Source organism: Methyloceanibacter caenitepidi (genome assembly GCF_000828475.1).
Taxonomy (GTDB): domain Bacteria; phylum Pseudomonadota; class Alphaproteobacteria; order Rhizobiales; family Methyloligellaceae; genus Methyloceanibacter; species Methyloceanibacter caenitepidi.
Genome location: NZ_AP014648.1, coordinates 2,893,357 through 2,999,689 on the forward strand (window position 1 = coordinate 2,893,357; position 106,333 = coordinate 2,999,689).

General features: G+C 61.9%; 138 protein-coding genes, 2 tRNA genes, 1 other RNA gene and 1 pseudogene (1 of these 142 cut by a window edge). 49 read left to right on the forward strand and 93 right to left on the reverse strand.

Going from position 1 to position 106,333, the window contains the following annotated elements:
• The first annotated feature begins 193 nt into the window (after positions 1–193).
• The gene (gene ctrA / locus GL4_RS13690; protein ID WP_045368334.1) at positions 194–901 is read left to right on the forward strand and encodes a response regulator transcription factor CtrA; all 708 of its coding nucleotides are present in this window, start codon (positions 194–196) and stop codon (positions 899–901) included.
• Between the two features lie 92 nt (positions 902–993).
• Here ctrA and GL4_RS13695 read toward each other — a convergent pair whose 3' ends face one another.
• The 6 genes from GL4_RS13695 to chpT form a co-directional block, all read right to left on the reverse strand.
• Positions 994–2,004, reverse strand: a complete 1,011-nt coding sequence (locus GL4_RS13695) for a CheR family methyltransferase (protein ID WP_052464558.1) — start codon at positions 2,002–2,004, stop codon at positions 994–996.
• Positions 2,001–3,056, reverse strand: a complete 1,056-nt coding sequence (gene cheB / locus GL4_RS13700; protein WP_052464561.1) for a chemotaxis-specific protein-glutamate methyltransferase CheB — start codon at positions 3,054–3,056, stop codon at positions 2,001–2,003. The genes GL4_RS13695 and cheB overlap by 4 nt, the downstream gene beginning before the upstream one ends.
• 109 nt (positions 3,057–3,165) lie before the next feature.
• Positions 3,166–3,531 carry a response regulator gene (locus GL4_RS13705; protein ID WP_045368338.1) on the reverse strand — a complete coding sequence of 122 codons (366 nt, stop codon included), beginning with the start codon at positions 3,529–3,531 and terminating at the stop codon, positions 3,166–3,168.
• A 37-nt stretch (positions 3,532–3,568) separates the two neighbouring features.
• A complete protein-coding gene (locus GL4_RS13710) occupies positions 3,569–4,036 on the reverse strand; it encodes a chemotaxis protein CheW (protein ID WP_045368339.1) in 468 nt (155 codons plus the stop codon).
• On the reverse strand, positions 4,033–6,660 hold the full coding sequence (locus tag GL4_RS13715; RefSeq protein WP_045368341.1) for a hybrid sensor histidine kinase/response regulator: 2,628 nt from the start codon (positions 6,658–6,660) through the stop codon (positions 4,033–4,035). Before GL4_RS13715 ends, GL4_RS13710 begins: the two co-directional genes overlap by 4 nt.
• 159 nt (positions 6,661–6,819) lie before the next feature.
• The gene (chpT, locus tag GL4_RS13720) at positions 6,820–7,458 is read right to left on the reverse strand and encodes a histidine phosphotransferase ChpT (protein ID WP_045370193.1); all 639 of its coding nucleotides are present in this window, start codon (positions 7,456–7,458) and stop codon (positions 6,820–6,822) included.
• 134 nt (positions 7,459–7,592) lie between these two features.
• Between chpT and cysQ the strand changes: the two genes are divergently transcribed.
• The 3 genes from cysQ to GL4_RS13735 all read left to right on the forward strand — a co-directional run bounded on the left by cysQ (position 7,593) and on the right by GL4_RS13735 (position 10,991).
• Positions 7,593–8,453, forward strand: a complete 861-nt coding sequence (cysQ, locus tag GL4_RS13725; protein WP_156137611.1) for a 3'(2'),5'-bisphosphate nucleotidase CysQ — start codon at positions 7,593–7,595, stop codon at positions 8,451–8,453.
• 105 nt (positions 8,454–8,558) lie between these two features.
• Entirely contained in the window at positions 8,559–9,359 is an 801-nt protein-coding gene (locus GL4_RS16920) for a DUF1134 domain-containing protein (RefSeq protein ID WP_052464564.1), read from the forward strand.
• A 216-nt stretch (positions 9,360–9,575) separates the two neighbouring features.
• Positions 9,576–10,991 (forward strand): hypothetical protein, encoded by a 1,416-nt coding sequence (locus tag GL4_RS13735; RefSeq protein ID WP_156137612.1) that lies wholly within the window; start codon positions 9,576–9,578, stop codon positions 10,989–10,991.
• A gap of 21 nt (positions 10,992–11,012) precedes the next feature.
• Here the strand turns inward: GL4_RS13735 and GL4_RS13740 are convergent, their stop codons facing one another.
• The 3 genes from GL4_RS13740 to GL4_RS13750 form a co-directional block, all read right to left on the reverse strand.
• A complete protein-coding gene (locus tag GL4_RS13740) occupies positions 11,013–11,738 on the reverse strand; it encodes a metallophosphoesterase family protein (RefSeq protein ID WP_197539043.1) in 726 nt (241 codons plus the stop codon).
• A gap of 4 nt (positions 11,739–11,742) precedes the next feature.
• Entirely contained in the window at positions 11,743–12,186 is a 444-nt protein-coding gene (locus GL4_RS13745) for a hypothetical protein (RefSeq protein ID WP_156137614.1), read from the reverse strand.
• Positions 12,187–12,266: 80 nt separating this feature from the next.
• On the reverse strand, positions 12,267–12,659 hold the full coding sequence (locus GL4_RS13750; RefSeq protein WP_045368345.1) for a hypothetical protein: 393 nt from the start codon (positions 12,657–12,659) through the stop codon (positions 12,267–12,269).
• A gap of 916 nt (positions 12,660–13,575) precedes the next feature.
• Here GL4_RS13750 and GL4_RS13755 point away from each other — a divergent pair.
• Together GL4_RS13755 and GL4_RS17580 are read left to right on the forward strand one after the other, a co-directional pair.
• Positions 13,576–14,442, forward strand: coding sequence for a DUF4396 domain-containing protein (locus GL4_RS13755; protein ID WP_052464566.1), 867 nt, complete (start codon positions 13,576–13,578; stop codon positions 14,440–14,442).
• A gap of 121 nt (positions 14,443–14,563) precedes the next feature.
• Positions 14,564–14,941 carry a DUF6477 family protein gene (locus tag GL4_RS17580; RefSeq protein WP_172653357.1) on the forward strand — a complete coding sequence of 126 codons (378 nt, stop codon included), beginning with the start codon at positions 14,564–14,566 and terminating at the stop codon, positions 14,939–14,941.
• Here the strand turns inward: GL4_RS17580 and GL4_RS13765 are convergent.
• On the reverse strand, positions 14,931–15,326 hold the full coding sequence (locus GL4_RS13765; RefSeq protein WP_045368348.1) for a hypothetical protein: 396 nt from the start codon (positions 15,324–15,326) through the stop codon (positions 14,931–14,933). The two genes, GL4_RS17580 and GL4_RS13765, sit on opposite strands and share 11 nt — an antisense overlap.
• Positions 15,327–15,459: 133 nt before the next feature.
• Positions 15,460–16,218 (reverse strand): phosphatase PAP2 family protein, encoded by a 759-nt coding sequence (locus GL4_RS13770; RefSeq protein WP_045368350.1) that lies wholly within the window; start codon positions 16,216–16,218, stop codon positions 15,460–15,462.
• Between the two features lie 719 nt (positions 16,219–16,937).
• Between GL4_RS13770 and GL4_RS18120 the strand changes: the two genes are divergently transcribed.
• Positions 16,938–17,072: a hypothetical protein gene (locus GL4_RS18120; RefSeq protein ID WP_280136138.1), complete on the forward strand. Its 135-nt coding sequence runs from the start codon at positions 16,938–16,940 to the stop codon at positions 17,070–17,072.
• A gap of 275 nt (positions 17,073–17,347) precedes the next feature.
• On the opposite strand, the gene GL4_RS13775 is transcribed toward GL4_RS18120, so the two are convergent.
• The gene (locus GL4_RS13775) at positions 17,348–18,265 is read right to left on the reverse strand and encodes an AraC family transcriptional regulator (protein ID WP_045368351.1); all 918 of its coding nucleotides are present in this window, start codon (positions 18,263–18,265) and stop codon (positions 17,348–17,350) included.
• Positions 18,266–18,386: 121 nt separating this feature from the next.
• Here GL4_RS13775 and GL4_RS13780 point away from each other — a divergent pair, with 121 nt between their 5' ends.
• Both GL4_RS13780 and GL4_RS13785 read left to right on the forward strand, forming a co-directional pair.
• Positions 18,387–18,758: a hypothetical protein gene (locus GL4_RS13780; protein ID WP_156137616.1), complete on the forward strand. Its 372-nt coding sequence runs from the start codon at positions 18,387–18,389 to the stop codon at positions 18,756–18,758.
• A gap of 57 nt (positions 18,759–18,815) precedes the next feature.
• Positions 18,816–19,775 carry an NADP-dependent oxidoreductase gene (locus tag GL4_RS13785; RefSeq protein ID WP_045368353.1) on the forward strand — a complete coding sequence of 320 codons (960 nt, stop codon included), beginning with the start codon at positions 18,816–18,818 and terminating at the stop codon, positions 19,773–19,775.
• Positions 19,776–19,903: 128 nt separating this feature from the next.
• Here the strand turns inward: GL4_RS13785 and GL4_RS17585 are convergent.
• From GL4_RS17585 to GL4_RS13805, 6 genes are all read right to left on the reverse strand, one after another.
• A tRNA-Ser gene (locus GL4_RS17585) sits at positions 19,904–20,009 on the reverse strand.
• Positions 20,010–20,099: 90 nt separating this feature from the next.
• Positions 20,100–20,252 (reverse strand): hypothetical protein, encoded by a 153-nt coding sequence (locus GL4_RS17590; RefSeq protein ID WP_156137617.1) that lies wholly within the window; start codon positions 20,250–20,252, stop codon positions 20,100–20,102.
• 1 nt (position 20,253) lies between these two features.
• Complete coding sequence (locus GL4_RS13790) at positions 20,254–20,538, reverse strand: hypothetical protein (RefSeq protein WP_045368356.1); 285 nt, start codon at positions 20,536–20,538, stop codon at positions 20,254–20,256.
• Positions 20,523–20,792: a hypothetical protein gene (locus tag GL4_RS13795; protein ID WP_045368358.1), complete on the reverse strand. Its 270-nt coding sequence runs from the start codon at positions 20,790–20,792 to the stop codon at positions 20,523–20,525. Before GL4_RS13795 ends, GL4_RS13790 begins: the two co-directional genes overlap by 16 nt.
• Positions 20,779–21,864, reverse strand: coding sequence for a hypothetical protein (locus GL4_RS13800; RefSeq protein WP_045368360.1), 1,086 nt, complete (start codon positions 21,862–21,864; stop codon positions 20,779–20,781). The genes GL4_RS13795 and GL4_RS13800 overlap by 14 nt, the downstream gene beginning before the upstream one ends.
• A 3-nt stretch (positions 21,865–21,867) precedes the next feature.
• The gene (locus GL4_RS13805) at positions 21,868–22,266 is read right to left on the reverse strand and encodes a hypothetical protein (RefSeq protein WP_156137618.1); all 399 of its coding nucleotides are present in this window, start codon (positions 22,264–22,266) and stop codon (positions 21,868–21,870) included.
• 417 nt (positions 22,267–22,683) lie between these two features.
• On the opposite strand from GL4_RS13805, the gene GL4_RS13815 reads away from it, so the two are divergent.
• Genes GL4_RS13815 through GL4_RS18265 form a run of 3 tightly spaced genes read left to right on the forward strand, consistent with a single transcriptional unit; the run spans position 22,684 to position 23,821 of the window.
• A complete protein-coding gene (locus GL4_RS13815; RefSeq protein WP_082025676.1) occupies positions 22,684–23,127 on the forward strand; it encodes a GIY-YIG nuclease family protein in 444 nt (147 codons plus the stop codon).
• Positions 23,124–23,567 carry a GIY-YIG nuclease family protein gene (locus tag GL4_RS13820; RefSeq protein WP_045368365.1) on the forward strand — a complete coding sequence of 148 codons (444 nt, stop codon included), beginning with the start codon at positions 23,124–23,126 and terminating at the stop codon, positions 23,565–23,567. Before GL4_RS13815 ends, GL4_RS13820 begins: the two co-directional genes overlap by 4 nt.
• A gap of 14 nt (positions 23,568–23,581) precedes the next feature.
• Complete coding sequence (locus GL4_RS18265) at positions 23,582–23,821, forward strand: DUF551 domain-containing protein (protein WP_425283199.1); 240 nt, start codon at positions 23,582–23,584, stop codon at positions 23,819–23,821.
• A gap of 96 nt (positions 23,822–23,917) precedes the next feature.
• Here GL4_RS18265 and GL4_RS13825 read toward each other — a convergent pair whose 3' ends face one another.
• The 4 genes from GL4_RS13825 to GL4_RS13845 all read right to left on the reverse strand — a co-directional run bounded on the left by GL4_RS13825 (position 23,918) and on the right by GL4_RS13845 (position 25,862).
• Entirely contained in the window at positions 23,918–24,310 is a 393-nt protein-coding gene (locus GL4_RS13825) for a hypothetical protein (protein ID WP_045368367.1), read from the reverse strand.
• Positions 24,311–24,314: 4 nt separating this feature from the next.
• Positions 24,315–24,602, reverse strand: coding sequence for a hypothetical protein (locus GL4_RS13830; RefSeq protein ID WP_045368368.1), 288 nt, complete (start codon positions 24,600–24,602; stop codon positions 24,315–24,317).
• Entirely contained in the window at positions 24,590–25,528 is a 939-nt protein-coding gene (locus GL4_RS16925; protein ID WP_052464570.1) for a glycoside hydrolase family protein, read from the reverse strand. The genes GL4_RS13830 and GL4_RS16925 overlap by 13 nt, the downstream gene beginning before the upstream one ends.
• Before the next feature lie 70 nt (positions 25,529–25,598).
• Entirely contained in the window at positions 25,599–25,862 is a 264-nt protein-coding gene (locus GL4_RS13845) for a hypothetical protein (RefSeq protein ID WP_156137619.1), read from the reverse strand.
• A gap of 162 nt (positions 25,863–26,024) precedes the next feature.
• Between GL4_RS13845 and GL4_RS13850 the strand changes: the two genes are divergently transcribed.
• The gene (locus GL4_RS13850; RefSeq protein WP_156137620.1) at positions 26,025–26,612 is read left to right on the forward strand and encodes a sulfotransferase family protein; all 588 of its coding nucleotides are present in this window, start codon (positions 26,025–26,027) and stop codon (positions 26,610–26,612) included.
• Here the strand turns inward: GL4_RS13850 and GL4_RS13855 are convergent.
• The 12 genes from GL4_RS13855 to GL4_RS13910 form a co-directional block, all read right to left on the reverse strand.
• Positions 26,609–27,907: a sialidase family protein gene (locus GL4_RS13855; protein ID WP_172653360.1), complete on the reverse strand. Its 1,299-nt coding sequence runs from the start codon at positions 27,905–27,907 to the stop codon at positions 26,609–26,611. The genes GL4_RS13850 and GL4_RS13855 overlap by 4 nt on opposite strands.
• A gap of 98 nt (positions 27,908–28,005) precedes the next feature.
• Positions 28,006–28,509: a hypothetical protein gene (locus tag GL4_RS13860; RefSeq protein WP_045368374.1), complete on the reverse strand. Its 504-nt coding sequence runs from the start codon at positions 28,507–28,509 to the stop codon at positions 28,006–28,008.
• Between the two features lie 5 nt (positions 28,510–28,514).
• Positions 28,515–29,531 carry a hypothetical protein gene (locus GL4_RS13865; protein WP_045368375.1) on the reverse strand — a complete coding sequence of 339 codons (1,017 nt, stop codon included), beginning with the start codon at positions 29,529–29,531 and terminating at the stop codon, positions 28,515–28,517.
• Between the two features lie 3 nt (positions 29,532–29,534).
• On the reverse strand, positions 29,535–30,623 hold the full coding sequence (locus tag GL4_RS13870) for a hypothetical protein (protein WP_045368376.1): 1,089 nt from the start codon (positions 30,621–30,623) through the stop codon (positions 29,535–29,537).
• Between the two features lie 54 nt (positions 30,624–30,677).
• Entirely contained in the window at positions 30,678–34,415 is a 3,738-nt protein-coding gene (locus tag GL4_RS13875; RefSeq protein ID WP_045368377.1) for a host specificity factor TipJ family phage tail protein, read from the reverse strand.
• Positions 34,405–34,824 (reverse strand): NlpC/P60 family protein, encoded by a 420-nt coding sequence (locus GL4_RS13880; RefSeq protein ID WP_045368378.1) that lies wholly within the window; start codon positions 34,822–34,824, stop codon positions 34,405–34,407. The genes GL4_RS13875 and GL4_RS13880 overlap by 11 nt, the downstream gene beginning before the upstream one ends.
• Positions 34,796–35,152 carry a hypothetical protein gene (locus GL4_RS13885; protein ID WP_045368379.1) on the reverse strand — a complete coding sequence of 119 codons (357 nt, stop codon included), beginning with the start codon at positions 35,150–35,152 and terminating at the stop codon, positions 34,796–34,798. The genes GL4_RS13880 and GL4_RS13885 overlap by 29 nt, the downstream gene beginning before the upstream one ends.
• Positions 35,149–35,586, reverse strand: coding sequence for a hypothetical protein (locus GL4_RS13890; RefSeq protein WP_045368380.1), 438 nt, complete (start codon positions 35,584–35,586; stop codon positions 35,149–35,151). The genes GL4_RS13885 and GL4_RS13890 overlap by 4 nt, the downstream gene beginning before the upstream one ends.
• A gap of 28 nt (positions 35,587–35,614) precedes the next feature.
• On the reverse strand, positions 35,615–36,088 hold the full coding sequence (locus GL4_RS13895; RefSeq protein ID WP_045368381.1) for a DUF1833 family protein: 474 nt from the start codon (positions 36,086–36,088) through the stop codon (positions 35,615–35,617).
• A 2-nt stretch (positions 36,089–36,090) separates the two neighbouring features.
• The gene (locus GL4_RS13900; RefSeq protein WP_045368382.1) at positions 36,091–36,603 is read right to left on the reverse strand and encodes a hypothetical protein; all 513 of its coding nucleotides are present in this window, start codon (positions 36,601–36,603) and stop codon (positions 36,091–36,093) included.
• Between the two features lies 1 nt (position 36,604).
• Positions 36,605–37,036 carry a hypothetical protein gene (locus tag GL4_RS16930; protein ID WP_052464572.1) on the reverse strand — a complete coding sequence of 144 codons (432 nt, stop codon included), beginning with the start codon at positions 37,034–37,036 and terminating at the stop codon, positions 36,605–36,607.
• Positions 37,037–37,040: 4 nt separating this feature from the next.
• Positions 37,041–38,972, reverse strand: coding sequence for a phage tail length tape measure family protein (locus tag GL4_RS13910; protein ID WP_052464574.1), 1,932 nt, complete (start codon positions 38,970–38,972; stop codon positions 37,041–37,043).
• 68 nt (positions 38,973–39,040) lie between these two features.
• Here GL4_RS13910 and GL4_RS13915 point away from each other — a divergent pair, with 68 nt between their 5' ends.
• Entirely contained in the window at positions 39,041–39,454 is a 414-nt protein-coding gene (locus tag GL4_RS13915) for a hypothetical protein (RefSeq protein ID WP_045368383.1), read from the forward strand.
• A 127-nt stretch (positions 39,455–39,581) separates the two neighbouring features.
• Here GL4_RS13915 and GL4_RS18270 read toward each other — a convergent pair.
• The 8 genes and pseudogenes from GL4_RS18270 to GL4_RS13955 form a co-directional block, all read right to left on the reverse strand.
• Positions 39,582–39,695, reverse strand: a pseudogene (locus GL4_RS18270) (phage tail assembly chaperone); the annotation flags it as partial.
• A 26-nt stretch (positions 39,696–39,721) separates the two neighbouring features.
• Positions 39,722–40,186 (reverse strand): hypothetical protein, encoded by a 465-nt coding sequence (locus tag GL4_RS13925; protein ID WP_045368384.1) that lies wholly within the window; start codon positions 40,184–40,186, stop codon positions 39,722–39,724.
• Positions 40,186–40,602 carry a hypothetical protein gene (locus GL4_RS13930; protein ID WP_045368385.1) on the reverse strand — a complete coding sequence of 139 codons (417 nt, stop codon included), beginning with the start codon at positions 40,600–40,602 and terminating at the stop codon, positions 40,186–40,188. The genes GL4_RS13925 and GL4_RS13930 overlap by 1 nt, the downstream gene beginning before the upstream one ends.
• A 32-nt stretch (positions 40,603–40,634) precedes the next feature.
• A complete protein-coding gene (locus GL4_RS13935) occupies positions 40,635–41,096 on the reverse strand; it encodes a hypothetical protein (RefSeq protein ID WP_045368386.1) in 462 nt (153 codons plus the stop codon).
• 12 nt (positions 41,097–41,108) lie between these two features.
• Positions 41,109–41,522, reverse strand: a complete 414-nt coding sequence (locus GL4_RS13940) for a phage tail terminator-like protein (protein WP_045368388.1) — start codon at positions 41,520–41,522, stop codon at positions 41,109–41,111.
• A gap of 654 nt (positions 41,523–42,176) precedes the next feature.
• Positions 42,177–42,482, reverse strand: a complete 306-nt coding sequence (locus GL4_RS13945) for a hypothetical protein (RefSeq protein WP_156137623.1) — start codon at positions 42,480–42,482, stop codon at positions 42,177–42,179.
• A 100-nt stretch (positions 42,483–42,582) separates the two neighbouring features.
• The gene (locus tag GL4_RS18275; protein ID WP_425283176.1) at positions 42,583–42,873 is read right to left on the reverse strand and encodes a DUF551 domain-containing protein; all 291 of its coding nucleotides are present in this window, start codon (positions 42,871–42,873) and stop codon (positions 42,583–42,585) included.
• Complete coding sequence (locus GL4_RS13955) at positions 42,839–43,078, reverse strand: hypothetical protein (protein WP_156137624.1); 240 nt, start codon at positions 43,076–43,078, stop codon at positions 42,839–42,841. Before GL4_RS13955 ends, GL4_RS18275 begins: the two co-directional genes overlap by 35 nt.
• Positions 43,079–43,282: 204 nt before the next feature.
• Here GL4_RS13955 and GL4_RS13960 point away from each other — a divergent pair, with 204 nt between their 5' ends.
• Positions 43,283–43,450, forward strand: a complete 168-nt coding sequence (locus tag GL4_RS13960) for a helix-turn-helix domain-containing protein (protein ID WP_244462625.1) — start codon at positions 43,283–43,285, stop codon at positions 43,448–43,450.
• Here the strand turns inward: GL4_RS13960 and GL4_RS13965 are convergent.
• The 35 genes from GL4_RS13965 to GL4_RS14125 form a co-directional block, all read right to left on the reverse strand.
• The gene (locus GL4_RS13965) at positions 43,447–44,460 is read right to left on the reverse strand and encodes a hypothetical protein (protein WP_045368397.1); all 1,014 of its coding nucleotides are present in this window, start codon (positions 44,458–44,460) and stop codon (positions 43,447–43,449) included. The two genes, GL4_RS13960 and GL4_RS13965, sit on opposite strands and share 4 nt — an antisense overlap.
• Before the next feature lie 333 nt (positions 44,461–44,793).
• Positions 44,794–45,125, reverse strand: a transfer-messenger RNA (tmRNA) gene (gene ssrA, locus GL4_RS17270).
• A 7-nt stretch (positions 45,126–45,132) separates the two neighbouring features.
• The gene (locus GL4_RS13970) at positions 45,133–45,348 is read right to left on the reverse strand and encodes a hypothetical protein (protein WP_156137625.1); all 216 of its coding nucleotides are present in this window, start codon (positions 45,346–45,348) and stop codon (positions 45,133–45,135) included.
• A 17-nt stretch (positions 45,349–45,365) separates the two neighbouring features.
• Positions 45,366–45,740, reverse strand: coding sequence for a hypothetical protein (locus GL4_RS13975; RefSeq protein WP_045368399.1), 375 nt, complete (start codon positions 45,738–45,740; stop codon positions 45,366–45,368).
• Complete coding sequence (locus tag GL4_RS13980) at positions 45,740–46,267, reverse strand: DnaT-like ssDNA-binding protein (protein WP_052464576.1); 528 nt, start codon at positions 46,265–46,267, stop codon at positions 45,740–45,742. The genes GL4_RS13975 and GL4_RS13980 overlap by 1 nt, the downstream gene beginning before the upstream one ends.
• 9 nt (positions 46,268–46,276) lie before the next feature.
• On the reverse strand, positions 46,277–46,444 hold the full coding sequence (locus GL4_RS17600) for a hypothetical protein (RefSeq protein ID WP_156137626.1): 168 nt from the start codon (positions 46,442–46,444) through the stop codon (positions 46,277–46,279).
• 36 nt (positions 46,445–46,480) lie between these two features.
• Entirely contained in the window at positions 46,481–46,864 is a 384-nt protein-coding gene (locus tag GL4_RS13985; RefSeq protein ID WP_045368400.1) for a hypothetical protein, read from the reverse strand.
• 66 nt (positions 46,865–46,930) lie between these two features.
• The gene (locus GL4_RS13990; RefSeq protein ID WP_045368401.1) at positions 46,931–47,914 is read right to left on the reverse strand and encodes a major capsid protein; all 984 of its coding nucleotides are present in this window, start codon (positions 47,912–47,914) and stop codon (positions 46,931–46,933) included.
• Positions 47,915–48,008: 94 nt separating this feature from the next.
• Complete coding sequence (locus GL4_RS16935; RefSeq protein WP_156137627.1) at positions 48,009–48,806, reverse strand: hypothetical protein; 798 nt, start codon at positions 48,804–48,806, stop codon at positions 48,009–48,011.
• A 78-nt stretch (positions 48,807–48,884) separates the two neighbouring features.
• Complete coding sequence (locus tag GL4_RS14000; RefSeq protein WP_045368402.1) at positions 48,885–49,436, reverse strand: acetate and sugar kinases/Hsc70/actin family protein; 552 nt, start codon at positions 49,434–49,436, stop codon at positions 48,885–48,887.
• On the reverse strand, positions 49,415–50,344 hold the full coding sequence (locus GL4_RS14005; protein WP_045368403.1) for a class I SAM-dependent methyltransferase: 930 nt from the start codon (positions 50,342–50,344) through the stop codon (positions 49,415–49,417). The genes GL4_RS14000 and GL4_RS14005 overlap by 22 nt, the downstream gene beginning before the upstream one ends.
• Positions 50,341–51,078, reverse strand: coding sequence for a hypothetical protein (locus tag GL4_RS14010; protein ID WP_156137628.1), 738 nt, complete (start codon positions 51,076–51,078; stop codon positions 50,341–50,343). The genes GL4_RS14005 and GL4_RS14010 overlap by 4 nt, the downstream gene beginning before the upstream one ends.
• Positions 51,075–51,779: a hypothetical protein gene (locus tag GL4_RS14015; protein ID WP_045368407.1), complete on the reverse strand. Its 705-nt coding sequence runs from the start codon at positions 51,777–51,779 to the stop codon at positions 51,075–51,077. Before GL4_RS14015 ends, GL4_RS14010 begins: the two co-directional genes overlap by 4 nt.
• On the reverse strand, positions 51,779–53,293 hold the full coding sequence (locus tag GL4_RS14020) for a DUF4055 domain-containing protein (RefSeq protein WP_244462626.1): 1,515 nt from the start codon (positions 53,291–53,293) through the stop codon (positions 51,779–51,781). Before GL4_RS14020 ends, GL4_RS14015 begins: the two co-directional genes overlap by 1 nt.
• Positions 53,290–54,390 (reverse strand): PBSX family phage terminase large subunit, encoded by a 1,101-nt coding sequence (locus GL4_RS14025; RefSeq protein ID WP_052464580.1) that lies wholly within the window; start codon positions 54,388–54,390, stop codon positions 53,290–53,292. The genes GL4_RS14020 and GL4_RS14025 overlap by 4 nt, the downstream gene beginning before the upstream one ends.
• A gap of 67 nt (positions 54,391–54,457) precedes the next feature.
• Positions 54,458–54,784, reverse strand: coding sequence for a hypothetical protein (locus GL4_RS14030; RefSeq protein ID WP_045368409.1), 327 nt, complete (start codon positions 54,782–54,784; stop codon positions 54,458–54,460).
• A 32-nt stretch (positions 54,785–54,816) separates the two neighbouring features.
• Entirely contained in the window at positions 54,817–55,005 is a 189-nt protein-coding gene (locus GL4_RS17780) for a hypothetical protein (protein WP_045368411.1), read from the reverse strand.
• A 119-nt stretch (positions 55,006–55,124) separates the two neighbouring features.
• Entirely contained in the window at positions 55,125–55,793 is a 669-nt protein-coding gene (locus GL4_RS14040; protein ID WP_045368413.1) for a DUF6456 domain-containing protein, read from the reverse strand.
• A 12-nt stretch (positions 55,794–55,805) separates the two neighbouring features.
• On the reverse strand, positions 55,806–56,048 hold the full coding sequence (locus tag GL4_RS14045; RefSeq protein WP_045368414.1) for a hypothetical protein: 243 nt from the start codon (positions 56,046–56,048) through the stop codon (positions 55,806–55,808).
• 7 nt (positions 56,049–56,055) lie between these two features.
• Positions 56,056–56,376, reverse strand: coding sequence for a hypothetical protein (locus GL4_RS17785; RefSeq protein ID WP_172653362.1), 321 nt, complete (start codon positions 56,374–56,376; stop codon positions 56,056–56,058).
• Positions 56,377–56,936: 560 nt separating this feature from the next.
• Positions 56,937–57,545, reverse strand: coding sequence for an endonuclease domain-containing protein (locus GL4_RS14055; protein WP_045368416.1), 609 nt, complete (start codon positions 57,543–57,545; stop codon positions 56,937–56,939).
• On the reverse strand, positions 57,545–58,987 hold the full coding sequence (locus GL4_RS14060) for a replicative DNA helicase (protein ID WP_045368418.1): 1,443 nt from the start codon (positions 58,985–58,987) through the stop codon (positions 57,545–57,547). The genes GL4_RS14055 and GL4_RS14060 overlap by 1 nt, the downstream gene beginning before the upstream one ends.
• Positions 58,959–59,282, reverse strand: coding sequence for a helix-turn-helix domain-containing protein (locus tag GL4_RS14065; protein WP_045368419.1), 324 nt, complete (start codon positions 59,280–59,282; stop codon positions 58,959–58,961). The genes GL4_RS14060 and GL4_RS14065 overlap by 29 nt, the downstream gene beginning before the upstream one ends.
• On the reverse strand, positions 59,279–59,839 hold the full coding sequence (locus GL4_RS14070) for an MT-A70 family methyltransferase (RefSeq protein ID WP_045368422.1): 561 nt from the start codon (positions 59,837–59,839) through the stop codon (positions 59,279–59,281). The genes GL4_RS14065 and GL4_RS14070 overlap by 4 nt, the downstream gene beginning before the upstream one ends.
• 32 nt (positions 59,840–59,871) lie before the next feature.
• Positions 59,872–60,183 carry a TSCPD domain-containing protein gene (locus GL4_RS14075; protein ID WP_045368425.1) on the reverse strand — a complete coding sequence of 104 codons (312 nt, stop codon included), beginning with the start codon at positions 60,181–60,183 and terminating at the stop codon, positions 59,872–59,874.
• The gene (locus GL4_RS14080; RefSeq protein ID WP_045368427.1) at positions 60,180–60,515 is read right to left on the reverse strand and encodes a hypothetical protein; all 336 of its coding nucleotides are present in this window, start codon (positions 60,513–60,515) and stop codon (positions 60,180–60,182) included. Before GL4_RS14080 ends, GL4_RS14075 begins: the two co-directional genes overlap by 4 nt.
• Positions 60,515–61,000 carry a hypothetical protein gene (locus tag GL4_RS14085; RefSeq protein ID WP_045368430.1) on the reverse strand — a complete coding sequence of 162 codons (486 nt, stop codon included), beginning with the start codon at positions 60,998–61,000 and terminating at the stop codon, positions 60,515–60,517. Before GL4_RS14085 ends, GL4_RS14080 begins: the two co-directional genes overlap by 1 nt.
• On the reverse strand, positions 61,001–61,486 hold the full coding sequence (locus GL4_RS14090; protein ID WP_045368433.1) for a RuvC family protein: 486 nt from the start codon (positions 61,484–61,486) through the stop codon (positions 61,001–61,003).
• A 3-nt stretch (positions 61,487–61,489) separates the two neighbouring features.
• Positions 61,490–61,822 (reverse strand): DUF2312 domain-containing protein, encoded by a 333-nt coding sequence (locus GL4_RS14095; RefSeq protein WP_082025679.1) that lies wholly within the window; start codon positions 61,820–61,822, stop codon positions 61,490–61,492.
• Positions 61,823–61,842: 20 nt separating this feature from the next.
• Positions 61,843–62,343 (reverse strand): GcrA family cell cycle regulator, encoded by a 501-nt coding sequence (locus tag GL4_RS14100; protein ID WP_045368436.1) that lies wholly within the window; start codon positions 62,341–62,343, stop codon positions 61,843–61,845.
• Positions 62,344–62,814 (reverse strand): helix-turn-helix domain-containing protein, encoded by a 471-nt coding sequence (locus GL4_RS14105; RefSeq protein WP_045368438.1) that lies wholly within the window; start codon positions 62,812–62,814, stop codon positions 62,344–62,346. It lies immediately after the preceding gene.
• 134 nt (positions 62,815–62,948) lie between these two features.
• Positions 62,949–63,431, reverse strand: coding sequence for a hypothetical protein (locus tag GL4_RS14110; RefSeq protein WP_244462627.1), 483 nt, complete (start codon positions 63,429–63,431; stop codon positions 62,949–62,951).
• A 144-nt stretch (positions 63,432–63,575) separates the two neighbouring features.
• The gene (locus GL4_RS14115) at positions 63,576–63,971 is read right to left on the reverse strand and encodes a hypothetical protein (protein ID WP_045368449.1); all 396 of its coding nucleotides are present in this window, start codon (positions 63,969–63,971) and stop codon (positions 63,576–63,578) included.
• Between the two features lie 311 nt (positions 63,972–64,282).
• Entirely contained in the window at positions 64,283–64,783 is a 501-nt protein-coding gene (locus tag GL4_RS14120; protein WP_045368451.1) for a GIY-YIG nuclease family protein, read from the reverse strand.
• Complete coding sequence (locus GL4_RS14125) at positions 64,780–64,989, reverse strand: hypothetical protein (RefSeq protein ID WP_172653363.1); 210 nt, start codon at positions 64,987–64,989, stop codon at positions 64,780–64,782. Before GL4_RS14125 ends, GL4_RS14120 begins: the two co-directional genes overlap by 4 nt.
• A 108-nt stretch (positions 64,990–65,097) precedes the next feature.
• Between GL4_RS14125 and GL4_RS14130 the strand changes: the two genes are divergently transcribed.
• The 17 genes from GL4_RS14130 to GL4_RS14220 all read left to right on the forward strand — a co-directional run bounded on the left by GL4_RS14130 (position 65,098) and on the right by GL4_RS14220 (position 75,942).
• Entirely contained in the window at positions 65,098–65,706 is a 609-nt protein-coding gene (locus GL4_RS14130; protein WP_045368456.1) for a S24 family peptidase, read from the forward strand.
• Positions 65,707–65,857: 151 nt separating this feature from the next.
• Positions 65,858–66,235, forward strand: coding sequence for a hypothetical protein (locus tag GL4_RS17275; protein WP_156137632.1), 378 nt, complete (start codon positions 65,858–65,860; stop codon positions 66,233–66,235).
• Between the two features lie 423 nt (positions 66,236–66,658).
• A complete protein-coding gene (locus tag GL4_RS18280) occupies positions 66,659–67,063 on the forward strand; it encodes an HNH endonuclease (protein ID WP_082025680.1) in 405 nt (134 codons plus the stop codon).
• Entirely contained in the window at positions 67,060–67,362 is a 303-nt protein-coding gene (locus GL4_RS16945; protein WP_052464586.1) for a hypothetical protein, read from the forward strand. The genes GL4_RS18280 and GL4_RS16945 overlap by 4 nt, the downstream gene beginning before the upstream one ends.
• A 292-nt stretch (positions 67,363–67,654) precedes the next feature.
• Positions 67,655–68,086, forward strand: coding sequence for a hypothetical protein (locus tag GL4_RS14150; RefSeq protein WP_045368457.1), 432 nt, complete (start codon positions 67,655–67,657; stop codon positions 68,084–68,086).
• Positions 68,087–68,572: 486 nt separating this feature from the next.
• Entirely contained in the window at positions 68,573–68,776 is a 204-nt protein-coding gene (locus GL4_RS14155; RefSeq protein WP_045368460.1) for a hypothetical protein, read from the forward strand.
• Entirely contained in the window at positions 68,773–69,615 is an 843-nt protein-coding gene (locus tag GL4_RS14160; RefSeq protein ID WP_082025681.1) for an ERF family protein, read from the forward strand. Before GL4_RS14155 ends, GL4_RS14160 begins: the two co-directional genes overlap by 4 nt.
• A complete protein-coding gene (locus tag GL4_RS14165; protein ID WP_082025682.1) occupies positions 69,612–70,304 on the forward strand; it encodes a lambda exonuclease family protein in 693 nt (230 codons plus the stop codon). The genes GL4_RS14160 and GL4_RS14165 overlap by 4 nt, the downstream gene beginning before the upstream one ends.
• Positions 70,298–70,813, forward strand: a complete 516-nt coding sequence (locus GL4_RS14170) for a hypothetical protein (RefSeq protein WP_045368462.1) — start codon at positions 70,298–70,300, stop codon at positions 70,811–70,813. The genes GL4_RS14165 and GL4_RS14170 overlap by 7 nt, the downstream gene beginning before the upstream one ends.
• Complete coding sequence (locus tag GL4_RS14175) at positions 70,810–71,181, forward strand: HNH endonuclease (protein WP_052464589.1); 372 nt, start codon at positions 70,810–70,812, stop codon at positions 71,179–71,181. The genes GL4_RS14170 and GL4_RS14175 overlap by 4 nt, the downstream gene beginning before the upstream one ends.
• Before the next feature lie 576 nt (positions 71,182–71,757).
• A complete protein-coding gene (locus GL4_RS14185) occupies positions 71,758–72,243 on the forward strand; it encodes a hypothetical protein (protein ID WP_045368465.1) in 486 nt (161 codons plus the stop codon).
• Positions 72,244–72,469: 226 nt separating this feature from the next.
• Positions 72,470–73,090 carry a phage major capsid protein gene (locus GL4_RS14190; RefSeq protein ID WP_244462722.1) on the forward strand — a complete coding sequence of 207 codons (621 nt, stop codon included), beginning with the start codon at positions 72,470–72,472 and terminating at the stop codon, positions 73,088–73,090.
• A 4-nt stretch (positions 73,091–73,094) separates the two neighbouring features.
• Positions 73,095–73,400, forward strand: a complete 306-nt coding sequence (locus GL4_RS14195; protein ID WP_045368470.1) for a hypothetical protein — start codon at positions 73,095–73,097, stop codon at positions 73,398–73,400.
• Positions 73,401–73,856, forward strand: a complete 456-nt coding sequence (locus GL4_RS14200) for a Fic family protein (protein ID WP_045368472.1) — start codon at positions 73,401–73,403, stop codon at positions 73,854–73,856.
• Positions 73,857–74,139: 283 nt separating this feature from the next.
• Positions 74,140–74,490, forward strand: a complete 351-nt coding sequence (locus GL4_RS14210) for an SLOG family protein (RefSeq protein ID WP_045368476.1) — start codon at positions 74,140–74,142, stop codon at positions 74,488–74,490.
• Positions 74,487–74,768, forward strand: coding sequence for a hypothetical protein (locus tag GL4_RS17790; protein ID WP_045368477.1), 282 nt, complete (start codon positions 74,487–74,489; stop codon positions 74,766–74,768). Before GL4_RS14210 ends, GL4_RS17790 begins: the two co-directional genes overlap by 4 nt.
• Positions 74,761–75,942: a hypothetical protein gene (locus GL4_RS14220; RefSeq protein WP_156137633.1), complete on the forward strand. Its 1,182-nt coding sequence runs from the start codon at positions 74,761–74,763 to the stop codon at positions 75,940–75,942. The genes GL4_RS17790 and GL4_RS14220 overlap by 8 nt, the downstream gene beginning before the upstream one ends.
• A 70-nt stretch (positions 75,943–76,012) precedes the next feature.
• On the opposite strand, the gene GL4_RS14225 is transcribed toward GL4_RS14220, so the two are convergent.
• Positions 76,013–76,088: transfer RNA gene (locus tag GL4_RS14225), tRNA-Glu, on the reverse strand.
• Between the two features lie 49 nt (positions 76,089–76,137).
• Positions 76,138–76,587, reverse strand: a complete 450-nt coding sequence (locus GL4_RS14230) for a hypothetical protein (protein ID WP_045368482.1) — start codon at positions 76,585–76,587, stop codon at positions 76,138–76,140.
• Positions 76,588–76,622: 35 nt separating this feature from the next.
• On the opposite strand from GL4_RS14230, the gene GL4_RS14235 reads away from it, so the two are divergent.
• The 3 genes from GL4_RS14235 to GL4_RS14245 all read left to right on the forward strand — a co-directional run bounded on the left by GL4_RS14235 (position 76,623) and on the right by GL4_RS14245 (position 79,634).
• Positions 76,623–77,705, forward strand: coding sequence for an RluA family pseudouridine synthase (locus GL4_RS14235; protein ID WP_172653366.1), 1,083 nt, complete (start codon positions 76,623–76,625; stop codon positions 77,703–77,705).
• A 123-nt stretch (positions 77,706–77,828) separates the two neighbouring features.
• Positions 77,829–78,728, forward strand: coding sequence for an RNA polymerase sigma factor RpoH (rpoH, locus tag GL4_RS14240; RefSeq protein WP_045368485.1), 900 nt, complete (start codon positions 77,829–77,831; stop codon positions 78,726–78,728).
• Between the two features lie 96 nt (positions 78,729–78,824).
• Positions 78,825–79,634 (forward strand): alpha/beta fold hydrolase, encoded by an 810-nt coding sequence (locus tag GL4_RS14245; RefSeq protein ID WP_172653367.1) that lies wholly within the window; start codon positions 78,825–78,827, stop codon positions 79,632–79,634.
• Here the strand turns inward: GL4_RS14245 and GL4_RS14250 are convergent.
• A complete protein-coding gene (locus tag GL4_RS14250) occupies positions 79,594–81,423 on the reverse strand; it encodes a monovalent cation:proton antiporter-2 (CPA2) family protein (protein WP_045368490.1) in 1,830 nt (609 codons plus the stop codon). The two genes, GL4_RS14245 and GL4_RS14250, sit on opposite strands and share 41 nt — an antisense overlap.
• 111 nt (positions 81,424–81,534) lie before the next feature.
• Here GL4_RS14250 and chrA point away from each other — a divergent pair, with 111 nt between their 5' ends.
• Positions 81,535–82,869: a chromate efflux transporter gene (gene chrA / locus GL4_RS14255; protein WP_082025684.1), complete on the forward strand. Its 1,335-nt coding sequence runs from the start codon at positions 81,535–81,537 to the stop codon at positions 82,867–82,869.
• 175 nt (positions 82,870–83,044) lie between these two features.
• Here the strand turns inward: chrA and GL4_RS14260 are convergent, their stop codons facing one another.
• On the reverse strand, positions 83,045–83,341 hold the full coding sequence (locus GL4_RS14260; RefSeq protein WP_045368495.1) for a hypothetical protein: 297 nt from the start codon (positions 83,339–83,341) through the stop codon (positions 83,045–83,047).
• Positions 83,342–83,479: 138 nt separating this feature from the next.
• Positions 83,480–84,451 carry a magnesium transporter CorA family protein gene (locus tag GL4_RS14265; protein ID WP_052464592.1) on the reverse strand — a complete coding sequence of 324 codons (972 nt, stop codon included), beginning with the start codon at positions 84,449–84,451 and terminating at the stop codon, positions 83,480–83,482.
• 155 nt (positions 84,452–84,606) lie between these two features.
• On the opposite strand from GL4_RS14265, the gene GL4_RS17795 reads away from it, so the two are divergent.
• Together GL4_RS17795 and GL4_RS14275 are read left to right on the forward strand one after the other, a co-directional pair.
• Positions 84,607–85,020, forward strand: a complete 414-nt coding sequence (locus GL4_RS17795) for a hypothetical protein (RefSeq protein ID WP_208430884.1) — start codon at positions 84,607–84,609, stop codon at positions 85,018–85,020.
• Between the two features lie 139 nt (positions 85,021–85,159).
• Entirely contained in the window at positions 85,160–86,317 is a 1,158-nt protein-coding gene (locus tag GL4_RS14275) for a transporter (protein ID WP_052464594.1), read from the forward strand.
• A gap of 44 nt (positions 86,318–86,361) precedes the next feature.
• On the opposite strand, the gene GL4_RS14280 is transcribed toward GL4_RS14275, so the two are convergent.
• Complete coding sequence (locus tag GL4_RS14280) at positions 86,362–87,276, reverse strand: lytic transglycosylase domain-containing protein (protein ID WP_052464597.1); 915 nt, start codon at positions 87,274–87,276, stop codon at positions 86,362–86,364.
• A gap of 82 nt (positions 87,277–87,358) precedes the next feature.
• Positions 87,359–87,946, reverse strand: coding sequence for a TetR/AcrR family transcriptional regulator (locus GL4_RS14285; RefSeq protein ID WP_045370233.1), 588 nt, complete (start codon positions 87,944–87,946; stop codon positions 87,359–87,361).
• Between the two features lie 136 nt (positions 87,947–88,082).
• Between GL4_RS14285 and GL4_RS14290 the strand changes: the two genes are divergently transcribed.
• Both GL4_RS14290 and GL4_RS14295 read left to right on the forward strand, forming a co-directional pair.
• A complete protein-coding gene (locus tag GL4_RS14290) occupies positions 88,083–88,832 on the forward strand; it encodes an SDR family NAD(P)-dependent oxidoreductase (RefSeq protein ID WP_045368501.1) in 750 nt (249 codons plus the stop codon).
• 28 nt (positions 88,833–88,860) lie between these two features.
• Complete coding sequence (locus tag GL4_RS14295) at positions 88,861–89,559, forward strand: pirin family protein (protein WP_045368504.1); 699 nt, start codon at positions 88,861–88,863, stop codon at positions 89,557–89,559.
• A 78-nt stretch (positions 89,560–89,637) separates the two neighbouring features.
• Here GL4_RS14295 and GL4_RS14300 read toward each other — a convergent pair whose 3' ends face one another.
• Positions 89,638–90,909 (reverse strand): Nramp family divalent metal transporter, encoded by a 1,272-nt coding sequence (locus GL4_RS14300; protein ID WP_052464601.1) that lies wholly within the window; start codon positions 90,907–90,909, stop codon positions 89,638–89,640.
• 120 nt (positions 90,910–91,029) lie between these two features.
• On the opposite strand from GL4_RS14300, the gene GL4_RS14305 reads away from it, so the two are divergent.
• Complete coding sequence (locus GL4_RS14305; RefSeq protein WP_045368509.1) at positions 91,030–92,661, forward strand: phytoene desaturase family protein; 1,632 nt, start codon at positions 91,030–91,032, stop codon at positions 92,659–92,661.
• Here GL4_RS14305 and GL4_RS14310 read toward each other — a convergent pair.
• Positions 92,636–93,112, reverse strand: a complete 477-nt coding sequence (locus GL4_RS14310; RefSeq protein WP_045370237.1) for an SET domain-containing protein — start codon at positions 93,110–93,112, stop codon at positions 92,636–92,638. The genes GL4_RS14305 and GL4_RS14310 overlap by 26 nt on opposite strands.
• A gap of 270 nt (positions 93,113–93,382) precedes the next feature.
• Here GL4_RS14310 and GL4_RS17610 point away from each other — a divergent pair, with 270 nt between their 5' ends.
• The 3 genes from GL4_RS17610 (at position 93,383) to GL4_RS14325 (ending at position 96,498) form a co-directional block, all read left to right on the forward strand.
• Positions 93,383–94,666 (forward strand): acyl-[ACP]--phospholipid O-acyltransferase, encoded by a 1,284-nt coding sequence (locus tag GL4_RS17610; protein ID WP_045368511.1) that lies wholly within the window; start codon positions 93,383–93,385, stop codon positions 94,664–94,666.
• 29 nt (positions 94,667–94,695) lie between these two features.
• Positions 94,696–95,799 carry an AraC family transcriptional regulator gene (locus tag GL4_RS17615; protein WP_156137635.1) on the forward strand — a complete coding sequence of 368 codons (1,104 nt, stop codon included), beginning with the start codon at positions 94,696–94,698 and terminating at the stop codon, positions 95,797–95,799.
• A 150-nt stretch (positions 95,800–95,949) separates the two neighbouring features.
• Positions 95,950–96,498 carry a hypothetical protein gene (locus GL4_RS14325; RefSeq protein WP_045368513.1) on the forward strand — a complete coding sequence of 183 codons (549 nt, stop codon included), beginning with the start codon at positions 95,950–95,952 and terminating at the stop codon, positions 96,496–96,498.
• 27 nt (positions 96,499–96,525) lie between these two features.
• Here the strand turns inward: GL4_RS14325 and GL4_RS14330 are convergent, their stop codons facing one another.
• Positions 96,526–97,584 (reverse strand): Vgb family protein, encoded by a 1,059-nt coding sequence (locus tag GL4_RS14330; protein WP_082025808.1) that lies wholly within the window; start codon positions 97,582–97,584, stop codon positions 96,526–96,528.
• A gap of 240 nt (positions 97,585–97,824) precedes the next feature.
• Between GL4_RS14330 and GL4_RS14335 the strand changes: the two genes are divergently transcribed.
• Both GL4_RS14335 and GL4_RS16950 read left to right on the forward strand, forming a co-directional pair.
• Positions 97,825–98,532, forward strand: a complete 708-nt coding sequence (locus GL4_RS14335; protein WP_172653370.1) for a vWA domain-containing protein — start codon at positions 97,825–97,827, stop codon at positions 98,530–98,532.
• 107 nt (positions 98,533–98,639) lie between these two features.
• A complete protein-coding gene (locus tag GL4_RS16950) occupies positions 98,640–99,296 on the forward strand; it encodes a hypothetical protein (RefSeq protein ID WP_156137636.1) in 657 nt (218 codons plus the stop codon).
• On the opposite strand, the gene GL4_RS14345 is transcribed toward GL4_RS16950, so the two are convergent.
• Positions 99,289–99,906: a TetR/AcrR family transcriptional regulator gene (locus tag GL4_RS14345; RefSeq protein WP_045368515.1), complete on the reverse strand. Its 618-nt coding sequence runs from the start codon at positions 99,904–99,906 to the stop codon at positions 99,289–99,291. The genes GL4_RS16950 and GL4_RS14345 overlap by 8 nt on opposite strands.
• Before the next feature lie 211 nt (positions 99,907–100,117).
• Here GL4_RS14345 and GL4_RS14350 point away from each other — a divergent pair, with 211 nt between their 5' ends.
• The gene (locus GL4_RS14350; RefSeq protein WP_045368516.1) at positions 100,118–101,065 is read left to right on the forward strand and encodes a homocysteine S-methyltransferase family protein; all 948 of its coding nucleotides are present in this window, start codon (positions 100,118–100,120) and stop codon (positions 101,063–101,065) included.
• 10 nt (positions 101,066–101,075) lie between these two features.
• On the opposite strand, the gene GL4_RS14355 is transcribed toward GL4_RS14350, so the two are convergent.
• Positions 101,076–101,702 carry a glutathione S-transferase gene (locus GL4_RS14355; protein ID WP_045370248.1) on the reverse strand — a complete coding sequence of 209 codons (627 nt, stop codon included), beginning with the start codon at positions 101,700–101,702 and terminating at the stop codon, positions 101,076–101,078.
• Positions 101,703–101,749: 47 nt separating this feature from the next.
• Positions 101,750–102,724, reverse strand: coding sequence for an acrylyl-CoA reductase (NADPH) (acuI, locus tag GL4_RS14360; protein WP_045368518.1), 975 nt, complete (start codon positions 102,722–102,724; stop codon positions 101,750–101,752).
• 295 nt (positions 102,725–103,019) lie between these two features.
• On the opposite strand from acuI, the gene GL4_RS14365 reads away from it, so the two are divergent.
• Entirely contained in the window at positions 103,020–103,361 is a 342-nt protein-coding gene (locus GL4_RS14365; RefSeq protein ID WP_045368521.1) for an EF-hand domain-containing protein, read from the forward strand.
• Between the two features lie 96 nt (positions 103,362–103,457).
• Here GL4_RS14365 and GL4_RS14370 read toward each other — a convergent pair whose 3' ends face one another.
• Together GL4_RS14370 and GL4_RS14375 are read right to left on the reverse strand one after the other, a co-directional pair.
• Entirely contained in the window at positions 103,458–103,892 is a 435-nt protein-coding gene (locus tag GL4_RS14370; RefSeq protein WP_082025688.1) for a YybH family protein, read from the reverse strand.
• A gap of 107 nt (positions 103,893–103,999) precedes the next feature.
• Positions 104,000–105,262, reverse strand: a complete 1,263-nt coding sequence (locus tag GL4_RS14375; protein WP_208430885.1) for a cytochrome-c peroxidase — start codon at positions 105,260–105,262, stop codon at positions 104,000–104,002.
• A gap of 275 nt (positions 105,263–105,537) precedes the next feature.
• Here GL4_RS14375 and GL4_RS16955 point away from each other — a divergent pair, with 275 nt between their 5' ends.
• The gene (locus GL4_RS16955; RefSeq protein ID WP_172653372.1) at positions 105,538–106,152 is read left to right on the forward strand and encodes a TMEM175 family protein; all 615 of its coding nucleotides are present in this window, start codon (positions 105,538–105,540) and stop codon (positions 106,150–106,152) included.
• A 120-nt stretch (positions 106,153–106,272) separates the two neighbouring features.
• On the opposite strand, the gene GL4_RS14385 is transcribed toward GL4_RS16955, so the two are convergent.
• Positions 106,273–106,333 carry the 3' end of a glycine zipper domain-containing protein gene (locus GL4_RS14385; protein WP_052464613.1) on the reverse strand. Its footprint extends 203 nt past the window's final position, so only the last 61 of its 264 coding nucleotides appear in the window; its start codon lies beyond the right edge, outside the window; it ends in the stop codon at positions 106,273–106,275.

Consider the following 106,333-nt stretch of genomic DNA (forward strand, 5'->3'; position numbering starts at 1 on the left):
CATCTAATCGATCATACCGGTCTGAAAAGTCTGCAATTCGAGGGTCTGGGTTAGCGGATTTGGTTAGCACTATCCTGTTGATTAGTTTTTGTTAACTATTGGCCGTTAATTTTTTGATTCGAAATTAACCAATCAGCGTCCGACGTATTGGGTCAGGGGACAGCCAGGATTATGAGAATACGGGGGATATAAGATGCGGGTTCTTCTGATCGAGGACGATAGCGCCACGGCTCAGAGCATTGAACTAATGCTGCAGTCCGAAGGTTTTAACGTCTACAAGACTGATCTCGGCGAAGAGGGTGTCGATCTCGGCAAGATTTACGACTACGACATTATTCTTCTCGACTTGAATTTGCCGGATATGAGCGGCTACGAGGTCCTGAAGTCCTTGCGGGTCAGCAAGGTAGCGACCCCGATCCTTATCCTTTCGGGTCTTGCAGGCATTGAGGATAAGGTTCGTGGCCTCGGCTTTGGCGCCGACGACTACATGACCAAGCCTTTCCATAAGGACGAGTTGGTGGCGCGGATCCACGCCATCGTGCGCCGGTCCAAGGGACATGCGCAGTCTGTTATCCAAACCGGCGGCCTCAAGGTTAACCTCGACACTAAAACTGTCGACGTGAACGGACAGCGGGTCCATCTGACCGGCAAGGAATACCAGATGCTCGAACTGCTCTCCCTGCGGAAGGGCACGACGCTGACCAAGGAGATGTTCCTGAACCATCTCTACGGCGGCATGGACGAGCCGGAACTCAAGATCATCGACGTCTTCATCTGCAAGCTGCGCAAGAAGCTCGCGGCTGCGACAGGCGGAAAGCATTACATCGAGACGGTTTGGGGCCGCGGCTACGTGCTGCGCAACCCCGACGACGAGACGGACACCGGCGAAGCCGCCGCATAGGTCTTTCGAAGTCTCGATTGTTGGATACGAAGGTGGCCGGGCTTGTCCCGGCCATTTTTGTGCCTGCGTACAGGCTGGACCCGGACCGGCGCCTAGTCGTTCTTGGGCTGCGAAGTCCCGTCAGCGCGCAAGCCCACATCCGCGAACTCGGCCAGAAACGCCGACAAGCTCAGGCCGCAGGCGCGCGCCTTGGCCTCCAGACGTTCGGCCGTCGCCTTGTCGAGTCTGACGGTGCGGAACGCACCGTCCGCTTCTTCCGGTCGTCGATCTGCGCCGCTGGCGCCGTACCCGCCCCCGAGGCGATAGACGCCGCCGAGTTGTTTCGAGACCCGCTGGAATTCCTTCGAGAACCCCAAGGTCGTCTCCGCCGCCCCAAGCACCAGATAGCCGTCGGGCGAGAGCGTTCGCGCAAGCCGGTCCAGCACGGAGATGCGCTGGTCGGTGCCGAGATAGATCAACACGTTGCGGCATAGGATGATGTCGAAACGGCCCAGCTCCTCGTAGCTGTGAAGCAGGTTCTGCTCGCGAAAGTCGATGCGCTCGCGGATTTCGGGTTTGACCTGCCAGAGGGCACCCAACTTCTCGAAATATTTGATCAGCAGCTGGACCGGCAGTCCCCGCTGCACCTCGAACTGCGAGTACTGCCCGGCCTGCGCTTTGCGCAGAACGGCTTGGGAAAAATCGGTGGCGACGATCTCCACGGACCAGCCGTCGAGCGCGCGGCTCTTCTCGGCCAAGAGCATAGCCAGCGAATACGCCTCCTGCCCCGTCGAACAGGCAGCGCTCCAGATGCGAAGCCGTCGCTCCTCGGCACGCCGCTTCATGAGCTGCGGCAGCATCGCGTCGCCGATATAGGCGAAGCAATCTCTGTTCCTGAAGAAATACGATTCGGGAACCGCGACGGCCTCCGCCACGCGCTGGCGTAGCAGGACGCTGTCCGGCCTGGACAAGGCCAGCGTCAAATGCGCCATCGAAGGAAAGTCGAACTCCCTCAGCACGGGGCCAAGCTTCACGGCGACCGCGCTCATGGTGTTCTCTGCGAGCACGGCCCCGGAATGGTCCCGCAGGACCTCACCAAGACGCTGGAACTCGTGCGCTCTCATGGCTGACCTCGCGGACGCTCTCCCGCGATGAGTTGTCCTGCCGTCGTGGCGATCTCGTGCAGCGGTAGAATCGCCGCGCAGGCGCCGGACGCGGCCGCAGCGCCCGGCATCCCCCAAACAACACTTGTGCCGAAATCCTGCGCGATCACGCTACCGCCAGCATCGGCGATGCACTTGGCCCCGGTTGCACCGTCCGTCCCCATTCCCGTCAGCACGATGCCAAGCGTCCGGGAGGCGAAGACCCGGGCCGCACTCTCGAACAGGATGTCCACCGAGGGACGTTGAAAATTGACCGCAGCCCCCTGCCCGACGGCAATGCGTGGCGGCGCGCCCTGTACGATCGTCATATGCCCGTCACCGGGCGCCACATAGATGCGCCCGCCAATAATCTCCTGACCGTCGCGTGCCTCCATTGCCTCGATACCTGTGACACGGCCGAGCCGTTCGGCAAGCGCGGCGGTGAAGACCGGCGGCATGTGTTGAGCAATGAGCACGGGGATGCGGCCAAGCGCCGGCTCAAGAGAACTCAACAAATGGCTGAGAGCCTCGGGTCCGCCAGTGGAACTGCCGATCACGATGGCCTCCGGCGCACGCGATGAGAAAACACGCTGCTCGAACTGCTGCGGCGGGACGGCGCTCCTTGGATGGCCGGTGAACCGCGAACGCCACCGCACAAGGCCCCTGACCTTACGCAGCAGTTCCCTATGGAACTCGGGACGACCCACGATGTCGCGCTGCGCCTCGGGCTTTGCCAGGAAGTCGACCGCTCCAAGCTCTAACGCCTTGAGGCTGATGTCGGCGCTCCGCCGCGTCTGCGATGAAATCATGAGGATACGGGCGCTCGGACAGGCTCGCTTGAGAAGCGGCAACGCTTCCAGCCCATCCATCACCGGCATTTCGATATCGAGAATAATGACGTCGGGCGCACATTGCGCCGCAGCGTCTATGGCCTGCTTGCCGTTGGCGTAGCGGCCGACAACCTCCAAGTCCGCTTCGGATTCGATCCATCGCGCGACAACGCCGCGAAGTATGCCGGAGTCATCCACGATCATGACACGACCGGGATTGGCCACAGGCTGGTATGCGCGCCGGCCTCCTGGGGGAGGCGGCGCCTGATGATTTGGCATATGTGAAACCCTGCCCAAGGCTGCCATAGGCGCCTTAGAGCAATCCGACTTGCTGAAACTTCTCTTCGATGATCTCTCGGTCGAAGGGCTTCATGATGTATTCGTTGGCGCCAGCGGAGATCGCCCGGGTGATGTGCTCCACATCGTTTTCGGTCGTGCAGAAAATGACTTTCGGCTCTTGGCCACCTACTTCCTTGCGAAGCGCGACCAGAAACGCAATGCCGTCCATTTCCGGCATGTTCCAGTCGAGCAGGACAGCATCGGGCATCGATGTGCGGCACTGCTCCAGGGCATCCCGCCCATTCTCTGCCTCAGACGTGCTGAAACTGAGCGAGTCCAAGATTCGTCTGGCCACTTTGCGAATGACAGCGCTGTCATCCACGACCAAGCAATGTTTCATTTTCTTTCCCCTCAAAGGCATGTGGGGCCCAGCGCCCTCACGCAGCAACTCCGCAGTGGTTGAGATCAAGAAGCCGATCGACGTCGAGCAGTGTCAGGAGCCCGTCGTTCAATCGGTACACGCCGGCACACAGGCGAGCCCAGCGCTCATCGAGATTCGCGGGCGCCGGTTCAATGCCGGACTGCGTGGTCCAAATGGCCTCTCCCGCCTTGTCCGCGATCAGTCCGAACATCTCACCACCCTTTTCGACACCGAGTGCGACCATGGGATCGCCGGCTACCCGCAGTGACAGCCCGAGTCTCGTGCGCAAATCCAGCGCCGTTACGATCCGGCCGCGCAGGTTCAGTAGGCCCATGACCTCGGGGGGCGCCAACGGCACGGGCGATACCCGGTCGGGCACGAAGACATGCTTGACGCGCGAGAGCGGCACGCCGAAGAACTGACCGGCGACTTCGACTGTGACCAAGCCGTTCGTAAGGGCGTCGGCTTGCTGTTCAGATCTCATGCGGCCTTCTCCCTGAACTCACGCCAGTTCCCAAGAACTTGCATCAGAGATCGTCTATCGAACTTGCCTACCAGGACATCGAAACCCGCGAGGCGACCGGCCTCGGAAAGCCGGGGACTTTGCTGCGACGACAACCCGATCAGCGGAACCGAATTCCAAGCGGAATCCGTTCTGATAGCGCGCGCGAGCTCGAGTCCATCCATACCCGGCATCTCGATATCGCTCACAACGATGTCGAACCGGACACCCGCCTCTTTGAGGTCCAGCGCCTCCTGACCGGATGAAACCGTCGTGACCGCATAGCCGCTACCTCGAAGCAGGGGCGCGAGCATGTCGCGAAAGAACTGACCGTCGTCGACAAGCAACACACGCGGCGCACCGTCCGTATCCGGAACAAGTCCCGCCCCCTGTTGCCGGAGCATCGGGCCGAGATAGTGCGAGACATCGACGATCTCGACCGTCTGATCCCGCACGATGGCGCTTCCCGCGATCCCATCACCATCGGACTGCAAGGCAATCGACAACGGCTCTTCGACAATGTCGACGATCTCGTCGACCACAAGTCCCGCAGCGCGCGCGCCCTCGGAGAACACGAGCACCGGCAGCATATCCGGATGGTCTCGCGCTTCGGCATCGTCGAGGCGAACGAGCGGAAGAAGCCCTCCGCGATACTGGATGACCTGTTGCGTGTCGCACGTCTCGATCGACTTAGTCGGAATCTCTTCCAGTCGGGTGATGAGCGACAGAGGCAAAGCCTTGAGCCCCGGCGATCCGGCCCGGAAAAGGAGCATGGCCATACGATTGCCGGCCTGCTCCACCAGCTCTGCCGCAGTCGTTTCGTCGTCGAAGCCTTCCATCGGTCCGACGATCTCGGACAACGCTCTCGGATCGACGATCATGATGACACTGCCGTCGCCGAGGATAGTGCCGCCGGAGTACATTCCGATCGGCCGTAGCAGTCGGCAAACCGGTTTCACAACGATCTCCTCGGTCCGGGAAGCCGCGTCGACCATAATGCCGAAACGCTGTGTGCCGACGTGCAAGATCACTGCGGTTCCCCCAGCGGCATTGAGGTCGCGCCAGTCCTGCCTGCGTAGGTCGAGTACCGCCGCAAAGTCCAGCAGCGGGATCAGCCTATCGCGCAGGTGAATGACGGCTGCCCCGTTGATCGTCTCGACGGGATGCGCCGCGGCATCCCCAACACGCACCAGTTCCGCGATGCTGAATTGCGGGATGGCGAACCGCATACCGGCCACGTCCACGATAAGCGCCGACATGATCGCAAGCGTCAGCGGAATCCTGATGACAAATGTCGTACCCTTCGATGACGTCGAGGCGAGCGCAACGGTGCCGCCGATCGACTCGATATTGCTGCGGACCACGTCCATTCCGACGCCGCGGCCGGAGATTTCGCTCACCGATTCCGCGGTGGAAAATCCGGGCCTGAAAATGAGATCGCAGATTTCATCGTCTTGAAGCGCGTCGAGTTCGGCGATGGTCGCCAATCCGTTGGCAACCGCCTTGCGCCTCACGGCCCCGACGTCGAGCCCGCGTCCATCGTCGGAGACTTCGACGATGATGCTCCCACGTTGCTGCGATGCTTTGAGGGTGATACGGCCCACTTCCGGCTTACCGGCTTCAATACGTTCCTCCGGGTTCTCAAGGCCATGATCCGCGGCATTGCGAACCATGTGTATGAGCGGATCCTTGATCGCCTCGAGAACCTGCCGGTCGAGTTCGGTATCGCCGCCCGACATCGTGATCTCCATAGGCTTTCCGAGTTCGGTGGAAAGCGTGCGCACGATCACCGGCAGTTTCTGAAACGCATTGGCGATGGGCTGCAGGCGCGCCTTCATGACGGCCTCTTGAAGTTCCACCGTGACAGCAGACAGCCGTTGCAGGGGGGCCGCGAAGGCAGGCACCTCCGAATGCGTAGCGAGATCCATCAGCTGATTGCGAGCGAGCACGAGTTCGCTCACGGTTGTCATCAGCGTTTCCAGCGTATCGACGGCGACCCGAACGGTCTGAACACGCAACGCCTGCGGTTGAACCTCGGCACTCGGCGGGTCTTCGGGATTTGCCTCGGCGACAGCGTCTACGTCTTGGGACGCATCGAGAGGTTGCACCGGATCAGCGGCCGCAGAGGGCACCGATTCTTCCCGCCAGGCGCGTTCCAGCGCATCAAGGCGGTCGTGGACCGGCGAAGGGGGCGATTCGTTTGGACCGACATCCACATTGACGGACCCAACATCGCTCTCTGCCAACGCGGTGAGCGCGTGGATCAGATCGTCGTCATTCCCCTCGGGCTCGGCATTGTCGCGGGCGAGCACGGCAAGAATCTGCTTGAGCCGCTCGAGACTGGCGAGAACCACCGTAACGCCGGCCGACGAGACGGGCGCACCGTCGCGATACCGGCTCATGAGCGCTTCGACCGCGTGCGCGAGCTTGGCGATTCGCGGCAGATCGAAGAAACCGCACGTGCCCTTGATCGTGTGGGCGACGCGGAAGATCGTCTTGAGCATCTCGGCGTCGTTCGGGTCCGCTTCGAAGCGGACGAGACAAGAGTCCAGCTCTTCAAGCTGCTCGCCTGTCTCGACCAGAAACTCGCCCAGGAGATCGTCCATGACTCAACCCCAACGCGAATCGCCGACGATTCACGCTGTCCAAACCACACAAATTGCTAAGCGGATTGTCCGCGATTCCTGGTTTACGGTCCGTTGACGGCGCATATGACCGCCCACACGTCGCGATTGACGGCGGTCCGGAAACCCGTTCTGGAGGTCTTATCGCGCCTGAAGCAGGACTTCGTCTTCGCCGGCCGTTGTGGTCACGGTCATGCCGGATGCCTGCGCTACCCGCGCTGCATAGTATGGCTGGATCGAATGGGCATCGACCTCGCCTCCGGCATCGCCGGCGAGTAGCGCGACAACCTGGTCGCTAAGACGCGCGGCCTTGCCCGTGGCTGTCACCGTGAACGACACATCCGCGCCGTCGCCGGCAATGACAGCTTGGACCGTCCCACCGCGCGGCAGCGCCACAACGCCGAGCCCAACCAGGTTGAGCAACAGCTTGACCTTGTTTTTGGGAAGAATAAGCGCGGGGCCCTCCCAAACGAGATCGTGCTTCTCGCTGGTCTGAACGAACGCCTGCGCCACCTTCTCCGCATCGCGCGTGTCGATCTCCGCACCGGCCGATCCCGCCGCCCCGAATGCAATCCGGGCAAACTGAAGCTTGGCGGAGGCCTGCGTTGCGCTCTTTAGGATCAGATCCATCGCCGCCGTGCGCATCTCCTCGTCCGGTTCCTCGGCCAACATCTCCAAACCGTTGGAAATGGCGGACACCGGATTGATGATGTCGTGGCAAATACGGCTGGAAACCAGCGCCGCAAGATCGAGATCGCCGAGCGCGATCGGCTCCGACATGGCATTCTCCTTGTCGCGTCCGCAGATGCACTGCGGAGTTATCATGGCCTAGCCACGAATTTCTGTTACACGAAGGGCGCAATCATCTGGAACGCGCGCACAGCCCGAATCACAGCCCTTTGGAGCATCTTGCCTTGTCAGCACCAAGACACACAACAGCGGCTCATGCCGAGCCAGCGACCGTCTTCGATCTTCCCACCGCCGCACAGGTTCTAACCGACGCGGCAGCGAAGGCTGGGGCCGCGATCATGACCCACTACGGTGCGACCGAGGGGATTGACTGTAAGGAAGACAACTCGCCCGTGACTCAGGCGGACCGGGACGCCAATGACATTCTCGAGGCTGCTCTCCGCGATTTCGCGCCTTCCATCCCCGTCGTGTCCGAGGAAACGGCTACGGACCGTAAGGCACCCCTGGGGCGACTCTTCTTTCTCGTCGACCCGCTGGACGGCACCAAGGAGTTCATCAAAAAGCGCTCTGACTTCACCGTCAATGTCGGCCTGATAGAGGACGGTTTCCCATGCTTCGGCCTCGTGTACGCACCCGCGCGCGGGCTTCTTGCCGTCACGGTCGCCGACGGAGTCGCCATCGAAGCGTCGATGCCGCCGAGCGCGGCGGGCGCCGACCTGAGCGTGCTGACCCAGAAACGCCTGCACGCAAGAGCCGCGGATCCCGAGGCCGTCACAGCCCTGGTCAGCCTGTCCCACTTGGACGCAAAGACCGAGGAGTTCTTGGAAGGGTTCTCTGTCGCGGATCGCTCCGGCGCCGGATCGTCCGTGAAGTTCCTGGAGATCGCCCGCGGCAATGCCGACCTTTATCCGCGCCTCGCCCCTACCATGGAATGGGATACGGCGGCCGGGCAAGCGGTTCTGGAGGCGGCCGGCGGCCATGTCGTGGACACGAGTGGGGCGCGCTTCGCCTACGGCAAATCGGACGCCGGACTGAAAAACGGGAGCTTCGTCGCCTGGGGCCGCACCGTTTTAACGCCCCGGTAAGCCTTCCACCGTTTGGTAACGCTTTCGGTCAACAATAGCGGTTGAGGCATTTGCCTCTTAAGTGCCCGGCGGCAACGCCGGCGCCCGCGTCCGGGGGCATTAGTCATGCGTATTACCAGCATCGCGATCGCCGCTTTCTCGGCGATCCTTGCAATCTCTGTTCTGGCACCGGAATCACTGGCGCAGAATGCCGCCTACGGCGCATCGGCCGGCTCCATGCCGGTCCCGAACGCACCCGTGAACAGCACGTACCAGCCGACGAAGTCCTACGTACCGGAGCCTGTCTCCAACAACGCAGCCGCCCCGGCTGTCGGGGGCTACGATCCCAACGCCGCCCCGCCGAACTACCAGCAGCAGCCCAACCAATCCGGCCAGACCTATGTCGCGGCCAGCGGCTACGCCTCCGAGAGGTTGGATGGCGCCGACGGGTTCTCGGCCGAAGAGATCAAGGGGGCGGGCCACCGCTTTTTCGGAAAGGTCTCGTCGGGCTTCGCAAGCGCCGTCGAATACACATTTCAGAAGTCCGGACGGCCCAACGGCTACATCATCGGCGAAGAAGCGGGCGGCGCGTTTGTAGCCGGCCTGCGCTACGGCGAAGGAACGCTTCACACGCCGGACGGTGGTCAGTACCGCGTGTTCTGGCAGGGGCCGTCAGTAGGTTACGATTTCGGCGCCGAAGGCTCCAAGACAATGGTTTTGGTCTACAATCTCAATAATCCCAACCAGATCTACAACAGATTCGCCGGGATCGACGGCTCCGCCTATCTGGTCGGCGGCGTCGGCGTCACCTATCTGGCCCGGGACGACGTCGTCGTTGCCCCCATACGCTCCGGGGTCGGCCTCAGACTTGGCGCAAATGTCGGCTACTTGAAGTATACTCGCCAGCCGACCTGGAATCCGTTCTAATTTGGCGCTAATGAAGCTGTAGCGTTGGTCTCGCGGGTCTCGGAGCATCGGGCGCGCGAGGCTTGTGCCATGACTTCTGCCATGGGCGGATTGCTTTTGGCCTTCGCTAAGAGCGCGGCGCGACACGCCGGCGGCGGCACGAGGGGCAGATAGGGCGTTTCGCTGCAACGCCTGTTCGGAGCGCATGCGTGGCTCCAGTTCAAGGAATCAAAGGCCTTGATGATCGAATGGTTCATGTTCGGGGCGTTGGGCTTCTTTTTGGGATGCCTCCTCGGCCTCATGCTTGCGCCCCCTTTGTGGAACCGCGCCGTCAAGCTCACCACGCGTCGGCTCGAAGCCACCATGCCGATGACTCTCGCCGAAATTCAGGCCGACAAGGACCAGATTCGCGCGGACTTCGCGATCCAGCTGCGCAAGGTGGAGGTGGCCCTCGAAAAGTCTAAGGAAAAGGCCGCACGCGAACTGATCGAAGCCAACAAGCGCCGGGTCGAGATACAGAAACTCAACGGCAACCTGGAGGCCGCACGGGCCGAACTGCACGAGGCCGAGAACGCCAATCGCGTCCTGCAACAGACCATTAAACGGCGCCTGCCCGATCTCGACGCCCGGCTCAAGGCGGCCAAGAAGGCATTGTCGGATCTGGAAACGGTGAATGCGGAGCTTCGGACCACCGTCGCCTCCCAGTCCGATGCCCTGAAGATCGCCCGCGCGACCGTCCACAACCAGCGCGCCGATATCGACCAACTGCGCATGTCGCTCGAAAGCGGCAGCGCGGCAGGCCGCGGCTCCTCCAAGAACGACGCCCGAGCCGTGGCGGAGAGTCAGCGCCTCGCCGCCGAGCTGTCCAGGGCCAAAGAGGAACTTGAGCGCGTCCGGACGAGCAGCGAGGAGATCGCCTTCCTGCGCCGTGAGCTAAACCACCTCGCCTCGCAAATTCTCGACGCGGCTCGGACACAACCGCCGGCCTGGCAGAGCGCGGCAGCCGCGCAAGCTGCGGTTCAGCGCGAACCGGAAGAAGAGACCGAACCCGAGATGGCGGGTGAAGACGAAACTGTCGCGATGCCCGAGCCCGTCGCCTATGCCGGAAACGGCGCGGCGGAACCCGCCGCGGCGTTCGTAGAAACGGCTCACGCGGAAAGCCCCGACCAACAGGCTCCCTACGTGGAAGAGCAAGCCGCGGAGCCCTACGCGTCCGAAGAGACCTATGCGGCCGAACCCGGCCAATACGTCGAAGCCGGCCAACAGGCCGAAGTAGCCGAAGGCGACGCCGAGACTGCCTATTACGCCGAGGAGGCCCAGCCGGCCGAGCCCGTTCAGGAGGAACGGGACTACGCCGCCGAACTCTTCCGCGGTGACGATGAGTACGAGGCCGAAGAAGACTACGAGACCTACGAAATCCAAGGCCACTACGCGTCCCAGAGCGACGACGAAGGCGACGCGGACGAGGACATCGGCGAAGACGAGCACGGCGAGGCCGAAGAAGTGACAGCCGGCGAGGAAGAGGACGAGGCGCAAGGCCTCTCCAGGCGCTTTGCGGCGCGGCGCGCCAAACGGCAGGGTCAGAAATCCGGTGGGAGCCTGACCAGCCGGCTGCGCGGCCTTGTGGCGGACAGCCCGGAGAAGCGCGGCTAGCGTATCCGCCCGAAGTGCGGCCTAGGGCGCCGTATGCAAAAATGTCCGCGTCCCATTCTCGAGCCGCAGCGCCGTCAGACAGTCCGAAAAGACAGCACCCGTATCGATCCCGATTCTGTTCGGCCGAACCACAGGCACGCGCTCGGGCGTGTGTCCATGCACCACGATCTTCTCGAACGGCTCCTGGCAATCCAGAAACTCATGCCGAATCCAGAGGAGATCCTCTGCCACTTGTTGATTGAGCGGCACTCCAGGGCGCAGTCCCGCATGGACAAACACATAGTCGCCGACGACACATTTCAGCGCGAGTCCCCCCAGGAATTGGAGATGGGCCTCCGGTAGTGCCTCCAGGAAGGCCTCCCGCCATGCCGTGGCCGGTGTGCGGCGGTCTTGGAGCCCGTCGACGTCGACACCGTACGAGCGCAAGGTCTGCTCACCGCCATTGCGAAGCCACCCGTCGAGCCACAATGGGTCGTCGAGAAAGTCGAGCAGGAACTGTTCGTGGTTGCCCTTGAGAAAGTGCGTAGCGAAGCCAAGCGGCAGGGCTGTGGTCAAGCGTTCGATCACACCGCGGCTGTCCGGCCCCCGGTCAACATAGTCGCCGAGAAATACCAGCGTCTTTGCCGCGCGACCGGCGGCTGCGGCATCGTTCGCGATCGACGCCAGCAGTTGCGTCAGGAGATCGGAGCGGCCATGGATGTCGCCGATCGCGTAAACGACTTGGCCCTCGGGAATTGTTGCGCTCACGAGATCAAACGCCGCCAGCGCGCCCTGCCGCCAGTTCTTGGTAGAGCCGCGCCGGAAAACTGAAGACCGTGCTCACGCAATCGGCCTTCAGACCAATGAAGAGAACGGACTTCCCGTCCCTCATCTTATCGTCCTCGGTGATGACGTAGAGCGTGTCGATGCGCAGCGGCGGCAGCCCTTTTTCGAGCGCGGCCCGCTTCTCGAAGGCCTCCAGGCTTGCGCCTCCATAATGGTCGAAAGTCGCGTGCACCCGCGCGATAGCCGCGCGGATGTCGCTTTCGGTCTTGCACGGAACAGTCGCGATTTTCGGACCGTCCCCGCCGTAATAGGTCGTACCCTGCGACTGCACGAGCGGGCCGAACTTGTTGGACGTGGCTTTCAGAGCCGCAAATCCCAGCAAGATGAGCGCAAGCACAAGCCCTGCAGAGATTTTCGCCCAAGTTGGCATCGCCAGGATCCTCCCACGCCTCGGCCGCCCTCCGACCGGAGGGCGAACTCTAGCGTCCGTGAGATCGAGGCTGGTCCGCGTTAGATCGCGGTATCGACCTCGCAGATCACAGTATCACGATGCCCGCATTCCGGCATCTTCCAGGCGATCACTTCACCGGTCCGGGTGTCGACGATCGGCACCGGGCAAGCGACGCGCCAGAAGCGGTAGCTGGAGCTCTTATGGGCTTGATCCCATTCGACACCAAGCATGAGGCTCGCTCTCTGGCAGCGCTGCTGGTTGAAGGGCTGGGCCGCCGCGCCCATGGCTTCGGACTGGTCGTACAGTTGGACCTCCTGACGCCGGCACTGCATCATCGAGTTCTCGATTGCCCAGGTACGGTTTTCGTAGCCGGTCCACTTGGAGTTTACGTCATGCTGGTCGGCTGGAAGCATGACGGTCTTGCAGACGATCAGAACGACTGCTGATGGCATTGGTACGGGCATGATCTATGCTCCCCACGTCTGAGAGTGGCCCGCCAACGGGGCCGGCTGGCCCGCCGACGCGGCGAGCAATAGATGTTCGGATGAGCGTGCCTCCAAACGCGCGACTGGCACGAGGCGCGGCGCTGGCACAAAGGGCAGCGTGGCCCTAACGGCCCATTCGACACCCTCTATTGTGCGCAGCCTTTGAAGGCAGGCGGACAGCATGTGGATTACTGCGGCAGACCACACCTTTGACAGCCGCATGGCCGCATCGATTGTCTGTGGTGGCGCCGTGGGCGGCTGTCTTACAGCCTGAACCTCTTGGCCCAGGGCAGCCGTGCTGACTTGAGTTCGTTTCGTAGGCATTTGGCCCCCTCATCGAAGGTTGCACCAACGCCACTCCTCAGGGTCCGTTTGGACCTGTACCTCCCGAAACTCAACTAGACCGGTTGGAACTCTTCTATCCGCATGGCCTACCGATGTTGCATCGCACCATCGACCCGCTTGACTTCACAAGCTTGCAGAGGTCTTCGCAAGACCCGTGCTAGTTTGGACCATGTCGGGCAGCCTGCGTCAGAATGCCCAAAATCAGCGGATTTACATGCATTTCGAAGTCCCTACGACCCGGTTGGAAGTGCCGGATTTTCAAGGCTTTCGCCTCGCCGCCGACCTTCCGGACAAATGCTGCACCGCAAAAAACTGATTCGCAAGAGTGTCACGAGCCTAACGCGATCAACGACCAAACCCTAGAGCATGGAAGCAACAGCGATGGGAAAAATGGCAAAGCCTACGCCAGATGCGCGCCGGAATTGCCTAAATATTGCGCACTTGCTGCAAGTTTCCAGTGGGTCACTGACGAGCATCATGCGTGTCAGCTAGAACGGCGGTTCCCGGAGTACTAGGGTGGAACTGACAAGGGGGGCGTATGCTGATCGATGGGGTCGTGCTGTTATGGTTCATCCTGACAGCGCTTTCGGTGATCTTCGTGGCGGTCGACATCCGGTCGACGCCTGAAAACCCCGTCATGAAATGGGCATTCATCCTCTTCACCGCCTATTCGGGGCCGTTCGGCGCATTCCTCTATGTCCTGGGCTGCCGTGAGCCCTTGCCCGGACTGCATGAGCGCTACGTGACGGCACGCTGGCGCCAGGCGCTCGGCTCGACCATGCATTGCGCCGCCGGCGATGGCGTCGGCATCCTGGTAGGTGCGGTCATCGGCGCTCTCGTCGCACTTCCTCTGATGGTGGATTTCGCGCTGGAATATCTGCTCGGTTTTGCCTTCGGCTGGACCATCTTTCAGGCGCTGTTCATGGGCGAGATGTTCGGCACCTATTGGAAGGCCCTGAAGGGCACGTTCACCTCCGAGTTTTTGTCGATGAACTGCCTGATGGGCGGCATGCTGCCGGTTTCAGCCCTCGCTTTCCAAGGCAACCCCGACGCCCACGACCCGACGCAGGCCCTTTTCTGGTTCCGCATGTCTCTGGCGCTCATGGTCGGAGCTCTGGTCGCCTACCCCATGAACTACTGGCTCGTGGCTCATCACCTGAAGCACGGCATGCTGACCGTACGACCCGCAGGATCCGGTGCCGATTCCGGCGCGATGAAGGGCATGGACATGCCCAAGGATGCGGGAGCGGACAGCAAGATGGCCCGCATGAGCATGGCCGACAAGATGAAGGCGGCCGAGAGCGGGTCAGCCCTTCACAAGCCCAGCCCGCCGGTCTGGGTCATGGGCGGCGTGTCGCTTGCCGTCCTCGCCCTCGGCATCGTCATTACACTGATCTTCGCGTAGCAGCGCAGCGGCTTGGCGGCGCGTACTTATCCGCGCTCACTCCGCCTGCCCACGCACGTGCTTATCCTATCGGCGGGCGCCGGAGGGTCTGGGAGGGGCACGATGCGGTGCGGAGTGACTTATGCCAATGCATGGCCCAAGCCCGGCTCGTCTCGCGGCCTGCGAACGCGCCGGCACGTCCTACCGCGACCGCGCGATTGCCAACGCCGCGGCGCGGTACGATCGCAGGCGGCACCTGCCTAAGATCCTCGGCACGGCGCCGCAAGACCTTGTGGATTTCTCTGTGAAGGGGACCCGTGCCCTGATCGCCGGGCTCACGCGCCTGGCCCGCAACTCGGCCCGCGCCGGCAGTGCCGGCCACTGGTCCTATGACCCGAACAACCACATCGAGATTTTGGGAGCCTTGCGGGCAGAGCGGGCGCGGCTTGCCACGCAGATGCAGAGCGCGTCCGACCCGAGCATCGGTGCTGCAGGAGGCAAGTCCGGAATCAGCACATGATCTGCTGCTTCACGATAGCCGTCTGCTCGGCGACGATCTTGTCGTACTCACGGAGTTGCGGCGGGGTGAGAATCTCGGCGAGGCGCGAACGCGTATTCGCATTGATCCGGTTCATGTCCTTGTTGAGCCGAATGAGGCCGAGGGCGCCGGGCCGATCGCAGGTCTCGAAGTTGACGCCGTATTTGTCGAAGGTTGAGTTACGGACCGACATCGAGTTCTCCAGAATCGGGGCAATTGCCTCGATCTGTTCCGGCGTCAACTCGAGCCGGGATTGCATCTCGGCGATATCCTCTCGGCTCGGCAGTACCGCCAACGCGACCGTCGGAAGCACCATCGCGCCGATAACTACCAACATGGCGAGGCTACGCGTCAGACTTTTGAACATGCCGTATCCTACTCCTTGTGTCTCAACGGACCCTCGAGCCCCCAGCAGGGCGAAGGCGACGCCTTTCGGCGAAAGCATGCAGATAGGAACGAAAGGCGGTTGGATCAACGGCAGCGTGCGCGAGCGGGGGCACTCACCCTTGCTTTGCAGATGGATCCTGCGCCGGTTGGTCCGCCGTGTCATAAGACGAGCGCAAGCCTGCCGGCCAGCCGAGCCACGCCTGAGTGCGCAAGCCCCGCAAGCGGTAGCCGCCGCCGGGCGCGTATTCGAACAGCCAACGCCGGGCCGCGAACCGGTCGCGGACAAGGTAAGGAAACACCGTCCCGAGGATCGCGCCAAGCACGGCGTCGGTGAAGTAGTGCACCCCGATCAGGACCCGGCTGAACGCGACCCAAACGGCGATCGAGTAGACGAAGACACGGGCCCGCGGAATGAGGATCGCCACCACGGTCGCGAACGCGAAGATCGACGTGGAATGGCCCGACGGCAGCGACGCATGGTCGGCGTCGAAGGCGAAGAAGTTGAAATGGAAGTGGCCCAGCTCCTCGTAGAACTTGGGCCGCGCTCGGCCGAGAATGTTCTTGCACAGCGATGCGATAAGCCCTGCCCCACCGATGCTGACAAAGGCGAAGCTCGCCGCCTGGATGATGAGCCCGTAGCCGGCCGCGTTTCGGAACCCGACGTGGTTGCGCCGAAGCAGGACCGCGAAAGCGATAATGGTCGCGGTCGGGATCAGCATCCAGTTGGAGCGCCCGATATCGGTGATCGCGCGGAAGAAGTCGCGCGCGGCCGGCGACATGGCCTCGGCCCGTTCCAGCATGAACGGGTCGATCAGCAGAAATCCCACGGCCAGGATGGACAGAGCGATGAGCGCCTGCTCCCAGAGCTTCATAGAGGTGTCCGGCAACGTGTCGGCCCGTTCCTTCGGTTGGTCGGCAAGGGTTCGTCGTTGAGGCCCCGGCTGTTAGCCAGGCCACGCGCTATGCCTATTGCGAACCGCGCAAGCATGCAAACCAGAAAGGAAAATTGGGTTACGGCGCCTCAGGTCCGCCAAGTTTCAACTCACCGAGGCGTGAATTCAGGTGTACGAATTGTAATCCAAAACGACGCGTCCCGCGTTTAGTCTACACGGTGTCGATTCCCGACACCCTCAATGTTTGCAAGAGAAGGATACCCCCCATGTATTTGCCCTCTCGCATGACAATGAGACTCATCGCAGCCGGGGCCTTCGTGCTGATCGCCACGGCGATGCACTCGCCTCTGGGCCCGAAACTGGCGGCCCTGCACGCGAGCATGGTCGGTTTGGTCTAGGACGGGAACGTCCTTCGGGAAGGAGCCTTGAGGACCCCCTCCTCCGGCTCCGTCAGTCCCCCGCGATGGGTGACATTGCGTCATGAACCGGTCCCGCCTTTGTGCTGCGCACGGAGGCGGGGGCGGCACACAGCTCAACCAGCAGTCCCGATCCGGCCTTAGAATTTTTTTTCCACGACGCCCAAATTCCAGCCGCAAAGAGCCGCGCGTTCGTCGCCGTTAAGTCGCGCGCTTGCCACCGAGGCGACATACGACTCTCCTCGGCCGGTTTCCGGCGCACCTAGTCTAGGACAGACAATAATGAAGACAGTCTTTGCGTTTCTCATTGCACTCGGCATGTCGCTGCCGTTCGCCTCTGCCGCGTTCGCAGGCCCCGACGATTGCGCGGACGGCCAGACCTGGGACGAAGACACCCAGACCTGCGTGGATAACTAGACCGCCGCAGTCTTGTACGCTTGAGTAAGCTTGAGCAGGGGGGCACTGGCTTCGGTCAGTGCCCTTTGTGTTTAGGCATGACAAATCACGAACGTTCGGGGTGTTGCACTTCGGAAGGGAGGCGGCGAATGAGCCGAACTTCGTGGCTGTTCGAACGAATGGCTGCTTTGAGGCCGCTAGGAGACCGGCAGGTTAAGAGAAACGCTTACGGTCATCTGCCCGTCGCGCGGTTCACAAATTGGCGAGCGTAGTGGACAAGCTACTGGGCGCTTTGCTCAGCTCCGGCCCCCAGCGGCCGCAAGGCGCGCGTGTCGGCGGGGTGTATTGCCCATGACGCGCTTATAGGCGGTGCTGAATGCGCTTTCCGATTCATACCCGAGCGAGCGGGCGACTGCACCGATCGCGTCGCCGCGCGACAGGCTGCGTCCGGCGAGCAGCATCCGCCAACGGGTGAGATATTCGATCGGTCCTTCGCCCACCAATTGCTTGAATCGTGCCGCAAAACTGGATCGCGACATCCCGACGTCTGCGGCAAGTGATTGCACTGTCCAACGCCGCGCCGGTTCTCGATGGATCGCGGCAATCGCCGCCCCGACGCGCCTGTCGGAGAGCGCGGAAAACCACCCGACGTCCTTGCCTTCGCCCAGATGAAGACGCAGCGCCAAAACAAAGATCATATGGGCCAGATGCTGTGCGATCAGGACGCTTCCCGGCTGGGCAACGGCCAGTTCCTGTCGCATCCGATCAAAGGCCCAGCGCAGCGTCACGCGATCAGCCTCGCTTTGCAGGTGGACGATCGGCGGCAGTAGCCCCAGCAACATCTCCGCATGGGGCCCCGCGAACTGGAAATGGCTGCCGAGCACCGTCACTCCGCCGCCGCCGTTCAACTTGACGACCATACCTTCGGGGGAGCCTACGAAATGAGGTCGGTAATCCTCAGCCGGCAGGTTCGGATCGCTTGCGATTTGAAACGGCAAACCGTGCGGCAACAAGAAACAGTCGCCTTCCTCGAGTAGCACAGGCGGGCCTGCGCCTTCGACCGTGATCCAGCACCTGCCTGCGGTCAAGGCGTAGCATTTGATCCCCCGGTCATAGGCGTCGAAACCGATCGACCAGTCGCCGCCCGCCTCAAAGCCACCGACGCGGTAGCTTCTCGGCTCCAGCAGCGCGAGGACATCGGATAGCGGATCCATGTCTGGACGATCTCCAAGGAAAATTGGATGATGACGCATAGATCGTCCGGAATCAATCGTCCATGATCGGCGCCGAATAAGCCCGGCGGGTCGCCCCGGTCCCTCATTGGGAAGATCTACAATGCCCTTTCAGATAATGGCGTACATCACGGCGGCTGCCGCTTGCCTTCTGGGGCTCCGCTTCATCTTCGCTGGCGGGGGCGTACTCAAGGAGTGGGGCATCGAAGGGACTGCTGGCGCGCTTATTCTCTTTCGCCGGCTCGGCGTGATCTATCTCGGCCTTGCCCTGATCTTCTTCTTGGGACGCAATGCGGCCCCCTCGGATTTCCGCTCGGCTGTTTGCCTCGTCATGGCCGGCGCGGTCGCAGTTCTCGCCTCCCTGGGGCTATTCGAATTCCTGTCGCGACGAGCCAGCAGCGGAATCTTCCGCTCGGTCGTAAGCGAGGCGGTGCTGTCGGCTGCTTTCGTCTGGCTATGGTGGAGCGGACGATGACAGCACGGTTCTATCGACTTGCGCCCATGACGCAACATTGTGAACCGAGCTAGTCTCATGAAGCGCGTTCAATATCATCGCTTTGGCGGCCCCGAGGAACTGCAGCTTGATGATGTAGCCCGGCCGGAGCCCGGGGCCGGCCAGGTACGCGTGCAGGTCAGGGCTGCGGCAGCCAACCCGATGGATTGGAAGATTCGGCGCGGCGAAATGAAGATGCTTTCCGGGTCTAGGTTTCCGCGCGGTCTTGGCCATGACTTCGCCGGGATTGTCGATGCCGTTGGGCCAGGCACCGTTCGGCTAGAGGTGGGCGACGCGGTCGTTGGCGTCGCCACGATTCCCGCAGCCGGCGCCTTCGCGGAATCGGTGATTGCAGAGGAGAAGAACACCGTCCTCAAGGCGCCGTCGATTTCGTTCGAGCAGGCGGCTGCGTTGACGTTGGTTGCCGTGACCGCATGGACCGGAATGGTGCAGCGGGCGCAAGTGAGAGCGGGCCAATCGGTCTTTATCGCTGGATGCCTGGGCGGCGTTGGCCGTGCCGCGGTGCAGATCGCTCGCTTGCGCGTGGCAAGGGTCACCGGCAGTTGCAGCGCGGCCGGGCACGAGGAAGCTCTGGCGTTGGGCGTGAGCGAGGTTGTCGATTATCACGACTTCGACTTCGCGCGATACCGGAACCGCTTCGATGTGGTGTTCGATACGGCGGGAAAATTGTCGTTCAGGCAATGTGGCGCGATGCTCAAGCAGGGTGGCCAATCGCTGCATATCGTCCCGACATTGGCCAAGATGATCGGCAGTCTGCTCTCGCCGCGGCATCACCTGGTCTTCGGCAATCCGACCCTGGAATCGCTCACGAACGTCACCGAGGCATGCGAACAAGGCAAACTCATCCCTGCGATCGGTCGAATCGTGCCGCTGTCGGAAGCGATCTCGGCAATCGTCGAACTCGAGACAAAAGGCTTGCCCAAGGGAAAGCTGGTGGTCGTTCCCGATGCGTGGCCTGTGCGTGACAGCACGTCCTGAACTTGCTTCGACGCCAACCAAAGAAAGTCCATGACGGCGACCAAGTTTGGTCTGAAGAACCAGAAACTACGGAAGCTTTTAGATGCGGTTAGCCGGGCCCGAAATGGCGACTATTGGTTTGCGTTAGGTGGCAGCCCGTAGGGGAATCGAACCCCTGTTTCCGCCGTGAGAGGGCGGGAAAATCGCGAGCAAAATCAATGCCGGTTGCAACTCTTGGGGGACAGAAAACGGCCCTAAAACAGGTGAAAGTTACAACCTGCCACAACGCAAAAAGCCCGCCCCCTGGTTAAGGGACGGGCCGAAGAGCGGGTGCGTTCGATCTTGTTACGAAGTCAGCCCGTGCATGGCGCACACCGTGATGCCTGCGGCACAGAGCCAGTAGCCTGCCGCCCACGGGTGCCCGAGCCAAAGCATCCACGGCACCTGCATGAGGTAGAGCGTCAGAATGAGGGCCGTGATCCACCAAGCGGGAGACATGCTAGCGCTGTTCCTTCGCCGCGAACCGTGCCAAGTCTTCGACCATGCAAAGGGCTTCGCGGCGCGAGACGGGAACGTCGATGAATTTGTCCTGGGCCAGATGCACCCGCCAATGCGCCTTTCCGCAGTGCTCGCGGAACCGGACCCACGGGAACGGGTTCGAGCACGTCGGTTCGTTGATGTCCCCGAAGTTCATATGCTGAAGGCGGTAGCCTTCCGGAGCATCGGAGGCTTCCGTGTCACAGGGGCGCTCGGGCGTGTGTAGCTGAATCACCTTGTCGTCCATACCGTCCTCAGTTTTTTGCGTGACGTGATGCAGCCCTTGGGAATCACGGTTACGTCTCCTACGGATTCGTCCTCGCCGGGCTCCGGTTCGATGAGCGAAGCCGCGAGCGTCAGATCGCGCTTATCTTCCCGGATTACCCAGCCACGAGTGACGCAGCGTGCGGGCGTAGGGAGTTCGGACACCGCGTGCCATTCCGCCGAGCCCTTGATGTCGAGCCAGCGGACCTCGACGAAATCGCGTTTAGGCTGCTGCACGCTTCCCTCGCTTCATCGTGAGGAAGTCCGCGCCTTCCTCAACGTCGAGGAAGGTCGTGATTGTCCGGCGCTCTGGCTCAAAGACCGTCACGCCACCACAGCCGGTACGCTGCTCTTTCAGGCTCAAGCGCCTGGCGTGGTCGTCCATGAACTTGTAGCCGCGGACCCGGAGAAAGGTCTGGATACGGCCGCGTCCCGGGTTCTCAAAGACGAAGAGCCCTGAGTTATGCTTGTGGCCTGCGACGTACAGGTCCGCGTCTTCGCCCTTCTGGCCTTCCCGCATGAGCCCGTGCATTGGGTTCCAGATCGAGTTGCCGGCGAAGTCGTGCGCCGCGAAGATGCGGGGCTCCCAGCCGTTGGGGAACGAAAGCCGGAACCGCGCCTCCCAATCGTGCAGGATGATCTTGTGGGCCTTATTCTTGGAAACCATCCTGGCCAGGATTTCGGCCCCGTCGTTCCAGGCGTCGTGATTACCGACCAGCACAAGAAAGAACGGCGTATTGAGCAGGAACCACTCCGCGAACCGCCGCGCAGTCTTGATCGACGCGTCCTGTTCGGCGTAGAGCCGCATCAGCCGGCCGACCCAATTGTTCGTGGTGTCACCTATGTTGGCGGCGACAAGCCCGTCCGTCTCGTTGCAGATCCGCACATGCTTTCGCAGCACCGGTAGATTGCAGCCGTTGTCGTCGATGTGCGGATCACCGAACCAGAGAATGCCGAACGGCCTATTGTCCTTGACCTTGATCGGGAACCAGGTGTGCGCCTCGTGGCTCTCCATGCGCTTCTCGAAACGCTTCTCTGCCATGTCGAGAAGTTCCTCGACCTCCACGTCTTCGTCGGGGAAGTCTGGGAACTCGATCTCCGTGGGGCGTTCAGTCTTGCGGGCACCGTCCGGTGAGAGACCGTGCCGCGCTTTGATTTTCTTGAGGCGGGATTGCAGCGCGCGTTGGCTGATGTCCAGCTTGGCCGCGGCCTCCACGCGCGTCGCGGACGAATCCACGACCTCAATGGTGCGCTGCGCCTCCGCCAAAGAGATCGGTGCGCCGCTCAACTTCTTACCGTGTGCTGGCATGTGCTAGATCGCCGTGTCTGTTTCGCAAATGACGGTGTCGCGGTGTCCGCATTCCGGCATCTTCCAGGCGATCACCTCACCGGTCCGGGTATCGACGATCGGCACCGGGCAAGCGACGCGCCACGTCCGGTACGATGAACCCTTGTGGGCCTGATCCCAGGACACTCCAAGCATGATCGATGCGCGCTGGCAGCGTTGCCGATTGAAGGGTTGTGCCGCTGCACCCATGGCTTCGGCTTGGTCGAATAGCTGAACCTCGAGGCGCCGGCACTGCATCATGCCGTGTTCGACCTTCCAGTCCCGGTTCTCGTGCCCTGTCCATCCTGCATTCTGATCCGGTGGGCCTGCAATGAAGGTCTTGCATACGATCAGCGTCACTATTGCTGGCATGGGCACTGGCATGGATTCCCTCCTAGCGCTCGGTGAGTTGCTTGGTCATGGGCTTAAACCAGCGTGACCTTGAAGCCGGGATCGATCTCTTTCATTTGAACCCCCTTGGGTGATATGTATTGACTTCGATAGCTAAGATATGCATAACATTGGCGCATGCTGGCGTCAAGCTGGTAAACATGGACCATAAACACGTTAAGATGAGCGCACGACAGAGCAGGACCGCCAGGGCATGGCTGGGCTGGAATCAGGCGGATTTGGCCGAAAAGGCTGGATGTGCGACCAGGACAGTCATGGATTTCGAGCGGGACGCGCGGAACACCGCAACAGGCAGTCAGGTCCTCATCCGCATGGCCTTCGAACGCGAAGGCATAGAGTTCGTTGACGGCGGGCTAGTGCTAAAACCGTGAGTCAGAAAGGCAAGCGCAAGTGACTGGCATCTATGTGATTAGCGACGGCCCGGAACGTTGCAAGATTGGTGTTACCAACAATCCCAAGATGCGCCGCAACGCATTGAAGCCAGAGGCGCACGGAACTCTCACAATCGAATTTGTGCGCGACTGCGGTGCATTTAGAGAGGCAGTCGAACGAACCGCCCACAGCCTACTTAAAGAGAAACGAGACTGTGGCGAGTGGTTCCACGTCACCCCGCGAGAGGCAATTGAGGCTGTAACTCACGCGGCTGATGTTCTCAATGTCTGCCTAAGCGACTTCTCCCTGCCCATCAAAAAGAAGCTTGCCCTTATCCCTGCCGACTTGTGGGCTGAGATCGAGCGGATTGCGAAGCGGGACCACAGCGGTGTAGCGAGCAAGGCGATCATTCACATGATCCGCACTTTCGTTGAGGCGGACCGAAAGGAGCGGAAGAAGTGAGCGTCGTTTACGCCATCAGTAACAGCGAGAACGGCCAAGTGAAGGTCGGCATGTCGCACAATCTGGGTAAGCGAACGGCAGAACTGTGCCGGCCAGCACATTGCAATCTAATCTTCTCCATTGAATGCAAAGAACCGAGGCTGACAGAGCGCGTTGCCCACTTATTGCTGAACGGATATGGTCGCGGCGGGGAATGGTTTGCCGTGACCGAGGACCAAGCGGTTTACGCAATCAAAAAAGCCTATGCCGACGTGATTGGTCCGCGAGAGTTGGTCGCAAAACTTGAAGGGCCAACCTTAACGCTCCGCGCCGATCCAGAACTGCTTCAGTTGATCGATGATTGGCGCCGGGAGGAACCCGACCTCCCCGTGCGGTCCGAAGCCGTGAGACGGATGCTCAAGGCTGAAGGCGAGCGCCGCCAGAAAGGACGCAGGAAATGACCGAGTGGAGGCGGATGGAAAGCGCGCCGAAGGATGGAACGCATGTAATCTTAGCTGTCTCCGGAGCGTACACGTCCAAGCAAATCGTCGGGGAAGCGTACTTCAACTCCGAAGACCACGAAGAGGACGGCGATTGGTGGTGGGCAGGAACTAGTTCTGGTGATTACTACGCACAGTCCTTCAAAGAAGCTGCGTGGACCCCAACCCACTGGATGCCACTGCCTAACCCCCCGTCAAAAGCAGCGCAAAGATAAAGAACACGGCTAGTACGACAAGCACGATGGATATGGGGCGTAGGTCGTTTGGGACTTTGCCCCGCACCACGGGTCCAGGGTCGTCGGGCTGTCGGTTCATGACTTCCGCTTCCAAAGCGCGGCGACCTGATACAGGAAGTAGAAGCCGACAACGGCCATCACCACATTCCAGATGTCGGACGACAGCGCATCGGTGCGGCCTCCGGTCCACTGACCGAGAGCTTTGTCCCAAACCAGTATCTTCCAGAGTAGGATGCCGACAGGCATAGCCAGGAAGGTTCGCATCTTGGCGTTCGGGCTGTCGGAGGATTCCTCGATGAGCACTTGCTTCTTGGCCTTCAATGCCTCGATGCGCTCGTCGTACTGCATCCGCTTTTCGTCCGTCTGCGCTTGGGCTTTGGCGACTTGCGCGCGCGAGATTGCGTCCGCGACGCGTTCGACCGGATCAAGGAATATCTTGAGCGGGTTCACCCAATCGAGAAGAGACATTGGCCTAACCCTTCCGGCCCATCGGCGTGTTGGTGTACTTGCGCCACAGCGCATTCATTGCGCCGATCGCAAGGGTCAACGCGAAAGCGGTCTTCTTGTCGTAGACGGATGCCCACGGAACCCCGACGAGGTATTGCAGAAGCTCGCCAACGTAAGGACTGACGACGACCAGTCCGCCAGCAAAGACATTCGCGGCGATGGTGCGCCATCCTTTCGGGACAAACGTCCACGCCATGATGGATGCGACCGAAACAACGCCAAGCGCTAGAATGATGGATGTTACCCAATCCATGTCAGGATCCTTTCTTTGATGTCGCTCCGGAAGTGCCAGACGGCGTAAACCGCAGCCGCGACACCAACGAGCACCGCGACTTGAGGCCACGAGAAACCCGCCATGAGGGTTACAGGAACCGTTGCGATGCCGACCGCAGACGACGCGACAGCGACCTGCTCTGGGCGATCCGCGTAGGCTTGGTCGATTGCTTGGCTCGTCAGCGGGCCCAGGATGCCGTCAACGACAAGACCTCCGTTCGTCCGCTGGAATTTCTTGACCGCGGCTGACGTGCGCTTGCCCCATTTGTTGTCGATGGGACCTGGGTCGAAGCCGAGGTCTGCTAGGCGCTGCTGATAGTGGCTGAGCGGCTTGAAGTCCGGGCCCTGCTCGACGGGACCAGAAGGCTTTCCGTCTTCCAGTATTTGGAGAACATTGACGCGGCGGCCCTTAGACCAGTTCACCCGACCAGACGCGTAAGCGGGATACACCGTGGCGTACCCGTCGCCGTACTTGCCGTGCCGGAACAGGTCCGCTTCCTTCCGGCGTCTACCGATAATTTCCGGGGGCTTGTTCCAGTACAGGATTCGGGCCCTGGCCGTATCCAACTTCCTGCCGACCCAATAGGAGACCCATGAAGCTCGAGCGATAGCGCCCGTGTTGTAGTGGAACGAAACCGCCGCATCGTATTCGTGCTGCTTGACGTTCGCGCCGCCGATCCGGTTATCGACGCCGCGCTCGTACTTGGCGATGTCCTTGACGAACTGCGCCATGACTTCGCCCATCGGACGTGCTACGCCTTTCGTCATCTTGGCGGGGTCAGGATCGCCTGCGTATCTGGTATGGCCGATGCCCCAAGTCCAGACGCCAACGCTGTCCTTGTAAGGCATCTGCACAATACCTTCGTGGCTCGCGATTTCCGCAAGCCCGCGCTTGGAGACCTTCATGTCTCACCTCATCGATTGTGGTGTGGGGAATGCCGCCTGTGGCGGGGTCTAGAAGTCAGGGAGCGGGGGTTTAGCGGGGCGGCTTGTCCCGGTGCCGCCACATAAGAAAGCCCTTGAACAAGAGCAGGCCGACCGACAGGCACGCACCTGTGGCAGTGGCAGTCTTCAGGACCATCTCGGACCAAGCGTTCATGGTCGTGAAGTCCGGCACGGTCGTCGCCGCCACATACGACCCGATGGAACCTGCCCCACCCCATGCGGCAACTGCCGCCGTGCTCATCCGGTCAATGGATTCCGAAAGACGGTCTAGGGCGTGATGCATCATATGCTGCACGGCGCGCTCCCCCGTGCTTCAATCGTTAGTCTCATGGCATGGCCTCCCTGCTTGAGGTTGTGCAATGGGAAGAGACGCGGGGGCGTCTCAAGCGCCCTCGCGTCTCGCTCGGATCAGCGCTGCTGGCCGGAAGCCACGCCCTGAAACTGTGGGTACAAGACTATGCGATTGAGTGACCGTCACCGGTTCGTCTTCATTTCAAACCCGCGATGCGGCAGCACGTCCATTCGTCAGATGCTCGATCCGTTCTCCGACGTAAGGTCGAAGACGCCGCCCCCTGTCCCGTGGCTACACCACCACGCCGGGGCCGATCTGATCGAGGCGGGCATGAAAGAGACCGGGCGCAACCCGGACGATTACGTGTTCCTCACGACCGTCAGAAACCCGTGGGCTCGCGTGTTCTCGGCCTACAAGTTCGGGCTCAAGAACCCCAACTCGACCTGGCACGCGCCGGCCGTTTCGGAAGGCTCGGTCAATGGCTTCGTCCAGCACCCGCATGTGATCGGCAAGATGCGCGGGCATGCCCTCGAAAGCAAAGCCACGAAGCGTGTCAGAGTCTTCCGCATCGAGGACCAAACGGACGAGCTGCTGACCCTCGCGTCCTCGATTGTCGGAGAGTCCATTTCTCTCCCCCACGTCAACACGACTGAAGACAGCAGCTATACGGACGCCTTCACCGAGGCGAATGCAATCGGCCTCGTGGCCGAAATCTTCGCATCGGACATCGCGTTCGCGGGCTACCGCTTCTAGTCGCAGAGGATGTGGTCTTTCGGGAACTTGAACACCCTCACGTCGTCGTCGTGGTCGGGGTGCTTGTCGTTCATCACGAACAGATAATCGTCGCCGACCTCGATCGGCGCCGGCCCCTGCATTCGCCGCGTAATGTTCATCTGCGCGACAATTGCTTTTGGACCTTTGTTCCAGATGATCTTGCCCGGCACCGTCGGACTTTCCTCGCCCGTGTAGATCCAATACGTGTTCCGCCCGGCTCCCAAATCCTTGTAGGTGTTGTTGTGGACGCCGAGCAGCCACTTCCCGTTCCCGGTGTTCTTCACCCAAGGCGTAGCTCTGGGATGCGGAACAGGCCTCCCCGCTGCGCCATCCTCGCGCTGCGCCCAGCCCGTCGTGATGGACTGCTCGTCCGCCGAAATCCTGAACTCGGCGAGATAGCCGGCGTCCGTCCGAAACACCCCGTAGATCCGGCCGTCGTCAAAGAAATCGAAGGCAGGCTCTTCGTTGCTGTCCCCGCCAGCGGCGCTTGAGCCGTCCGGCAACAGGTTCGGCGCCGTCATCCCGTAGTTCCCGTCGGGCAGGAACTCGATCTTGTCGAGCGCGTCCGTGGCGTTCAGCGGGAACTTGAGGATGAAGGCTTCGCTGTCGTCCCACGTCTTGCCCCACAGGACCTTGCCGCGCTTCGCATAGGGTGCGTAGAGCCAGCCATTGCGGACGCGGGTCGTACCCGGAGGGAACCAGGCCAGCTTGTGCAGCCCGCCAAAGGGATTGCGATTGTCGGCGGCCGTCGGCTGATAATTGGCATACCCTGGAGGCAGAACGGTGAGCGTCTGGCCCTCGTCGTCCGAGTATTGAAGGCGCGGCCAGCCGATTGCGACCACCTTTTTCGAGGTCGCATCGCGGTCGTTGTAGGGAATCTCGCGGACATTGTTCTTGTTGAACATGCCGATGAACCAGAGCCGATCCGCAGCCGGATCGTAACTCGGCATCCACCAGGAGCTCTCCGCCATCGACGGCGGGTCGATGTCCTGAATGAAGGACCACGTATCCCCTCCGTCCGTGGACTCATAGATCGCGGCGTGCTGGTCGGGATCGCCTTCCTTAACCGCGCTTTGCGTGACGGTCAGGATGATCTTTCCGGAAGGAAGAACCGCTAGACCGCCCACTTCTCTGTAGGTGCCGTTGGTGACGACAATGCCGTCCCTGTCGAAATCCTTGGCGTAGAGCGGCGGGCATGTCTGCGCCGCGGCCGGGAAAATCGGCGCAGCAAGAAACAGTGCCGCGCCTAGAAGGCGAAACAGGTGCATCTTCATATCCAGTCTTGGTTGTGAAGGTTCGTAAATGCTCGGCCAGATTTGCATCTGATCCGCGATCATGCAATCAGAGATTGGCCACCTACAACGCACAGGTGTCAGGACGGCTTGCGAAGACCCAAAGCGAGGGCAACGTCCGCAGCCGTGATTTCCGCGTCGGACTTGGCGGCTGCGATGCGCCGGAAGGCCCCCTCTTCCGCGGACACGCGCCTCTGCTCTTGCGCCTTGAGAGTTTCGTCTTCGACCCAATCCCCGACCCGGCGATCGAACTTCACGTGACGCGACGGCGGCTTCTTTGCCGTGTAACCCTCCGGAATTGGGCCGTATTTCGGGTAGCTGGTTTTCCCGATCTTCAGCACGACCGCGACGCCGGTTTCCTTGTCATAGACGGTGTGCTTGTGGTGGTTCTCTTCGTAACGCCACGATTGCGCGGCGCGATCGAAGACGCGCATATACCCCTTCTGGGGCTCCGGCGCGGGAACCCCAGTCAGGCTCTGGTGGCCCGTCTCCGGCAAAATCGGGGAACCGTCTTCGCGAACCTTGGCGTCGTACTCGGATAGGTAGGCGCCGGTCTCGGGATGATATCTGTAGATTCTGGCCATAACCCTCACCGAAAGTAGATGCCGACGAGCACGCCGATCGCGTTCACGCGGATTTCGTCGACGCTGTCGGAATAGGTCGGATCGTCCGCGGAGGCGGCGAATGTGTAACTGTAGCGACCGTCGGCGCTGCCGGAGGCCGGCCGGTTCTCTTGGTCCTTGGTCCTGCTCACGGCGCCGGTCGCCGTGCCGGATCCGTAGGCCGTCACCTCCGTGAACGTCGCATCGATGTCGGGTGCGCCGTCGGCCTGCACTTCGCCGACATCGAGATCCGTGCCGTCGGCCGCGCGAAGGCTCTTGTTCGGGCCGTGCCAGTCGGGAAGCGCCAAGCGCTTGTGCGCCGCGAAGTCGGCCGCAGCGTTCGCTCCGTATGTCGAGGCCCCGCCGCCGCTGTCATAGATCGCGTAGGTTCCGTTTGCATTCCCGACGGCCCATCGCTTCTCGAAAAGCGGCCATGTGTCGTCGTTGGCCCTCGACGTGGCGCCGGACGAGCCGTCGCCGATCGTCAGACCGTCGCAAGCAAGGCACGAGTCTGGCAGCGTCAACTCGTCGGCGAAGCGATAGCTGCCGATGCGCTCGGCAATTTGCGCTTCGAGCGCGGACGTGTCGCCGAACCTGACCTCGACCCACTGCACCCCGACACGCTTGAGAACCAGCGGGGTCGACGTGCTCAAGGCCTTGTTCGCCGCTCCGGCCAGACTGACCTCTCCGTCGGCGCCGGCGTTGAGGTGCTGGACGGTGACGGTCCGCGCGGCGTTCTCGGCCCAAAGATAGACGATGGCCCCTTCGCTCAACGTCGTGATCGCCAGCGTGTCGAGCGTATCGGAGGAGTCGTCGCTCTCGGTATCGATCGTATGCAGCGCCGAGACGGGCGTGACGGCGCCGGAAGCGATCGTCAGTTCCGACTGAGCCGCGCCGCCGGGCATCTCTTTTTCGCGGGCGAGCACGTCCTCGAGGAACTGCTTGGCCTCCCCCTCCGAGCGGTCGCCCGACGAGATGTAGTTGGCGTCTTGGAGATCGGTCATGGATTAGAGCCAGAGAATTTTGCAAGCGACGATGGAGGGTTGCAGCAGCGCGACGGGCACGCTGGCGGCGAGGGACGCGGACGATGTGTTGCCGGTGACGTCCAGTGTTCCGGAATAATTGCTGTTGCCGGACACGGAGCCGTTGTGGTCGTGAACGCCGTCGGTCGACGTGTTGGGGCCGCTTTGAACGGATTCGGACTTCCAGCCGGTGACGCGAGGGCCGCCGCCACTGGCCGCGCCCCCCGTAACCAGGTCGCGCGGCTTGTGGTTGTGGCCGCCCGCGTTGCTTATCGAAAGGTTGAGGCTGATGTAGTGGCGGTGATTCTCCACCTCCAGCGTGCCGTCGGCCGTGTGGTAGTGCTCGCGCAAGGGCACCTGCGCATCCGCCAGCGTCACGTCGTCGGCGCCGCCGGTATTCCCGACGGACGATGTGTCCAGATAACCGCTGTCGATCCGGCTCGTCGGCGAGGAGTCGCTGTTCTTGCCGACGATCACGCGCTCGCGCGCGTCGGGCACGAGGATGTCGGAGCCGGACACGAGGCCGGGGCAACGGGCGGCCAGGTCGGGGTTCTCCGCCGCGTCGAGCGTCTGGCCGTACATCAACACAGATCTGGGATAGATGTCGGTTTCGTCGCCCCAAAAGTCGCTGCTCGCGCCTGTCGGTCCTCCCGGCAGAAGCGTCTCGACGAGCTGGCGCCAGCGGAGACCGGACCGTTCGAGGATCAACCGCGACCGGTTCTGCAGCAGAATGTCGTGACCGGCGAGCGTCTCGATCTGGCCGTCGCCGCCGGCGAGATGCTTGACGACGACGAGGCGCGATCCGTCGGCAGGCTCCAGGATCAGCCAGCGGCCGTCTTCGATATTCGTGAGCAGGATATTGGCGAGATCGTCCGTCGACGCGGCGGCTTCCGTGTCGACCGTATGCCGCGCGGAGGTTGGCGTGACGTTGCCGGCGGCAATGGTGAGCGCGCTCACAGGACCGGCGCCGGCACCTTCGGCAACGAAGTCACGCAGATCCTCGAAAGCGTCCTTCATCTGCTGCTGGGTGCGCCCAGAATTGGACAGGTAGCCGCTGCCCGGCAATGCGGTCATCGTTTCAAATCCCTGGTTGTCGGGGTTGTCCCGCGCGAGCGCTTCGGAGAGAGATCAGTAGCCCTGAACGGTCGCGTCCACGTTGCCGGTCACGGCCAGATTGTCCGCGTCGAAGCATTTGATCAGCGGTCCGGCGGAGGCATCCTTGTCGATGAACTTCGCACTCACGGCGTCGCCGCCGTCGTCTTGCAGCGTGAGGCTGATGTTGAGGATCCGCGTGAATGATTCCGTCAGCGAGAGCCGCGTGCCGCCGGCCCCGATGGGCACGTCGTTGAACCGCTCGAGCACGTCCGGCACGTCCTGCCGGACGGTGAACTCCGAAATGATCGGCCGCATGGCGCCGCCGGCGGCGGTGATCCGGAAATAGACCCGCTCGCGCTTGAGCGCGGCGGCCTTTCCCGGCCACGCCCGGTAGTCCGAATCAGCTCCCCACATGGGTTTGCTGTCGTCCGCGTTCCACATCTTCTGCGTCGAGGAACCCCACATCGGCGTATCGCCGTTGCCGCGGTACTGAATCTGATACGAGGCAGCCTGGATGACGATGTCGAGACTGATGTCCCCTCCGAGAAGCGGGTTCGGGACGAAGAACGTCTCATAGGTCATCGCATTGTAGATCGACGTCCAGAAGACCGAGCTGCCGTCCGCATCCCAAAAGATGCCGTCGTCGCCGTAGGCCCAAAAGCTGGCAGCGTCGGTCGCCTTCAACGCGCCGGCATCGAGAATGCCGTTGGCGAGGGCCGCCTGAGCGGTGCCGATATAGTAATCGTGGTCCTTGTAGTCCGTCTCGAGAACCACGTTGTCGACGATCGTATCGCCGAGATCGACCACGATCACGGCCGCCTCGTCGCTCTCCCGGTCGCCGGAGTCGAACGCCTTCAGCAGCAGCGTGAACGTACCGCCGCGCAGATGCGATATGTCGAACCGCGTGTCGGAAATGAACGCTTGATGGGCGAGATCCGCGTCGGCCCAAGTGTACCGCTGGCCGCGATGGAACCGAAGCTGGAACCCCTTGAAGTCGAGCGGCGGATCGTAATCCCAGACCGCATAGTCGCCTTCCAGATAGAGCGCCTCGACCCCGTCCGGCGGAGCGGTTTTGCCGATGACGAAATAACCCGCCTGCACGAACCAGTCGCTCGTCGCCCCGGGAACGTCGGCGTCGGCCGTCGCCACGCGTCGCAGCCGGATATCGTAGGTCTCGCCGCCGATCACCCCTTCGATGATCACCTGGTCCTGCAGGCCTTGCGAGATCGAGGGCCCGTAGTCGTCCGCGTCCTGGTAGCGGATCTGCGCCTCGAGAACCGCTTTATTGAGAAACAAGCCTGCAGGCGGGCGGGCCGTGACGACGACGCGCTCGGCGACGGAGCCGTCGTCCCCGCGCACCGCGACGGTGATGTCCGATTGGATCGTCTCGATCTCCGGAATGTCGGGGCGCAGACTATAGCGCGGCAGCCGCGTGATCTGGCTGTCGAACGCCGGGATCGCACCCTCGCTCGCGTCCTGGATCGCCGGCGCGTGATCGACCAGCGTCAGCCGCGCCGCCAGATCCTTGACCGGCTCGATCGCCTTGACGACGAGCTCGACGCTCTCGCTGCCCTGCAGACCGAACAGGAACAGGTCGCCGGCTACGGGCCCATCCTCTTCGGCGACCGTGTCGGCGAAGGTGAGGACCGACACGACGCCGGGCGTCGTGGTCAGGTTCACGAGCAGCGACTGGCTCGACTGGTCGGCGAGGCGGAACCGGGCAACATAGGATTGGCCCTCGACCATCTCGCACGGCTCGTCGACACGGACCGAGACGATATTGCCGCCGGAGACCGCCACCTGCGTGACACGGCCGCCGGGATGATCCGACCAAACCGGAACGTCGTGAGCGACGGAGACGAGATCACCCCGGGTACAGACCAGGTTCTCGAAATCGCAATAGAGCGTGTAGACCTCGGGCCGGAGCTGCGCGACCGCCATGTGGTAGCGCGCCAGCTTGTAGGCGTGCTCGTAACTCGTGACCCCCGGAAACTCGATCCCCTCGAACTTGGTGGCGTTCGCGGCGTTGTAGCCGTCCGCGTAGACGAAGGCCTCGTCCTGTTGGTAGTCCTTCGCCGCGTTGACGAAGCGGACGCGCCAGGCATGCGGCGTGTCGTCGAAGACCTTCTGCCCGGAGAAGCCCCACGAGTTGCGCGGCGTGAAATGCTGCACGACGAGGGTCTTTTCCTCGTCGATGAGGACGGCCCACTTCCCGTCACGCCGCGTGATTGAGCCCTTCCCCACCGCCGCGACGTCGGCCAGCGTTTCCAAGACCGACGATCCGAAGTCGCGGATCTGATCGAACGAGAAGCCGTGGGTCGTGCAGTAATCGGAGAAGGCCTCGATCGAGTCGAGATCGATACCCCCGTCGCCAGCCGGCTCCGGGTTGGCGGGGCCCTGCAGCACATGGCGGATCAGGTCGCCGGGGTTGCGGCTGACCGTGCTTTCGTTCCAGTCGGCCCCGTCCCACGCGGTCACCTTGGACTTCACCAGGCCGCTGAGTTGATCGACAGCAGAGTTCAGTTGGCCAGTGGCCTTGATCCGTATAGCCGATTTCGCGAGCGGCTTCTCGAACTGGAGCGGGTCTTCGTTCGTGAACGACCGCATGGCCGCCCAAACGACGGCGTCCTGCACACGGACATTGCTTGTGTCGTTGGTGAGCCGCCGCAGGCGCACGTCCCATTTGCCGCGCGACGGCGTGTTCCACGTATAACCTCGATAGACGGCACTCGTCCTCGCCTCGTTAACGGTCAGCGTATTGACCACCGTGAAGCTGCCGCTGCCGGCCGACCGGTAGGCAATCTCGACTTGTACGGTGCGCCGGGTCTTCTTGCCGTTCTTGTCGAACTCCACGAGCCCGCCCGGGAAGGCGATGTCGACGCTGATCCGATCCGTGTCCGATGGCGTCGTGCGGGTCTGGCCGCCGGCCGCCTTAGTCAGCGCGATCGACAACGGTAACGACGTCTCTGCGCGCGGATAAAGGCTGAGCTTCGAGTCCCCCGGCAGCCCTTCGCGGGTCTGCACCACGACGCCCTCGAACTTCCCGATCGGCGTGTCCCCGATGCGGATGTCCGACACCGAAAGCGGCCCATACCCCCACACGACCAGCATTATTAGATATTGCTGGTTGCCGAGGATCTCGGTGTAGGTCCGGGCCCCAAGCGGCGGCACCATGCGATGCTGGCCCAGCACGCTCGGCACAACGCCGAAAGGCTGCGGGGCGTTCCTGGCGCCGGATATCGAATAGTTCGGGCTCTCCTGCGAAGCACTGCTCGTGCCGGAGATCCCCGCAACGGAGCCTCGCGACGGAAGTCCGGCCGACCCGCGCGGCGGCACGAGGGCATTCACGGCCAGAAGGCCGGCTGTCCCCACCAACCCGGTCGCGATGCCGGTCAAGCCGCCGACGCCGACCGCGCCGACCAGCGGCGTCGCCGCCAACAGGGGGGCAACCAGCGGGCCCGCGATAAAGGCGACCGCGATCACCGCGATCGTCAGGACGGTCCGGAGCGTATCCTTGCCGCCGCCGCCACCGCCGCCACTGCTGCCACCGCCATGGACGGACACGGCGACCGTCAGCCGCGTGCCTTCTTTCGGCCGCACGCGATGCAACATGTCCCGCGGGATCTCGATGTCGCCGGCGAAGACGCGCAGCGGGAGAGACACCGGCCCGGAGACGCCGGTCAGCATCTCCGCGATCGTCAACCCCGCCGGCGCCTCCGCGAAGACCGGGGCATCGAACGGATGCGGCTTGGCGACGATCTCAACCGACATGCCGGTAGAATCCCTCGATGCGGCGAGCCCATCTCAGGCCGCCATAGTCTTCGACACAGGTCCCGGATCCGCGCAGCGTATGCAGCATCTGCCTTTTGCCCACGATCAGGCCGACATGGCACAGGGCGCCGCACACCCGCATCAAGGCGACGTCCATGACCTCAGGCGCATCGTGGCGCTGCCAGGCGCCGTGACGTTGTTCGAAAAGCGCCTCGATCTCCTGGCGCGCTTTGTCCGAGCCATAACCGCCGAGGCCGGAAGGAAGATCGACGCCGGCGACATCCCGGTAGGCCAGCCAGATCAACCCCCAGCAATCGAGACCGTCATAGGAGCGCCCGAACGTCTCGAACGGCACACCGATGACGGCACGGGCGAACTGCTCAGGCGTCAGCAGCGACCGAGGAACCATCGGGCCGAGTCTTGAGCGTTTTTAGGGGTTGTTCCGCCTCCAACTCCCGGCGGATACGCATCTCTTCGCGGAGCGCCTGCTTGTAGGCCTCGAGCTCCAACGCCTTCAGCTCGTCCGGCGTTTGCCGGACGAGTTGCCCGCGCGGCATGACGACCTCGCGGGCGCCGCGGGGGTCATCCACGTGGACCGTCGAGACGTCCGGCGGGAACAAGGCGGTGTAGCGCTGGTTGTTGACGGTTTGCTGCTGCCACAGCCACCCCTTCGAGAGGTCGACGATCACGACCTCGCCGTGCTCGTCCGTGCAGCGGACCCGGATCGGGAGCGTCATTTGCCGCGCTTCTCGACCTGGCCCAGCGTTTCCTTCATGCCCTCGACGTTTCGGACATGGGTCCGGTGCAAATCCTCGGCTCCGGCTTTGTCCATCAGCGCCACATCGAGGCGGCCGACTGCCCGCTTGCTCGCCTCCAGGAACTCCCCGTCCGTGTCGAAGTCTTCGCGCCGGATTTTGCCGACGGCCTCGTTGGCCTCGTTCAACTCGCGCGCAGCCACCTTCTTGCGCGTCTCGCCGTCCTTCGCGAGGCGCGTTTGCGCCTTGAGATCGCCCGCCCTCCCCTCGAGCCAGACCTTGAACTCGTCGAAGGACTCGAAATCCTTGCGGCCGACCTTCACGTCCTCGCCGTCGACGGTCAGGATGGCCTCGAACTTCTTGTCGTCGGGGATGTAGATGTCCACACCCGAGTGATTGAACTTGCGAGCGGTCATTGCTCGGTCTCCTGTTCTGTCCAGATGGTTAGAAGAGCCCGGGGAACGCGCCGGGGCGGAACCGCCCGGCCGGATAAGGTTCGCCGCCCAGACTGTCCAAGGTCAGTTCGCCCTCGATCGTGAGGGCGTCGTAAGACACGTTCTTGAGATCGAACCCCGAAAAGCTGGCCTCAATCGTGTCCGGCGACGACGCCAAAGCGACGGCCAGCGTCACGGTCGGCGCGCCGCCCGAGGCGTTCCGGATCGAGGCGACGATGTCGCGGTGCACATTGTCGATCTTGACGGTTGCCCGCGGCGGCCCATGCTCCGGCTCCGTCGGCAAGGTGAGCTCGAACGGATAGGCGACGAACGTCTCGCCATTCGAGACCACGCTTTGATCGTAGTTGACGACCCGCACGGGAGTCGCGATGTCCGCGTGCTCGATCGTCACGAGGACGATCGGCGCTTCGGCCGTCTGCTGCGCGAACACCGCCTGCAGAAAGGGCAGGCTGACCGTTCTCACGGCTAAGCCTCGCTATGATACTCAGCCGTCACCGCGACATTACCGGCGCCGGACGTTTGCACCTGCAGCTTCTTGTCGGCCGTCGGCAGTTTGAGCTTCTTGAAAGGGATCGACAGCGTCTGGTTGGCCGCCATGTAAAGTTTAAGGATCGTGTTGCCCGACGTTTCCTCGAGCAGCTCGACCGTCAGCGCCGCGCCGGTGCTGACGATGAGCGAGTCCAACACGATACTTTGACCGGCGGTCGGCGCATCCGTCACGTCGGCGGGGGATCCGCTCGCGTCCGAAGAGTCGAAGGCCGCGCCCGAGACGCCGAACGCCGGGGTCCAGGATGGCCCGGCATCTTGCACAACGGCCGACCCATCCGCGAGCCCGCTTACGATCGCATCGATGACAGCCTTGTCCTCATCCGACAGCACGACAGGCCGGGACGCGCCTTCTGCAGCGCGGCCAGGTGTGAGCGGCTTCTCCAGCGGAACCGTCTGACCGTCTGAGTCACGAGCATTGAACGTCGCCATGTTAGATATCCTCTAAGAAAATCAGATAGCCGCTGTTGCCAGAGACGCCGAAGTCCATGTCGATGAAGGTCAGCGCTTCTGCACTGCCCAAGAACTCGACCTGCAGGACGGCGCCCCACAGATCTGGCGCAATCTCCGACCACTTGGGCGCGGATACGAAACGGAATGATCGCTGCTCGAGCGTGCGGGGATGCACGTAGTCGAACGGCAGCGCACCGCCGCCCAGCGTGTTCTTGTAGAACGACTCCAGTATCGCGACCTGCGCCTTGGTCATATGGAACGCCAGCGAAATCGTATCCATGCCGGCGGAGAAGCGTCCGCGCATCTTCGCGGGCCCGGCATCCATCGAAGTGCGCAGCCGCGTCTCAGCCAATTCTTCCTCGTAGCCGTCCCGCAGCGGCAAGGTCGGCAGCGACAGGGGCCATTCAGCCATGGGGTTAGCGCTCCCGGATCGGAGCGCGGCCCCCGAGTCCCTGAACAGCCATATTCGACGCGCTTCCAGCGCGGCGAATATTCTTCGCGCTCATATCGTCGAGCTCCAGCGTAATGTCCCGGCCTGGCCGGCCGCCGGGGGACGTCCTCTGAGACTTCACGTCCTGCGGCGTCCCCTTGTTGACGATCGTAATGCTGACCGGACCGGAACCGCCGCCATTCGGAACGATCGCCCCGGACGCACCGGGGACGAACAGTTCGGGTCCGCGCTCGCCGACAAGGTAAGCGCGACCGCTCGACACCGGACCGCCCGCAGCACGGGCGCCGCCAAACAGTCCGGTTAGGAGGCTGCCGAGCCCCCCACCGCCCGGGGAGGCAACCCCTGCCGTCGCGAGACCGGAAAACAGCCCGTCGATCAACTGATCCGTCGCCAGATCGAACAGCTTGTCCTCGATCTTCTGCAGCGCCTTCTCCGCCGCGAGGCCAAACGAATTCCAGGCAGACTCGCCATCCTGCAGACCGGCACGCATGTCGGCGAAGAACCCCCGGCCCGTTTCCTTGGCGAAGTCGACGGCGGCCTTGTACGCCGCCGTCGCCGCCTCGGCAGAGGCCATAGCCTGCGCCAAGCCGCGCAACTGTTCGCGTTGCGCCGCCGACAGCGTAATGTTGTCGTTGGCCGCCTTGTTCAGAAGGTCTTGCTCGTACCGCATTGCCGCAGCGGCTTCCGAGGTCATGAGGTACGTGTCGCGCTCAAGCTCTTGCTTGGCGATAAACTGCTCGGCGCCACGCGTGATATCTGCGTAGGATTCGGCCGCCTTCTTAGCCGCCTTGTCCGCCTCCGCACCAACGCCGATGAAACCGTCCGCGAGTTCACGGAGTCTATCGGCCGCCGCAGACGCGCCGGACGAAATCGCAGACGTGAAGGCCCCGATATGGTCCCCGCCGGTCGGGAGCTTGAACCCAGATAGGTTGGCGGCCTCAAAATCGGTTCCTGGAAGTTTATTTAGCGCGCGGATTATCTTATTGACGCCAGTTTCCACAAAACCAACTGCCGTGTTGAAGGCACGCGCCACAATGTCGATGAGGTAGTTTCCCCAATCCTTTATGGATTTCACGAGGTCAAAACCAAAGGCTTGGTTGATCTCGTCTCGAAAGATGTTCAAAGCCGCAACCGCTGCCGTGATACCGAGGACAAACGCGACAGCAGGATTTGCAGCCGCAAACGCGGCGGCCATACCGAGTGCCGCCACCGCCGTGCGCGACAAGAGCGCGATGAGCGAGACAAGGCCCGTCACAACAGACGGTGCATAGAGAAGGGCGATAGCTGCCGCTGCCGCTACTGCGTAGGGACCGATGACCTCCAGCGCGCCTGCAACACCGTAGAGTGCCATCTGTCCGGTTGCCGCCCAATCGACCATCTGCAGACCGGCGGTCACAAGAGCCGTCACGCCGATCACGGCGAGCGAGAGCGGGGACAGAACCGACACGAAAGCGGCACCGAGGGCCTTTGCAGCCCCAGCCGCCCCCAACGGCCCCAGCACGGCGCTGATCTGTGTGCCTTGCTGCAAGGCCACCTGCAGCGGGTTAGACATCATCGCGGCCGAGACGCCAACGTCCTGGAACTGCGCCGCGAGGTTCGCCACACTCAATCCGCCGCCACGGAAATTCTGATTGGCGGCACGCATCGCAGCGCCGGTGCGGGTAATCGCGCGGGCGTTGTCGTTGGCAGCGGTTGTGGCGCGTGTCAGGGCCGCCGCTTCTCGTTCGGCCGCGCCAGATACCTGCTGCGCCGACGACGCAGCCTGACGGTTGCCGCCGGCCAGTCGTTCCGCGGCACCTTCCGCGCGCTGAGCCGAAGTCGTCAGCTTATCGAGGCTGATCGTTCCCTTTTCGACTTGGGAGGAATCGACCGCAAGACCGAGGGTCGCTTGCGTCATGGCTTGCCTCCGCCTCGTTCGTGGTTAATATCCATGCCCGCGCGGGACAACCGGGAGGGGAACGCTAAATGCGCTTCGCTATCGCTATCGGCTTGCTCGTCGTGACAACACCCGCATCCGCTGACGAATGCGCGGACAAGTACAAAACCGCCGCCAACGTCGTGACTGAACACGCCTCCGCGGCCCATCTGTGCCGAGACACGTTCGGTTCATCCGGACTACTAACCGTCCGAACTGAGATAGAGTCGCTGCTCATGGCCGCCGGTACGCCGGTTGACGAAGCCACCGTTGGCGCGGACCAGATCTTGAAACAAGCCGAGGCCGAGTCCGCACGCCAAGACCTAGGAGGCATTCCGGCGGCCGCAAAAGAGCGCGCCTGCCTGACCCTCGACCTTGATCTACAAACCAAGTTCAAGGTGGCTCTTGCGGCCTACCGGGTGTGCCTAAAGAGCCGCGCTAAACCCGCCCCAGCCCAGCCTTGAGCATCGCCGGGGTCAACGGTTCGTCGTGAACCACGTCCCGTTCTTCCTTGTCCGGGTCGTTCACGATCTCAAGGTAGACCGCATCCATGGCACGGACGCACTGTAGAAGGCACTCAAAGTCGTCAGCGCTTGAAAGCCCGTTCCATGCCGCATAGCCCACTATGGCGCTGTACGGCACTGGACCGGCTCCCCAGCCGACCTGACGATCGGTCGAGAGTTCCCAGAACGCTTCTAGGAAAATGTCGGCTCCAGGTAGGAGGTCCGGCGCTACTCCGCCGCCGCTTTCTTCGAGGTGCCAGCGGACGGCGGTACTGAGTTTTTTACCAGTTCCTCCCGAGGCCCGCTGCTTTCATTGTCGACGACCTGCGCCGCCCAGATCACGGCGTCCAGGAACGGCCGCCACTCCGGGTCGGTCAGCATCGTATAGGCGCGGTCCTTATCGTAAGGAACGGCCTCGCCGCCGTCGCCTTCCGTGATGCCGTCCCAATCGAGCAGGACGGCCTCGTGCGCCGCCTGACCCATGATACGGATCACAGTCTCGGGAACAAACGTGCCGTCGCGTTGACGCTCTGCCTTCGGAACGGCCCGGCTCAGGCGCGCGAACGCAGCTTGATACGTCTTGGACCCGAGGCCGCGCACTTTAAGCCGAAGACCGCCCATCTGCGGGATGTCTTCGACCCACTGGCCGGATTCAACGGCCTCCGTATCACGCTTGAAGCTTCGAATGTCCATTACAGCGTGACGCCTGTGTTATTGAAGTCGACGTCGATGATTGCCGCGGTGGTGGCCACGCCGACAATGATCACGTCGTCATCGGTCGTGATGTCGGATAGAGGCGCGATGCCTCCGGGATTGGCTGCCGACAGCGCATAGACAGTTCCCGCGACAACCGTGCCGCCAATGGTAATCTTGCCCTTGGTGAGAATGGACAACGGCTGTCCGTCGCTCGCACCATTCAAGGCGATGGCACTGGCGTTCTTGACCTCTTCCGTGCCGCTGTCGGCGTCGGCGGCCTTGTATTTGCCGGTCGAGGCTTCCTTGTAGAGTGCCATGCCGGCGGTGATCGTGCCCCCGGCCTTGTGGCCGTGGCTAACCCGCGCATCGCCAGATGCCAGCACGTTGGCCGGCGTAATCGAAACGTCCGTCATGTTTCAGTCCTCCTGGGGAGAGTTGCGACCCGCTACGCGGCGTCCTCAACAATGTTGGAATTGAGTTCGACCGTGGCGTTGATCTTGTCGATCGTGTTGGCGCCGCCGCCCGCACGCTGCGAGGTCATGGCCAGGGCGATGAAGTACCAAGTCTCACCGGACGCCCATTCGATCTTGAAGGCGTAGTTGCTCTTGTTGGCCGGCGCAGCCGCCGCAAGGAACGCAGCCTGTCCGGGGTCGGATGCGACCTTGACGAACACGTTCTGCATCGAGCCCGCGTTCGACGTGCCCTTCTGCTTCACGTCGCGGCTCGTGTTGATAAGCTGCTCCGTGATAAGCTCGGCGACATCGCCGACGGCGCCGCATTGCGACCATCCGTCAATCTCGGCCCAGGACTCACCGGCAAAGTCACCGGCAACAAAGTCAGTCGATTGGCGGGCCTTGACGCCGCCGATATAAATCTTCGATCCCGCGACGGGATAAAGGTCTGCCATTGGAGTTCTCCTTTAGGGTAGACAGCGCCAGGGGATTACCACTGGTATTTCGCAGTAGACCGGCCCCTGGTCGTCGCCAGCTACGCGTGGTTCCTCGGTGATCCAGATGCGGATCCCGTCGTAATTGATCTGCGTGTTGAACTTGAAATGGTCCCGGATCGTGCCGGCGAGTTCGGACGGCGCTACGATCCCGGCCCCTACCGGCCAGCAGACAACCGCCATGAATATCCCGACCCGCTCGGGCTCTTTCCCGCCGCCGATGTGATGGTTGACGGGCTGGTTCTTGGCGATCGTCAGCCGGACATAAGGGCTTCCGTCAGGGTCGAAATTGATATTCGGATAGGCTACAGTCACGCCCGCGGGGAGGCTGATCGCGCCGAAATGCGTGAGCAGCCCGTTGATGATCTTGGCCTCGATATTAGCCATGCGAGGCCCCACAAATTTGGAGACGCGATGCCCCGCCAGAAACTATGTGCGATCCCAGACTGCAATAAGCCCCGACAAGGACGTGAGTGGTGTTCTGCGCACTATCGCCGGTGGCGCGTCCACGGCGACCCGCTCGGGAAGGCCCCGTCCTGGAGCAAGCGCCTAAAATGGTTGCACGAACACAAGACTTATGACGGCGATGACTGTCTGATCTGGCCATTCTTCCGAACACCTGACGGCTGGGGCTACATGGTCTTTCGCGGTAAGAGCGGCAAGGCATCGCGTCACATGTGCATCCTGGCTCATGGCGAGCCGCCCACGCCCCAACACGAGGCAGCGCACTCGTGCGGAAACGGTTCACAAGGCTGCGTGAACCCAAAGCACTTACGCTGGGCGACAAGGTTAGAGAACTTGGCGGAAATCGATTTGCACGGACATCGCGTAGTCGGCGAAGACAGCGTTCACGCAAAACTCTCAGAAGACGACGTGAGACAAATACGCTCCATAAATGGAGCAATGCCCCACCGGGCGATTGCCCACCTATACGGCGTCACACACTCGGTTGTTCAAAAAGTCATCAACCGACAATCGTGGAAACACGTTGAATAGGCACTCCCCGACAATGCCAAAGCTCACGGATTAGGGTGTTGTGGTCTAGCGGAGGCCGCGCTTCTGGATCACTTCGGACTCGACGGCCTTCACGATCTGAGGCCATTGCTGCGCGGCGAGATCAACGAACAAGTATTCGAAGCGATAATTCACGTCCCACGCGTAAGTCGCGGTGTAGCCGATGTACAGGGTCTCACCGGGGACCATCGTGGCGATAACTGCCTCGATTGGGCGCTCGTCGTAAAAGTAGATCTGTTTGCCGGTGTACTTTTGACCCTGCCGGTTCATGACCGGCATCACAGTTTTCGACACCCTGAGAGAGTCCTGCAAGAACCCGGTTAGGATCGCCATGTCCCCGCCTTCACTGCGCGGCTTTTGCATTACCTCAACGACCCGGCGCGTGGACTCCCTCAGAATGTCTTCGATAGCGTCGTCTGCGTCAGCCGCCCACTTACCTACGACCGCTGAAAAGTTCCCTGGCATTCTCTCGGCTCTCTGTGATCGGAGGCTGCGGCAACGGCCTCCAATGAGAGGCGTCGTGGAACACGGACATCTGGAAGTTTGACCAATGGCCGTTACGCCACCGAACCATGTCCATCCACGTCCCGCTGTCTTCTGTCACCCACACCCACGAGCCGTCTTTCGGGGCCGTGTCGATCGGATACCAGCCGTTGGCGTCAGCGACTCTGTTTTCATCTTCGGGGAGGCTAAGCATGGACGCCTCCCGCATATTTGATGACATCAATCCGGGCCTTCAGCGCCGCTGCCTCGATGTAATCGCTTGGGCGGCAATAGTCCTTGTTCTCGATGCAGGTCAGAGCCAGACCAAGTGCCTTGATCTCACGCTCGGCGCTCAGAAACGTCCAGTTCTCGGTGCGGTCTTCCTTGGCCTCTTTCCAGGCGTGGGACAGCCACTTTCCGAACTCCTTGCGAGGGCTGTTGCCCATGCAACCACGGTTCCACCGTGCCAGTTGCCACGCCCGCTTCATAATATGTGACTTGGTGACGTTCATTTGGGTTGCTCCCTCTGTGTTACCCTATTAATGTAAGGTCACACTAAAGAGGATACAACCCTAAAAATGTCATTTGACCCAAAAAATGTTATTCCGGCGCAGGTCAGAGCCGCTCGGGCACTCCTTGGATGGTCCCAAATGGACCTGGAAGAGGCGTCCGGCGTGGCAAAAAAGACCATCGCGGACTTTGAGCGCGGCGCGCGATCTCCGCACAACCGGACACTCGTGGACATTTGTGCCGCCATTACGGGGGCAGGCGTCGATTTCACCAACGGCGGGGAACCCGGCGTGAAGCTGAAGCGCTAGACCTTTGGCTTGACGACCTCTATCCGTTCAAAGCACCGGCACATCGGGTCAAAATCGTGTGGGGCGTGCATCGAAGGCCCGGAGGGTGTCTGGAAGGGCTCCCGCCAACCACGACCGTCCGCGTTCATTCCAGGGATCAGCCGATGCGTCCGGCGGACCCGCTCGTCTCTGCGGGTCATCCAGAACCGAACGATCTGGTCCTGCCGCACCGTGTTGCTGTCGATTGCCTGCTGCCACGCCTCTTCTTGCGCCGCTGCGATAAGCCTCCAAGCTTCCCGGCCAGCTACAAACCGCGCGTTCTCGAACAGCATCTTACTGACGTAGGCCGTTCGGGCCCGTGACTGGATCGCCGCCGTCAGTACCTTCCCGTCAGCAATGGCCCGCAAGATTACCGGGTCGAACCGTTTATCTCTCAGACCCCTATCCAGAAGCCGTTTCAAAATCGCTGGATCGTCTGAAGCAAGATCGTTGGCGTAAGACGCTACCCATTTAGCATGGCCCTGACCGAGCCCCACAATCCCTCCGACGCGAGTTCTCGTCGTGCGGTCGACGTAACCAATGAGCCGATCCGCAATCTGCCCTGGGCTTGTGCCGGAATCTAGCCCGTCTACTATGGCGTCCCGAACCGCGAGCGCGGCGCTATCGAACACCTGCTGCTGCAAGTTCACATACCGCTCGCGCAACACCGCAACGGAACGCGCCGCTTGAAGCGCAAACAAAAACGGAAACGGGCTATTGCCGTCGGGACTGGCCGGCACATGTTCCGCTGTAGCCTCCCCGCTCTCTGCGTAGGCTTGGGCGTGCACCATCGAAAATTCGTTGAGTGCTGCCGGGTTCAGCCCAACAGCTAGAATAGCCCCCTGAATGTCGCCACGCTCGATAAGGCGGACCAGCACTGCCTTCTTGACCCTGTTGCGGATCTTCGCGAACGCCTCAAGAAACGCTTTGGCTAGTTTCGGTTGCCATTTTGCAACCAGTTCCTCGATATAGCGGGCGGATGGACGGGCCATTGCCTAGCAGCCGCCTCCCGCGCTCCCGCCTTCGCGCATCGTCACCACGTCAATAAACCGAGGCGGACACCCGCGACCGTGCGGGCACGTCCCGCGCCACCAATGCCCAAAACGGAAAACAGTGGTGAGCAGGCATTGCTTAAGGTCGTGCATCAGTCGCCTCGGCTGCGTAGCAATAAAACCAAGACGGAGGCCCGATCACACATTTCGGCTTCTGAACGGCGAGTTCATGGCCTTTCAGGATAACCGCTGCCACCGCGATAAGAGACAGGGCAAAACCGAAGCCGAACACACACCTTGCGGCCCAATCGAGCATTCCGACCTCCAGAAATAGGTGACGGCTTCTGTTGCCCGGTGCCGTCTGACCGCGCTTCAGCTACGCCGCGAGCGGCATGGCCTCGGCGGGATTGCGATTGTCGTTCGCAGTTCCAAGGTTTGACCCGTTGCGGTAGGTCAGGCCGAGCACAGCTTTAATCGTCCTCACGCCGTCGATCCTGTTTCAGGCCCATCAAGAACCGACGACCCCGGCCGTTCGGCACGACGGGGGGCGTTGTTGACGAGGTGGCCAAAGGCCATCGGTTCGTGGTGGACCTGTCCGGTACTGCCCCGGAGTCCGTCGTGCTTCTGACTAGAGGTTGAGTGCCATAATCGCTGCCAATGACACAGCGGAAACTACCGGCGGTCGCCTGTGCGCTCGCCAACAATGATCTGGCGGCCACTGCCCGCGCCCTCGAAGTTCTCGACCGGCCGCGCGCTGCCGTCGTCGGCGATAACGTACTTCATACCGGGCGCAAGACGGTCGAACGGAGCCGGAACCTCTACCCGGATGCTCTTGGGCAGCGGCTTTTCCGACAGATCGATAGGCTTCCACTCTGGTTCGTCGCTCATGCCAAGAGTATAGCCGATCACGCCCTCGCCTGCACTTCCCAAAGCAGCACCGTCCCGCCCGGATTTAGAGGCTTCACGGTCACGATCTCGTAGACGTCAGAGCCGATGACCAGCTTGTCGGACACAAGAGGCTCAACGGTCATGCCTGCGGTACTCACAAGCACCTTGCGATCGGTCGCCAGGATCAGCGTTCCGTCCACTTCCATCTTGCCGTATTCGAGCACGACCAGCGTGCAGTCGTAATCCGTGGTCGTTTCCGTGTCGTCGCTCGGGTCCCAAGGCGTGCCGGGATCGTTCGACCCCGTTACCCTGCGGATCGCGCCGGCTTGACCGAATTTGGCGATAAGCCGTTGGGCCGTTGCCTCCGATTTGGCATAGTCGAACGTCGCCATTACGCCCGCTCCGCACGGCCTACAATGGACGAACCAGAGCCGCCATCTAGAAGCCCGCCGATCAAGTCGCGAACGATTAGGAGAACCGGACGGCTCGCCTCAGCCCCTGTTTGCGCATTGGCATACTCGACTTCGAGCGACCCGACCTTCTCGCGCTTCACCTTATCGGAAAGTGTCACGTCAGGCGTCATTGAACCGGGCGAGACAAGTTCACGCAGGGCGATTTCCGCCGTGGCCTCTTTGACCTCTTTGGGGACTTCCGTGGCCGGTACATACCATCCTTCGGAGTCCTCGACACCATATCGCGGCCAGGCCAAAGCCTGGTCCCTGCCGTTAACCCGCGTGCCTTTCCAGGTGTAAGAATTGCTCAGGATCGATGTTGACCGGCGAATGGCCTGCTCGATCGCATCGTCGTCATAGGACGAATAATCCGTGCCCTTGGCGTCCCAATACGTCTTGACGTTCGCGAGCGCGTCAAATGCGTCCGCGTTGCTCTTTCCAGTTCCATCCTCGACTTCGAGCGCCATAGGTTCGTCCTAGCTCAAATACCGCGCGCGATACCGGCTCGCGTAGGTGTCGCCCTCTTGCTCAAGAGAAGCGGCTTGCTCGCGGAGCCAGTTCGCAACGTCCTTGCGGCCTTCCGGCGACCATTCGCCAGCGTGCTTGAGCGTCAGGACCGCGTGTTCCTTTTCAGTGTTCGCCATCTTGGATACCTCGCGTTGGCGTTGCGGGAAAAACTCTTAAGCGCGCCGGTCAAGCTCTGCCATGATCGCCGCATCGGCGCCCGCGCTGTTGATCACCGGCACGTCAGAAAGCTGGGCCGCAAGCTTGCGCTTGTCCTGCCAGGACATCTCTTGCCAATCGTCGGGGATCTCGACAACATCGCGGCCCGACTTCTCGACACGTGCTTCGGTGAACGTCTTCGGGCGCGGCGTCTCTTCCGTCACGACCTCAACACCAGCCGCCTCATAGGCATCGACCACAGCGGGCCAGTCGCCCACGACGACCACCTTCTTAACGCCGCGCTTGGGCTTCCCGTCGAAGAAGCGAGGGTTCGCGTAGCGCGGGCCTTTCTTTAGACCGCTTTTCTGGGCGGTGTAGATCACCGTGTCTTTCGGCTGCATCGATGTGCTCTCCGTTGAACGTCAAATAGAAAGAGGCGGGCCCGAAGACCCGCCCCTCAATCATCCTTAGTCGACCGATGCGTCACCGATCGTCAGAACACCAGCGGTATGCTTGATGTTCGTCGCCACCTTGTCCCAATAGTCCGCGGTAGCGAGATCGGAATCGTCGGGCGACTTGCCGCCGTTGGCCTCGTCCCAGGTGTAACCCTTGAGGGACAGACCGAACGTATAGTCGACCTGCATCGTGGTCTCGATGCGTTCCTTGCCGTTGGAGGTCTCGATGTTGGTGATCACGTCGCCACCATCGAACACCGTCGCGGCACCCTCAGCCAGAGACAGAACCTTCTCGTAGCTGGTCGGGGAGCCCGCCTCGTACAGAGCCGGAGCATCCGTCACCACGACCACCTTGCCGAGAATGTCAACGACGTTGACGTTGCCGGCCGTAAACAGGCGGGTCGAATTGACGATGTTCTGGCCGATCAGCTTGTGGAACACCGAGCCCGTCATGACCTGCGCGACCAGGGAGGCCGAGTGGTCACCGAACTTGGCGTGCGCCTTGTTGATGTTCTTGTAGCTGATCCCCTCTGCGGGAGACACGGCCGATGCGTCGTACTTCGCAGTGGCCTGATTTTCGACCGCCGTTACGAGGCACAGAATAGCCGTGTTGAGCTGATCCTGAAGCAGAGCCTCGGCAAAGTTGCGAGAGGCAACCTCGACGCCCTCGGCGGTCGGCTTATTGAGCCACGTCATCTGCGACGGCTCGTAGCGGATCGGACCAAAGCCACCGGCGATCTTGACGCTCGAATGCTTGAGCTGGGTCAGATCGGTCGATGCCTGGGTCTCGTTCGTTGCGTAGCGGTCAACGCGGCGCTGGGCCGAGTGGATCGCGGCAAAGAACGACTCCTGCATGAAGTCGCCCTCGAAACCGGCCGTGGTGAGGCGGATCGCACCACCCGACGCGGCGTTGAACTTCTCGACCATCTGGGCGAGAGTTTCGATCGTCGCAGGCATAAAATACTTGTTAAACACCTGCATCTGGGAAAGAGACATGGTTTGGTTTCCTTTCGACTGTCTCGGGTTTTTCCGTTAGGGCGTCCCGCCCTTTTCATCCGCCTCTCGTCCCGAGACAGCGGAAATCCTTTTGCTACCCGGCCTGTGAGAGTTCCGGGAATTTCGATTTGATCGCGTCGCGGCGCTCTTCCGGGCTGCCGCCAAAGCTGCCTTTTTGCGGGCCTGCGCCGGGGCCGCCCGCGCTGCCCTGCATCCCGCTACCGGATTGGCCGGAAGCATCAAACGCCCGGCCGAACGTGTCGGACGCCTTCATTTCGGAAATCAGGTCCTTGATGCCCATCGGCGTGCCCTTGGAGTCAGCGATGCGGGCATTGCCCTCACCGTCGACCACCTCAACAACGAACTTACCGTCCGTTTCCTTGACGCGGGTGTGGCGCTGAACGTGCGGCAAAAGGAGGTCAACCGCCCCTTTAGCTTCGGCGAGCGCCGCCGTCGCCACCTGGTCGACGAGAAGCTGCTGAACCGTGCCGGCCAGATGCCCGATGCGCTCATCCCGAGACGCGATCTCGCCGTTGTGCTTTTCCAACAACTGTGCCTTCGCCGCTTCGAACTTCGAGTTGGCGATCTTGTCGGCTTCCTTGTTGGGGTCGATCTTCTTGAGTTCTTCCAGTTCTTCGAGCGCAGCGCGCGCCTTGTCGGGGTCGAGATCCTTGAACTTGACCACGTCTCGTTCAAGCTTCTCCCGTTGTGTGCGCTCCTTGCCGAGCGCCGTCTTGAGCCCGTTTACATCCTCAAGGGCGTACCCTTCGACGGACTCCACGTTGAGCACGAACTTGCCTTCCTTGCCTTCGTCGGCCGTTCCCGGCCGGTACTCTTCACGAAGGCCCTCACTCACGTCTTCAAGCTTCTCAATAACCGCTTTCAGTGCCATTTCATCCATCCCGGATTTGATCGGGCGTCCCGCCCACGAAAAAGCCCGCATGACGCGGGCCGCTCATTGCCGATGCGGCTACTGTCCCAGCAGCCATTCAGGGGTCGGCGGCCCCAGCAAATCCTTAGTGCGCCCGCTCATCGAGCGGACCTTGTCCTGCATGTAGGGCAGCGCTTCCTCGAACCGCCGCAGATAGCGTTGCGCGGACGGCCAGCCTTCCCGGCCGTCGATGCGGCCCATGCGCATATCCATCGGAATCCCGCACATGACGATCTTGCCGAACCCGTCCTCGAGCGCGTACTTGACCGCCACGCCGCCAGACGATGGACAACGGGACGCGCCGGGCCACCTATGCGCCACAACGACGTCGACGCCCTTGCCCTTCTCATGGGCCACGATCCGCTGTGCTACAGGGTATCCGTGCGCCGAGCGCTCCGCCCGGTAGTCGTCCATCCATTCCGGGTGAAGCGTCACCCAGGCATAAAGTTCACCGGGCCAGACAATGCCGGCCTGTTTCGCGGCTATAACCGCGTCGTATTCACCGACCTGCAACGCCGCCTCGATGTCGTCCCAGAGGCATTGCGCCGATCCAAGAACGAGGCAGCGTCTCAGCCCATCAACTGAAGGCATTTGTCCAAGCCTCCAGGCTCAGGCTCCTTACGCCAGTGCTTGTTACCGATGTCGATCGCGACGGCCCTATTCCCGGCTAATACAAAGTTCCAGGGGCGCAAATCGTCGTGCCAGCGCCCGCCGTTGCCAAGCCGGGAAACCTCTGTCCTGACGCGCTCCTGGGCGTCTGTAGGCCATGCCATTCCGAGCTTGACCGCGTTCCAAAGATTGATGCCAGGAACGAACGGGCGTTCCTCGCCGCGGGCGAACCAAATGCGCGCCTCGCTATCCGATAGCGTCACCTGCGCCCGTACCTCCGGTGCGCCGCGCTCGGGCGCGTCTACGGTTTGCATCGCAATCGTCTTGCGATCCGTTCCGTCGACCCGGTACATGATCCGCTCGGCACCGGCTGTGACATGCGAGCCGGTACGTCTGACCTCAATGCCGCTTTTCACTGCGTCCTGAATATCCTTGTGGTTGCCGCGCTCCAGCGCCCCTTTGTCGCCGGGGCCTGGCGTCTCAACGATGATCGCCCGCGCCATATCCTTGAATGCGTCCAGCGCGACCCGCCAATCCGGCATGTGGTGAAGCACGTTCAGGGCCAGCACGACGTCGAAGACCTCGCACTGCGCCAGCTTGGCCAAATCCGCGCCGGTCATGCGCCGGGACAGGACAACGACGTTCTGCAGCCCGTTCGCCTTGGCCAGTTTCGGCAGTTCGGCCCGGTTGTCGACCGCGACCACGGTCGCATGCGGGAAGTCTGACGCGATCCGAAACGAGAAATACCCGAGATTTGCGCCGAAATCGAAGACCGTGAAGGGTCGGCTGTAGCGTTCGAGCTCGGCATGGATCGGCGCATATCGTGACGCGCATTCCCGTTGGAACGGCTCGCCGGTAGGCCCGCCGATCCAGGTCTCTTGATACCTCATTGCCAGTGTTGCTCCGGGCGAGGTCGAACCAAGTCTCGCTTCGGGGACCGCCCGTGTTTCTTGCGGTTGCCCTTGGCGTGGTCGAACCACTGTCCCAACAGGCCGTTGACCATCGGGTGCGTCGTATCCCTGCCCTCGCCGGACAGCGACTTCATTCCGACCCCGGCTTCCTTCACGACCTGCTCGAGCACGAAGCTGTCATGCCATTCCGGCAGGCTGAACAGCCCATCGTCGGCATACATCGCCTCGAAACGGCCGATCATTTCCTCGTGCCGTTGATGATTGCAGTTCAGCATATAGAAACCCGTCTCCGGGTACATCGTCGCCCGGTCGAGCCAAGCAATCCATTCATCGCCCTTCGGGGCTAGGTCTTCAAGGTCCTTCATCGTGACCGGGGAGTGCGTCAGCACGTCACCGTCTACCCAGATCAGCACGTCCGGGTGTGGTACTTTCGCGGCATGGCAAACCGCAGCAACCTTGTGCGCGAACCGGACCGCATCCATACGGTAGTTCTGCGTCGGCTTGTCCGCGTGCCGGCGCTTGAATTCCGATAGCCACGGCGACACCGTTTCCAGGTCGATTACCGCGCCTCGTTCTACCGCATGGCCCCAGCCTTCCGCGTAGATCGCAAGATCGACGGCGTCCGGCCAGTTATCCTCGAAGGTCGAAATCATCCGGCGCCCGTAGAGGTCGAGCCCCTTGCGGTTGAACGTCGAGACGACCAGAAATCTCACGCGGCCCACCGTTCCAGTTCAAGCCGCCATTCGTCGGCGTAGGGTGTGTCTTCGTACCCGGTCATAGACGGCACCCCGTCCGTGAAATGCACGATGTTGGGCTCGATCGCAGGATCAGAGTGACCGGCCAGCCAGTTCCAGGACGGCTCCAATTCTCCGATATGTTCGCCTTCGAGCCAGCAGAACCGATGCAAGTCCCGACCGGGAACCCCATTGATAAGCTCTAGCGTCAACCCACGATTAGACGGATGATCCACATTCCACAGGCAAACTGAACTCCAATTTTTTCTGGCGTACCGGGTCTGAACCTGCCCGTCCATCTTCACGCCTTCGTCCGGCCGGTGATCGTGCTTGACGACCATCACAGCCTTGGACGGGTCTGCCTGCTCGAACAGTTCCTCAACATCCGAACGGAACAGCATGTCCGCGTCCGTGAACAACGCCCATCCGCTTCCGGCCAGATACGGCACCAGGAACCGCGAGCACGCAAATTCGGTGCTCATCGGCGCACCTGAGATAACGTCCCAGAGCTTGCCGTCACGGTACTCCGTTGGCCGCGTGTAGAGCCCACGGGCCCGCAAATCGGACAGCACAAGCCCACGCACCGCAACATCGCACGATGCGTTCCGCACAAGCGAGTGCCGCGCAACAGCAAACGCATCCGCCTCGCGCGGGTCGAACCCGATAAAGACGGATCGCATTACGCGGCGTCTTCCATCGGCGGGCCGTCCGCTTCGTTCGGCTCACCGGGGATTTCCTCGGTGATGCGCTTAACTTCTTCGTCGTAATCCCACTCAACCGATAGGATGCCGCGGCGCTTGAACTCCTCGCCCAGCGTCTGCCCCGACAGGTCACCGCGCTCGCGCATCTTCAGCAGATTGTCTGGGTCTTTCTCGTCGGACAAGCCGACATCGAAGTCCGTGTCGACAACGACTGTCGGGCCTTCCGATTGTCCCAGCCACTTGGCCGTCAATGCCCACGCATTCTCCAGCGCGTCTTTCAGGTTCAGCGCCCATGCCTGGATAACCGAGTTCGCCTTGTCACCGGCAAATGCCGCGGTCGTGACCGTGATGTTCCCTGTCTTAGCCGTCAGCGGCTGGCGCCCGAGTTCGCGAAGCTGCTGTTCTGTGGCTTCAACGTCGGCGGCCAGGAACTTAAGGGATTCAGCGTTCGGCTCGATGAACTGCCACTCTCCGTGCTCGCCTTCACCGTTCGGCGGGGCGTACAGCACGGACTTCGGGCCGATCGGCACGGCCTTGGCTTTCCCGTCCTCAAGAACAGGAGCAACGCCGTTGCCGGCCAGCATCGGGAAGCACGCCTGCTCCTTGATGGACTTGAGGTTCGTTTCCTGCTGGAAGTGTTCGATCTGTAGGTAGGCCGCGTCCTGCATGGGCGGCACGAATTGCCACGTCCCTTCAATGCGGCGACCGGCGATAAACGGCACCATCGGAATGACGCCGATGGAGATCGGGCCTTGGTCGACCAGATCCCAACTCGACGTCTTCGCGCCGGAACTCGCAGACGATGTCTTCTGCTCGTAAACTTCGAACGTCGCCGGGGCGTAATTGATCACCGCGCCGTCCGTATCGACGATCGGCTCCCGGTTGTAGACCCGCACGCGATTCGTGATCGTCTCGCCGTACCCGTCACGGGCCTTGCCCGTCTCTGCAATGCGGACGTGAACCAGTTCTTCCTTCGCCCCGATACGGGCGGAGTAGACCGCCAGGACGCGCGGGGCCTCGACATGGACCCAATAGGGGCGCGCGTTCATGCTACGCTCGTCGGCCAATGTCGTGCCGGGTCGCATCTTCACGTAGTCGACCATGATCCAGTCGACGGCGTTGTTGATTCCGGCAAAGAACGACCGGCCCGCAAAGGTGTGCAGGTGATTCCCCGCCCCGTCGATGTCCTCCGCGATCTTCTTGAAATCGTCCGGGGCGTCTTCGGCTAGCGCCACTTCCTTCGTGAAGGGCTTTGCGGCCAAGGTCTCGATGATGTCGCGATAGATGTTGGTAAACTTCGCGTTAGCTACTCGGTAGGCGTAATCAGCGTCGCTTTCGTTCGGAAACTTCGGTAGATACGGGTTATCCGCCCCGCTCTTCGCAGCACGCATGGCCTTGGCGCCGGCAACGATGTCCGACACCATGCGCCAATACGGCTCCATAATGTCGTAATCGCCTGAGCGATTGTTCGGCCCTAGTTCTGTCGTGCTCATGCGTAGTTCCCGTATGTGCCGAAGACAGGGGCGGCAGGCTGTCTGCGCACGCCCTCAAGGGCGTACCGCAGCGCGTCAATGACGTGGTTGTCCTTGTCCTCCAGGACCGGAATGACCTCGTTTGTCAGCGGGTCCGTCTTCCACGAGTACATGGACAGTTCGTTGATCGTCTTCTCGCAGCGCGGATGGACCACGATGTCCTGGCTTTTCAGGAACTCGATGCCGTCCATTACGGACCCGGCGCCCTTGATCGACTTCGTGATCTTCGGATAGCCGTGCCGGCGCATGTAATCGATTGTCTCTGGACGGGCGCTATCAGCGCGTATCGTCCAATTGCGGGCCATGCCCGGCTTGTCAGGGTCTATCTTGTCGAACAGGTCCGGCGTTCTATCGATCGGGCACCCGACCTTGTAAGCCTCACGGTCTACGAACAGCGTTCGCCCTTTGAGGTGAACCCGAATCAAAACCGTTGGGTCAATCGAGAAACCCCAGTCCGCGCCGAAATAGAACGTCGCGTCGTCTGGCGTCTCGAACTCTTCGACCTTCCAATTGCTGAATACACGCGCTTCGCTCGACCGCGCATATTGACCGCACCAGACGTGCGCGTATTTGTCAGGATCGCGCCGCTTGTCGCGCTCCATGTCCGACTTGAGCGGATCAGCGAACCACGGGTTATCCCAATAATTCGCCTCGATGCAGACGAAGTTGTCGTCGTCCTCGCCTTCCCGGAATAGCTTCTCTACCGGGTCTTTCTCGGTCTCAGGGTTCCACGATGCCCAAACTTCCGAGCCGGGAACGCGAAACGTCGGAATAGCCACATCGAGAGACTTCTGGCTGATCGAATGGGCCTCTTCCATCCACAGCCGCGTAAAGCCTTCCATCGACTTGACCGTCGAAACCGTATGCTTCCGAAGGCCCTTGAAGACGAACAGAGAGTCGTTGGCCGGATAAACGATCTCCGTATCCGTGACCTTGAACGCGCCCCGAAGACCGAAGAACTCGATCTTGTCCTCGATGAGCTGCTTCACCGAATCCGCTATGGAGTTCTGCACCTCACGGGCACACACGATGCGCTGGTGACTTCTCACCGCTTCCATAACGGCTAGCGTTGCGAAGAAATGCGATTTGCCGCTGCCTCGGCCGCCTTTGGCCCCCTTGAAGCGCCTAGGCTTCAGAAGCGGGCTGAACACCCTCGGGATCTGCGGTTTCAGGATCAGCAATGGTCCATGCAACTTCCGCCACCTCTATCGGGCCGCCGTCTTTGCCGGTGTGCTCGATGCTCGCCAGCTTCGAATGGCAGTACGGGGCGACCTTGTAGGCGGCATCGACGCGGACAGCCTGCGAGTTGTTTTCATCGCGCATGACCGACAGGAGGTACTCCCGCGGCGTCAGTCCACTCGCGGCAATAGCCGCACGCTCAGCCTTGGTCGTCTTGTTGACCGACCCCTTTTTACGCCCTGCACCGGGGCGCTTGCCGCCTCGCTGCGCCATCTGATTTCCTTTGATTTCCGTTGATTTGTTTTTCAGGCCCGCCTCGGCCTAAACCCGTCCCGTTCCTCGACCAGCCGCATCGTCCAGACCATCAGGTCATCGTCGATCGCGTCCGGCCCTACCGCATCCCGTGCAGCAAGTACCGCGTCCCGAAATACAGGGCCCGCCTTTGCTGCGTGGTTGTTCTTGAGCAATATCGCGTTGCGTTCGGCGCGAAGCATTGCGGCTCCTAGGCTCGGGCAACAAAAAACCCGGTCGCGGATTTCTCCGGCCGGGGCGTAATTCTGCAATCTTGGTGAAATACATACCCTTGCCGCCATGGTGGGGTCAAGCACTTTTTTCACTCCGTTCCATTTTTCCGCCACTCGGCCTCGTCGACCTCGGCCCGTTCTCCGCGCGACACGATGCGCGGACGCGATGGCGGCGCATAGTGCGCGGCGAGCCGATCGAGCCCAATCCGCAAGACCTCGATCAGGGCCGCACCCGCCTCGTTCGCGTTCCGGCGGCCGAACAGCTTCATCCCGAGATCCTTGACCTTCTCACCGGCAACCGCGAGCGTCACAACCTGCACGACGTCCCGCAGCCCGAGGCCGAGCGCCGCGTTCGCCGCGTTCACACGATCCATCGCCTTAGCCCGTGGCTCGGACGACAGGAACCCCGGCACCTTGCCCGCGAACCCCGAACCGGTCGCGTTGAAATTCACAACCGGGCTCTTGAGCAGCCCCGCGTTCCAACAGTCCTCGCGATAGCGGTCCCCCGCCTCGAACTGATCGAGCGTGATAGCGCCGGTGCCGCGCAAGCTGTCGAGCGGGGCGTCCGACAACCGCACCACGCCGTCCTGGCCGGTTCGCACGTCGCGGCCGGCTTTGCGCAGCCGCTCAGGCGTCGCCGTCTCCCGGAAACGCGCCTCCCTCGCTTCGGCCTGTTGCGCGGCCAGCGGTCCCGGCAGCGGCTGGACGCCCGGCCGGTACTGCTTCCGCGGCTTCGAGTTTTTCCTACGCTTCGCCATACTCGTTCCTCGCTAGTGCACCGTGTCGCCGTTGTCGCAATCGTGTTCCTCGAGCGCGTGCTCGGCACACTCGTCCCGGAACGCCGCGTCCTCCGCCAGCCGGAAGAACGCACCCAGCAGCGCCAGTGCCTCATCGGGCGCCTCTGCCACGGTTGCCGGCATCAACAATCGCCAGCCCTCGTCCGGCGACCACACCATCGCCCACGCATCCCGCTCGAGAAGTATGGGGTCGTCCGTTTCGGTTTGATCGGTCATCGTTTCCTCATTTCGGATAGATCTCCGCCACGACAACCTCATCGCCGCTCTTCTCCGCTGCCACGAAATCGTAGTATCGGCGCCGATCGTGCCTGTTGGCGTGCGCCTTCAGCCGTTCGAAATCTGCCGTCCCCGGCCTCACCGCATAGCCGCCGTCGTCGGTGCGGCGCCACGGCCTGTCAGCCTTCGGCTTCAACAAGGCCGTGATGTAGGGCACGGGGTCCTTTGTGCCGACGCGCTCAGCCTGCTCGACGGCACGCAACACCTCTTCCGGCTTGTGGTCCTTGAGCCATTTACCGATCTGACTTCGCGCCCTTGGCTCAGGCATCCCAAGCGCCACGAGCTTGGCAGGACACTCACGCCAAACCGTGTCCGTCAGGGCTTGGTGCGCCGACCTCGGCGGCGCCGAACCGTTAGGTTCGGAATATCTCTGGCCTCTGGCCTCTGGGATAAGGGGTGGCTGTTCCTCCACCCTATCGACCACCCTAGGGGGTGGTTCTTTTTTCCATTTGTTTTTAGCGTGTTGCTTATTCCTTCTACTACCTTCCAACTCACCTTCTGTTGCTGCCTTAACGCCGTCCTTACGCTTCTTCTCGTCCTTGGTCATCCGCCTGGAGTAGATCGTGCCGTTGCGGGTTCGGCTGAATACCCCATGCTGCTCCAGTTCTTGGACGCAGGTCCGTGTCTGGTCGCATGAGGCTCTGGCGAGCGCCGCTAACTGCTCGTCACTCGGCTTCATTCCGTTCACGAGAAGATGGCCGTATGGGTCGGCTTTATGCATCAACGCAAGCATCTCCATCCAAATACCGCGGGCGGCTAGGCTGCACATGCCAAGCCGCTCGTCGGACTGCCAATCCGACGGATAGAATTTCATCCACGGTCGGGAAGTCATTCATATTCCTTCCGCCACGGCTTACCGGCATTGGCGGCATTCCTTGCTCTGTCTCGCTTCTCCTCTTCTCTCGCTGCGCGCATGAACTCCCACTCGCGCACTTTGGCACCAACAAACCCGATCACCTCGTAAGCGCATTTGGTGGGGTCGCGCCAAATTTCGCTGCCGGTATAGCGGAGTAAATGCAGGTCGTTCTGCACCATGAACCGGTCGCGCTTCTTATCGTTCGCAGCTTGCTTTTTCGTCTTTTCGTGATAGTCGTGTCCGTCACATTCAACGACCACGGCGCAGTAGTTGCCGGCGGCATTGCAGCCCACGACGACGAAATCGGCGCGGTATGGTCCAACCTCGACTTGTGGCGTGATGACGACCCTGCACGCAAGTTTCCTGGCCTCGTTAATGCAATCGTCGAGCGAGCGTCCAAGGCAAAAATCGATCGTCACTGGCGGGAAAGAACATTGCAGGCTGTGCACGAGAAAGCCTGCGCACATGAGACGTTCGATAGGGGTCAGATCAACCGCACTCGACATCGCCATACCGAATACCCGCCGGTAGTTCGCTATTGAGTCCTCCACGATCAGCGCAATCTTCTCGTCCGTATCCATTAGACAACCCCTTCCGTCAGCCGCTCTTGCACGGCCAGGTCTTCGAATTTCGTCAGCTTTGCGTCGAACCGGACCTCGACTGATCCTGTCGGGCCTTGGCGCTGTTTCGGCACAAGAATCTCGGCCTTCGCCTTGGCCTTCTCCATGTCGCTCTGCCACTCGAAATACGAGGCTGCGTTCTTGTCGGTCGGCTCGGCCTGGGCGATGTAGTATTCGTCGCGGTAGAGGAACATCACGACGTCGGCGTCTTGTTCGATCGATCCGGATTCGCGCAAGTCAGGAAGCCGGGGCCGCTTGTCGTCCCGCCTCTCGCACTCACGGCTCAACTGGCTGAGTGCCAAGACGGGGATTTCGAGTTCCTTCGCGAGCGCCTTTAGCTGGCTGCTGATTTCGGTGATCTCCTGGGTGCGGCCGTCGCGGCGCTGAGACCCGGACACAAGCTGCAGGTAGTCCACGACCAAGAGACCGATGCCGTGCCGGCGCTTCATCCGGCGAGCCCGGGCGCAAAGCTGGGTGATCTTGATGCCGCCGGCCTCGTCGAAGTAGAGCGGGGTCGGGCCCAGCTTTTCCTCGGAGACCTGAAGGATGCGGTTGAAGTCCTCGGGCGATATGGCGCCGCGGCGCAGCCGATCGGCGGGGATTCCGATCTCCGTTCCGATCAAGCGGAACATGACCTCGCGAGCCGACATCTCGCAGGAGAAGAACCCGACCGGGCAACCGTCCTCTTCCTTGGTCTCAATGAACCTGCGGGCTGTCTCATAGGCGATGTTGGTCGCGAGCGCCGTCTTGCCCATGGCAGGTCTAGCGGCCAGGATCACGAGCTGCGCCGGGGCGAGCCCACCAAGCAAACTGTCGAGATCGCGGAGGCCGGTCGATTGCCCTGCCATCTTGCCGTCGCGCTGGTATGCCGCTGCGATGGTGTCGATCGCATCGGCTGCGGCCTCGAGCATCGTTACCTGGTGGTCCGACGCCTTGCCCTTCTCTGCGATAGCCGCCAACGCGGTCTCGGTGTTCTCGACCAGTGTGTCCGGGGTCGTTTCAACCGGTGCGTCCATCGCGGCCGCGATAAGCCCCTCGCCTATCTCGATCAGGCGGCGGCGTTGTGCCAAGTCGTAGACCACACGGCCGTCCTGCCACGCCAGTTGCGGCGGCGGTGCGGCCGCTGCGAGCCGTCCAAGATATGCCGGTCCCTTCAGTTCGCCGAAGTCGAGCTCGGCCACGTCCGTCTTGAGCGAGATCGGTGTTGCGCGGCGCCGGTTCAGGATCAGCCGCTTGATCGCCGCAAATAATTCCGCGTGCCCAGGGTCGTAGAAGTGTTCCTCGTCCAGCCAATCCGAGACGCGGTAGAACACGTCGTTCGTAATCAGCATGGCGCCGAGGATCGCTTGTTCGGCTTCAAGATTATGAGGCGGTTCACGCAGCACTGCGGTCCCCTTCCCCATTGGACCGTGCGGCCATGTATTTGTGGATGACCCGGCGGACCCCGGACTTGTCCCGGTTGCCGAAGAACCGACCGATCTCGGTGTATCGTCTCTGGAGGACGTGACGGCACTGATAGAACGCTTTCCCACGAGGCTCGATAAGCCGGTGTTCCTGGCTAGCCCCCCGCAGATCCTCAACGGTAACGCCGAACTCAGCGGCGACACGCTTCGCGATTCCCATCATCGGGCGGTCCTGCCCGTCCCATTGCCCGGCAACAACCTCGCAGGCTTCTCTCCAATCTTGGGCGTGGGTCATGCTGCGGCCCCCGTGTTGCTGGTTTCGAGGGGATCGAACTTTCCGACTTCATCGCCCCAAGAATCGAATCCAGGTCTGCGGGTGCGGGCAAACAGGTCCGCACGGAAGCCAAGGCTTGGACAGCAGCGATCGATTGCTTCGTAGAACTCGTCTGGCTTGCGAGAGTGTTCGCGCGCCAGGCCATCAATCAATGACGGGAACGGCTTGTGGTGGGGGTTCCCCATGGTGCCGACAAGCACCGGCTCATGCATCGTGCGTACACGATAACCAGTGCCGATTCGCACCTTGCCGTTTACGGTCGTTTTTCTCCAAACAATCTCGGATTTGTAGGTGAAACCCCACGATTCCATGACCTGCAACGCGAGCGGCAACATGCACCCAGTCGCCCACAAGAGAAGCAAGCAGTCACCGCGCGCCAAATCACCCACGGGCAGCGCCTTAATTTCGGCAAGCGACATGACCGAGTAGTGAGGGTCGGCCCCCTTGCCAGTGCCCGCTTCGGAATAGTTCTCGAAGTCCCACGGGGGGTCAGCCACGATCAACTCGTACCCGAACATCCGCAGTTTTCCGAAAGGCCACGTTCGAACGCTCACCCCTGCTCCCCTTTCGCAAACATATCGAGGAACTGGCCCATCAAGCCTTGGGGTGACCCGTCTTCGTGCCGGCACATTGCGTGCGCGATGGTCTCAATGGGAATCCCGCCTTGTAGCGCCATAGACACTGCGATTGCGGAGTCGCGCATGTAGACCTGGAGGTCGGTGCCCGCTTTTTCGCAGTTCAGGAAGACCTCGCCGGGCCGCCCGTCTTCGTAATAGCCAACGGTGGCGTGGTAGCTGGTGCGGCCCACCTTAAAGCGGAAGTTCTCGCTTCTGCGCCGATCTGGAAGTCGCTCACGGGTCATTTGGGCGCCTCCGCAACAAGCCCCGCCTCGCGCAAAACCTGCTCTATGCGCGAACGTCGCGCTTCTACGCCATGCAAGCTGAGCACGCGCCGTCCAGCGGCATCGCGGATGTATGTGAACTTGTTACTGATTGCCTCTACTCGCCAAGGAAGCGGGGCATCGGTTGGCGGCGGCGGGGCTGGGGGAGTAAAGTCTTCCTCGACCCAAACCCGCTTCCAGTATTTCATCGTGACTGGATGGTCTTCCGCTTCGTCGCGGCTCTTGAACCGACGCAGCGTCAGGATGGCACCGTTCTTGGTCTCGCCTTTGACGACGAAGCGCAGCTTGGTCATTACGCCTCCGCCCGTACTTTGGACCGGAGACGATCGACAACGCTCTGTGCGGCGTCCCCTACGCTTACAAAGGGGTCGGGGAGTTCGACGACCTTCTGGCGTTGCGCCAATGCTGACCGCTCGAAAGGCGGATCGCCCATGAGGCGCTGCGTCAGGTCGCGATTGTCGTGGACCATGACCGACCGGCGCCGCTTCAGTTCTTCGTCCGAGATCGGCCGCGCTTCCGTCTTGTGGTGCGTTGCCGCGGGCGTGCGGATTTCCTCGTTAAGCCGCGATGCGGCCCGACCCCTGTAGACGGCGCGACGCGCGTTCTTCTGCTCGCGATAGCCGGGAATGATCCGCAGCTTCAGCCATTCATAGCCGACGCCGAGCTCTGCTCCGAGACGCCTCCACGTCCACGTTTCCGGGTCCGCCTCGCGTAGCGCACGCGCCCGCTCAACGATCTCAGCTTCCTTATCAACTTTGACGATGTTCCCCTGTGGCATTTACGCTACCTCCTGTGCCATGCGGTACTCTTTGCCATTGTTGAACCACCACAGCGCCATGAGCGCGGCTTCGGCCCTACCCTCATCTTTCTTGCGCTCGAATTGCTGTGCGGCGCGCGGCAAGCGCTCGATAGCGACACGTCTGGCGTGGTCCTTGTCGGACGAGACGCCCATCGCCTTCTTCCACCGCTGAGGCGTGACAGGCTCATAGGGAATCGACATTCCCTGGAGCACGCCAAGTGCGACACCGTAGGAAGTGCCGAAGCGGAACATGCCCGATACGCCTTGCTTCGGCATTGCTGAGACCTGTTCGATCACGGCGTACTCAACGTCGCGCTCGCTGAGAAATCGTTGGATGGCATTGCCATCCACTAGCTTCTTTGCGCCCGTACCCATGACGGGCATGTCGCAGGTCTCACAGTCGTATTCTTCGTTCACAACTGCGATGGCGCCCGAGAAGCCTGGGTCGATCGCTGCAATAATCATGGCCTACACCGTGGCTTCGGCCAGAGCGGCAGGCTCGGCGCGGTGTTCGGTGTGGTCGTCTTCCGCGGCGTCCGCATCATCGAACAGGTCTGCTTGCATCCCGAGGGCGTGCATGTAGGTCGCCAGGATCGCCTCTTCTTCAAGGCGCTTGTGCTCGTCAGCCTTGCGCATAGAAACGAGCTTGCGCAGCGCCTTCACGTCGAAGCCGGTAGACTTCGCCTCCGCATAGACTTCCTTGAGGTCTGCCGACAGCGCGGCCTTCTCTTCCTCAAGACGCTCGATGCGCGACACGAAGGCGCGAAGCTGCTCCTTGGCCGATGTCTGCAAGATGGTCATGGTCCGGTCTCCTTCGATGGCTAGGCTGGTTGAAACTGTCCGAAGTTGAATTTGTCCGCGGCGCCCTTGCGGCGCTTGGGAACGGGGACGCGGGTCATGCGGTGGTGGGCTTCGCAGTACGGACGCCCCGCCATAGCTTTGTTGCCGCAACAGTCGCCCGTGGTCTCGTCACGGCCCCACAGCGGAAAACGGCACTGCCCCGGCTTCGTCTCCATGAACGGGACCCGCGCCATCGTTTCGGGATGACGGGGTGGCTCGGCCACAACCGGGAGGGCACCGGAGGACTCAGGCCGAGCCTTGCGCGCGGGGGACGCGCTAACTGATTGTTTTGCGACGAGGCTGGCGTGCTGTTTTTGCGTCGTCTTTGGTGTCCGTTTCGGGAGACCAAGCAGTCTGATTTTCGTGTTGACCGAGTCGCGGGTCTTGCCGACCGCGTCGCCAATCTTGCTGTTCGACAATCCCGCTTTGCGGAGCCGGATCAACGTCGCGACCTGATCGTCTGTCCATGGGGTTCCGCGCATCTAGACCTCCCATCCTGGGATTTGGGGGAATGTCTCGCCGGCCTCCAGGCGCTTCTCGTGGGCCTTGCAGGCGTGCATAACTGTGGTGTGGTCGGTGCGGTTGTAGAGTCGCGCGATGGCCGGGAACGAAAGGATCGTGAACCGGCGCGTCAGCCACATGGCGTGCTGCCGAGGAACCACAATCCGCGTCTCGCGAGACACAGACCGGAGCTCCGATATGCGAATCCCGTACCTATTCGCTACCGCCTTCCGGATCTTCTCGCCGCGGCCCAAGGGTAACGCGCCGACCTCGTCGAGAAGGTCATCGTATTGCTGCCGAAGCTGCGCGTTGCGACGCTGCAACTCAGCGATAATCAAATCCTTCGGGTCGGTGTCGGCAGGCAACACGAGCGGTGTAGGTAGTGCCACCCCGAATAGCGCCGCCCTTGCTTCCTTCGCGCGCTCTTTAACGCTCGCCTCGATCGGTCCCATTTACGCCTCCACTAATTTACTGGTGATGGAAAACTGCAGGCCCTTGGCATGGGTGCTGGACGGTGCGTGCAACGGCACCAAGAGCCAGGCTATGGCCAAGCCAATGACTAGAATCTCGTTGAGGATGGAGGAGGTCATGCGGCCTCCAGAATTGGTGCGTCAGACTTGGGCCGTTCCGGGAAGGCGTTTCGGCCACGAAGTTCACGACAAACCTCGCGCACGATCTCGTCGCCGGTCAGCTTGCGCACCAGCAATGGAACGATGCGGCACATCGCTTCGCGCTTCTTGATCGGGACGCACATTCGGTGCGCGATCGATGCTGTCTCGTCACGCCACAGCAGGTCGATCAGCGGAACGGTGATTGTGCGGTCTACCTCCGCGTGGTTTCGATATGGGCATGCCGAGCGGGTCTCACCGTTCTCGACATCAAAACAGACGAGGCCGGTCTGGTATCTCGTATGGGCTGAGACCTCGTCACACCACTTCGGCGCGATCCCGACCCAAAGTTCCGGCAGCACAGCGCTGAACGTTTTGACCTGATTTTCGAGGCGGTCAAGAACGTCGCGGCTTGATTTCAATTCGAGCCCGGCGATGTGGTCCTTCTGGATGAAGGCCATGTCGATCCGGCACTCGTTCACGACGAGCTCGTGCACGACGCGGCACCCAGGCCAACGCGCCCTGCCCCACTTCGTAGCGAGGTCGCGCATCGCCAACTCTTCCGAGGAACGGTTCGTCGTCATCCGCGCCCCCGTGAGGGGCGGCTAGCCCGCTTTGCGCATCTTGACGATGGCCTTAGCCAAGTCGATCTCAGCGCGTGAGATTGGCTGGATGGGTTGCTCTGATCGAACGACGTAAAGCCCGAGGCGTTCCCGATCTTCCGCCGAGGCTGTTTTCTCAAACTCAGCCGCGCGCCTGTCCTGCCATTCGAGCGATGCGTTGTAGAGGTCCGCGTACTCGTAAGCCCCGATCTTCCGGTAATACGCTTTCTCGACGAAGTAGTACGGACGCCGCAGCGCGATTGCCGCGCGGCATATCCTGTCTTTGATTTTCTCGCCTTCGATGAAGGGCTTAGCAGCGGCAACGACGCGCTCATGGCCGTCCTCCTGCAAAATTGTCAAACTTACCGCACCGCACAAATGGCTGATTAGCAGGGACATCAACTCACCCCCACGCTTTACTGAACACACGTCGGAAACACGTACTTGCGTTGCCGGCGCTCACTAACCAGGAGGGACAAAGTGCAGCCAAACGGAGAAGCTTCCCCGCGCTCAGGTGGCGCGCCTTGTCCCTCCGCCCCCTCACTCAAGGGCGGTACTCACTCAACAAACGCAGTCGACCCCGGCGCCTTCAAAGGAACCGAGAGAAACGGCGACATGGTCATCTTGAAATTCGAAAGGCTGAACCTCGTGCAGCCGCGGTGCGGCGCAATCGGGATTGCCTACTGTCTGTCGGAATTGGTGGAGTGAGGTCATGTGCTCGACTCCGCACTTAAGACATCAGCAATCACGGCCAACGTCTCTTGCGGAAGGACGCGACGGCGGTCCCTCCATTTCCATATGTCGTATGAGGTAAGGCCAGTGGCTTTGACTAGGCGATCCCAGCCATGCTCACTCCTAAACGAACCAACGGCATCACAAAGAGACTTAGGAAAATGGTGCTCGACATATGCCGCTTCATCGAAGTCACCAACTGTCTCAGTAATGAAGTTCATTACTTCGGGCGTCGGATGAAACCACTCGCTACGTATGCAATACTCGGCCAGCAATTTGTGGGCCGATTCTTCCGCTCGCTGAGTCGCTTCCTTTGCGCCGAGCCACTTAAGTTCATGTGGCGACGCATATTGAAGCTGCTTCATCCGGTAGTAGACAACGCCGCTAGTCCAACCGATTTTCACAGGACCAAACGGCGTCACCTGCAAGAAATACAGGTTGCCTATCTTCGTATCCCTGTTCTTGAGCGTCAGTCTCATTCTGATGACGCCTCCACAACAGGCTCACCGACCACCTTGATAGGGTTTCCTTCGATGTAGGCTTGGATTTTTCGAAGCGTCTTGAGCGTCACCGTGCTGCCGCCGCGCAGGCTATCAACCAGCTTGCCGTCATTAGCCGCGAGCCGCCCGAAGGTGCTTTCGGCCATGCCTTTCGCCTTCGTGTAGGCTTCGATCTCGCGGAGCACGTCTTGTTCGTTTGTAAACATCGACGCAAACCCTAATGGGATTGTTCCCATCTGTCAATGGGAGCGATCCCACGTGCATGAAATTCCTTGGATGGGCAAAATCCCATTATGAATAGGACATGGCGCGACAGGGTAATCGAGCTAACAGACCGGCTTTTGGCGGAAGGCGGGAACCTGAAAGCCGCGTCCAAGGCAGCGGGACTAAATGAGACAGGGTTCCGTGACCTAAGGGAGAAAGTGACCGACCCTAGGGTTGATACTCTCCAGAAGGTTGCCGCATTCTTCCGCGTGCCGCTCATGTGGCTAATCGAGGGCCGTGAAGACGGACGCATTCCCGTAATCTCGTGGATCAGCGCCGGGGCACTCGCCCAGCCTCGCACGATTGTGGACCCGGAAGACGTATTAGGCTATATTCATCAAGACTTTGACACTCGCGGAGACTGGATAGCTTTGCGCGTCCAGGGCGATTCGATGGACCGGATTTCGCCCCCAGAGAGCGTTATCTTGGTGGACCGCAAGGATAAGAGGCTTATCGCCAATGCCTGCTACGTCATTACAGACGGAGAAAGCGGGGACGCAACCTATAAGCGGTACAGGCCAGATCCGGCCCGATGGGAGCCTGTCTCCACGAATGCCGAGCACGAGCCCATCTACGTGACGGAAGACAGCAAGCCTACGGTTGTCGGTCGCGTCCGCCGCACCCTTCTGGATATGTAGTCCACACCGCAGAAAAGCTGCCGATTCTGGGGACATTTCCCATCTCCGACGACAAAATGGGATTGTTCCCATTTTTGTGCTTGACGGGTGGGATTGTTCCCATTAGGATAAATCCCATCCTCAGTAACGGGGAGCGAACGGAGGTTGGATCGTGAAATTTGTCTGTCCGGTATGCGGTGATGAGTTCGAGCGCGACAGGGACCGTAGCGACCGCACGTCGGTGTGTTCCCGCAAGTGTGCCAGCGCGCTGGGCAACGCCCGCAGGAGCATCAAGACAACTCCAGATACACGCTCTCGCCAATGGGAGCAGAACAACCCCGAAAAGCGGCGCGCCCAGAAGACAGTCGAGAACGCATTGAAGGCAGGCCGCTTAGAGCGCCAACCATGCGAGCGGTGCGGCGCTGAGAAGGTTCACGCGCACCACGACGATTATTCGAAGCCGCTCGACGTGATGTGGCTTTGCCCGAAACACCACCGCGAACGTCATCGCGAATTGGATGCAATGGCCGCCTCTACGGAGGCCGCTTAGGAGAGTTCCTCCCGAGACCCAGACCATCGGGTCTCACCCTAGCTGGGGCCGGGATTCATTCAGTGTAGAGCGTAAGTCCCGGCCCTTCTTTTTTGGAGATTGAACGAGTTGAGACAGTTTTCATGAGGGGCGGCGTGGAAAACCGCAGGCTGATGGATTGGGGTTATCCCGGTCGAGCCAGGAGACACGCATTCCAGTGGGGGTTAGCGACCCCAGGTCGGTGACGGAGAGTTGGGTGCCTTCACCATTCGCCGGAGTAGCGACCGGCCCCCTCTTGAAAGCTGTTTACCGCACAAGCGATCCAGCGGGCCTTTAGCGAATGGGATCGCACCTTTGACGTCCGAAGCGTCAGAAAACCCAAAGACCCCGGTTCCGGCTTTCCCCAAATCGACGGGGCCGGGGTCAACCTAAACGGAGAATGTGATGGGACAAGAGCGAGGAATCCCAGGGTGGCCAGACTACAGCGTGACCGACGATGGTGTCGTGTACGCCACCGGGACCAACTGGCGGGGCTACGGCAAGCGCGTTCTAATCCAGCATTTGAACGCCTACGGCTACCCGACCGTGCGGCTGAAAACGTCGACTGGCTGCCGTAGGCGGAAAACAGTTCACGGGTTGGTTGCCTCTGCTTTCCTGCCGCCCAGGCCATCGCAGGCACACGAAATCCGACATATGGACGGCAACAAAACGAATAACGAAGCCAGCAACCTGGCGTGGGGAACGGCCAAAGATAACGCGGACGACCGGAGGCGTCACGGTCGCACATCGCGTGGAAGCAGGCACTCAGAAGCCATTAAACGAGGGTTCGCGGAAAGGGTTCAGCCATGACCAAACCGACTCCAGGACCTTGGAGAATTAGCGAGAGCGGTTCGGGTTATGTCGAGCCCGGCATAGACATCGTAAGCGATTGTCCCTGGACCGTTACGGCGGTTCTAACCGACTGCCCTCACTACGAGGCCAACGCCCGCCTGATCGCAGCGGCTCCCGATCTTCTGGAAGCCGCACAGAAGGTTCTAGCCGGACTCCACGAACGCATGAAGGAAGCCAGGGACGCAAAAGAAGCTGTCCCCGTATTCGACGGCATCGCTGATCTGTCCGACGCAATCAACAAGGCGAGTGACCGATGAGCGAGACCGTCCAGAAACCGTGGCCAATCGAAATAGCTTTGACCGGCGGGGAGCAAATGCCGGACGGCACGATGGTCGCAAGTTTCGTGTGGCCAGCCGACAGGCCATTGAATGTCGGGCATAGCGTCCGCTTCAGCTTGACACCCGTATTTCCAGAGAAAGGCGAGTAGCGATGACACTGCTGATCGCGATTTTGCTCATGTACTACGTCATCGGCATTGCCAACCCATTTGCCTACATCGGCGTGGTCTTCCTCTGGTTCGCACACCTTTGCGTGAAAGGAAGCTGAACGATGAGCCCCTATCTCGAACCCGCACCCCGCAGCCAAGCCCGTGTCCTTCACGACATGCTGGAACGTGGAGACATGTACGAGATTGTCGAACTAACCGGCAATGGACCTGAGCCTATCGGGGAACGGTATCGGTTTTCGCTAGCAGAATGCGTGCGTGACATCGCGACGATGGATGGAATTTCGGGACGGGCTCTCGCTGTCGTTTGCCTGAACTTCTGCTGCGCTACTTCGGAAGTCATCGACCACGATAAGCTCGTATCCGAGGTCTACACCTACATTACCCGAGAGTGTTTGGACGATCCAGACCAGAAGTGGGACTGCCCATTCCTTGATGAGAGTTGGCCTGACTGGCGGAACGAATTTCGCCGGGAATGGAACCATGAACGTCAGGCCAAAGACGATGCACGCTTCTACGCGAGGACGGGGACATGAGCAAGAAAGACGGCGGACCTGCGCCGTGCGCTTGGTGTGACCGCCCCTCACATATCCGCCAGGGCCGAATTTTGCTGTGCGCTATGCATTACCGCTTTTCGTCCATGCGGACCAGAGCCACGCGCGACGGCAAATATGTTCCCACACGCGACGAGATCGAAAGTCTGATCCCCTCGCCCTTCGTCTGTATCGGATGCTCGCGTGAGATGAACTGGCTTCGCAGCGACGGGGCATCAACTCAGGTGACGCTACAGCACGACAGGTCAGGCAAACTTAGGCTTATTTGTTTGGGTTGCAACACGCGGCACGCCCATCACCCGGACGATAGCTATTACGACGTGCCAGATGGGCACAAGCGATGTGGTCGGTGTGACCGAGTGCTGTCTCGCGAACATTTTGCAGTCGATAAATCACGTGCAGTCGGGCTCAAGGCTTGGTGCAGAAAGTGCTCCCATGACAGCCATACCGAATGGAGAAAGAAGAACCGTGACCACTACAACGCAAAGCAAAGAGAAGGCAGAGCCCGTCGCAGCGCCAAGTGAGATCAGTCTTCGCGATTGGTTCGCTACGCACGCGCTCGGCTTCGGGTTCGACTGGACGAATGTGCACGAAACAGGCGGGTATTCTGAGGCCGCGCAGGTTGCCTACGAGATTGCCGACGCGATGCTTGCCGAAAGAGACAAGCCATGACCCTCCCCCAATACATCCAAGACGGCGCCGACCTATTAGAACAGCGCCACAACGAAAGGACATCCGGCATGGGTACTGAGTTAGCCGAGAAGCAGGAAGTGATGCGAGTGCACGAGGCGGCACAAGCGCCAGTGCCGGCCGATCCCGCAATTGGGCTCATGGACGTTATCAGCCGCGCCGCGAGCGATCCGAATGTGGACGTGGAGAAGATGCGGGCCCTGCTGGACATGCGCCGGGATCTGGAGCGCGACGACAACGCCAAGCGGTTCAACGAGGCCATGAGCGCGGTTCAGAAGGCCGTCCGTCCAATTGCGGCGGATGCGGCCAACCCGCAAACGCGCAGCAAGTACGCCAGCTATCCGGCGCTCGATAAGGTTCTGCGACCGATCTATACGCAGCACGGCTTTGCGCTCAGCTTCGACACCGGGGATGCGCCGCAAGAAAGCTACGTGCGCGTCGTGTGCCACGTCTCATGCGAGGGCCACACCCGCACCTATCACGTCGACATGCCGGCCGATGGCAAGGGCGCCAAGGGCGGCGACGTGATGACGAAGACGCACGCCGTCGGGTCCGCCATGTCCTACGGCATGCGCTACCTGCTCAAGATGATTTTCAACGTCGCTGTCGGCGAAGACGACGACGATGGGAACGCCGCGGGCGCGGGGCCGAAGGTCACGGACGAACAGCGGGCAAAGCTCAGAGAGCTTGCCGACGAGGTTGGCGCGGACGTCGAGAAGTTCTGCAAGTACATGCGCGTGGAGAGCCTTGCCGACATCCCCGCGGCACAATTCCAGCGGGCGCTTGACGCCCTCGAAGCGAAGCGGGGGAAGGCACAATGAACCGGCTGGACTTCGAACAAGGCTCGGATGAGTGGAAGGCCGCGCGTTGCGGGTCTCTTGGCGCGTCGGCGCTACACGAGGCGGTTGCCAAGACCAAGAGCGGCTGGGGGGCCGCGCGCGCGAACCGCATGGCGGCGCTCATTATCGAGCGGCTGACCGGCATCCCGCAGGACACCTACCAGAACGCCGCGATGCTGCATGGGATCGAAACCGAGCCAGAGGCGCGGGACGCCTACGAGTTCCGTACTGGGGCCGACGTTGAACTGTGCGGCCTCGTCCTTCACCCGGCGATCGACGGCACGCACGCGAGCCCTGATGGCCTTGTCGGCGCCGACGGTCTTGTCGAAATCAAGTGCCCGCAACCGGCGCAGCACCTATCGACGCTGCTCGGTGAGACAATCCCCGACAAGTACGTGAAGCAAATGCAATGGCAGATGCGGTGCTGCGAACGGGCTTGGTGCGACTTCGTTTCATACTCGCCCGCGTTCCCCGAGGCCATGCGCCTCCACATCCAGCGAGTGAAATACGACGGCGCGCTTGTGTCCGCACTGGAGACGGACGTGTCCGCGTTCCTTGTCGAGGCCGACAAGAAACTGGCGGAGCTTCGCAAGATGTACGGCGCAGAAGAACCGCCGCTGGTCAGTCACAGGGAGATGATGCGCCAACTGCAGGAGCCCCGCCCATGCTGATCCCCGTCGCGTGCCTATGGAAGAACGGCGCCTTCATCCCCGCAACGAGCTACCAGCTTAAGCGGTGCCAGGAGCACTTCGAAGACGGCAAGCGATACGCGCTGATCGAACATCAAGAGCGGTCGATCAACAGCCACAATCATTATTTCGCTGCGCTCCATGACGCATGGCAGAACCTTCCAGAAGACATTGGCGTCGACTTCCCGACGGTCGAGCACCTGCGCAAGCGGGCTTTGATATCGACCGGCTACTACGACCAACGCTCTGTCGTGTGCGCCGACAACGAAGAGGCGCGGCGCGTGGCCGCATTCATTCGGCCCATGGACGAGTTCGCGCTTGTGGCCGTGAACGGTCCCGCTGTCGTCGTCCGCACCCCCAAGAGCCAGACGTACCGAGCGATGGACCGCAAGACCTTTTCGGAGTCGAAAGAGAAGGTTCTCGGTTGGGTGTGGGATCTCGTCGGAGTCGACCCTGACACAGGGAACAGGGAGGCTGGGCAGGCGGCGTGACCCCCTACGACCTCATAGCCCCGCGCAAAACTCTTACGCGAAAGCAGAAGGCGGACATCTTCGTTCGCGAGGACGGGATCTGCCACATCTGCGGCGAACGGATCGACGCGGTGAAAGAGCCTTGGCACGCGGATCATGTGATCCCGCGGGCGATCAGCGGCAAGGACACGCTCGAGGAATACAAGCCGGCGCACCTGGATTGCCACGGCGAGAAAACCAGCCAAGACCGCAAGGACATTGCCAAGTGCGATCGCATCCGTGCCGACAGGCTCGGCGTGCCGAAGACACGCAAGGGGCGCCCCCTACCCGGCACCAAGGCGAGCGGGTGGAAGAAACGAATGGATGGTTCTGTTGAGCGACGAGACTAAAATTTGCGAGGTCTGCGGCATCCGATTTGCCAGATCAGGCTTGGGATATGCGATCAGCAATACCCGTTGGCGCGAGCGGCGCACTTGCTCGCACAGATGTGGCGTTGTGAAGATGCACGCTAGCAAGGGCAACTACCGCCACGGGCATGCTCGACAGGGGCGCGTTTCTCGCGAGTTCAGTGCATACCGGGCAATGCTGGCCCGCTGCTACAACGCAAGCCACAAGGATTACCAAAATTACGGCGGTCGCGGGATATGCGTCTGCGATGCGTGGCGCGCTAAGAATGGCTTCCAGTCGTTCGTCGCTCATGTTGGTCCTTGCCCAGATGGTTTGACATTGGACCGGGTCGATTCAAACGGGCCATACGCACCAGGGAACGTCCGGTGGGTCACAAGAAAAGAGCAGTCCAGGAACCGCCGCATAACTGCCAGCGATGACGGAAAAACCATTGCAGAGTGGTCTGAAATTCTCGGCATCAACTACCACACATTGATGGACCGATGGCGTCAGGGCGACCGAGGGGAGCGCCTACGCCGCCCCGTCCAACAGCATCAACCCAAAGATCGGGGCATCGAATGACCGGCAAGACATCCCCCGAACTCATCCGAGATCTGATTGAGAAGGTCGAAGCAGGAAGCGGGCCTGATCGGGATATTGAGTTGGACGTGGCGATATGGGCACTGTTTGAGCCAAGTGACCACGGCTGCGCACAGCGCGAATACGAAACGAAGTTGGCGCAAGCCGAGGCCAACGGACTGACGAACCGAAAAGACGCCTGTTGGCGCTTCGCGTTCGGACGATGCCCAAAATATTCCGCCTCCATAGACGCAGCGGTAGCGCTTACAGAGAAGCTGTTCCCAGGCATCAACTGGGATGTGTCTTGGATCGGCGGGGAGTGGAGGCCGGGTTACATCGCGCGAGCGCGCGTGGCGATGCCGTATTCAGGCCGAGGCGACAAGGAAGACGGGTTCCCCTGCGAGAAGGGCGAAGCCAAAACCGCACCCCGCGCCCTTCTCTCCGCCACGCTCCGCGCCAAGCTTGCAATGATGGAGGATAGCTAGATGGAACTTGTATTCCTAGCGGCTAGGTGGGTTATCGGTGCATTGCTCGTTCTGCTGATTATCTGGCGTCTATGCGACCACGAAGATCGCATCCGCGATATTGAGCGCATCCAGAGCCAGAATGGAGGCGGGGATGGGTGAGCCTGTGGGGGCGGAACCAAGCCTTACCATCGATGACGTTGTACGAATACTAGACAGCAAGAGTACAGGCATGGCTCTGGTTGCAATGGTCTGTGGTGCGCAACAAGTTGAACGTCCAAACGGACGCTGGGTCATGAACCGCATTGCGATGGCAGCCTGCCGCAAGCTCAAAGACTCGGAAGGCGACTATCTCTGGCAACCGCCAATAAACGCCGCGAAGGATGACTCCCCCACGCTCATGGGCTTCCCGATTGTAGAAGACCAGAGCATGCCAAACGTGGGTTTGGATGGATTTTTGGTTGCCTTCGGACCAAGCGTCACCACCCCGGCCAAGGGGGAGGACAGCACCGTCCTCGAAGAACTCAAGCTCCTACGACAGCAGCTAGAGACAGGGGAACCCGACGGGGGCTCGCTGCGCATCCACTCTGCTACCGGCTACGACCAGCAGGCACAGGCAAACGTCCGCGCCATTGTTGGTGACGCTGAACGCCTCATCGAGTCCCTCAAGGAAGAACGGGACCAACTCCGTTCGGTTATAAACCATGCTTCCCCGAAGCTCTTGGACTACGCAGAAGAGATAAACGAACTCAAGGCACAGGTAGAGAAGCTGACAGCCTTGCTGAGCGACGCTGCGGCTCACGTTCTCCCGGCAGACACATACCTTCTTGACCGGATCACCGACGCACTAGCAGAGACCGGGGCGTAGAACGATGTCGGCAGAACAAGACGAACTCGTAGAGGCGGGATGCAAGGTGCTCAAGCCTGGAATGTTCGCGCACGGTCTTGAGGGCTTGGACAGCGACGGACCCGGCTGCAAAGCAACGATGAAAGCAGTTCGGAGCGATGTTGAAAAAGTAATCGAAGCCACCTGCCCCCTTATAGAGCGGGCGCTGCTGGAAGAGATGTTGCGTGTTTTCTGGCATGGTCCCTGTAACCCAGACGACGAATACCCAGCCTTATTCATCAAGAACTTCGCCAAAGAGAAGCGCAACATAGACCTATTGGGAGAAGGGTGAATGGCGTCACTGACTGACTTCATCCGCGAGTCCAATGCTATCGAGGGGATCTATCGCGATCCGACTGAGGCAGAGATCGCCGCTCACTTTCGGCTGCTAAACCTGTTCGAAGTGAGCGCCACAGCGCTCGGTGATTTTCAGGCTGTTGTAGCACCGCAGAAGCCGTTACGTGAGCGCGTCGGGATGAACGTCCGCGTCGGCAACTATATTGCCCCAGAAGGTGGGCCAAACATTGTCCGTCGCCTGCAAGCGATCTGCAAAAAGGCCAACCGCAACGAATGCCCGTGGAAGGTCCACTTGGCGTTCGAGCGGTTGCATCCATATCTCGACGGTAACGGAAGAACGGGGCGAGCCTTGTGGGCCTACATGATGCACGCCAAGGGGCATGACCCGTTCGCGCTATCGTTCCTACAACGCTTCTACTACCAGACTTTGGAGCGCGCCCCGTGGCGGTAGAGCCCCAAGTCATAACCCTCCCCGTGGTGACGATCTCCGAGCCGCATAGACTCGCGAACGGGAAGTGGCGCGTGGAGGCGAAGTGGTCCGATCGACCGACACTCACCTACCAGAAGACGGGCGATACACCGGAAGAGGCGATGTCAAAGGCGAGTGAAGCCACAGACCGTCGCTACGCCTCAATTCTAAAGTCGCAGGCGGCCAAATACAGCCGCAGCGCAGGACGACGCAAGCAAGCCCGTCTCGCTAATTCTGGGGCCGCTGCGGGCCAGGAGGCGGGATAGTGGAACGCTGGCTGATATGCGGCGGACGGGACTATGCCGACCGAACCACATTTTCCAACACCCTGATAGACCTAGCCGCAGACCGCGGGTGGCCACGCCTAGTGATTCACGGGAATGCTACGGGCGCGGATGCGTTGGCTGGCTTCTGGGCAATTGCCGTTGGCGTTCCCATCCTAGCGTTCGCTGCCGACTGGAACAAGCACGGCCGCGCGGCAGGCCCGATCAGAAATAAGCAGATGCTGGACGAGGGAAAGCCAGACTTGGTGATCGCTTTTCCCGGCGGCCGCGGCACGGCCAACATGGTGCGCCAGGCCCGAGAACGTGGCGTGGAAGTCGTGGAGGTCAAATGAGCGCCAGGCTCCGCTTCCGTGTCGATCCGAGAGACGCGCCGGCGGAGAAGGCGGCTCGGCTGCTGCACCTCAATCTGAAGGAGTTTGAGGCGAAGCTGCCGGAACTCGAAAGGCGTGGCTTCCCGCCGGCTGACCCCACGACCGGGATGTACGACCTAGTCGCGATCGACGCCTGGCAGAGCGCCCGGCACGCCAATCTAGGCTTGACGACACAACCCCAAGCACGGGACGCTAGAAGCGTAGTAGCGGCCCGTCTTGGGGGGATAAGGCGTGGGTAACGTGAAGATCCCGTACTATGTGGTGCCAAAGGGCAAAAAAAGCGGGTACTGGCGCCCCAACAAGTACATGAAGCGGCTCGGCTTTAGCGATATCCGATGCGGACCAGACGGCCCCGAGGCTTGGAAAATAGCCGAAAGCTGGAACGCCAAATGGAAGGCGGTACAGGCCGGGGATTCCCTGTCCCCGCAGGCCACCACGAAGCTATCCGTTGAAGAGGCCGAAGACCTGACGATCTATCCCGAGGGCAGCATCGGCGCGGGCTTCCGGCGCTACCGGAAATCGCTCCCCTGGCGCGAGAAGGCGGAACGGACGCGGGAGAATTGGTGGCGGGGCTGGAAGCGCATCAAGCCGGTGTTCGGCGACGTTGACCCTGCCACGGTCGAACCGGAGCATATCGAGGATTGGTATGCGGGGCTCTTGCAGAACCACAGTCTCCACGAAGCGTGGCTCGCAACAAAGACATGGCGTGCGCTCTGGAAGCCGCTGGCGTCCTACGGGCTCTGCGTGAAGAATGCGGACCCGTCCGGCAATATCCGCAACTCGGCGCCGAAGGGGCGAACCGCCACCTTTTCGGAAGGCGAAGCCGTCCGGCGCATCAAGCGCGCGATCCGCATGGGCCACCACGGTCTAGCCTGCATCATGGCAACGGCATGGGACACGCAATTCTCGCCTGTCGATTGTCGCACACTCGCGCCTGAGCATCGAGGCGAGGACGGCGACGGCGCGTTCTTCCTGAAGTATCGGGAGAAGACGAAGGACGCGGACCCCGACGCTATTGAGGCGGTCGGCACGCTCAGCAAGCGCAGCCGGCGACTGATCGAAGCCTATCTCGCATCGCTGCCGATCGAGATATTGCCGGGGGCCCCGCTGTTCCGGAACCGCACCGGCACGCCTTACACTAAGGACACGCTGTCTCGCGACTTCCGGGCCGTGCGCGATGTCGAGGCCCCCGGCGACGACAGGAAGCTTATGGACTTCCGCCGGTCGGGCGCCGTCGAGGCAACCGCGGGCGACGTCGATCCGCTGGCACTGTCTCAGAAGATGGCCAACTCGATCGCCCGTTCGAAGAAGCTGCAGGACACATACATCCCCAAGCGCGCGGCACTGGTGCGCAGCGCCGACAAGGCGAGAGTGCGGGGACGGCAGGCGCTACGGGGGAACAAAGGTGGCTAGAAAGTTACAACCTGCCGCCCGGACGAGTTACAACCTTTTGTGTGATGACGCGCTAAGCCATTGATTTCGCTGGCAGCCCGTAGGGGAATCGAACCCCTGTTTCCGCCGTGAGAGGGCGGCGTCCTAGGCCACTAGACGAACGGGCCCTGCGCACGAACGAGAAGCTATAGTTCTGCTCCCCGCGGCGATCAAGGCTTATTGCGCGGGCGGCGCGTCTTTGTCGATCTTGACGCGGGAAACGACCTTGCCCGTCGTGAGATCCACGACCACGATCTCAGCTTCCTCGCGCGAGCGGACGTAGAGCGCGAGCCGTTGCCCGTCGAGCGACATGGACACGACCTCCCCATCGCCGGGAATGCTCAAGGCCTGCAGCGCACTCGAAGCGGCCCGCTCCATTGCGACTGGGTCCGGCGGAGGCGCGGCCACCGTCGCTTCGGCGGGCACCTTCTTCCCAACCTTCGAAGCCTGGTAGATCAGGCCCGCGATCACGGCGGCGAACCCAGCGAGGAGCAGGATGCCCATCACCACCACGGCGATCTTGAGCATGCCCACCTGGCGCGGCGTAAACACCGTGCCTTCGATGCGCTCATCTTCCGGCCGCGTGGTCTTGGCTGCCGAATTCTCTGGGTCGACCGTCGTTGTCATCCTATGACAGACTCCGAAACATGCCGCGCACGACAATGATTGAGACAGATACCTCGACCGACCTGGACGCCGCCACGGACCTCGATGCCATCGAGGATCCTTTGGAGACGGAGACCGCGCGTTTGGCCGCCGTGGATGAACCCCAGATCGGCCAGCGGCTCGACCGGTTTCTGAGCGAGGCGCTTCCCGATGTGAGCCGCACGCGCATCCAGGCGTTGATCCGTGAAGGGCAAGTGCGGTTCGCGGTCGGCCCCTCGGGCGGCGCGACCATAGAGGACGTGAAATATCGGGTCAAACAGGGTGACTGCTTCGAACTCACCCTGCCGCCGGCCGCCGAAACGGAGCTGAAGCCGCAGGCGATCCCCCTCGATGTCGTCTACGAGGACGAGGACGTGATCGTCATCGACAAGCCTGCCGGGCTCGTCGTGCATCCGGGCGCAGGCCAACCCGACGGCACGCTCGTGAACGCGCTTCTCGCCCATTGCGGCAAGAGCCTTTCGGGCATCGGCGGCGTGGCGCGCCCCGGCATCGTCCACCGGCTCGACAAGGACACGAGCGGGCTCATGGTCGCGGCGAAGAACGACCGGGCCCATCGCGCGCTCGCCGAGCAATTCGCCGACCACGGACGAACGGGCGAGATGGCGCGCGGCTATCTCGCGCTTGTGTGGGGAGCGCCCTCCCGTCCTCACGGCCGCATCGAAGCCCCGATCGGCCGCCACCCCACGAGCCGCACGCGGATGGCTGTCGTGCCGGAAGACAAGGGCCGCTCCGCCGCCACGGCATGGCGTCTCGCCGAGAGTTATGGCGGCACGGGCAAGGACGCCGTCGCCTCGCTGATCGAATGCACGCTTGAAACCGGACGGACCCATCAGGTGCGCGTTCACATGGCGCACTACGGTCACCCGCTCGTGGGCGATCCCCTCTACGGCGCCGGCTTCAAGTCGAAGCTCAAGACGCTGCCCGAAACTTTGGCCGCCGCGATTACGTCGCTCGACCGGCAGGCGCTTCATGCCGCGCACCTGTCCTTCGTCCATCCGGCAACAGGGACCTTACTGGAATTTAACAGTGATCTCCCTGACGATCTCGCCGAGATTGTGCGACAATTCAAGCAACTGTGATGATGCGCCCCTCTTTCATGCACGCATGAAACGTCCTATAGACGGACGGGCCGGGGGACGTACATGAGGAAAGACGCGGGGGCTGTTGCGTCCCTGCAGGAGACGGGTTCCGGGAAGACAGCAATGGCCTCGAAGAGCTTACCGAGCGTCAGCGCGCATGGCGGACTGACGCGCTATCTAGAAGAAATTAGACAGTTTCCGATGCTGGAGCCGCAGCAGGAGTACATGCTTGCCAAGAGCTGGCGCGAGCATGGCGATCGCGATGCGGCGCACGAACTGGTGACGTCCCATTTGCGGCTCGTGGCGCGCATCGCCATGGGCTATCGCGGCTATGGCCTCCCGATCGGCGAAGTGATCTCTGAAGGCAACGTGGGCCTGATGCAGGCCGTGAAGCGTTTCGACCCCGAGAAGGGCTTCCGCTTGGCGACCTACGCCATGTGGTGGATCCGCGCGGCGATCCAGGAGTACATCCTGCGTTCGTGGAGCCTTGTGAAGATGGGCACCACGGCGGCGCAGAAAAAGCTGTTCTTCAATCTCCGCAAGATCAAGGGACAGCTCAAGGCGCTGGAGGATGGCGATCTGCGTCCCGATCAGGTGAAGCAGATCGCGACGCGGCTTGGCGTCAGCGAAGACGACGTCGTGTCCATGAACCGCCGGCTCGGCGGCGACTCCTCCCTCAATGCGCCGGTGCGCAACGACGCGGAAAGCGGCGAGTGGATGGATTGGCTCGTGGACGACACCGCGGTCGATCAGGAAACCGCGCTGGCCGAGTCCGAGGAGCAGGAACAGCGCCGCGGCATGCTGCACGACGCGCTCAAGGGGTTGAACGAGCGGGAGCGCCGCGTGTTCGAGGCGCGCCGCCTGTCCGAAGACCCGCTGACCCTGGAGCAGCTCTCCACCGAGTTCGGCGTCAGCCGCGAACGCATCCGCCAGATTGAGGTCCGCGCCTTCGAAAAGGTGCAGAAGGCCGTCCAGAAGGCCGCCGCCGCTGCCGAGGAGCCGGAGCTCGAACCCGCCGACTAGGGCGGCTCGCCCCCATGTGGCGGGACCACTCCTTGCGGCGGTAGACGCGAATCGCCCTGCCCGCTAATGATCGGGGCGGCAGATGAGGGGCGGCGCGTGAATATTCTGGAATCCGGCGATGTGGAGATTGCCTATCTCGACGAGGGTGAAGGTCCGACGGTGCTGCTCGGCCATTGCTCTGCCGCATCCCACAAGGAATGGGCCCCGCTGATCGAAGTGCTCGCGGAGCACTGGCATGTCCTTGCACCCGATTTTATCGGCTACGGACAAACCGGCCCCTGGCCTGCCGAAAAACCGTTCTCGATCGATGCGGATGTCGAAGCGTTGCTTGCGGTCGCCGAAACAGCCGAAGCGCCGCTCCATCTCGTGGGGCATTCCTACGGCGCGGCGCTGGCGCTCGAAGCGGCGCGCGCGCTAAAAGACAAGGTCAAAAGCCTCACCCTGGTCGAGCCCGTCTCGTTTCACCTGTTGCGCTTGGAAGATCTGCCCGAGTGGCAGGACGTGGAGAAGCTGGGCGTGGCCGTTCTCGACCCTGTCGCCAAGGGAGACGACAAGAAGGCCGCCGGGGCCTTCATGAGCTATTGGCTCGGCCGCTGGCGCTGGTGGATTGCGCCTGAGAGCTTCAAGAGCGCCATCGCCACAACGATCCCGAAAGTCGCGCTCGAGTTCTCGATCGCGCTCGATGCGAACAGCACGACGATGGACTATGCGGAGATCACCGCCCCCACCTTGCTGATCATGGGATCGAAAACGCCCCCGCCGACGCGCGCGGTGACCGAGCTCTTGAGTAAGACGCTCCCGAATGTGGAACTCAAGACGCTCAAAGGCGCCGGCCATATGAGCCCGTTCACCCATCCGGGCAAGCTCAACCAGATGATCCTCGATCATCTGAACGCTCATCGCTAGCGCCGCCGTTCTCCAACGCTTCGATGTCCTTCGCGAACAGGTCCTCCAACTCCACGGCGGCCGACAGGGCGTTCGCGCGCATCTTCTCCCGGTCCGTGTAGTCCTGGTACTCGTTGAAGAGCCGCGCCTCGTCGTGGGTCTTGAAGGTTTCGATGAGACGTTTGGCTTCGTTGGGCCTCAATCCAAGGCCGCGCAGGAGTTCGGACGTCAGAGTCAACGCAGCCAGGAAGGTCTCGCGTTCGATGATGGTAATGCCGAGATCCATGAGCTTGTGGACGTGGATGCGGTCTCGCGCGCGGGCATAGATGGGGAGGTCGGGGAAATTCTCCCGGACGATCTCCGCTACGCGTAGGGAATTCTCCACATCGTCGATGGCCAGCACGAAGGCGCTGGCCTTATCGGTGCCCGCCGCGCGCAGGATGTCGATGCGGCCCGCATCCCCGTAATAGATCTTGGCGCCGAAGCGCTTGACGAAATCGACCTGCGCAATGGACTTGTCGAGTGCCGTAAACGGAATATGCCGGGCGCGCAGGACGCGGGCGACGATCTGTCCGAACCGTCCAAACCCGGCAATAATGACGTGTTTCTCGTCCTCCGGCGGAATCTCGTAATCAGGCGCCGTGCTCTTGCCTATCCGCCGGACCATGTCGTCCGCAAGCAAGAGCAGCGGCGTCGCCGCCATGGAAAGCGTGACCGCCAAGGTGAGAAGCCCCGCCGTGTCGCGGTCGATCGCTCCTTCGACAATCCCTACCGAAAACAGAACGAAGGCGAACTCGCCGCCCTGGCTCAGTACGATCCCGAGCCGGCGCGCTTGCACGGTCTTCAATCCCCACCAGCGGCCGAGCCCGAACAGAACTGCGAACTTCACGGCGATCAGCACCGCCACAATGAGAAGCAACGCGCCCGGCCGGGCGACCAGAACCGAAAGCTCGATGGACATGCCCACGGCCATAAAGAACACGGCCAGCAGCAGACCTTCGAACGGCGCGATGTCCGCCTCGATCTGATGGCGATATTCCGAGTCGGCGAGGAGAGCGCCGGCGATGAAAGATCCCAGTGCCGCGGACAGCCCCACCTCTTCCATCAGCAGCGCCACCCCGACCACCGTCAGAAGTGCCGATGCCGTCATGGCTTCGCGCACCCCAACCTTGGCCACGAGCCGGTAAAGCCGGCTCAACAGAAAGCGGCCGACGACGATGACGCCGGCAATGGTCAGAATGGCAAGACCCGCGCTGCCGAGATCCATCGGAGGCTCTTCGCCGCTACCGAGCGCGAACAGCGGCACGAGCGCGATCAGCGGAATCGCGGCGAGGTCCTGAAACAGCAGGATCGAGAAGGCAAGCCGTCCATGGCGGGTCGTGAGCTCGCCTTTCTCCTCCAGGACCTGCAAGGCAAAGGCGGTGGACGACAGCGACAACGCCAGGCCGATGAAAAGCGCCTGCCCGGTCGCGAGCCCGAAGGCAAGGCCGATGGCGGCCAGGACGAAGCCGGTCACGACAAGCTGGGCCGCGCCGAGCCCGAAGATAGCCGAGCGCATGGCCCACAGACGCACGGGACGCAGTTCGAGGCCGATCACGAACAACAGCAGGACGACGCCGAACTCGCCGAACTCAAGGACCTTTTCCACGTGGTCCAGGGCGTAGAGCGGCCCCAGCACATACGGCCCGATGACCACCCCGGCGGCGAGATAGCCGAGCACCGCGCCGATGCCGAGATAGCGGCCCAACGGCGCGGCAATGGCGGCAGCGGCCAAAAACACCGTTACCTGAATAAGCTGCGCCTCTGTCATATCTGTCGCGTACCCTCCGCCGATTCTGGGTATCACGCCAATGCCCGGCTGGCTAACGCCGCTTTTGGCGATCGCCCCGTCCCCTGCTAGGAGGAGCCAAAGGACGAGTGAATGAATAGCAGCCCTGGAGACATGCCCAGCGCACCGGCAAATCGCGCGCCCTCCCCGTCATTGAGCGAAGCCCTGCCCGTGTGGACGAAGATCGGCGTCACGTCGTTTGGCGGGCCCGCGGGGCAAATCGCGCTCATGCACCGCGAGCTCGTTGAGGAGCGCGGCTGGATCGGCCACGAACGATTCCTGCACGCGCTGAACTTCTGCATGCTGCTGCCGGGCCCCGAGGCGATGCAGCTGGCGACCTATGTGGGCTGGAGACTGAACGGCACGCGGGGTGGCCTCGCCGCCGGGCTGCTCTTTGTCCTGCCCGGCGCCGCCGTGGTTCTGGCCCTTTCCATCGCCTATGCCTGGTATGGCCAAGCGCCCGTGGTGGAAGCCGCTTTCGTCGGCATCAAGGCCGCCGTGCTGGTGATCGTCGTCGACGCCTTACTGAAAGTGGCCAAGCGCGCCCTTCACGGTGTGCATGCCTGGGCGATCGCCGCGATCGCCTTCATCGCCATCTTCTTCTTCGCGGTGCCGTTCCCCATCATTGTCGCCGCGGCGGCGCTGGCCGGCTATCTCCTGGCGCGCCTCGCGCCCGAAAGCATCCCGGGCGCCGACACGGCAGCACTCGATACCGAACCTGTCACACTTGGACAGACGCTACGGACGGCCAGCACCTGGCTCGCCGTGTGGATCGTACCGCTCGTCGCCGTAAGCTTGGCGTTTCCGGAGGTCTTCACGGACCTGTCCGTATTCTTCTCGAAGCTCGCCGTGGTGACGTTCGGCGGCGCCTATGCGGTGCTCGCCTACATGGCGCAGCAGGCGGTCGAGACCTATGGCTGGCTGAGCGCCCCAGAGATGCTGGATGGGCTCGGACTTGCGGAAACGACGCCCGGACCGTTGATCCTCGTCACAGAGTTCGTCGGCTTCCTCGGCGCCTATCGCCATGGGGGCGAGCCCGCGCTTGCCTACGGCCTCTTGGGTGCGGCCGTGACTCTTTGGGCCACCTTCGCCCCGTGCTTCTTGTGGATTTTCACGGGCGCACCCTATGTGGAGCAACTGCGCGCCAACCCGAAACTCGCCGGCGCGTTGCGGGGCGTCACAGCGGCCGTGGTCGGCGTGATCTTGAACTTGAGTCTGTGGTTCGCGCTGCACGTCGTCTTCAAGACGGTGACGGCGACGGATGCCGGTCCCTTGCGGCTGTGGATGCCCGAACTTGCCAGCTTCCAGTGGGACGCCGCGCTTCTCGCAGGTCTTGCCGCGCTTCTGATCTTCGGTGCGCGGCTCGGCATTCTCACGACGCTGGCGATCTGCGCTGGTGCAAGCCTCACCCTCTCGGCGCTGGTCTAGCGCTCAAGTAGCCATTCGGCGATAGCGCGAATTAAGAAGCCTCAAGTAGCCACTCGGCGATAGCGCGAATCAAGAAGCCCTCAAGCAGCCGCTAGGCGATAGGGCAGACAAAACAAAAACGCGGGAGGAAAACCTCCCGCGTTCTCGAAACTCATTGATGCCTGTTGTGCGACGCTTACTTCGGCACGAACAGATTGACGAACGGCGCGCGCACCCAGGTGCCACGGCGGCTTGTCTTCACATCCGTAAACGGTGCGCGGACATCGGTCTCGGCATCGCTTGTGCGAACGGACGTTGTCGGGGCATCGACCACCGTCTCGCGATTGCGGCGGCGCCAGCCGACCTCCTGCACCACGCCGTTCTTGGCCGTCGGAACTGTCAGCCCAGCAGGGCCGGCGCTTGCGGTCGCAGGCGCAAAGACGGCGGCGGCGCAGAACGCCGTGAGAAATCCGGAAACGATCAGACGAGTCATCCTTCCTCCTATCCAGGGGTTCGGGTGTCTGGACTTGCGGGCACTATCTGTGCACGAGCACTTCAAAGAAATTATGACCACAAACATCCGCTTGGCCCCGAATGTGGCGATAGCGATGCCGCAGTGCAACCCCAATCTCTACAGCCAGCCCTTATGCTTGAAATAAAGATAAGGGAGTATCGCGAATAGAATCATCATGCCGAGCGCGGCCGGGTAGCCGAAGACCCAGCCAAGTTCGGGCATATCGTGGAAATTCATCCCGTATATCGATGCAATCAATGTCGGTGGCAGGAAGACGACGGCCGCGACCGAGAAAATTTTAATGATGTCGTTCTGTTGGATTTGGATCATGCCCAGCGTCGCATCGAGCAGAAACACGATCTTGCCCGACAAGAATGTGGCGTGGTCCGTCAGCGAGTTGACGTCGCGCACGGCCGCGCGCACCCGCGAGGAGACGATCTTACCCTCTTTCCGTTCGTTGACCGCGTAGGCGAGATAGGTCAGGAGGCGGCCAAGGGAGTAGCAACTCTCCCGCACCTTCGAGACGACTTCGCCCTCATGGCCGATCGACTGCAAGACCACATCGTAGCGGTGCTGGCGCTTGAGGGCCGGATCCTGTTTTTTGAAGACCGATCGCGACAGATGCTCCACCTGCCCCTGGATCTGTTCGATGAAATCGGCGAGGCGATCGACCACGGCCTCCAACAAGCCGATCAGGACCATGCAGCCTCTGTTTAGGTCCAGCTCCTGCCTGTTGCAGCGGGTGAGAAAGAAGGCGAAAGCGCCGGGCTCGGCGTAGCGCACGGTCAAGAGCCGGTTCCCCACCAGAATGAACGTCACCGGCGTGACCTGGGCTTCGCTGCCGCCGCCTTTGAACACCAGCGTTGCCGTCATGAAGAAGGCCCCGTCTTCCTGGTAGAGGCGGCTGCTCGCCTCGATTTCCTGCAGTTCCTCTCGGGTCGGGACGTCGATCCCGAGAGCCTGTTCGATGATGTGTTCTTCTTCCGGGGTCGGATTGAGAAGATCGATCCACACGGCCTCTGCAGTTGCCCGGGGCAGACCGGTCTGGGGCGTAAGCTTCCCTTCGCCTGCCTCATAAATCGTGATCATCGCAAAAAAGGCCTCCCCAGCGAATTCGACGCAGCCTTAGAAAGTGGACGGGTGGTCAAATATTGCGTTAAATCAACACTTCGAACTTGGCGAATAGCCATAATCCATTCGCGTTGTCTTTGTTGACGGGAATGGCGAGAAACTCAAGGACTCCGATGCGCTGGCTCCGTAAGGAACGGGACTTAATTGGACTCATCATGATCTGGGGCTTGCTGCTCCAGTCGCTGGTGATTCCGATGTCGTCGACCGCCCATGCGGCCATGCTGGCCAGCGGATCCGACACTGCCGGCATCATCTGCACCACGCGCACGGCAAGTCCGGTTCCGGCCGGAACCTTCGCGCCGGGCGAGCAGAAGCAGAGCCAGAACAGCGCCGACTGCCAATGCTGCCACATGAGCTGCCGCCAAGGATGCGGCGGGATGTGCGGTGGTACCGGTCTCGGCGCGTTTGCCTATCTGGTGACGCCGCACCGTGCGTTCTTGTCCGCAGCCGAAAAGGCGAACACCCCAGCGGCCTATGACGCGGGTTTGTTCGCTGAAAGCCAGCCGCGCGCTCCACCCCTCGCGTAAGTCCAAAAAACCTTTCAGCTACGTGATTGCACGATCGCGCGCCGTTTCCCGGTACGCGATTTTCGCGTGTCACGCCCGACTACACGACAACGCAATGCGAGAGATGTCCGGCAAGAACCGGCGCTCTTGGGGGGTATCAATGAAAAACTCAACGGTGCGCCGGCAGATCCCGGCGCTCGGTCTCTGCCTCGCTATGGGGCTCACCATCGCAGCGAGTCAGGCACACGCCGATTCCGATCACGGAACCGGCCCGCTCGCGGACACGCATGGCCCGGCCGGCGTCATGTTCGACCACATGCACAAAGCCGGCGAATGGATGGTCGGTTTCCGCTACGCATATTCCAGCGAAAGCGGCGACATTCTTCACGGCGGCAGCAAAGCCGGCGATCAGATGGTCATCGATCATGGCTGTGGCACCCATAAGTGCTCGATGGCGCCCGGCAGCATGTCCATGAACATGTACATGCTGGACATCATGTACGCGCCCACCGACTGGATGACCCTGATGGTGATGCCGATGTACATGACCCACGACATGACGATGCGGCCGCTGCAATCGACCGCCAGTCCTATGGGCCACGGCAGCATGGGGCACGGCAGCTCCATGGCCATGGACATGGGAATGGACGACGACATGAGCGAGATGATGGACCACGGCACCCACGCGCACAGCGGCGCCCACACCCATGGGACGGACGGATGGGGAGACACGATCTTCGGTCCGGAACTCCGGGTCGCCGACGGCCCAGGCTATCACATCCAGTTCTCCCCGATGTTCAGCGCGCCGACAGGCTCGGTGAACAAAAAGACGAACGGCTCCTTCACCCACTACATGATGCAGCCGGGCTCCGGCACCTGGGACTTCCTCCCAAGCATCACCTATACGGGCCGTGCCGACCGCCTGACTTGGGGCGCCCAGGTTCTCGGCGTCGTGCGCATGGAGGAGGAAAATGATTCCGGCTACCGGCTCGGCAACGTGTTCCAGGCCACAGGCTGGGGCAGCTATCGCTTTGCCGACTGGATCTCGGCCTCCGTTCGCGGCCTGTACACTGACGAGGGACAGATCGAAGGCCACTACAACGGTCCGCATAACCATTCGAGCCCGCCCGACCTTCAATACAATTACGGTGGGACCTATTGGGACATCGGATTCGGCATCAACACGGTGATCCCGAGCGGGCAGCTCAAGGGCCTACGCTTTTCTGCCGAATGGCTCCAGCCCGTGGACGAAGACGTAAATGGCTACCAGCTCGAGCGGAACGGAACGCTCTGGGCCAATACATCCTACGCGTTCTAGGTTCGCCTTCGACCAGCGGGCAATGGTCGCTTTGCCGCTGCCCACTAGTTCTTCGTGACGATACAGGCGCCGCCTTCCCGACGGAGGGCGGCGCAAACGTCTTGGGCCTCGCTACGACTGCTGGCGCCGACTTGCACCATGTAGAGTGGGCGACGTCCCCGGCTACGATTGCGCTTGGGGAAAACGTAAGGCTCCGCCTCCCCTAGCGCGCTCCCGTAGGCCTGCTTCAACCGACCATATTTCGCGAGGGCTTTCGACTTGGAGAAAGCCACCGAGACTTGGGCGCCCCAGGGACGCCAGCGCGCACTCGCCGTGAGCGGACTCGTGTCCGCGAAGGCCCGGACAACCAATGGCGCGAGTTTCTTGCATGAGTCCTGCACTACGTCGCCCTCAATACTGAGCGCTGCAGGGAGGACGGCACCCTCTTCTTTCCAGTCCTCAGCGAAGCGGCCGGTGACGAACCGCACATAGGCCTGGGTCTCGCCGGGCAGCGTGCGCTTCCCGTCTAGCCAGCCTTGCACGCGTTCCTCACCTGCATTGTACGCAGCCGCCGCCAAGCCGAAATTGCCGAACATCCGCTTGAGATCGGACAGAAGACTGGCCGAATGCTTGATCGCGGCGATCGGCTCGAACGGATCGTCGAGCCCGCGCCGCTCGGCCGTTGCTGGCATGAACTGGGCGATGCCTTGCGCGCCCTTGGGGCTCACCGCGTTGGGGTTGAAATGGCTTTCGCGCCAGATGAGGCGCACGAACGGCATGGGCGGCAGGCCCCGCTGCTCCGCTTGTTGCTGCATGTAAGGGCACACGATTTCAACGAAGGGTCTCGGCCCCGCCACAACGGCGGCGGCTGCTTTGATGCCGGCAGCGACGGCGGTGGCAGGCTCGCTGGCCGCGTGAGCCTGGACTCCGCTGCCAACCAGAACGAGCGCTATGGCTGCACTTTTCCGGATGCCACACATGATCCGATCCCGCGTCCAAGGCCGTCTGCGACACCTGAGCATACTCGCTCGATAGGGCAGGAGGGCGACCGGCGTCCCGCGATCAGGCAGGCCATGCTCCAAGAGCAATGTCGGCAACGCGCTCCAAGTCCTTGCAGGTCGCGCCGGCGGCGGCCTGAACCGACATGCCTTGCACCACCGTCGTGATGTAGCGCACCAAGCCCTCGGCATCGGCGTCCTCCGGCAGCTCGCCTTCGGCCTTGGCCCGCTCCAGCCGCTCGAGGATTTGCTGCTCGCCTTGCTCGACTTTGGTCTTCAGCATCTCGCGGAGGCAGGCAGTGTGCTCGCCCGCACTGGCGATCGCTTGGACATAGAGACATCCGACCGGGCTCGAATTGCCGGTGAGATTCCGCGCGGCTTCGCGCAGAAGGGCTTCGATAGCCCCGCGCGCTGTCGGCGCTGCCAGCAGCGCCGCGCGCCGCTCGGCACGAACGTCGGCATAGCGATCCAGCGCCTGGCGGAACAGCTGCTCCTTGTTTCCAAAAGCGGCATAAAGACTCGGGGGATTGATTCCCATGGCTTCCGTCAGGTCGCAAATGCTCGCGCCCTCGAAGCCCTGTCGCCAGAAAACCTCGAGCGCGCGGTCCAACGCCTGGTTCTTGCAAAAGGTTCTCGGACGGCCTGCGGCCACGATTCGCGCTCCTTCCAAAGTACCGATCCCTAGCACCTCCATAATTTATAGTGCACGTTATATAATTCCCTTGACGTTGTGGGTCCAGACACTTATGTAGCGATCACTACATTATTTCAGCAGGAGTGTTTGGACCATGTCGAAAACGCTTGAGGGGAAAATCGCGCTCGTGACGGGCGGATCGCGCGGTATTGGCGCTGCTACTGCCCGGGCTCTGGCGGAAAACGGCGCCGACGTTGCCATCAGCTATGCCAGCTCGAAGGATCGCGCGGACGCGGTGGTCGAGGACTTGAAAGCTCTCGGCGTGCGCGCCAAGGCGTTCCAGGCCGACCAGGCAAACACCGACGAGGTGAGCGGCCTGGTGGCTGCCGTCGTCTCCCATTTCGGACGAGTCGACATCCTGGTGAACAATGCCGGCGTGTTCGTGATGGGTCAGGTGCACGACCGGGCCAACAACGTCGCCGAGCTCGACCGCATGTTCGACGTCAACGTCCACGGCGTGGCGACGGCTGTACGGGCCGTGGCGCCGATCATGGCGGACGGCGGACGCATCATCTCGATCGGTTCGATCGTTGGCGATACCTCTCCATGGCCCGGGCTGGCGGACTACTCCGCGACCAAGGGCGCCGTCGCCGCCTATACCCGCGGCTGGGCCCGCGATCTCGGACCGCGCGGCATCACCGTCAATACGATCCAGCCGGGCCCGATCGACACGGACATGAGCCCCGCAGACGGCGAGATGGCACCGACCCTCTCGGCCAGCACGGCGCTGGGCCGCTACGGCAAGCCCGAAGAAGTCGCGGCGGCTGTCGCTTTCCTCGCTGGACCGCAAGCCTCGTACATCACCGGGGCGACATTGAACGTGGATGGCGGCATCACCGCCTAGGACAGAACGATAAGAACAGGAGGTTCCGATGATTGAAGTCAGGCCCTTCGAGACACTGGGGCGCGCGGATCACGGCTGGCTCAAGGCCAACCATCACTTCTCGTTCGCGCGCTATTTCGATCCCAAGCGTCTGAACCACGGCGCCTTGCGCGTCTGGAACGACGACGAGATCGCACCGAACACAGGCTTTCCGCCTCATCCGCATAGAGAGATGGAGATCATCACCTATGTGCGGCACGGCGCGATCACCCATGAGGACAATCTCGGCAATCGCGGGCGCACCGAAGCCGGCGACGTGCAGGTCATGAGCGCAGGGAACGGCATCCGCCATGCGGAGTACAACTTCGAGGACGAGCCGACGACCCTGTTTCAGATCTGGATTGAGCCGGGCGTCGAAGGCGGCACCCCGTCCTGGGGTACCAAGCCGTTCCCTCGGGCGCAGCGCGCGGGTGAGTTCGTCCCGCTGGCCTCGGGCTTCGAAGGCGACACCGAAGCGCTGCCGATCCGCGCCGAGGCGCGCGTGCTCGGCGCAACGCTCAAGGCCGGCGAGGCCGCGGAGTACCGCATGGGCACACGGCGGCACGCCTATCTGGTGGCGGCCGTGGGCAAGATCGAGGTCAACGGCATCGTCGCCAATAGCCGCGACGGCGTCGCAATCACCAACGAGACCGTCGTGACGGTCAAAGCGATCGACGACTCGGAAGTCGTTCTGGTCGATTCCCCTTAAGTCCAGGGATCTCCCCATCCCCCTGGCAACGGGGCGGCGTCTAGCCCACGAGACGCCGCCCCATTTTTTTGCTCTGGCTCAGCCGAGATAAGGCCTAAGGCCAAGATAGCTGAAGAAGGCGAGCACCACGCCGAGCGCCACGACCGTCACGGGCCGGTTCGCGAACTGCGCGCCGACCCAGACGTGGCGTCCGTTGAAGACCAGCAGCGTGGCCGCGAGGGCCGGGAACAGCCAAGCGCCAATTACAGCGTAGAACATTTGCACGTCGCGAAACCGCCAGAACAGACCGACCATCGGCACGATGGCGATCGCCACAAGAAAGGCGCGATAGGGCGTCGAGTTTGTGTCGATCTTCGCGCGCTCACCGTGCGTGCCGGTCAGTAGAGCCCAACTGTCGGCGAACAGATAAGGGACGCATTGCCAGACACCGAGAAGGCTGGAGAAGACGGCGCCGAACGTGCCGACTAGAAACAGCCATTTGCCCGCCGGCTCCATGACCTCGTCCAGACGCTCGGAAAGCGTGACCAGCAATTGCGCGCCGCTTCCCTCGATCGTGACGCTGGAGCCAATGATCACCATCGCGATCCCGAAGATCGCAGTCATCGCATAGCCGGTGAACAGATCTAGGCGGCACAGCGCCAGGTCATCGGGCGCGTCCCGTTCCTCTTCGCGCAGCCAGTAGCCGTAGCAAAGCACGGTCAGCGTCCCGCCGACGCCCCCGATCAACGCGAGCGTCCAGGTCACGCCCTCGCCGCCTGCCTCCGGGATGCGTGGCACGAACAGGCCTTCGAGCACGGCGCCCGTTCCAGGCCACAACAGGATGGCCGTGAGCACGACCGTCGCGAACATCACGCCGATGCAGACGCGCATGACGTTCTCGAAGAGCCGGTAGCCGCCGAACCAGACGAGCACCAGTCCGATGAGGCTCGCGATGGCCCCGAAGACGATCTTCCCGGTTTTGGCCTCGGCAAAGACGGGCACCATCGCGTGGAGCGTAGCGCCGGTCGCGCTCATCAGCGCGGAGCCTACGAAGAACGACCACAGCAGCAGATAGGGCAGGAACAGCCACAGCGCCCAGCGCCCAACCCGCGCCGCCACGCCCTCGATCAGTGTCTCGCCCGTCGCGATCTGCCACCGCGCCAGACCCTCGGTCACCACGAATTTCATCGCGGCGCCAACCACCACGGCCCACAACACCGCCGTACCGAGCAGGCCGCCGACGAAACTCCCCGTGGCAAGGTCCCCCGCCCCCACGCCGGTCGCCGCCAGCAGCAATCCGGGCCCGATCATGGCCGCCAGCGAACGGCGTCGCGTGGTGCTGTCGGCTGGCTTTGCGTCCCGTTCCGGCATCTGTTCCCTTTGTGGCCCGAACCAGCGAATGTCCCTGCGGGCGGCCCTGGTGCAGTAAGCTAGATAGCGCGCCGGGGACATGCCTGTCTCGCCCCGCCGAAGAAGGACCGGATCGTTTGGATGGCAGCCACAGTGAACAGCAGCCCAGACATCTTCGATGTCGTGATCGCGGGCGGCGGTCACAACGGGCTGGTTTGCGCGGCCTATCTCGCCCGGGCGGGGCTCCGCGTCAAAGTCCTGGAGCGCCGACATAGGATCGGCGGAGCGGCCGTGACCGAAGAGTTCCATCCCGGCTTTCGCAATTCCGTCTGCTCCTACACGGTGAGCCTGCTCAATCCGAAAGTGATCGCCGATCTCGATCTTCACGGGCATGGCCTCCACATCGTCGAGCGTCCGGCGATGAACTTTCTCCCGCTGTCCGACAGCGACTACCTCCTGACCGGAGAAGACCGCACCAAGGGAGAGATCGCTAAGTTCAGTGCGCGGGATGCCGGACGCTACGACGACTACTGCTTCCATCTCGACCGCATCGCCGATGCGCTACGTGGGTTGGTTCTTCAGCCGCCACCTAATGTCAGTGCCGGATTCAACCTCACCACCTTGCGCGAGATCGCCCGTACCGCCGCCCTCGGCAAGCACCTCGGCCGACTTGGGCTAGACGGGCAGCAGGACCTGCTGGACCTCTTCACCCTGTCGGCAGCGGACTTCCTCGATCGCTGGTTCGAGAGCGAGCCCATCAAGGCACTGCTGGGCTTCGACTCCATCGTCGGCACCTATGCCAGTCCCTTCGATCCCGGCACCGCCTATGTGCTGCTGCATCACGCGTTTGGCGAAGTGAACGGGAAGAAAGGCCTTTGGGGACACGCCATCGGCGGGATGGGCGCTATCTCCGACGCCATCGCCAAGGACGCGCGCGCCCATGGCGCGGACATCGAGACAGGCGCAGAGATCAGCGAAGTGGTGATCGAGGCGGGACGGGCTGCCGGCGTCGCGCTCAGAGGCGGCAGGGTCGTCAAAGGCCGCGCAGTGGCCGCAAACATGACCCTCAAGCGCCTCTACACCGAACTCTTACCCAAGACCGCCGTACCGCCCGATTTCTTGGCACGTATGGAGCACTTCAAATACGGCTCGGGCACGTTCCGCATGAATGTCGCCCTGTCGCGGCTGCCGGACTTCAAATGCCTGCCGGGCCCCGGCGATCATCTCGGGGCCGGAATCGTCATCGCGCCCAGCCTCGACTACATGCATCGCGCCTACGCCGATGCGCGCGAGAGTGGCTGGAGCCGCGAGCCGGTCGTGGAGATGCTGATTCCGTCGACCATTGATCGGACTTTGGCGCCGCAGGGCGCGCACGTGGCCAGCCTGTTCTGCCAGCACGTCGCGCCCATACTGCCCGGCGGCCGCTCCTGGGATGAGGCGCGCGACGAGGTTGCCGATCTGATGATTGCGACGGTCGACCGCTATGCGCAGGGCTTTGCGGAAAGCGTCATCGGACGGCAAGTTCTGAGCCCGCTGGACCTGGAGCGCGAGTTCGGCCTCACAGGCGGGGACATCTTTCACGGACAGTTGTCCCTAAACCAGCTGTTCTCCGCGCGGCCCGCCCTCGGCTATGCCGCCTATCGCGGCCCCATCGAGGGCCTCTATCACTGCGGGTCGGGCGCCCATCCTGGCGGCGGCGTCACGGGTGCGCCCGGCCACAACGCGGCCCGCGCCATCCTCCGCGACCTCAAGCCTTTTTCTTTTCTTTCTTAGTCTTCTTCTTTTTCGCTTCCTTAGCCTCGACCTTTGCCCATTGCTTCTCGGACATGCACTTCGGACAACGGCAACCGATCGGCTTCAAGAAGGCATCGAAATAGGATTTGCCGTAATCGTAGCCGAGCTCCTCGCCGGCCTTGATCTTGCGCTTGGAGAACACCCAGACGCGCTTCTTGTAGACCTCCACCTCGCAGTTTGGCTTGCAGGAATGATTGATGTAGCGCGCGACATTCCCCTTGTACCAGCCGTCGATCGTCTTCTTCTTCGTGACCTCGAACAGGTAGCGGCTGCGGCTCGTGTACTCTTCTTCCCGAGTGAGCGTTCGCCCGAAATATTCGGTGATGCAGACGCCTTTGGGGATGTCTTCCTTAGCGAACAGCCCCTTGCCGGCGCGCGCCTTCTTCACGGCGAGATCGAACCCGCCGGGCTTGTATCTGGATTTCGTCATTGCCTCACAGCTAACCCGGCGTTTGATCCCGCCGGTCCGGATGCCCCCTCAAACTCGCTTGTCGATATAACCGCGCTTTCGACTCAGCGGTTCCGAATCTCCAGCGCACAGACTGTAGACCGTTTCCTAGCCGCTTGCCGCCGGACACCGCAAGCACGCATGTGCTGGAACGATCCAACGAGCATGGAGCCTGTCTTGTAATATTCGCAAGCGTCCTCCACGCTGCCGGTCCCCAGGGAACAAGCAAACGCGGCCTGCCCCGTACGGACCATGACGGAACCAACGAGCGAAACCGACGACCGAAGCGAGAGGCGCAACGAGGCCGTGCTCCTCGGCCAAGGCGTCTCGGGAGGTGTAGCGAACGAACTGACCAGCGTTGGGCTCGTCCTGCCATTTCTCTACACAACCATCGGTGCACCCATCTTCTTTGCGGGCCTGCTCGTGCCCCTCAACACGTTCGCCAAGCGCATTTCCCAGATCTTCGCGGCAAGGCTCGTCGGAACCGCACGCTCCAACACGCCGATCATTGCGCTCGCGACCCTGACCATGGCGGCGTCCATCGTGCTGATCGGCCTGACATTCAGCGCCATCGCCCCCTGGTGGGCCGTACCGATCTTTCTGGCCGTCGCCGCGGTTCTCGGCGCCGCGGCCGGCGTCAACGGGCTGGCCTTTCAAGACCTGATCGGCCGCTCACTTGCGAAGGAGCGCCGCAGCCGCCTTCTCTTTATCCAGTCGAGCATCGCGGGCATCATCGTCGTGCTCGTGGCGTATGGCTCGCAACAATTGCTGCAGCCAAGCACATCCCTTGCAGCCCACCAGGAACTGATCTGGCTCGGCGTCGGGCTCTACATTCTGGCTGCCGTTCTGGTCCTTGCCGTCCGCGAGCCGCCCAAGACCGGCGCGGTCGTTAACACAGGCAACGGCAGTTTGGTCTCGGAACTCGCCGGGAATTTCCGGATCGCCTTCGGGCTGCCCTGGTTCGGCAAGTTTCTCGTTGCGCGGGCGCTGTACCTGTCGATCGAGCTCGCCATTCCTTTTTTCTCGATCCATGCCGCGACATTCCACGGAGAAAGCATCAGCGGGCTGAACACGCTGGTGATTGCGGCCAATATCGGCATCTTCGTGGGCGGCTTCCTCTGGGCGCGCATCGGCCGCCGCTCCGTGGCGCGCATCATGGTCCTCGCGTCGTTTCTCGCTTGCGCCGCCGGACTGATGGCCCTGGGCATCGAGTTCGGTGCGGTGCCGCCGACGCTGTTCTGCTACGCGCTTGTGTTCGTCGCGATCGCGCTCGGTGCTCAAGGCGTGAAGAACGGCCGGACGCTCTACCTGCTTGGCCAAGCCAAGGAGCACGAGCGCCCCTACTGCATTGCCGTCGCGAACGTCACGACCGGCGTGGTGGCCGTCGCACTCGGCGCAGTGCTCGGCGCGCTCGCGGGACTGAAAGGTGTGGCGTGGCCCATCGGAACGCTGATCGTTCTCAACATTGCCGCGGCCATCTACACGCTGCGACTTCCGAAAGAAACCGATACCGAAACGCCGGGACGAGAAAAGTAGCCAACGCTTGTGAAACCAACACCTATTGCGTGCGGTTCGAGCAGACCTTAGTAATCGATGTTTGTCTCTGCGTATCCCATAGCATCAGCGCGGAAACCGGTCCGGTGTCGATTGCGCCCCAAAATTCAGTCTTTCCGATAACGCGGGCAGCCGGGTTTGGCTCGCTGCCACATCTCATAACCGAATGGGAAAGCGAGCGGGCGCTTCACAAGGCCTTTCACGCGGAAGGGATTCCTCTCTCGGCGATCGACGACCCGAGTCTGTATGTTCCTCAGCCGGCCATGGTCGGCGTATTCGAACATGCGGCCAGAAGCGCCGGTCGCAGGGACTTTGGTCTCCACGTGGGCCAGAGGATGCGTTTTCATACCTTCGGCCTGTGGGTGCAGTACTGCGCGCAGGCGCCGACGCTAAACGAGGGTATGGCGCGGGCCCGCAAGACCCTCCAATTTCACCAAAACTGCGCCCACTTCTCGCTGGAGCGGGAAGGCAACTATGCCCTCTGGCGTTATCGCCCAAGATTTAAGTTTGAGAAGAATACGCAGCATGCGGATCACCTTATTTTTCCATTGCTGCACTCCATCCAGGCGTTTCTTGGCCACTCGTGGCGTCCTGCCTGGTTCGAGTTGAACTATCCGCGCGATGCGGAGGCCCATATCATCGAGGAGGCGCTTCCGGCGCCGGTTCGCTTCGGTCAGAGCGCCATCGGAGTCGCGTTGCCCCTCGCATGCCTGTACCAAAAAGGGCCCGGCGCGCTGTGCAATCCGATTACGTTTCAAGACGTCCAGGCAACCGAGACTCTCCCCTACCTACAAGATCCGCTGCGAACGATTATGGCGATGGCTACCTTACGCCTTCGGGATGGGAAGACCGACATCGACGGGATTGCTCACATGGTCGGCGTCGGCGTGCGCACGTTGCAGCGCTATCTCGGTTCCGACGGCATGAGCTATCGCGATCTGCTGGCGGCCGTGCGCTCGAAACGCGCGATGGAGCTGTTGCGCGACACCGACATGACAATTACCGAAATCGCCCTGTCGCTCGGATACTCAGAGCATGCAAACTTCACCCGGGCCTTCACGCGGTGGACCGGCAAGTCCCCCCTTCAGTATCGGCGCGAAAGACTGGGGTATTAGGAGAGCAGGCTCATTCCCGACCACGCGCGGCGCGACCTCAACAAAGCGGAACGGGCGTTGGTCGCCGCAACTCTAGGAGCGGTCACTTGGGCGTCGGACAGCTCTGCGATAGAATTCCGCGTAAGGAAAACAGTGTCGGGAATATTGACCATGAGGGCCATCGGCATCGCCAAGCGCATCGGCGCCGCCTGTCTATCTGCAGCCGCTCTAGTGCCGCCGCCTGCCGCCGCCGAGGTGGAAGGAGCGTGCGGCAAGGCCGTGGGTACCTTTCTCACGACCAACGAACTGGAGAATAACGGCCGCATCGGTACGAGCCGCAGCTTGCTCGTGCTGACGAACGGCGGTCATGCCCTGCGGTTCGATTCCGACGAAACCTCCGCGGCCATGGACACCCGCCCGTTCGGCAACAGCGCCGGCACGTGGCGCTGCGAGGGTGTCGACGACGACGGCACCGTGCGCCTGACCGTCACGACCCTGGACTTCACCTATGCAAATGCCGAAGGCGACACGGGGCAGATTGCGCGGATCGATGCCAGCGGAACCTATGCGCCAGAGACGGAGACCATGTCCCTCGAGGCAGCCCTGGCGTTCTTGCCCCTGAACGCCGAGGCCCAAAGCGCCGATGCTCTCTCGGCGGCGACGGGCAATGTCCTCATTACCCTCACCGGCAAGAGGATCGACCTGCCAAAGGCACCTTAGCCGCGCGGCACCCGCCCGCCCGGCCGGTCACTCATCGGCCTTCGCACCATCTGACTTCGCAGCGTACGGCTTCGCGGCTTGCACCTTGCCGATCGTCCCGCTATCGGCGCCGAACCAGATCAGGTCCGATTTGGGATCGAACATCATATGGCGCACCGTACCGCCACCAGAGGGAACGGACGTTGTCGATATGATCCTCTCCGCCTCCGTATCGAACTCCACGATCTGATTGGGCTGCGGCCCCGTTTCGGCGACCCAAATACGGCCCGCGCCGTCGAGGGCCGTGCCATAGGGCAGGCTCTTGTCGCCGGCGGGAAGGTCCCATTCCGCGAACGCCTTTGTCTTGGGGTCGAAGCGGCCGAGTTTCCCGCGCGTATAGTCGGAGTACCAGACCCTGCCGTCATCCGTGATCTCGAGCCGGCGCGGCTGCGCTTCGGCCTCCGGAATGTCGTACTCGGTCAGGCCGAGTGACTCCGGATCGATCGACGCCAGCTTGTTGGTGCCGAAGAGCGCGACCCAAGGAGTTCCGTCGGGGCCGACCTTGATGCCGTAGGGACGCGCACCCTTGGTCGGAACCGGTATCAGATCCACTTGCCGGTCGGCGAGCCGCAAGCGGCCAACGAAGTTTCCATGCTGAACCGTGAACCAGATATGGCTCCCATCCCCATCGAAGACCAGCGTGTGCGGATCCTTGGCCTTCGGGTCGGGCATCTCGATCCGTTCGATATTATCGGTCTTTGGATCGTAGCGGCCGATATAGGCGTTGCGATTGCCTGCGAACCAAACAATGCCGTCGGAATCGACAATCAGGTTGTGCGGACCGGCGCCTTCGCCGAGATCGCGCCGGAAGAAATCGCCGCTCGAAGGCGTGAGACGCCCTAAATATCCATTCGCCTGCCCGACGAACCAGATCTCGTCCTCACCGGCAGCGAAGGGATCGCGCGGGCGCCCGTCGTAAGGCACCTTCCATTCCTGGATCTCGACGACGCCGCCGGAAGCGAATGAGCTTGTCGGGAGTGCAATCGCGAGCACCGCAGCCAATGCGGCGACAGGAGCGATACCAAAACGCGGATCAGGACGAAACATCAGGACCTCCTTGAAATCAGCTTCGTATGCCAGGGTCGTCCAACCCATAACGAACAGTCCGGGTCCTGGTGTGACCGAACAGGCGCCCCGTCATCAGGTTTCCGTGATCGCCCGGTCGGATCTGACACCCGCTCGCGGCTTTCGCTATACTGAAGCACTCAGGCTCATGCTTCCGGAGCACCAATGCCGTCCCGCCATCTGCGCCACGCGACCCTATTGCTGCTTACAACGATCGCAATCGTGGCCACAGCAAACGTCCGGGTGCCGGCGGCACAAGAGGTGCCGTTTGACGACCAAGACCGTCCCTATTGCACCGAGGACGCGATGATCGTCTTCGATGCGTCGGGCTCAATGGCCGGCAACACGGTCCAGGGGCTGTTCAGCGACAAGACCCGCATCGGCGAGGTCCGCGCGGCGCTGGCGCAGGTCTTACCGGGCGTCACACGCTTTCGGAGGGTGGGCCTCATTACCTACGGCCCCGGACCCTATCAGCAATGCAATGTGCGGCTGAACTTTCCGCCCGAGCCGAATGCCAGCCAGCACATCCTAGGCATCGTCAACGAGATCAACCCCGCTGGAAAAACGCCGCTCGTCAATGCGGTGGTCGTTGCGGCGCGGATTTTCGAACATGTATCGGCACCAGGGACGATCGTCCTGCTCACCGATGGTGAGGAGACGTGTGGCGGCGACCCTTGCGAACTCGGCAAGCTGCTCAAGCAGAAAAGCGAACATCTCACGGTTCACGTCATCGGCTATCAGCTAAGGAGCTTCCGCTGGACCGGGGCGCAGAGCTACCTCCAAACGAAGTGTCTCGCGGAGGAAACCGGCGGCTACTACATCACAGCCGACAACCGCGAGGATCTCATCGAGGCGTTCCGCAAGACGCTGGGCTGTCCCATGATGTCAGCTCTTCCCCACTCCGCCCTCCCCCACGGCGCATTGCGCTAGCCCGTGGCGAGCCGACATCCCGCGCGGAGCCGTGTCGTGCGGGAACGGTCTTCCGGCTGACAAATGGCTGGGCCATACTCGCAGGCGCTGCGGGGGACAGACAGCCAATGAAGCCATCCCACCTTTTATTTGTGACGACGATCGCGACGGGTACGCTCTATGTTGTGAGCTTCGTTGTGCTCGGCAATGAACGCCCGACGATCGAGACCGGCGGGCCAGAGGTCGTCTCTTGGCTCACGGAAAACGGCACTCGGGCGCGGACTTACGCTTGGCTGTCGGCGCTCGTGTCGATGGGCTTCACTGTGCTTGGCGGACTTCTCGCAAGCGTGATGCCCAGACCCCACCGGTACATCTTCCTCGGCGGCGCGCTAGGCTTCGCGGTCACCGCTCAGGTGCAAGCCTGGTTTTGGGCGGGGCTTGCCTTTCACCCGCAGGACCTCCCTCCGGGAACCGCGCGGGTGCTGCTCGACATCACCCAGTTTTGGGGACCGGTCGTCAACGCCTCCATGGTCGCCATGGCCGCGCCCGTCGCGGCCCTCGGTATCGGCGCCGACCCCACCGTCCCCCGCTGGCTCGCGTGGCTCAGCGCTGTGTTCGGTGTCGAGCAAGCGATCGAGACCATCACCGTGTTCGGCCGGTCGGGCTTCATTGCGCCGGGCGGCGCCATGAACGTCTATCTCGGCGGCGTGCTCGGCTTTCTCTTCGTGGTGGGTCTGCTGGTGTGGGCCATGCCCCGCCTGGACCGAACCGCGCAGGCTACTTGAGCCGGGGCGAAAACAGCAGCTTCACGTATGACCGCAGGAGCATGATCTGCCGCGCGGTGATCGATGGCTCGGAAACAGCGCGCGACATCACGATGCCGCCCTCGATCACGGAGCTGACCATGTCGGCAAGATCGTCCAGCACGACATCGTCGTGCGGCGGGTAGACCGCGACGATCGCGTCGAACATCTTCCGGAATCTTTTGCGCCACCCGAGAACCGCACGCCGGTTTGCTTCGCGGACGTCCGGGTTGAAGAGCCTGTCTTGATAAACGGCCGTCGCCACGATGCATCCGGGATGGCCGTTCGGCATATCTTCAATCAGCTCGGCCAACAGTTTGAGTGCAATCAAAGCCACCTGCAGCGGATCGTCGGCGAGATCCTTTGCGCGCGTGAACACATCATCGAAGAGCTGATCCTCGATCTCGATGTGGCGCTCGATCAAAGCGTGCGCCAGCGCGTTCTTGTCCCGGAAGTGATAGAAAAAGCCGCTCTTGGTCAGCTCCGCGCTGGCCACGATCTCGTCGATCGACGTGGCGTCGAACCCCTTCGTCAGGATAGCGTCCTGCGCCACGTCGAGAATCTTCTTCCGTGTGTCTTCTCCGCGCGCCACGCTCTGCCCTTCCAAAAACCTGACTGGTGGTACAGTACCACCGGTACGGTTTTTACGTACCTCATAGGCGGCGTCTGCTCGGATGAACACGCACGGCATTGAAATTGCGGCCTAAAATTCAGTGCTCATTCTGCACCGCAAGTCGCCTTGTGCCACCGCCACCAAGGTCTACATACCGTGTCTCACATTCAACACGACGAGGAGACGCACGATGGCCGATGTTCAGGCGCTGCTTAAGGCCGACCGCCCCTTCCTGACCGACGGCGGTTTCGAGACGTGGCTGTTTTTCCAGAAGGGCTTCGAGGCACCGGAGTTCGCGGCGATTGTGCTCATGGATGACGAGGACGCACGCGCGGCGATGCGCAGCTATTTCGACGGCTTCTTGTCGATGGCGGAACGCGCAGGGACTGGCTACGTCCTCGATACCAACACCTGGCGCGGCTGCACACGTTGGGGACCCGCACTCAACAAGTCGGAGTCCGACATGCTGCGGTTGACGGAGGATGCTGTTTCATTTGCAAAAGATATCCGCGACGCATGGCAGGCTCGCGTTTCGCCGATCCTGCTGAACGGCGTTGTCGGACCGGCCGGTGACGGTTATTCGCCCGATGAGTTGCCGACGCCGGAGACCGCCCGCGCGATGCACCGGCCTCAAATCGACGCTCTGGCCCGGTCGGGCGTGGATATGATCTCGGCAATCACCATGACCAATACGGGCGAGGCCACCGGCATTACCCGATGTGCGGCCGCGTTCGGACTGCCCGCAGTCATATCCTTTACGGTCGAAACCGATGGACGCCTACCCACTGGCGAGTCGTTGGGCGAGGCCATCGATAGTGTCGACGCGGCGACCGGCAACGGGCCGCTCTACTACATGGTGAATTGCGCCCACCCGGATCACTTTGCGGAGACGGTAAAGTCGGACGCGTCCTGGGTCGGGCGCATTGGCGGCGTACGCGCAAACGCATCGCGTATGAGTCACGCGGAGCTCGACAATTCGGATACGCTAGACCAAGGCGACCCCGAAGAGTTCGGCACACTTCATGTGGAACTCGCCAAGCGCCTGCCGGGCCTGCGCGTGGTCGGCGGCTGCTGCGGCACGGATCATCGCCACGTGGGCTGCGTGTCGAAACACCTGCATGAAAAGGCGGCCGCCTGAACGCGGCCGATCAAACTTCGACGCCCTTCTTCGCGTAATAGGCCTTGATCGAGGGGTCTTTCATGACCCGTTGGAAGTGCTCGATGAGTCCGGGCGCGACCTTTTCAACAAGGTCGGTCGGCACGTGGTCCAAGATGCCCGACGTGAATTGCCGTGTCAGCATCGCCACTTTGAGATCGGCGATGGTGAGGCGGTCGTCCGCGAAGTAGCGCCCGCCGTGGTCAGCCAGGTTCTGGTTCAGCCGCTTGAGATAGAGCGGAAACATGCCCTCGACCAACTCCTCGCGCCGCGCCTTCTTCTCGTCGTCCGGCATGAACATCGTCGGCACGATCTCATTCATGAGGTCCTCCACGGCATCCATGGTCTCGTCGCATAGCGCGGCTTGCCAAAAATCGGACGGATACAGCCCCGTCAGCTTGCCCACATAGCGGTTGATCGCATTCGACTGCGTCAACGTCTTGCCCTCGGCCACGAGCACCGGCAGCGCTCCGAAGGGCGTGCTGGCCTTCCGCTCGGGCCAGTCGGCCATCGGAACACGGTCGTCGTCGAAGGGAACCCCGCCCATTGCGAGTGCGAGCCGTGCGGGTTCGCCGCGCCCGCCGTGAAAATCGAAATAGGTCAGTTTCAAATCGCTCATCTGCGTTTCCTCACCTGTTCTCGGAGTCTCGTTCGTCCGGACTCCGATCATATCTCGACGACCAAGCGGCCGCGGACCTTGCCCGCCAGGATATCGTGAGCCGCTGGAATGACCTCATCACAAGCGATTGTTCGGGTCATCGACGCGAGTTTGTCGAGATCGAGATCCTTGGCCAGCCGGGCCCAAGCCTCGATGCGCCGCTCTTTGGGCGCATAGACGGAGTCGATGCCCAGCAGCGACACGCTCCGCAAAATGAAGGGCATGACGGTGGCGGGGAGGTCCATGCCGCCGGCAAGACCGCAGGCGGTCACGGCGCCGCCATAGCACGTCATGGCGAGAGCATTGGCCAGCGTGGTCGAGCCCACGGTGTCGACGCCTACGGCCCAGCGCTCCTTCGCGAGCGGCCGAGCGCGACCGCCGAGTTCGCTGCGGTCGATGATCTCGTTCGCGCCAAGCGAGATGAGGTAGTCGGCCTCCTCGGCGCGCCCCGTCGAGGCGATCACCCGCCAACCACGTCCCGCAAGAAGCGAGATTGCTACCGAGCCGACCCCGCCTGCGGCGCCCGTGACAAGGGCATCTCCACGATCCGGCGTCATGCCATGCCGCTCGAGCGCGAGCACGCACAGCATCGCCGTATAGCCGGCAGTGCCGATAGCCATGGCTTGGTGCCGTGAAAGACCTTCCGGCAAAGGGACAAGCCAATCGCCCTTCACGCGCGCCCGTTCCGCGTAGCCGCCGAGGTGGGTTTCGCCGAGGCCCCAGCCGTTCATGACGACCTCGTCACCGGGCTTGAAGTCCGAATGGTCGGATACTTCCACGATGCCGGAGAAATCTATCCCGCCGATCATGGGAAAACGCCGAACGACAGGCGCCTTGCCGGTGATCGCCAAACCGTCCTTGTAGTTGACCGTGGAATGGGTCACCCGGACCGTGACGTCGCCCTCCATGAGTGCGTTTTCCGGGAATTCCCCCAGCTTGGCGGTTGTTCCGTTCTCGGCCTTATCAATGACGATTGCGCGCATTCTGAACCTCAAGTCAGTGTTCGATCAGTGTGCAGTATAGTTTGCGGCACGAAAGATACACCGAAGCTGCGGCCCAGCTTTGCACGTCGCCGAAACCGCCGGATCAATCCCATATCCGGTTCGGATAGTGTCCCACGGCGTATTTGGAAGTCTTGCCCTTGATAAAGCGTTCAAACAGGCCCCCCGTTGTAGGGCCGTAAAAAACGCGGCGGGGCCAAGGCGCGCTTCTAAGGCGCGCTTCTACTGTGGCCTGAATGAGAAGTGCCAAGTCACGCATCACTAGGGAGAATTTGCAATGTCTAAATTCTGGGCCGCGCTCGTTGCGGTCATCATGCTCGCGGGATCGCCCGCCCTCGCCGCCAGCTGGACCGACGGTTTCAAGACCTGCGATACCGACGGCAGCGGCACGGTGAGCCGAGCCGAGTGGAACTCGTGCGAGTCCAAGGTCGGCGACCCGACCATGAATCCGACCTTCCGAACCATGGACAAGGACACGAACAACAGCATCGATGAGGCGGAATGGGCCGGCGGCGAAAAGCAGAAGATGGCCATCGGCAACAATTGCCAGAAAGCCGAAGGATCCTGGTGCCCCTGCCAGAACAATCCTAACGATCCGGCCTGCCAGAAAAAGAACTAGCTCCCACTGCCTTCGACAGCGGCTTCAAAGGCGTTTGGCGGCAAGCCAAGCGCCTTTGTCGCGTTTTGGCGCGCGGCATGGCGTGTGGCGTGCCAATTAGGGGCCCGCGAAGGCCTCCTCCCAGTAGGCAAGAGCGTCTGCGTGATGGGCGATCATCTTCCATGCGCCCAGCTCCTTGCGGAACACGCTGGACTCCCGGACATTCGTCTCGTTCGTTTGGCCGTCGGGCTGGCGCACCTGCCCGCGCGTCAAATGCTGGACCGCTGCTAGATCGCCGCAGACGACAACATGAACCTCGGCCGGAGCGACCTGTCCGCCGGAACTCTTCTCGGCCTGCGCCTGCCAGTCCGCGTACGTCGCCTCCCAGCCGACGCGGAACGTTCCTTCGGCGCCCATATAGGTTACGTCGTCGGCGTGGGAGTAGAGATCCGCCAAAGGCTTCGGATCGCCGTTCAACATGGCATTCAGAACCACGATCCATTGGTCCACGGCCGCACAAACCGCCTTCTCCTCGCTCAATCGGTCAGTCATATGAAGTCCTCCCAGCAAGCATCCTCGTGGCGCCGACGGAAGCGCTCAGTCTCGTCCCGCGCAGTCCAATCGCGGCTCTCGCGACGTCCCCCTACTTCGTCTAGGGCCTAGCGGCGCAAGGGTGCCTCGGATTCAGGGGTCAGATCGTTGTCGAGACTGTCGTCGGTCAGCGTCTTGAGAAAGGCGACGATTGCAGCCTCCTCCTCTTCAGTCAGACCGAGATTTCCGAGTTCTGTCTTGTTGACCGTCTCGGGCACCTCGGGCTTGGGCCAGCCGGTCACGCCGAAGCCGGGATCGGCAGCATCGGGCACCTCACCCAGCGTGTCGCGCGTGTTGTAGAAGTGGACGATCTGCTCGAGCGTCGCAAACACGCCGTTATGTCCGTAAGGCGCGGTCAGCTCGATGTTACGTAGCGTCGAGACCTTGAACTTGCCTTCCTGCGAACCGTCCGGATGCTTCGCGGCAATGTCCGGGCGTCCACCTAGGCCGAGATCGGGCGGCAGCTTGTCGACGCCGTGCAGCTCGGCAATCCGCGGGTTCACCGGAATCCCCAGATTGTCATAGGTGAAGTCCGTAAACAGCGTATGCGGATAGTTCTCGGGCGGCGTGCTGGTATGGCAGTTGGCGCACATGGCCTTGCCGTTGAAGAGCTCGAGGCCGAGCTTCTCCTGCGCGGTCAGTTCGGCCTGACCCGCAACGTAAAGATCGTATTTGGAGTTGAACTCGGCAAACTCGTCGGTCGGCTCGAAAGCTGCGATGGCGAGCCCGAATTTTGGATAGACCAAGTCGATCTGGTTCCATTTCAGATCCACGCCATAGAGCCGGCGGAACGCTTCCAGATAGACCGGGTTCTCGGCGAGGCGCGCAAGGACCGCCTTCTTGTCCGCCATCGCCATCTCCAGCGGATTCAGCGGCGGGCCGACCGCCTGATCGGCAAGCGAGTTCGCGCGCCCGTCCCAGAACTGTCCGCCCACATACGATCCATCCGCCTCGCTCCAATGGAAAGGCGGGCTAAAGGTCGCATAGGCCGATGTCTGCGCGTTGCGGGTGCCGTACTTGCCCGGCACGGAGCCCGGCGAAACCGGCATACCTTCGGGGTCCGCGGCGCTGCGGGGGTCGGCGAACCCTGCGGAATGCGCATGACAGGTGACGCAGCCCGTGTTGCGGTTCGCCGAGATATTCAAGTCGTTATAGAGCATGTGCCCGAGTTCGACCGTATCTGGCGGCGTCTCCGTCAAGGGCAGGTGATCTGGAACCGCCGTCGTTTCCGCGGATACGGACCGAGGCGCCGTTCCAAGCCCGATCAATGAAAGCCACACCACAGCGACGAACCCTGCCCTCGCACGAAGCCCGATCGGTCGTCCCAACATACCCAGCCTCCCTCCAGCTGCGGCCAAGGCGGATTGCCCCACGAAATCCATTTCGCGCCTCGGCCGGCGTATCCGAGTACAACGAGAAGTCTAGATCAGGATGAGAAACCCCACCAACACAGTTCGATGGCTTGCCGCTTGAAACTTCTGCGACAGCCGGGCATTTCCGCACTGCGAAACCTACACGGCGCTCACAGCGGAACGGTTGACCGAATCGCGGCTTCGGCCCGAGGATGGCGGACGCGGCTCCGCCGCGGCAGCTGAACGGGGGCAAAATGCCGAACGGCACACGGATTGGTGGGACGAGGAAAGCGGCCGGTTTCATCCCCACGCGCCGGCTCGAAGCCCTGACCGACGCTGTGTTCGCGTTCGCAATGACGCTGCTCGTGCTCAATATCGAGCTGCCCGACGACTTCGACCCGAAGACGACGCGAGACTTCATGCAAGGCCTCGCCGGACTGTCGGACACGTTCATAGCCTATCTCATCACCTTTCTCGTGCTCGTCGCCTTCTGGTCCGGACGCGCGCAAGCGACACACGAGCCGGAGATGGCCAGCCCGTCCTACGCCCGCGCGACGCTGTTCCATCTCCTGTGGGTGACGGTGCTGCCCTTCTCGATGCTGGCGGTGAGCCGCTACGACGTGGCCGGCGCCGTATGGCTCTATAGCGCCAACATGATCCTTCTGGCCGTGACGGGCATTCTCATCAGCCGCGCCACCAAGCGCGACAGCGGCCGCGAGGACGCGGGCGACGGCCGCATCGAATTCGGCCTGCTGATCGCCTCGGCCATCCTCTCGATGCTGATCAGCCTCATCTCGCCCGACTACGCCATGCTGGCCTATGTGCTCAACTTCGCCGCGCCGTTCCTACGCCGGCGTGTGGACGGATAGCCGTCGCTGATCGCCATAATCGATCGCCTTAAATTCTGTTGCCGGAAGGAAAAAACCCCGCTCGGGGGGAACGGGGTTATCGAAGGCCAATGCCAGCGGGGCATCCAGTGCCCCATGCACCTACTCGTCCTTCGTGTCCTTCTCGTCTTCTTCCTTGTTCTTCTTGATCGCGCCGGCGGTT

Bases quoted from the DNA above. Each gene is read 5' to 3' on its own strand.
- ctrA (WP_045368334.1), top strand. From the start codon at position 194: ATGCGGGTTCTTCTGATCGAGGACGATAGCGCCACGGCTCAGAGCATT.
- GL4_RS13695 (WP_052464558.1), bottom strand. From the start codon at position 2,004: ATGAGAGCGCACGAGTTCCAGCGTCTTGGTGAGGTCCTGCGGGACCAT.
- cheB (WP_052464561.1), bottom strand. From the start codon at position 3,056: ATGATCGTGGATGACTCCGGCATACTTCGCGGCGTTGTCGCGCGATGG.
- GL4_RS13705 (WP_045368338.1), bottom strand. From the start codon at position 3,531: ATGAAACATTGCTTGGTCGTGGATGACAGCGCTGTCATTCGCAAAGTG.
- GL4_RS13710 (WP_045368339.1), bottom strand. From the start codon at position 4,036: ATGAGATCTGAACAGCAAGCCGACGCCCTTACGAACGGCTTGGTCACA.
- GL4_RS13715 (WP_045368341.1), bottom strand. From the start codon at position 6,660: ATGGACGATCTCCTGGGCGAGTTTCTGGTCGAGACAGGCGAGCAGCTT.
- chpT (WP_045370193.1), bottom strand. From the start codon at position 7,458: ATGTCGGAGCCGATCGCGCTCGGCGATCTCGATCTTGCGGCGCTGGTT.
- GL4_RS16920 (WP_052464564.1), top strand. From the start codon at position 8,559: ATGCGTATTACCAGCATCGCGATCGCCGCTTTCTCGGCGATCCTTGCA.
- GL4_RS13745 (WP_156137614.1), bottom strand. From the start codon at position 12,186: ATGCCAACTTGGGCGAAAATCTCTGCAGGGCTTGTGCTTGCGCTCATC.
- GL4_RS13750 (WP_045368345.1), bottom strand. From the start codon at position 12,659: ATGCCATCAGCAGTCGTTCTGATCGTCTGCAAGACCGTCATGCTTCCA.
- GL4_RS13755 (WP_052464566.1), top strand. From the start codon at position 13,576: ATGCTGATCGATGGGGTCGTGCTGTTATGGTTCATCCTGACAGCGCTT.
- GL4_RS17580 (WP_172653357.1), top strand. From the start codon at position 14,564: ATGCCAATGCATGGCCCAAGCCCGGCTCGTCTCGCGGCCTGCGAACGC.
- GL4_RS13765 (WP_045368348.1), bottom strand. From the start codon at position 15,326: ATGTTCAAAAGTCTGACGCGTAGCCTCGCCATGTTGGTAGTTATCGGC.
- GL4_RS13770 (WP_045368350.1), bottom strand. From the start codon at position 16,218: ATGAAGCTCTGGGAGCAGGCGCTCATCGCTCTGTCCATCCTGGCCGTG.
- GL4_RS18120 (WP_280136138.1), top strand. From the start codon at position 16,938: ATGAAGACAGTCTTTGCGTTTCTCATTGCACTCGGCATGTCGCTGCCG.
- GL4_RS13775 (WP_045368351.1), bottom strand. From the start codon at position 18,265: ATGGATCCGCTATCCGATGTCCTCGCGCTGCTGGAGCCGAGAAGCTAC.
- GL4_RS13780 (WP_156137616.1), top strand. From the start codon at position 18,387: ATGCCCTTTCAGATAATGGCGTACATCACGGCGGCTGCCGCTTGCCTT.
- GL4_RS13785 (WP_045368353.1), top strand. From the start codon at position 18,816: ATGAAGCGCGTTCAATATCATCGCTTTGGCGGCCCCGAGGAACTGCAG.
- GL4_RS17590 (WP_156137617.1), bottom strand. From the start codon at position 20,252: ATGTCTCCCGCTTGGTGGATCACGGCCCTCATTCTGACGCTCTACCTC.
- GL4_RS13790 (WP_045368356.1), bottom strand. From the start codon at position 20,538: ATGGACGACAAGGTGATTCAGCTACACACGCCCGAGCGCCCCTGTGAC.
- GL4_RS13800 (WP_045368360.1), bottom strand. From the start codon at position 21,864: ATGCCAGCACACGGTAAGAAGTTGAGCGGCGCACCGATCTCTTTGGCG.
- GL4_RS13805 (WP_156137618.1), bottom strand. From the start codon at position 22,266: ATGCCAGTGCCCATGCCAGCAATAGTGACGCTGATCGTATGCAAGACC.
- GL4_RS18265 (WP_425283199.1), top strand. From the start codon at position 23,582: ATGGAAAGCGCGCCGAAGGATGGAACGCATGTAATCTTAGCTGTCTCC.
- GL4_RS13825 (WP_045368367.1), bottom strand. From the start codon at position 24,310: ATGTCTCTTCTCGATTGGGTGAACCCGCTCAAGATATTCCTTGATCCG.
- GL4_RS13830 (WP_045368368.1), bottom strand. From the start codon at position 24,602: ATGGATTGGGTAACATCCATCATTCTAGCGCTTGGCGTTGTTTCGGTC.
- GL4_RS16925 (WP_052464570.1), bottom strand. From the start codon at position 25,528: ATGAAGGTCTCCAAGCGCGGGCTTGCGGAAATCGCGAGCCACGAAGGT.
- GL4_RS13850 (WP_156137620.1), top strand. From the start codon at position 26,025: ATGCGATTGAGTGACCGTCACCGGTTCGTCTTCATTTCAAACCCGCGA.
- GL4_RS13855 (WP_172653360.1), bottom strand. From the start codon at position 27,907: ATGAAGATGCACCTGTTTCGCCTTCTAGGCGCGGCACTGTTTCTTGCT.
- GL4_RS13860 (WP_045368374.1), bottom strand. From the start codon at position 28,509: ATGGCCAGAATCTACAGATATCATCCCGAGACCGGCGCCTACCTATCC.
- GL4_RS13865 (WP_045368375.1), bottom strand. From the start codon at position 29,531: ATGACCGATCTCCAAGACGCCAACTACATCTCGTCGGGCGACCGCTCG.
- GL4_RS13870 (WP_045368376.1), bottom strand. From the start codon at position 30,623: ATGACCGCATTGCCGGGCAGCGGCTACCTGTCCAATTCTGGGCGCACC.
- GL4_RS13875 (WP_045368377.1), bottom strand. From the start codon at position 34,415: ATGTCGGTTGAGATCGTCGCCAAGCCGCATCCGTTCGATGCCCCGGTC.
- GL4_RS13880 (WP_045368378.1), bottom strand. From the start codon at position 34,824: ATGGTTCCTCGGTCGCTGCTGACGCCTGAGCAGTTCGCCCGTGCCGTC.
- GL4_RS13885 (WP_045368379.1), bottom strand. From the start codon at position 35,152: ATGACGCTCCCGATCCGGGTCCGCTGCACGGACGAGCACGGCGAGGTC.
- GL4_RS13890 (WP_045368380.1), bottom strand. From the start codon at position 35,586: ATGACCGCTCGCAAGTTCAATCACTCGGGTGTGGACATCTACATCCCC.
- GL4_RS13900 (WP_045368382.1), bottom strand. From the start codon at position 36,603: ATGGCGACGTTCAATGCTCGTGACTCAGACGGTCAGACGGTTCCGCTG.
- GL4_RS16930 (WP_052464572.1), bottom strand. From the start codon at position 37,036: ATGGCTGAATGGCCCCTGTCGCTGCCGACCTTGCCGCTGCGGGACGGC.
- GL4_RS13910 (WP_052464574.1), bottom strand. From the start codon at position 38,972: ATGACGCAAGCGACCCTCGGTCTTGCGGTCGATTCCTCCCAAGTCGAA.
- GL4_RS13915 (WP_045368383.1), top strand. From the start codon at position 39,041: ATGCGCTTCGCTATCGCTATCGGCTTGCTCGTCGTGACAACACCCGCA.
- GL4_RS13925 (WP_045368384.1), bottom strand. From the start codon at position 40,186: ATGGACATTCGAAGCTTCAAGCGTGATACGGAGGCCGTTGAATCCGGC.
- GL4_RS13930 (WP_045368385.1), bottom strand. From the start codon at position 40,602: ATGACGGACGTTTCGATTACGCCGGCCAACGTGCTGGCATCTGGCGAT.
- GL4_RS13935 (WP_045368386.1), bottom strand. From the start codon at position 41,096: ATGGCAGACCTTTATCCCGTCGCGGGATCGAAGATTTATATCGGCGGC.
- GL4_RS13940 (WP_045368388.1), bottom strand. From the start codon at position 41,522: ATGGCTAATATCGAGGCCAAGATCATCAACGGGCTGCTCACGCATTTC.
- GL4_RS13945 (WP_156137623.1), bottom strand. From the start codon at position 42,482: ATGGCGATCCTAACCGGGTTCTTGCAGGACTCTCTCAGGGTGTCGAAA.
- GL4_RS18275 (WP_425283176.1), bottom strand. From the start codon at position 42,873: ATGTCATCAAATATGCGGGAGGCGTCCATGCTTAGCCTCCCCGAAGAT.
- GL4_RS13955 (WP_156137624.1), bottom strand. From the start codon at position 43,078: ATGGGCAACAGCCCTCGCAAGGAGTTCGGAAAGTGGCTGTCCCACGCC.
- GL4_RS13960 (WP_244462625.1), top strand. From the start codon at position 43,283: ATGGACCTGGAAGAGGCGTCCGGCGTGGCAAAAAAGACCATCGCGGAC.
- GL4_RS13965 (WP_045368397.1), bottom strand. From the start codon at position 44,460: ATGGCCCGTCCATCCGCCCGCTATATCGAGGAACTGGTTGCAAAATGG.
- GL4_RS13970 (WP_156137625.1), bottom strand. From the start codon at position 45,348: ATGAGCGACGAACCAGAGTGGAAGCCTATCGATCTGTCGGAAAAGCCG.
- GL4_RS13975 (WP_045368399.1), bottom strand. From the start codon at position 45,740: ATGGCGACGTTCGACTATGCCAAATCGGAGGCAACGGCCCAACGGCTT.
- GL4_RS13980 (WP_052464576.1), bottom strand. From the start codon at position 46,267: ATGGCGCTCGAAGTCGAGGATGGAACTGGAAAGAGCAACGCGGACGCA.
- GL4_RS17600 (WP_156137626.1), bottom strand. From the start codon at position 46,444: ATGGCGAACACTGAAAAGGAACACGCGGTCCTGACGCTCAAGCACGCT.
- GL4_RS13985 (WP_045368400.1), bottom strand. From the start codon at position 46,864: ATGCAGCCGAAAGACACGGTGATCTACACCGCCCAGAAAAGCGGTCTA.
- GL4_RS13990 (WP_045368401.1), bottom strand. From the start codon at position 47,914: ATGTCTCTTTCCCAGATGCAGGTGTTTAACAAGTATTTTATGCCTGCG.
- GL4_RS16935 (WP_156137627.1), bottom strand. From the start codon at position 48,806: ATGGCACTGAAAGCGGTTATTGAGAAGCTTGAAGACGTGAGTGAGGGC.
- GL4_RS14000 (WP_045368402.1), bottom strand. From the start codon at position 49,436: ATGCCTTCAGTTGATGGGCTGAGACGCTGCCTCGTTCTTGGATCGGCG.
- GL4_RS14005 (WP_045368403.1), bottom strand. From the start codon at position 50,344: ATGAGGTATCAAGAGACCTGGATCGGCGGGCCTACCGGCGAGCCGTTC.
- GL4_RS14015 (WP_045368407.1), bottom strand. From the start codon at position 51,779: ATGCGATCCGTCTTTATCGGGTTCGACCCGCGCGAGGCGGATGCGTTT.
- GL4_RS14020 (WP_244462626.1), bottom strand. From the start codon at position 53,293: ATGAGCACGACAGAACTAGGGCCGAACAATCGCTCAGGCGATTACGAC.
- GL4_RS14025 (WP_052464580.1), bottom strand. From the start codon at position 54,390: ATGGAAGCGGTGAGAAGTCACCAGCGCATCGTGTGTGCCCGTGAGGTG.
- GL4_RS14030 (WP_045368409.1), bottom strand. From the start codon at position 54,784: ATGGCGCAGCGAGGCGGCAAGCGCCCCGGTGCAGGGCGTAAAAAGGGG.
- GL4_RS17780 (WP_045368411.1), bottom strand. From the start codon at position 55,005: ATGCTTCGCGCCGAACGCAACGCGATATTGCTCAAGAACAACCACGCA.
- GL4_RS14040 (WP_045368413.1), bottom strand. From the start codon at position 55,793: ATGGCGAAGCGTAGGAAAAACTCGAAGCCGCGGAAGCAGTACCGGCCG.
- GL4_RS14045 (WP_045368414.1), bottom strand. From the start codon at position 56,048: ATGACCGATCAAACCGAAACGGACGACCCCATACTTCTCGAGCGGGAT.
- GL4_RS17785 (WP_172653362.1), bottom strand. From the start codon at position 56,376: ATGCCTGAGCCAAGGGCGCGAAGTCAGATCGGTAAATGGCTCAAGGAC.
- GL4_RS14055 (WP_045368416.1), bottom strand. From the start codon at position 57,545: ATGGATACGGACGAGAAGATTGCGCTGATCGTGGAGGACTCAATAGCG.
- GL4_RS14060 (WP_045368418.1), bottom strand. From the start codon at position 58,987: ATGGGGAAGGGGACCGCAGTGCTGCGTGAACCGCCTCATAATCTTGAA.
- GL4_RS14065 (WP_045368419.1), bottom strand. From the start codon at position 59,282: ATGACCCACGCCCAAGATTGGAGAGAAGCCTGCGAGGTTGTTGCCGGG.
- GL4_RS14070 (WP_045368422.1), bottom strand. From the start codon at position 59,839: ATGTTCGGGTACGAGTTGATCGTGGCTGACCCCCCGTGGGACTTCGAG.
- GL4_RS14075 (WP_045368425.1), bottom strand. From the start codon at position 60,183: ATGACCCGTGAGCGACTTCCAGATCGGCGCAGAAGCGAGAACTTCCGC.
- GL4_RS14080 (WP_045368427.1), bottom strand. From the start codon at position 60,515: ATGACCAAGCTGCGCTTCGTCGTCAAAGGCGAGACCAAGAACGGTGCC.
- GL4_RS14085 (WP_045368430.1), bottom strand. From the start codon at position 61,000: ATGCCACAGGGGAACATCGTCAAAGTTGATAAGGAAGCTGAGATCGTT.
- GL4_RS14090 (WP_045368433.1), bottom strand. From the start codon at position 61,486: ATGATTATTGCAGCGATCGACCCAGGCTTCTCGGGCGCCATCGCAGTT.
- GL4_RS14095 (WP_082025679.1), bottom strand. From the start codon at position 61,822: ATGACCATCTTGCAGACATCGGCCAAGGAGCAGCTTCGCGCCTTCGTG.
- GL4_RS14100 (WP_045368436.1), bottom strand. From the start codon at position 62,343: ATGCGCGGAACCCCATGGACAGACGATCAGGTCGCGACGTTGATCCGG.
- GL4_RS14105 (WP_045368438.1), bottom strand. From the start codon at position 62,814: ATGGGACCGATCGAGGCGAGCGTTAAAGAGCGCGCGAAGGAAGCAAGG.
- GL4_RS14110 (WP_244462627.1), bottom strand. From the start codon at position 63,431: ATGGCCTTCATCCAGAAGGACCACATCGCCGGGCTCGAATTGAAATCA.
- GL4_RS14115 (WP_045368449.1), bottom strand. From the start codon at position 63,971: ATGTCCCTGCTAATCAGCCATTTGTGCGGTGCGGTAAGTTTGACAATT.
- GL4_RS14120 (WP_045368451.1), bottom strand. From the start codon at position 64,783: ATGAGACTGACGCTCAAGAACAGGGATACGAAGATAGGCAACCTGTAT.
- GL4_RS14130 (WP_045368456.1), top strand. From the start codon at position 65,098: ATGAATAGGACATGGCGCGACAGGGTAATCGAGCTAACAGACCGGCTT.
- GL4_RS18280 (WP_082025680.1), top strand. From the start codon at position 66,659: ATGGGACAAGAGCGAGGAATCCCAGGGTGGCCAGACTACAGCGTGACC.
- GL4_RS16945 (WP_052464586.1), top strand. From the start codon at position 67,060: ATGACCAAACCGACTCCAGGACCTTGGAGAATTAGCGAGAGCGGTTCG.
- GL4_RS14150 (WP_045368457.1), top strand. From the start codon at position 67,655: ATGAGCCCCTATCTCGAACCCGCACCCCGCAGCCAAGCCCGTGTCCTT.
- GL4_RS14160 (WP_082025681.1), top strand. From the start codon at position 68,773: ATGACCCTCCCCCAATACATCCAAGACGGCGCCGACCTATTAGAACAG.
- GL4_RS14165 (WP_082025682.1), top strand. From the start codon at position 69,612: ATGAACCGGCTGGACTTCGAACAAGGCTCGGATGAGTGGAAGGCCGCG.
- GL4_RS14170 (WP_045368462.1), top strand. From the start codon at position 70,298: ATGCTGATCCCCGTCGCGTGCCTATGGAAGAACGGCGCCTTCATCCCC.
- GL4_RS14185 (WP_045368465.1), top strand. From the start codon at position 71,758: ATGACCGGCAAGACATCCCCCGAACTCATCCGAGATCTGATTGAGAAG.
- GL4_RS14190 (WP_244462722.1), top strand. From the start codon at position 72,470: ATGGTCTGTGGTGCGCAACAAGTTGAACGTCCAAACGGACGCTGGGTC.
- GL4_RS14195 (WP_045368470.1), top strand. From the start codon at position 73,095: ATGTCGGCAGAACAAGACGAACTCGTAGAGGCGGGATGCAAGGTGCTC.
- GL4_RS14200 (WP_045368472.1), top strand. From the start codon at position 73,401: ATGGCGTCACTGACTGACTTCATCCGCGAGTCCAATGCTATCGAGGGG.
- GL4_RS17790 (WP_045368477.1), top strand. From the start codon at position 74,487: ATGAGCGCCAGGCTCCGCTTCCGTGTCGATCCGAGAGACGCGCCGGCG.
- GL4_RS14230 (WP_045368482.1), bottom strand. From the start codon at position 76,587: ATGACAACGACGGTCGACCCAGAGAATTCGGCAGCCAAGACCACGCGG.
- GL4_RS14235 (WP_172653366.1), top strand. From the start codon at position 76,623: ATGATTGAGACAGATACCTCGACCGACCTGGACGCCGCCACGGACCTC.
- rpoH (WP_045368485.1), top strand. From the start codon at position 77,829: ATGGCCTCGAAGAGCTTACCGAGCGTCAGCGCGCATGGCGGACTGACG.
- GL4_RS14250 (WP_045368490.1), bottom strand. From the start codon at position 81,423: ATGACAGAGGCGCAGCTTATTCAGGTAACGGTGTTTTTGGCCGCTGCC.
- chrA (WP_082025684.1), top strand. From the start codon at position 81,535: ATGAATAGCAGCCCTGGAGACATGCCCAGCGCACCGGCAAATCGCGCG.
- GL4_RS14260 (WP_045368495.1), bottom strand. From the start codon at position 83,341: ATGACTCGTCTGATCGTTTCCGGATTTCTCACGGCGTTCTGCGCCGCC.
- GL4_RS14265 (WP_052464592.1), bottom strand. From the start codon at position 84,451: ATGATCACGATTTATGAGGCAGGCGAAGGGAAGCTTACGCCCCAGACC.
- GL4_RS17795 (WP_208430884.1), top strand. From the start codon at position 84,607: ATGCGCTGGCTCCGTAAGGAACGGGACTTAATTGGACTCATCATGATC.
- GL4_RS14275 (WP_052464594.1), top strand. From the start codon at position 85,160: ATGAAAAACTCAACGGTGCGCCGGCAGATCCCGGCGCTCGGTCTCTGC.
- GL4_RS14280 (WP_052464597.1), bottom strand. From the start codon at position 87,276: ATGTGTGGCATCCGGAAAAGTGCAGCCATAGCGCTCGTTCTGGTTGGC.
- GL4_RS14290 (WP_045368501.1), top strand. From the start codon at position 88,083: ATGTCGAAAACGCTTGAGGGGAAAATCGCGCTCGTGACGGGCGGATCG.
- GL4_RS14295 (WP_045368504.1), top strand. From the start codon at position 88,861: ATGATTGAAGTCAGGCCCTTCGAGACACTGGGGCGCGCGGATCACGGC.
- GL4_RS14300 (WP_052464601.1), bottom strand. From the start codon at position 90,909: ATGCCGGAACGGGACGCAAAGCCAGCCGACAGCACCACGCGACGCCGT.
- GL4_RS14305 (WP_045368509.1), top strand. From the start codon at position 91,030: ATGGCAGCCACAGTGAACAGCAGCCCAGACATCTTCGATGTCGTGATC.
- GL4_RS14310 (WP_045370237.1), bottom strand. From the start codon at position 93,112: ATGACGAAATCCAGATACAAGCCCGGCGGGTTCGATCTCGCCGTGAAG.
- GL4_RS17610 (WP_045368511.1), top strand. From the start codon at position 93,383: ATGACGGAACCAACGAGCGAAACCGACGACCGAAGCGAGAGGCGCAAC.
- GL4_RS14325 (WP_045368513.1), top strand. From the start codon at position 95,950: ATGAGGGCCATCGGCATCGCCAAGCGCATCGGCGCCGCCTGTCTATCT.
- GL4_RS14330 (WP_082025808.1), bottom strand. From the start codon at position 97,584: ATGTTTCGTCCTGATCCGCGTTTTGGTATCGCTCCTGTCGCCGCATTG.
- GL4_RS16950 (WP_156137636.1), top strand. From the start codon at position 98,640: ATGAAGCCATCCCACCTTTTATTTGTGACGACGATCGCGACGGGTACG.
- GL4_RS14350 (WP_045368516.1), top strand. From the start codon at position 100,118: ATGGCCGATGTTCAGGCGCTGCTTAAGGCCGACCGCCCCTTCCTGACC.
- GL4_RS14355 (WP_045370248.1), bottom strand. From the start codon at position 101,702: ATGAGCGATTTGAAACTGACCTATTTCGATTTTCACGGCGGGCGCGGC.
- acuI (WP_045368518.1), bottom strand. From the start codon at position 102,724: ATGCGCGCAATCGTCATTGATAAGGCCGAGAACGGAACAACCGCCAAG.
- GL4_RS14365 (WP_045368521.1), top strand. From the start codon at position 103,020: ATGTCTAAATTCTGGGCCGCGCTCGTTGCGGTCATCATGCTCGCGGGA.
- GL4_RS14370 (WP_082025688.1), bottom strand. From the start codon at position 103,892: ATGACTGACCGATTGAGCGAGGAGAAGGCGGTTTGTGCGGCCGTGGAC.
- GL4_RS14375 (WP_208430885.1), bottom strand. From the start codon at position 105,262: ATGTTGGGACGACCGATCGGGCTTCGTGCGAGGGCAGGGTTCGTCGCT.
- GL4_RS16955 (WP_172653372.1), top strand. From the start codon at position 105,538: ATGCCGAACGGCACACGGATTGGTGGGACGAGGAAAGCGGCCGGTTTC.